112 protein-coding genes, 3 pseudogenes and 1 riboswitch (2 of these 116 only partly in view) are annotated in these 113,562 nt (G+C 55.4%); of the genes and pseudogenes, 37 read left to right on the top strand and 78 right to left on the bottom strand.

What is annotated here, in order from left to right; genetic code table 11:
• Positions 1 to 10: the start of an AbrB/MazE/SpoVT family DNA-binding domain-containing protein gene (locus tag SynSYN20_RS01120; protein ID WP_186524394.1), read on the bottom strand. The gene continues 215 nt to the left of window position 1, outside the view; the window shows 10 of its 225 coding nt (coding positions 1-10); its start codon is at positions 8 to 10; its stop codon lies beyond the left edge, outside the window.
• Between the two features lie 161 nt (positions 11 to 171).
• On the opposite strand from SynSYN20_RS01120, the gene SynSYN20_RS01115 reads away from it, so the two are divergent.
• Both SynSYN20_RS01115 and SynSYN20_RS01110 read left to right on the top strand, forming a co-directional pair.
• Positions 172 to 399, top strand: coding sequence for a ribbon-helix-helix protein, CopG family (locus tag SynSYN20_RS01115; RefSeq protein WP_186524393.1), 228 nt, complete (start codon positions 172 to 174; stop codon positions 397 to 399).
• Positions 396 to 740 (top strand): type II toxin-antitoxin system PemK/MazF family toxin, encoded by a 345-nt coding sequence (locus tag SynSYN20_RS01110; protein ID WP_186524392.1) that lies wholly within the window; start codon positions 396 to 398, stop codon positions 738 to 740. Before SynSYN20_RS01115 ends, SynSYN20_RS01110 begins: the two co-directional genes overlap by 4 nt.
• Positions 741 to 850: 110 nt before the next feature.
• On the opposite strand, the gene SynSYN20_RS01105 is transcribed toward SynSYN20_RS01110, so the two are convergent.
• From SynSYN20_RS01105 to SynSYN20_RS01080, 6 genes are all read right to left on the bottom strand, one after another.
• On the bottom strand, positions 851 to 1,237 hold the full coding sequence (locus tag SynSYN20_RS01105; RefSeq protein ID WP_186524391.1) for a PIN domain-containing protein: 387 nt from the start codon (positions 1,235 to 1,237) through the stop codon (positions 851 to 853).
• Positions 1,237 to 1,458 carry an AbrB/MazE/SpoVT family DNA-binding domain-containing protein gene (locus SynSYN20_RS01100; RefSeq protein WP_186525360.1) on the bottom strand — a complete coding sequence of 74 codons (222 nt, stop codon included), beginning with the start codon at positions 1,456 to 1,458 and terminating at the stop codon, positions 1,237 to 1,239. The genes SynSYN20_RS01105 and SynSYN20_RS01100 overlap by 1 nt, the downstream gene beginning before the upstream one ends.
• Before the next feature lie 632 nt (positions 1,459 to 2,090).
• Positions 2,091 to 2,756 (bottom strand): class I SAM-dependent methyltransferase, encoded by a 666-nt coding sequence (locus SynSYN20_RS01095; protein WP_186524390.1) that lies wholly within the window; start codon positions 2,754 to 2,756, stop codon positions 2,091 to 2,093.
• Between the two features lie 65 nt (positions 2,757 to 2,821).
• The gene (locus tag SynSYN20_RS01090) at positions 2,822 to 3,442 is read right to left on the bottom strand and encodes an HAD family hydrolase (RefSeq protein WP_186524389.1); all 621 of its coding nucleotides are present in this window, start codon (positions 3,440 to 3,442) and stop codon (positions 2,822 to 2,824) included.
• Complete coding sequence (locus tag SynSYN20_RS01085; protein WP_186524388.1) at positions 3,439 to 4,329, bottom strand: NAD(P)-dependent oxidoreductase; 891 nt, start codon at positions 4,327 to 4,329, stop codon at positions 3,439 to 3,441. The genes SynSYN20_RS01090 and SynSYN20_RS01085 overlap by 4 nt, the downstream gene beginning before the upstream one ends.
• Positions 4,326 to 5,393, bottom strand: coding sequence for a carboxylate--amine ligase (locus SynSYN20_RS01080; protein ID WP_186524387.1), 1,068 nt, complete (start codon positions 5,391 to 5,393; stop codon positions 4,326 to 4,328). The genes SynSYN20_RS01085 and SynSYN20_RS01080 overlap by 4 nt, the downstream gene beginning before the upstream one ends.
• A gap of 243 nt (positions 5,394 to 5,636) precedes the next feature.
• Here SynSYN20_RS01080 and SynSYN20_RS14380 point away from each other — a divergent pair, with 243 nt between their 5' ends.
• Positions 5,637 to 5,870, top strand: a complete 234-nt coding sequence (locus tag SynSYN20_RS14380; RefSeq protein ID WP_255476316.1) for a nucleotidyltransferase substrate binding protein — start codon at positions 5,637 to 5,639, stop codon at positions 5,868 to 5,870.
• Positions 5,861 to 6,202 carry a nucleotidyltransferase domain-containing protein gene (locus SynSYN20_RS01070; protein ID WP_255476315.1) on the top strand — a complete coding sequence of 114 codons (342 nt, stop codon included), beginning with the start codon at positions 5,861 to 5,863 and terminating at the stop codon, positions 6,200 to 6,202. The genes SynSYN20_RS14380 and SynSYN20_RS01070 overlap by 10 nt, the downstream gene beginning before the upstream one ends.
• Positions 6,203 to 6,395: 193 nt before the next feature.
• Here the strand turns inward: SynSYN20_RS01070 and SynSYN20_RS14340 are convergent, their stop codons facing one another.
• The 7 genes and pseudogenes from SynSYN20_RS14340 to SynSYN20_RS01040 form a co-directional block, all read right to left on the bottom strand.
• Positions 6,396 to 6,536, bottom strand: a complete 141-nt coding sequence (locus SynSYN20_RS14340) for a hypothetical protein (RefSeq protein ID WP_222929745.1) — start codon at positions 6,534 to 6,536, stop codon at positions 6,396 to 6,398.
• 89 nt (positions 6,537 to 6,625) lie between these two features.
• Positions 6,626 to 6,800: pseudogene (locus SynSYN20_RS14375) on the bottom strand (NAD-dependent epimerase/dehydratase family protein); the annotation flags it as partial.
• 7 nt (positions 6,801 to 6,807) lie between these two features.
• Entirely contained in the window at positions 6,808 to 6,984 is a 177-nt protein-coding gene (locus SynSYN20_RS01060; RefSeq protein ID WP_186524385.1) for a type II toxin-antitoxin system HicA family toxin, read from the bottom strand.
• Positions 6,981 to 7,187 (bottom strand): type II toxin-antitoxin system HicB family antitoxin, encoded by a 207-nt coding sequence (locus tag SynSYN20_RS01055; protein ID WP_186524384.1) that lies wholly within the window; start codon positions 7,185 to 7,187, stop codon positions 6,981 to 6,983. Before SynSYN20_RS01055 ends, SynSYN20_RS01060 begins: the two co-directional genes overlap by 4 nt.
• A 22-nt stretch (positions 7,188 to 7,209) precedes the next feature.
• Positions 7,210 to 7,446: a hypothetical protein gene (locus tag SynSYN20_RS14635; protein ID WP_370586694.1), complete on the bottom strand. Its 237-nt coding sequence runs from the start codon at positions 7,444 to 7,446 to the stop codon at positions 7,210 to 7,212.
• Between the two features lie 94 nt (positions 7,447 to 7,540).
• On the bottom strand, positions 7,541 to 7,909 hold the full coding sequence (locus SynSYN20_RS01045) for a type II toxin-antitoxin system RelE/ParE family toxin (RefSeq protein ID WP_186524383.1): 369 nt from the start codon (positions 7,907 to 7,909) through the stop codon (positions 7,541 to 7,543).
• Positions 7,906 to 8,178, bottom strand: coding sequence for a type II toxin-antitoxin system ParD family antitoxin (locus SynSYN20_RS01040; RefSeq protein ID WP_255476314.1), 273 nt, complete (start codon positions 8,176 to 8,178; stop codon positions 7,906 to 7,908). The genes SynSYN20_RS01045 and SynSYN20_RS01040 overlap by 4 nt, the downstream gene beginning before the upstream one ends.
• A gap of 170 nt (positions 8,179 to 8,348) precedes the next feature.
• Here SynSYN20_RS01040 and SynSYN20_RS01035 point away from each other — a divergent pair, with 170 nt between their 5' ends.
• From SynSYN20_RS01035 to SynSYN20_RS01025, 3 genes are all read left to right on the top strand, one after another.
• Positions 8,349 to 8,576, top strand: a complete 228-nt coding sequence (locus SynSYN20_RS01035) for a ribbon-helix-helix protein, CopG family (protein ID WP_186524382.1) — start codon at positions 8,349 to 8,351, stop codon at positions 8,574 to 8,576.
• Positions 8,573 to 8,917 (top strand): type II toxin-antitoxin system PemK/MazF family toxin, encoded by a 345-nt coding sequence (locus SynSYN20_RS01030; RefSeq protein WP_255476313.1) that lies wholly within the window; start codon positions 8,573 to 8,575, stop codon positions 8,915 to 8,917. The genes SynSYN20_RS01035 and SynSYN20_RS01030 overlap by 4 nt, the downstream gene beginning before the upstream one ends.
• Positions 8,918 to 9,058: 141 nt before the next feature.
• Positions 9,059 to 9,457 carry a hypothetical protein gene (locus SynSYN20_RS01025; protein ID WP_186524381.1) on the top strand — a complete coding sequence of 133 codons (399 nt, stop codon included), beginning with the start codon at positions 9,059 to 9,061 and terminating at the stop codon, positions 9,455 to 9,457.
• 11 nt (positions 9,458 to 9,468) lie between these two features.
• Here SynSYN20_RS01025 and SynSYN20_RS01020 read toward each other — a convergent pair whose 3' ends face one another.
• The 3 genes from SynSYN20_RS01020 to asnB are packed head-to-tail and all read right to left on the bottom strand — an operon-like array spanning position 9,469 to position 12,850.
• Positions 9,469 to 10,137, bottom strand: a complete 669-nt coding sequence (locus tag SynSYN20_RS01020; RefSeq protein ID WP_186524380.1) for a hypothetical protein — start codon at positions 10,135 to 10,137, stop codon at positions 9,469 to 9,471.
• Complete coding sequence (locus SynSYN20_RS01015) at positions 10,134 to 10,934, bottom strand: YdcF family protein (protein ID WP_255476312.1); 801 nt, start codon at positions 10,932 to 10,934, stop codon at positions 10,134 to 10,136. The genes SynSYN20_RS01020 and SynSYN20_RS01015 overlap by 4 nt, the downstream gene beginning before the upstream one ends.
• Positions 10,901 to 12,850 (bottom strand): asparagine synthase (glutamine-hydrolyzing), encoded by a 1,950-nt coding sequence (gene asnB, locus SynSYN20_RS01010; protein WP_186524379.1) that lies wholly within the window; start codon positions 12,848 to 12,850, stop codon positions 10,901 to 10,903. Before asnB ends, SynSYN20_RS01015 begins: the two co-directional genes overlap by 34 nt.
• Positions 12,851 to 12,915: 65 nt before the next feature.
• Here asnB and SynSYN20_RS01005 point away from each other — a divergent pair, with 65 nt between their 5' ends.
• Positions 12,916 to 13,164: a type II toxin-antitoxin system Phd/YefM family antitoxin gene (locus SynSYN20_RS01005; RefSeq protein WP_186524378.1), complete on the top strand. Its 249-nt coding sequence runs from the start codon at positions 12,916 to 12,918 to the stop codon at positions 13,162 to 13,164.
• The gene (locus tag SynSYN20_RS01000) at positions 13,161 to 13,601 is read left to right on the top strand and encodes a type II toxin-antitoxin system VapC family toxin (RefSeq protein ID WP_255476311.1); all 441 of its coding nucleotides are present in this window, start codon (positions 13,161 to 13,163) and stop codon (positions 13,599 to 13,601) included. The genes SynSYN20_RS01005 and SynSYN20_RS01000 overlap by 4 nt, the downstream gene beginning before the upstream one ends.
• Before the next feature lie 25 nt (positions 13,602 to 13,626).
• Here the strand turns inward: SynSYN20_RS01000 and SynSYN20_RS00995 are convergent, their stop codons facing one another.
• The 23 genes and pseudogenes from SynSYN20_RS00995 to SynSYN20_RS00895 all read right to left on the bottom strand — a co-directional run bounded on the left by SynSYN20_RS00995 (position 13,627) and on the right by SynSYN20_RS00895 (position 35,471).
• Positions 13,627 to 14,805, bottom strand: coding sequence for a glycosyltransferase family 4 protein (locus tag SynSYN20_RS00995; RefSeq protein WP_186524376.1), 1,179 nt, complete (start codon positions 14,803 to 14,805; stop codon positions 13,627 to 13,629).
• Positions 14,806 to 14,809: 4 nt separating this feature from the next.
• A complete protein-coding gene (locus tag SynSYN20_RS00990; RefSeq protein WP_186524375.1) occupies positions 14,810 to 15,862 on the bottom strand; it encodes an EpsG family protein in 1,053 nt (350 codons plus the stop codon).
• A 9-nt stretch (positions 15,863 to 15,871) separates the two neighbouring features.
• Entirely contained in the window at positions 15,872 to 16,021 is a 150-nt protein-coding gene (locus tag SynSYN20_RS00985; RefSeq protein ID WP_186524374.1) for a hypothetical protein, read from the bottom strand.
• The gene (locus SynSYN20_RS00980) at positions 16,006 to 16,947 is read right to left on the bottom strand and encodes an acyltransferase (protein WP_186524373.1); all 942 of its coding nucleotides are present in this window, start codon (positions 16,945 to 16,947) and stop codon (positions 16,006 to 16,008) included. The genes SynSYN20_RS00985 and SynSYN20_RS00980 overlap by 16 nt, the downstream gene beginning before the upstream one ends.
• Positions 16,944 to 17,288, bottom strand: coding sequence for a hypothetical protein (locus SynSYN20_RS00975; RefSeq protein ID WP_222929744.1), 345 nt, complete (start codon positions 17,286 to 17,288; stop codon positions 16,944 to 16,946). The genes SynSYN20_RS00980 and SynSYN20_RS00975 overlap by 4 nt, the downstream gene beginning before the upstream one ends.
• 16 nt (positions 17,289 to 17,304) lie before the next feature.
• Positions 17,305 to 17,358, bottom strand: a pseudogene (locus SynSYN20_RS14630) (hypothetical protein); the annotation flags it as partial.
• A 123-nt stretch (positions 17,359 to 17,481) separates the two neighbouring features.
• Entirely contained in the window at positions 17,482 to 17,952 is a 471-nt protein-coding gene (locus tag SynSYN20_RS00970; RefSeq protein WP_222929743.1) for a glycosyltransferase, read from the bottom strand.
• 642 nt (positions 17,953 to 18,594) lie between these two features.
• Positions 18,595 to 20,046, bottom strand: a complete 1,452-nt coding sequence (locus SynSYN20_RS00965; protein WP_186524371.1) for an MBL fold metallo-hydrolase — start codon at positions 20,044 to 20,046, stop codon at positions 18,595 to 18,597.
• Positions 20,046 to 20,453 carry a hypothetical protein gene (locus SynSYN20_RS00960; RefSeq protein ID WP_186524370.1) on the bottom strand — a complete coding sequence of 136 codons (408 nt, stop codon included), beginning with the start codon at positions 20,451 to 20,453 and terminating at the stop codon, positions 20,046 to 20,048. The genes SynSYN20_RS00965 and SynSYN20_RS00960 overlap by 1 nt, the downstream gene beginning before the upstream one ends.
• A gap of 540 nt (positions 20,454 to 20,993) precedes the next feature.
• On the bottom strand, positions 20,994 to 22,190 hold the full coding sequence (locus SynSYN20_RS00955) for a glycosyltransferase (RefSeq protein ID WP_222929742.1): 1,197 nt from the start codon (positions 22,188 to 22,190) through the stop codon (positions 20,994 to 20,996).
• Positions 22,191 to 22,195: 5 nt separating this feature from the next.
• Complete coding sequence (locus SynSYN20_RS00950; RefSeq protein ID WP_222929741.1) at positions 22,196 to 23,302, bottom strand: glycosyltransferase; 1,107 nt, start codon at positions 23,300 to 23,302, stop codon at positions 22,196 to 22,198.
• Positions 23,303 to 23,472: 170 nt separating this feature from the next.
• Positions 23,473 to 24,084, bottom strand: coding sequence for an FkbM family methyltransferase (locus SynSYN20_RS00945; protein ID WP_255476403.1), 612 nt, complete (start codon positions 24,082 to 24,084; stop codon positions 23,473 to 23,475).
• A gap of 315 nt (positions 24,085 to 24,399) precedes the next feature.
• Positions 24,400 to 25,602 carry a glycosyltransferase gene (locus tag SynSYN20_RS00940; RefSeq protein ID WP_186524367.1) on the bottom strand — a complete coding sequence of 401 codons (1,203 nt, stop codon included), beginning with the start codon at positions 25,600 to 25,602 and terminating at the stop codon, positions 24,400 to 24,402.
• 37 nt (positions 25,603 to 25,639) lie between these two features.
• Positions 25,640 to 26,665, bottom strand: a complete 1,026-nt coding sequence (locus tag SynSYN20_RS00935) for a glycosyltransferase (RefSeq protein WP_186524366.1) — start codon at positions 26,663 to 26,665, stop codon at positions 25,640 to 25,642.
• Positions 26,658 to 27,755: a DegT/DnrJ/EryC1/StrS aminotransferase family protein gene (locus tag SynSYN20_RS00930; RefSeq protein ID WP_186524365.1), complete on the bottom strand. Its 1,098-nt coding sequence runs from the start codon at positions 27,753 to 27,755 to the stop codon at positions 26,658 to 26,660. Before SynSYN20_RS00930 ends, SynSYN20_RS00935 begins: the two co-directional genes overlap by 8 nt.
• The gene (locus SynSYN20_RS00925; RefSeq protein WP_186524364.1) at positions 27,752 to 28,528 is read right to left on the bottom strand and encodes a WxcM-like domain-containing protein; all 777 of its coding nucleotides are present in this window, start codon (positions 28,526 to 28,528) and stop codon (positions 27,752 to 27,754) included. The genes SynSYN20_RS00930 and SynSYN20_RS00925 overlap by 4 nt, the downstream gene beginning before the upstream one ends.
• Positions 28,529 to 28,556: 28 nt before the next feature.
• On the bottom strand, positions 28,557 to 29,156 hold the full coding sequence (locus tag SynSYN20_RS00920) for an acyltransferase (RefSeq protein ID WP_186524363.1): 600 nt from the start codon (positions 29,154 to 29,156) through the stop codon (positions 28,557 to 28,559).
• Entirely contained in the window at positions 29,153 to 29,488 is a 336-nt protein-coding gene (locus SynSYN20_RS14595) for an acyltransferase (protein ID WP_304623038.1), read from the bottom strand. The genes SynSYN20_RS00920 and SynSYN20_RS14595 overlap by 4 nt, the downstream gene beginning before the upstream one ends.
• Positions 29,467 to 29,655, bottom strand: a complete 189-nt coding sequence (locus tag SynSYN20_RS14335; RefSeq protein WP_222929740.1) for a hypothetical protein — start codon at positions 29,653 to 29,655, stop codon at positions 29,467 to 29,469. The genes SynSYN20_RS14595 and SynSYN20_RS14335 overlap by 22 nt, the downstream gene beginning before the upstream one ends.
• 4 nt (positions 29,656 to 29,659) lie before the next feature.
• Complete coding sequence (locus tag SynSYN20_RS00910) at positions 29,660 to 31,462, bottom strand: ABC transporter ATP-binding protein (RefSeq protein WP_186524362.1); 1,803 nt, start codon at positions 31,460 to 31,462, stop codon at positions 29,660 to 29,662.
• 47 nt (positions 31,463 to 31,509) lie between these two features.
• Positions 31,510 to 32,874 carry a nucleotide sugar dehydrogenase gene (locus SynSYN20_RS00905; RefSeq protein ID WP_186524361.1) on the bottom strand — a complete coding sequence of 455 codons (1,365 nt, stop codon included), beginning with the start codon at positions 32,872 to 32,874 and terminating at the stop codon, positions 31,510 to 31,512.
• Between the two features lie 2 nt (positions 32,875 to 32,876).
• On the bottom strand, positions 32,877 to 33,899 hold the full coding sequence (locus tag SynSYN20_RS00900) for an NAD-dependent epimerase (protein WP_186524360.1): 1,023 nt from the start codon (positions 33,897 to 33,899) through the stop codon (positions 32,877 to 32,879).
• 468 nt (positions 33,900 to 34,367) lie between these two features.
• Positions 34,368 to 35,471 (bottom strand): polysaccharide biosynthesis/export family protein, encoded by a 1,104-nt coding sequence (locus tag SynSYN20_RS00895; protein WP_186524359.1) that lies wholly within the window; start codon positions 35,469 to 35,471, stop codon positions 34,368 to 34,370.
• A 528-nt stretch (positions 35,472 to 35,999) separates the two neighbouring features.
• Between SynSYN20_RS00895 and SynSYN20_RS00890 the strand changes: the two genes are divergently transcribed.
• The 4 genes from SynSYN20_RS00890 to SynSYN20_RS00875 are packed head-to-tail and all read left to right on the top strand — an operon-like array spanning position 36,000 to position 41,024.
• Positions 36,000 to 38,090: a polysaccharide biosynthesis tyrosine autokinase gene (locus SynSYN20_RS00890; RefSeq protein WP_255476310.1), complete on the top strand. Its 2,091-nt coding sequence runs from the start codon at positions 36,000 to 36,002 to the stop codon at positions 38,088 to 38,090.
• Positions 38,090 to 38,587, top strand: a complete 498-nt coding sequence (locus SynSYN20_RS00885) for a dual specificity protein phosphatase family protein (protein WP_186524357.1) — start codon at positions 38,090 to 38,092, stop codon at positions 38,585 to 38,587. Before SynSYN20_RS00890 ends, SynSYN20_RS00885 begins: the two co-directional genes overlap by 1 nt.
• Complete coding sequence (locus SynSYN20_RS00880; RefSeq protein ID WP_186524356.1) at positions 38,587 to 40,398, top strand: hypothetical protein; 1,812 nt, start codon at positions 38,587 to 38,589, stop codon at positions 40,396 to 40,398. Before SynSYN20_RS00885 ends, SynSYN20_RS00880 begins: the two co-directional genes overlap by 1 nt.
• Positions 40,399 to 40,400: 2 nt before the next feature.
• Positions 40,401 to 41,024 carry an SRPBCC family protein gene (locus tag SynSYN20_RS00875; protein WP_186524355.1) on the top strand — a complete coding sequence of 208 codons (624 nt, stop codon included), beginning with the start codon at positions 40,401 to 40,403 and terminating at the stop codon, positions 41,022 to 41,024.
• Here SynSYN20_RS00875 and SynSYN20_RS00870 read toward each other — a convergent pair.
• From SynSYN20_RS00870 to SynSYN20_RS00850, 5 genes are all read right to left on the bottom strand, one after another.
• On the bottom strand, positions 40,922 to 42,229 hold the full coding sequence (locus SynSYN20_RS00870) for an MFS transporter (RefSeq protein ID WP_222929739.1): 1,308 nt from the start codon (positions 42,227 to 42,229) through the stop codon (positions 40,922 to 40,924). The genes SynSYN20_RS00875 and SynSYN20_RS00870 overlap by 103 nt on opposite strands.
• Positions 42,230 to 42,255: 26 nt before the next feature.
• Positions 42,256 to 43,494, bottom strand: a complete 1,239-nt coding sequence (locus SynSYN20_RS00865; protein WP_186524353.1) for a glycosyltransferase family 2 protein — start codon at positions 43,492 to 43,494, stop codon at positions 42,256 to 42,258.
• Positions 43,434 to 49,970: a thioester reductase domain-containing protein gene (locus SynSYN20_RS00860; protein ID WP_186524352.1), complete on the bottom strand. Its 6,537-nt coding sequence runs from the start codon at positions 49,968 to 49,970 to the stop codon at positions 43,434 to 43,436. Before SynSYN20_RS00860 ends, SynSYN20_RS00865 begins: the two co-directional genes overlap by 61 nt.
• On the bottom strand, positions 49,967 to 51,094 hold the full coding sequence (locus tag SynSYN20_RS00855) for a hypothetical protein (RefSeq protein ID WP_186524351.1): 1,128 nt from the start codon (positions 51,092 to 51,094) through the stop codon (positions 49,967 to 49,969). The genes SynSYN20_RS00860 and SynSYN20_RS00855 overlap by 4 nt, the downstream gene beginning before the upstream one ends.
• 243 nt (positions 51,095 to 51,337) lie before the next feature.
• Positions 51,338 to 52,282, bottom strand: coding sequence for a UDP-glucuronic acid decarboxylase family protein (locus SynSYN20_RS00850; protein WP_186524350.1), 945 nt, complete (start codon positions 52,280 to 52,282; stop codon positions 51,338 to 51,340).
• Between the two features lie 297 nt (positions 52,283 to 52,579).
• Between SynSYN20_RS00850 and SynSYN20_RS00845 the strand changes: the two genes are divergently transcribed.
• Complete coding sequence (locus tag SynSYN20_RS00845; RefSeq protein ID WP_186524349.1) at positions 52,580 to 54,031, top strand: mannose-1-phosphate guanylyltransferase/mannose-6-phosphate isomerase; 1,452 nt, start codon at positions 52,580 to 52,582, stop codon at positions 54,029 to 54,031.
• A 30-nt stretch (positions 54,032 to 54,061) separates the two neighbouring features.
• On the opposite strand, the gene glmS is transcribed toward SynSYN20_RS00845, so the two are convergent.
• Both glmS and psaC read right to left on the bottom strand, forming a co-directional pair.
• Entirely contained in the window at positions 54,062 to 55,948 is a 1,887-nt protein-coding gene (gene glmS, locus SynSYN20_RS00840) for a glutamine--fructose-6-phosphate transaminase (isomerizing) (protein ID WP_186524348.1), read from the bottom strand.
• A gap of 51 nt (positions 55,949 to 55,999) precedes the next feature.
• Entirely contained in the window at positions 56,000 to 56,245 is a 246-nt protein-coding gene (gene psaC / locus SynSYN20_RS00835) for a photosystem I iron-sulfur center protein PsaC (RefSeq protein WP_007099573.1), read from the bottom strand.
• Positions 56,246 to 56,394: 149 nt separating this feature from the next.
• On the opposite strand from psaC, the gene acpP reads away from it, so the two are divergent.
• Genes acpP through tkt form a run of 3 tightly spaced genes read left to right on the top strand, consistent with a single transcriptional unit; the run spans position 56,395 to position 59,948 of the window.
• Entirely contained in the window at positions 56,395 to 56,637 is a 243-nt protein-coding gene (acpP, locus tag SynSYN20_RS00830) for an acyl carrier protein (RefSeq protein ID WP_186525353.1), read from the top strand.
• An 8-nt stretch (positions 56,638 to 56,645) separates the two neighbouring features.
• The gene (gene fabF, locus SynSYN20_RS00825; protein ID WP_186524347.1) at positions 56,646 to 57,893 is read left to right on the top strand and encodes a beta-ketoacyl-ACP synthase II; all 1,248 of its coding nucleotides are present in this window, start codon (positions 56,646 to 56,648) and stop codon (positions 57,891 to 57,893) included.
• A 45-nt stretch (positions 57,894 to 57,938) separates the two neighbouring features.
• Positions 57,939 to 59,948, top strand: coding sequence for a transketolase (tkt, locus tag SynSYN20_RS00820; protein WP_186524346.1), 2,010 nt, complete (start codon positions 57,939 to 57,941; stop codon positions 59,946 to 59,948).
• Between the two features lie 245 nt (positions 59,949 to 60,193).
• Here the strand turns inward: tkt and SynSYN20_RS00815 are convergent.
• The 5 genes and pseudogenes from SynSYN20_RS00815 to SynSYN20_RS00795 all read right to left on the bottom strand — a co-directional run.
• Positions 60,194 to 60,705, bottom strand: a pseudogene (locus tag SynSYN20_RS00815) (phosphomethylpyrimidine synthase ThiC); the annotation flags it as partial.
• Positions 60,706 to 60,891: 186 nt separating this feature from the next.
• Positions 60,892 to 61,557 (bottom strand): class I SAM-dependent methyltransferase, encoded by a 666-nt coding sequence (locus SynSYN20_RS00810; protein ID WP_186524345.1) that lies wholly within the window; start codon positions 61,555 to 61,557, stop codon positions 60,892 to 60,894.
• A complete protein-coding gene (locus SynSYN20_RS00805) occupies positions 61,557 to 61,895 on the bottom strand; it encodes a hypothetical protein (protein WP_186524344.1) in 339 nt (112 codons plus the stop codon). The genes SynSYN20_RS00810 and SynSYN20_RS00805 overlap by 1 nt, the downstream gene beginning before the upstream one ends.
• 381 nt (positions 61,896 to 62,276) lie before the next feature.
• The gene (locus SynSYN20_RS00800) at positions 62,277 to 63,437 is read right to left on the bottom strand and encodes a glycosyltransferase family 2 protein (RefSeq protein ID WP_186524343.1); all 1,161 of its coding nucleotides are present in this window, start codon (positions 63,435 to 63,437) and stop codon (positions 62,277 to 62,279) included.
• A 3-nt stretch (positions 63,438 to 63,440) separates the two neighbouring features.
• Entirely contained in the window at positions 63,441 to 65,108 is a 1,668-nt protein-coding gene (locus SynSYN20_RS00795) for a hypothetical protein (protein WP_186524342.1), read from the bottom strand.
• Between the two features lie 311 nt (positions 65,109 to 65,419).
• Between SynSYN20_RS00795 and SynSYN20_RS14625 the strand changes: the two genes are divergently transcribed.
• Positions 65,420 to 65,614, top strand: coding sequence for a lysylphosphatidylglycerol synthase domain-containing protein (locus SynSYN20_RS14625; RefSeq protein WP_186524341.1), 195 nt, complete (start codon positions 65,420 to 65,422; stop codon positions 65,612 to 65,614).
• Positions 65,615 to 65,859: 245 nt separating this feature from the next.
• On the opposite strand, the gene thiC is transcribed toward SynSYN20_RS14625, so the two are convergent.
• The 6 genes from thiC to ruvB all read right to left on the bottom strand — a co-directional run bounded on the left by thiC (position 65,860) and on the right by ruvB (position 71,371).
• Complete coding sequence (gene thiC / locus SynSYN20_RS00785; protein ID WP_186524340.1) at positions 65,860 to 67,263, bottom strand: phosphomethylpyrimidine synthase ThiC; 1,404 nt, start codon at positions 67,261 to 67,263, stop codon at positions 65,860 to 65,862.
• Positions 67,264 to 67,308: 45 nt separating this feature from the next.
• Positions 67,309 to 67,417: riboswitch (TPP riboswitch) on the bottom strand.
• A gap of 41 nt (positions 67,418 to 67,458) precedes the next feature.
• On the bottom strand, positions 67,459 to 68,085 hold the full coding sequence (locus SynSYN20_RS00780) for a HEAT repeat domain-containing protein (RefSeq protein WP_186524339.1): 627 nt from the start codon (positions 68,083 to 68,085) through the stop codon (positions 67,459 to 67,461).
• 1 nt (position 68,086) lies between these two features.
• The gene (locus SynSYN20_RS00775; RefSeq protein ID WP_186524338.1) at positions 68,087 to 68,317 is read right to left on the bottom strand and encodes a DUF3188 domain-containing protein; all 231 of its coding nucleotides are present in this window, start codon (positions 68,315 to 68,317) and stop codon (positions 68,087 to 68,089) included.
• Positions 68,314 to 69,489, bottom strand: coding sequence for an amidohydrolase (locus SynSYN20_RS00770; protein WP_186524337.1), 1,176 nt, complete (start codon positions 69,487 to 69,489; stop codon positions 68,314 to 68,316). The genes SynSYN20_RS00775 and SynSYN20_RS00770 overlap by 4 nt, the downstream gene beginning before the upstream one ends.
• Positions 69,486 to 70,295 carry a tetratricopeptide repeat protein gene (locus SynSYN20_RS00765; protein WP_186524336.1) on the bottom strand — a complete coding sequence of 270 codons (810 nt, stop codon included), beginning with the start codon at positions 70,293 to 70,295 and terminating at the stop codon, positions 69,486 to 69,488. Before SynSYN20_RS00765 ends, SynSYN20_RS00770 begins: the two co-directional genes overlap by 4 nt.
• The gene (gene ruvB, locus SynSYN20_RS00760; RefSeq protein ID WP_186524335.1) at positions 70,292 to 71,371 is read right to left on the bottom strand and encodes a Holliday junction branch migration DNA helicase RuvB; all 1,080 of its coding nucleotides are present in this window, start codon (positions 71,369 to 71,371) and stop codon (positions 70,292 to 70,294) included. The genes SynSYN20_RS00765 and ruvB overlap by 4 nt, the downstream gene beginning before the upstream one ends.
• Before the next feature lie 64 nt (positions 71,372 to 71,435).
• On the opposite strand from ruvB, the gene smpB reads away from it, so the two are divergent.
• Positions 71,436 to 71,930, top strand: coding sequence for an SsrA-binding protein SmpB (gene smpB / locus SynSYN20_RS00755; protein ID WP_186524334.1), 495 nt, complete (start codon positions 71,436 to 71,438; stop codon positions 71,928 to 71,930).
• Here the strand turns inward: smpB and SynSYN20_RS00750 are convergent.
• A complete protein-coding gene (locus SynSYN20_RS00750; protein ID WP_186524333.1) occupies positions 71,924 to 73,972 on the bottom strand; it encodes a serine/threonine protein kinase in 2,049 nt (682 codons plus the stop codon). The genes smpB and SynSYN20_RS00750 overlap by 7 nt on opposite strands.
• Before the next feature lie 97 nt (positions 73,973 to 74,069).
• Between SynSYN20_RS00750 and egtB the strand changes: the two genes are divergently transcribed.
• Genes egtB through SynSYN20_RS00730 form a run of 4 tightly spaced genes read left to right on the top strand, consistent with a single transcriptional unit; the run spans position 74,070 to position 77,032 of the window.
• Positions 74,070 to 75,296: an ergothioneine biosynthesis protein EgtB gene (gene egtB / locus SynSYN20_RS00745; RefSeq protein ID WP_186524332.1), complete on the top strand. Its 1,227-nt coding sequence runs from the start codon at positions 74,070 to 74,072 to the stop codon at positions 75,294 to 75,296.
• A complete protein-coding gene (gene egtD, locus SynSYN20_RS00740) occupies positions 75,293 to 76,285 on the top strand; it encodes an L-histidine N(alpha)-methyltransferase (protein ID WP_186524331.1) in 993 nt (330 codons plus the stop codon). The genes egtB and egtD overlap by 4 nt, the downstream gene beginning before the upstream one ends.
• Positions 76,286 to 76,316: 31 nt before the next feature.
• Positions 76,317 to 76,550: a hercynine metabolism small protein gene (locus SynSYN20_RS00735; protein ID WP_186524330.1), complete on the top strand. Its 234-nt coding sequence runs from the start codon at positions 76,317 to 76,319 to the stop codon at positions 76,548 to 76,550.
• Complete coding sequence (locus SynSYN20_RS00730; RefSeq protein WP_186524329.1) at positions 76,547 to 77,032, top strand: hercynine metabolism protein; 486 nt, start codon at positions 76,547 to 76,549, stop codon at positions 77,030 to 77,032. Before SynSYN20_RS00735 ends, SynSYN20_RS00730 begins: the two co-directional genes overlap by 4 nt.
• Before the next feature lie 22 nt (positions 77,033 to 77,054).
• Here the strand turns inward: SynSYN20_RS00730 and SynSYN20_RS00725 are convergent, their stop codons facing one another.
• From SynSYN20_RS00725 to SynSYN20_RS00695, 7 genes are all read right to left on the bottom strand, one after another.
• Positions 77,055 to 77,318, bottom strand: a complete 264-nt coding sequence (locus SynSYN20_RS00725) for a hypothetical protein (protein ID WP_006042532.1) — start codon at positions 77,316 to 77,318, stop codon at positions 77,055 to 77,057.
• 45 nt (positions 77,319 to 77,363) lie between these two features.
• Positions 77,364 to 78,833, bottom strand: a complete 1,470-nt coding sequence (lysS, locus tag SynSYN20_RS00720; protein ID WP_186524328.1) for a lysine--tRNA ligase — start codon at positions 78,831 to 78,833, stop codon at positions 77,364 to 77,366.
• A 71-nt stretch (positions 78,834 to 78,904) separates the two neighbouring features.
• On the bottom strand, positions 78,905 to 79,672 hold the full coding sequence (gene rpaB, locus SynSYN20_RS00715; protein WP_186524327.1) for a response regulator transcription factor RpaB: 768 nt from the start codon (positions 79,670 to 79,672) through the stop codon (positions 78,905 to 78,907).
• A gap of 137 nt (positions 79,673 to 79,809) precedes the next feature.
• Positions 79,810 to 81,132 (bottom strand): sugar ABC transporter substrate-binding protein, encoded by a 1,323-nt coding sequence (locus SynSYN20_RS00710; protein WP_186525352.1) that lies wholly within the window; start codon positions 81,130 to 81,132, stop codon positions 79,810 to 79,812.
• The gene (locus SynSYN20_RS00705; protein ID WP_186524326.1) at positions 81,129 to 81,632 is read right to left on the bottom strand and encodes a rod shape-determining protein MreD; all 504 of its coding nucleotides are present in this window, start codon (positions 81,630 to 81,632) and stop codon (positions 81,129 to 81,131) included. Before SynSYN20_RS00705 ends, SynSYN20_RS00710 begins: the two co-directional genes overlap by 4 nt.
• A 3-nt stretch (positions 81,633 to 81,635) precedes the next feature.
• Complete coding sequence (gene mreC / locus SynSYN20_RS00700) at positions 81,636 to 82,379, bottom strand: rod shape-determining protein MreC (protein WP_186524325.1); 744 nt, start codon at positions 82,377 to 82,379, stop codon at positions 81,636 to 81,638.
• Between the two features lie 5 nt (positions 82,380 to 82,384).
• Positions 82,385 to 83,437, bottom strand: coding sequence for a rod shape-determining protein (locus tag SynSYN20_RS00695; RefSeq protein WP_304623042.1), 1,053 nt, complete (start codon positions 83,435 to 83,437; stop codon positions 82,385 to 82,387).
• A gap of 136 nt (positions 83,438 to 83,573) precedes the next feature.
• Between SynSYN20_RS00695 and SynSYN20_RS00690 the strand changes: the two genes are divergently transcribed.
• Entirely contained in the window at positions 83,574 to 83,954 is a 381-nt protein-coding gene (locus tag SynSYN20_RS00690) for a single-stranded DNA-binding protein (RefSeq protein WP_115070391.1), read from the top strand.
• 84 nt (positions 83,955 to 84,038) lie between these two features.
• On the opposite strand, the gene SynSYN20_RS00685 is transcribed toward SynSYN20_RS00690, so the two are convergent.
• Positions 84,039 to 84,698: a DedA family protein gene (locus SynSYN20_RS00685; protein WP_186524324.1), complete on the bottom strand. Its 660-nt coding sequence runs from the start codon at positions 84,696 to 84,698 to the stop codon at positions 84,039 to 84,041.
• A 453-nt stretch (positions 84,699 to 85,151) separates the two neighbouring features.
• A complete protein-coding gene (gene ahcY / locus SynSYN20_RS00680) occupies positions 85,152 to 86,582 on the bottom strand; it encodes an adenosylhomocysteinase (protein WP_186524323.1) in 1,431 nt (476 codons plus the stop codon).
• A gap of 24 nt (positions 86,583 to 86,606) precedes the next feature.
• Between ahcY and tsaE the strand changes: the two genes are divergently transcribed.
• The gene (tsaE, locus tag SynSYN20_RS00675; protein ID WP_186524322.1) at positions 86,607 to 87,131 is read left to right on the top strand and encodes a tRNA (adenosine(37)-N6)-threonylcarbamoyltransferase complex ATPase subunit type 1 TsaE; all 525 of its coding nucleotides are present in this window, start codon (positions 86,607 to 86,609) and stop codon (positions 87,129 to 87,131) included.
• Here the strand turns inward: tsaE and SynSYN20_RS00670 are convergent.
• Positions 87,094 to 88,551, bottom strand: coding sequence for a sodium:solute symporter family protein (locus tag SynSYN20_RS00670; RefSeq protein ID WP_186524321.1), 1,458 nt, complete (start codon positions 88,549 to 88,551; stop codon positions 87,094 to 87,096). The two genes, tsaE and SynSYN20_RS00670, sit on opposite strands and share 38 nt — an antisense overlap.
• Positions 88,548 to 88,817, bottom strand: a complete 270-nt coding sequence (locus SynSYN20_RS00665) for a hypothetical protein (protein WP_186524320.1) — start codon at positions 88,815 to 88,817, stop codon at positions 88,548 to 88,550. Before SynSYN20_RS00665 ends, SynSYN20_RS00670 begins: the two co-directional genes overlap by 4 nt.
• A gap of 44 nt (positions 88,818 to 88,861) precedes the next feature.
• Here SynSYN20_RS00665 and SynSYN20_RS00660 point away from each other — a divergent pair, with 44 nt between their 5' ends.
• Both SynSYN20_RS00660 and SynSYN20_RS00655 read left to right on the top strand, forming a co-directional pair.
• Positions 88,862 to 90,217 carry a glutamine synthetase family protein gene (locus SynSYN20_RS00660; protein WP_186524319.1) on the top strand — a complete coding sequence of 452 codons (1,356 nt, stop codon included), beginning with the start codon at positions 88,862 to 88,864 and terminating at the stop codon, positions 90,215 to 90,217.
• A gap of 179 nt (positions 90,218 to 90,396) precedes the next feature.
• The gene (locus tag SynSYN20_RS00655) at positions 90,397 to 91,125 is read left to right on the top strand and encodes a carbohydrate kinase family protein (RefSeq protein ID WP_186525350.1); all 729 of its coding nucleotides are present in this window, start codon (positions 90,397 to 90,399) and stop codon (positions 91,123 to 91,125) included.
• Here the strand turns inward: SynSYN20_RS00655 and SynSYN20_RS00650 are convergent.
• From SynSYN20_RS00650 to mutT, 3 genes are read right to left on the bottom strand one after another with little or no spacing between them, the layout of a single operon-like run.
• Complete coding sequence (locus tag SynSYN20_RS00650) at positions 91,087 to 91,629, bottom strand: peptide deformylase (RefSeq protein ID WP_186524318.1); 543 nt, start codon at positions 91,627 to 91,629, stop codon at positions 91,087 to 91,089. The genes SynSYN20_RS00655 and SynSYN20_RS00650 overlap by 39 nt on opposite strands.
• Positions 91,626 to 92,618 (bottom strand): carbohydrate kinase, encoded by a 993-nt coding sequence (locus SynSYN20_RS00645; protein ID WP_186524317.1) that lies wholly within the window; start codon positions 92,616 to 92,618, stop codon positions 91,626 to 91,628. Before SynSYN20_RS00645 ends, SynSYN20_RS00650 begins: the two co-directional genes overlap by 4 nt.
• Before the next feature lie 60 nt (positions 92,619 to 92,678).
• The gene (mutT, locus tag SynSYN20_RS00640; protein WP_186524316.1) at positions 92,679 to 93,830 is read right to left on the bottom strand and encodes an 8-oxo-dGTP diphosphatase MutT; all 1,152 of its coding nucleotides are present in this window, start codon (positions 93,828 to 93,830) and stop codon (positions 92,679 to 92,681) included.
• A 79-nt stretch (positions 93,831 to 93,909) separates the two neighbouring features.
• Here mutT and SynSYN20_RS00635 point away from each other — a divergent pair, with 79 nt between their 5' ends.
• Positions 93,910 to 95,670, top strand: a complete 1,761-nt coding sequence (locus SynSYN20_RS00635; protein WP_186524315.1) for a dihydroxyacetone kinase family protein — start codon at positions 93,910 to 93,912, stop codon at positions 95,668 to 95,670.
• Positions 95,671 to 95,674: 4 nt separating this feature from the next.
• The gene (locus SynSYN20_RS00630) at positions 95,675 to 96,640 is read left to right on the top strand and encodes a substrate-binding domain-containing protein (RefSeq protein WP_186524314.1); all 966 of its coding nucleotides are present in this window, start codon (positions 95,675 to 95,677) and stop codon (positions 96,638 to 96,640) included.
• 185 nt (positions 96,641 to 96,825) lie between these two features.
• Here the strand turns inward: SynSYN20_RS00630 and SynSYN20_RS00625 are convergent, their stop codons facing one another.
• A complete protein-coding gene (locus tag SynSYN20_RS00625; RefSeq protein WP_186524313.1) occupies positions 96,826 to 97,266 on the bottom strand; it encodes a cupin domain-containing protein in 441 nt (146 codons plus the stop codon).
• Between the two features lie 26 nt (positions 97,267 to 97,292).
• Between SynSYN20_RS00625 and SynSYN20_RS00620 the strand changes: the two genes are divergently transcribed.
• The gene (locus SynSYN20_RS00620) at positions 97,293 to 97,487 is read left to right on the top strand and encodes a hypothetical protein (RefSeq protein WP_186524312.1); all 195 of its coding nucleotides are present in this window, start codon (positions 97,293 to 97,295) and stop codon (positions 97,485 to 97,487) included.
• Positions 97,488 to 97,897: 410 nt separating this feature from the next.
• On the top strand, positions 97,898 to 99,778 hold the full coding sequence (locus tag SynSYN20_RS00615; protein ID WP_255476308.1) for an alkyl/aryl-sulfatase: 1,881 nt from the start codon (positions 97,898 to 97,900) through the stop codon (positions 99,776 to 99,778).
• Between the two features lie 205 nt (positions 99,779 to 99,983).
• Here the strand turns inward: SynSYN20_RS00615 and SynSYN20_RS00610 are convergent, their stop codons facing one another.
• The 3 genes from SynSYN20_RS00610 to SynSYN20_RS00600 all read right to left on the bottom strand — a co-directional run bounded on the left by SynSYN20_RS00610 (position 99,984) and on the right by SynSYN20_RS00600 (position 103,568).
• The gene (locus tag SynSYN20_RS00610; RefSeq protein WP_186524311.1) at positions 99,984 to 100,439 is read right to left on the bottom strand and encodes a phosphotransferase; all 456 of its coding nucleotides are present in this window, start codon (positions 100,437 to 100,439) and stop codon (positions 99,984 to 99,986) included.
• A complete protein-coding gene (locus SynSYN20_RS00605; protein ID WP_186524310.1) occupies positions 100,436 to 101,062 on the bottom strand; it encodes a hypothetical protein in 627 nt (208 codons plus the stop codon). The genes SynSYN20_RS00610 and SynSYN20_RS00605 overlap by 4 nt, the downstream gene beginning before the upstream one ends.
• A 214-nt stretch (positions 101,063 to 101,276) precedes the next feature.
• Complete coding sequence (locus SynSYN20_RS00600; protein ID WP_186524309.1) at positions 101,277 to 103,568, bottom strand: FdhF/YdeP family oxidoreductase; 2,292 nt, start codon at positions 103,566 to 103,568, stop codon at positions 101,277 to 101,279.
• A gap of 396 nt (positions 103,569 to 103,964) precedes the next feature.
• Here SynSYN20_RS00600 and SynSYN20_RS00595 point away from each other — a divergent pair, with 396 nt between their 5' ends.
• Both SynSYN20_RS00595 and SynSYN20_RS14620 read left to right on the top strand, forming a co-directional pair.
• Positions 103,965 to 105,251 (top strand): glycosyltransferase, encoded by a 1,287-nt coding sequence (locus tag SynSYN20_RS00595; RefSeq protein ID WP_186524308.1) that lies wholly within the window; start codon positions 103,965 to 103,967, stop codon positions 105,249 to 105,251.
• Positions 105,252 to 105,499: 248 nt separating this feature from the next.
• A complete protein-coding gene (locus SynSYN20_RS14620; RefSeq protein ID WP_186524307.1) occupies positions 105,500 to 105,919 on the top strand; it encodes a DUF3598 family protein in 420 nt (139 codons plus the stop codon).
• A gap of 555 nt (positions 105,920 to 106,474) precedes the next feature.
• Here the strand turns inward: SynSYN20_RS14620 and SynSYN20_RS00585 are convergent.
• Positions 106,475 to 106,768: a hypothetical protein gene (locus tag SynSYN20_RS00585; protein ID WP_255476307.1), complete on the bottom strand. Its 294-nt coding sequence runs from the start codon at positions 106,766 to 106,768 to the stop codon at positions 106,475 to 106,477.
• Between the two features lie 127 nt (positions 106,769 to 106,895).
• Here SynSYN20_RS00585 and SynSYN20_RS00580 point away from each other — a divergent pair, with 127 nt between their 5' ends.
• The 4 genes from SynSYN20_RS00580 to SynSYN20_RS00565 form a co-directional block, all read left to right on the top strand.
• Positions 106,896 to 108,398, top strand: a complete 1,503-nt coding sequence (locus SynSYN20_RS00580; protein ID WP_186524306.1) for an arginase family protein — start codon at positions 106,896 to 106,898, stop codon at positions 108,396 to 108,398.
• Positions 108,388 to 109,980 carry an urea transporter gene (locus SynSYN20_RS00575; RefSeq protein WP_186524305.1) on the top strand — a complete coding sequence of 531 codons (1,593 nt, stop codon included), beginning with the start codon at positions 108,388 to 108,390 and terminating at the stop codon, positions 109,978 to 109,980. Before SynSYN20_RS00580 ends, SynSYN20_RS00575 begins: the two co-directional genes overlap by 11 nt.
• A gap of 144 nt (positions 109,981 to 110,124) precedes the next feature.
• Positions 110,125 to 111,228 (top strand): efflux RND transporter periplasmic adaptor subunit, encoded by a 1,104-nt coding sequence (locus tag SynSYN20_RS00570; protein ID WP_186524304.1) that lies wholly within the window; start codon positions 110,125 to 110,127, stop codon positions 111,226 to 111,228.
• Positions 111,229 to 111,232: 4 nt separating this feature from the next.
• Positions 111,233 to 113,562, top strand: partial view of an efflux RND transporter permease subunit gene (locus SynSYN20_RS00565; RefSeq protein WP_186524303.1) — the 5' portion only. It continues 925 nt past the right edge of the window; the window shows 2,330 of its 3,255 coding nt (coding positions 1-2,330); it begins with the start codon at positions 111,233 to 111,235; the stop codon falls past the right edge of the window.

Genomic DNA, 113,562 nt, shown 5'->3' with positions numbered 1-113,562 from the left:
CCAAGTCCATCGCTTACCTCCTTACCGCCTTACTTCCTTGCCACCTTAGGGCTCATGGCAGCAATGCAGACCTCTTTGACCTGCCCGAGCCCTGAGCAGGAGGCCTTTGACTGAGAGGACCCAACGCCTAACCGCTAAACTGTTAAACAAATCGTATAACGCCTAATTGTCATGGCGATTGGGATACGGCTGGAGCCAGAACTCGAAAAGCAGCTTGATCGCCTGGCGCAAAGCCTGGGCAAAACGCGCAGCGCTTGCGTGAGGGAGGCCATTGCCCATTATTTACACCGCTTTGACGGAGACGAGGAGGCCAAGCGCCAATCCAGCTTGATCGCAGCCAGCGGCTGCACTCAGCAGTGGAGCGAACCACTCCCCGACTGGGACGACTGGACAGCATGAGCTCTCTCCAGATCCAAAGAGGTCAGCTCATCACGGCGGCCAGCCCTGGTGCTTATTCCGGCAAACCCAGACCAGCTGTTGTTGTGCAAGCGAATCGCTGGCTAGGGGCCCATCCCAGCATCACGCTGTGTCCACTCACCAGCACCCTGATCGAAGCACCTTTGGTGCGGATCATTGTTGAACCCAGCGCCATGAATGGACTACGCAAACGATCCCAGCTGATGGTCGACAAGCTCTTCACGGTTCCATTAGGCGACATCGGCAGCTCGATTGGTTGTCTTGAGACAACCGTGATGGCAGAGCTTGATCTAGCGCTTAGAGACTGGCTTGCCCTCCATTAAGGGCGCGCGCACCAGCACACGCATTGCGAACTCCTAACGCGTTTAAGGAGGGCCTCAGCGCAAAGGCAGCCCATCGGATTCATGGATTGGCGGCACCAGCCAACAGACAATCAGGCCCACCATCTCTGATTCAATGCAGTGATGGCCTCAAATTCCGGATCCTTATGCAGCAACGTTGACCTGCTCAGACGAGCCGCTGCGGCGATCCAGGCATCAGCAACGGAAAGCGGATGGGTCGCCTTAATCCTGGAGGCCTCCAGCAGCAAGGGTTCTGTCTGATCAACCCATTCGATTGGCAGAGATTGCAACTGTTCATAAGCAAGACGCCCACTCCTCTCTCCCTCGTCTTTCCAAACCCGGTAAAGCACCTCCATGCGCGTGATGAAACAGGCAAAACAGGGATTCGGCCCTTCCAAAACCATGGCGACGCGCTCGGCACCGGGTTCGTCGTCTCGCAAGGTCAGGATTGCTGAGGTGTCGAGGCAAAAAGCTGGCATTACCGTTCAGCGTTTCGATCGAGCTCCCGATCCGTCAAGAGCCTCGCTGTTGCTCCACCACGACGGCCTTGACCGCGAAAGGCCTGCACAGAAGATGCCACCACAGGCACCACTCGAATCGAACCGTCTTCTTCTACAAGCCACTCCAAACGTTGCGGCGGGCCTAAGCCAAAGCGCTCGCGAATCGCAGCCGGAATCACGGTCTGGCCACGCGAGGTAATCGTGCTTTTATACGAGAAACCCGCAAATCACCTGGCACTATATTGCATTTAACTTCCTAGCGCCAAACTAGCATTATTAATACGGACATTATTATAGAACATTTAAGCGAAGAGATACGAAGGCAAACAGATAAATTATTCCAAGCAACTTACGCAGATTTCAGGAAGTGCCTTCAAAAAGCACAGCACTCCCCAAAAACGATGCAAAGCCCCCACGCGTCCAAAGAGGAGCAAAACCTGCCAATTGCGTAAAGCCTTCTATCAAAACATTAATTAGCCCGTGAGTGACTTCCTAATATAGAGTAAATCATTTAACTCTATCAGTAGAATACAACAAGTGCTAAATGCTGCGCCTAGAAAATCATGAGCGTGCAATAACCAAGATTTGTTAAATGATCACCGCTACCACTAGCTGCCAGATCAGCGATCAAGAACAGCAAGAATCAACGAAAGAATGTGAGTTGACCCAATACCTCTACTGACTTTAAATCAAAAACTTTTGATAGATTTTTGTAGAAACATACATGAATAGAGCAAAGCCCGGCGATAGACTCAATAAAAATTCTTTGCCACAAGCAACTTACGCAGCATGATTGTCGAATACAATCATAACAATTACATGAGGTTATTGTTTATGCTGACATGGTAACTGCGTATATTTCAGCGGCGTTTTCTGGAAAATCCTTACCGAGTTCATAAAAGCCCTGAATCATAGCTTCATTCCAATTATCTTGAATTTGCTGATTAGACAATGGTTTAAAAAAGACTCCTCCCATTTCAACAATGTCTAAGCCAGAACTATGCAAGTCCGCACTCAAGGTTTCATTAGTATATACCCTTCTATGTCCCAGGGAAAGATCACGCGAGTTCAACTCGCATGGATCGCCTAATAGACCCATCTTCACTGCGACTAAACGATGAATAGAGTTGCCGTTCGGCACACCTAACAAAATTTTTCCGCCAGGCATTAACCACTCTTTAACTTTCACCAGAAGCTCTACTGGGTTATCAACATGCTCAAGGATATGCTCCATGATAATCGTATTGTACTTACGATCTGGCGTAAAATCTAGAAACAATGAATGCACTTTGATTAAGTTTTGGTGCATCTGTATCTGATCAATCAGACTTTTTGAACCTTCAACAACTGTCAATGTTTCAAAATCGTTCACTAAGAACTGCGTCATCTCACCCTCGGCTGGGCCCAACTCAAGACCTTCTGGTCCCTCAAGGTGAGTTTTTAGCATTTGGTAACGAAAGCCTATCAACCGTTTATCAAAATCCAACTGCTCTTTCAAATACCAATCAGAAAGAGAATCAACTCTTCAGACCTCACTCACATTAAACATATAGCTAACAACAACTATAACGCGTCTGAGAGAGGAAGATCAAGAGTTGACTCGATGATTAAATCAGGACCGTAGCTCATCAATTCTTTTTGCCCCAAAAAGCCACTAAGCACGGCGCATGTCTTAATATTTAAAAACTTACCTACCTGGACATCCTTTCCTGTGTCACCCACAATCCAGTCTTGCGAACTAAGACCTATAACATTAGCTTCAATTAACGACTCCTTGCTGAACTTTTGTTGAGTAACCAATACCTGCTTGAAATATTTTAACAGGCTAAATTTTTCAAGTTGATCCAGCGCAGGTTGGCGGAATTGTCGGGCAGTACAAACATACAGAGTGGAAATCTGTCTCAATCCTGCAAGAACTGTTTCAATACCCTCAAAACTTCTGTCTAAGGAAAGATATAATGGAGACTCGATTAAAGCCATCCACTGGCATTGAAATTCAGCTATTTGACTTTGATTATAACCTAGCTTTGACGAAAGCAATGTTTCGTTAGATATTTTGCTTTGCTTAAAAGCCCAATATTCATCAAAAGAGAATGAAGAGCTATGCGCAAGTGATTGAAATAAACGGTACAAACGCAACTTCGAGTCTATAAGTGTACCATCGAGATCAAAAATGATATTCACATCAAACCCAACATGTATTCATACTCAGCCTGCAATCCAGCACTTAACTTTGTCTCAACAGGCAGCAAATACTGACGCAGTTTTGAATTGTCGAAAATATAGTTTCTTTTAGTACCTTTAAATTTTATCGCTTCAATTGCAACTTGCCTACCACTTGCCACAATAAGTTGATCGAGCAAGGAGCGTAAAGTTACCGGAATCCCGCCTACGACATTGATAGGGCCAACGTCCGCATCAAGATCAACCGATTTTAAAATAGAAGTTACCACATCATCAATGTAGATAAAACTGCGAATTTCACTGCCATCCCCCCAAAGCTGAACAGGTTTTCCAGCTGCTATATTCATAATGGCTTTCGGTAAAAACTTTCCATATTTCTCTTCCCCTGGGCCGTATACATGTCCAATTCGCAGAATTTGACAATCAATACAGCGACTTGATGCAAAAATAGATGCAATGCGCTCGCAATACAATTTAGACCAGCCATAAAGGCTGGAAGGTAATGTCGGGGTTTCTTCCACTGTCAACTCAGCAGGCTCATAAACATCTACAGTGCTAATATAAATGATCTTTTTTAAATTAGTAAGCGGCAGTGCCAGCAGCTTTTCCATGAAGTAAATATTACCATTACATTCCCCTATTGCGTCAGCATGAAATCTATCCTTTGGTGAAAATGCACCCACATGAATCAACACTTCAGCTTTGTCCATCAATGCATGATTTTGGACAATGGGATTAGAATAAGAACCACTGTAAATAATAGTAGAGCAAGCATCAACTTGCTTGGAACTAAAGGCAATCACGCTATCAGCACCTTGCGTAGCGCAAGCTGAACGAACAACATGTGAACCCAAAAAGCCGGATGCACCAGTAATAAGAAATTTCATAAAAATATGACTTCACTATTTATTTCTTTGGAAGTCATCAAACGAGGAGCTACATCCATACCTCGCAACCACAGCAGATCCTGAGGCAGCGGGTTGATTTTCCTTTCGAGCTGCGGAAATTCACGATACAATGCGATGTCTTTAAATATCTCAGGCATATTCAAGCCAGCTTGAGTGAAGAAACGAACCGTCGTAAAAAACCTCGAAATATTGATTTCGGTTGGATTGGGTACGTTATTCTTATCATAGGCCATATCCACTCCGAAAATACCGTGTGGTCGAGATGAAACTGCCTTAACACTATCCATTGCAACTTGGCTTACCAAAGAATTGTCGCAAGTTTTGCCAACCTTGGTAACGCCAGTGACTCCTGAGATACTACGGTTACCATGCGTCCAGCCACATCGCTCACGCGACTGTGCTACGACCAAGTCACCTTCGTACCAGATTGATAACCAGGTAACAGTATTAGAAGTAAGCATTTCGGCAGCAACAAAATCACCCCAACCTTGGTAATGATCGATCCATGCTTTGGCTAATGAATAATCGTTAGTTGGAATAGATCCCTTCCCGCCGCCGCCAATTGAAGAGGCTCGCAACCAAATTTTACCGGTGTCATCGCTCAGCGTAGAGAAGGCTTCACGTAAGTCGTCTTCATTATTAATCATGAGGTTGCGTGGAACAATCAGACCAGCATCTCTAAACGCCAAATACGTCTTGTACTTGTGTACGCATTTATCAATAACCTCGTGATCAGGCATATAAAGCCTGACCCCTGTTGCCAAAATATCATTACGTATCAACGATGCGTGAAAAATCTCTAAATCATTTTGAAAATGCACCAAATCAGGGCGTTCAGAACAGAGCAACTTCAATAAATATTTCTTATAGCTTGTTGAGTTGGCATATGGGATATGGAACTTTTTACTAGCTTGTGATAATACTAAGTCTGTTGGTTCGGAACCCATGCCCAATACTCTTTCTCCCTTTTGGCTTCTCAGCAATGAATAGATGACGCCTTCTGAAGGAGCACCACCTGCACCTGCGATAAGGATTTTTTTCATTTATCCAAAAGTGTTACTTACTTTTGCTTTAAAAGATTACTACCAAGCTAGTATCTCATTTTTCAGTACCAGAAGCTACCTCCTTGACACTACTCAACTTGGACTATTCATTCTGAGACAATTCCTTGCCCATCGTGCCATTAGACCTCTGAGCGAGCCGGCACCACAAGTTTTCGTCAAAGAATCGAATTTCACCCACCAGGTCAGCGGGCATCTACTCAAAGATTTCTCTTGTATCAAGGCGTGAGTGGCATCAGTGGCTCAAGAGATGCAGTGCGAGAAGCCGTGGTGAGAGAGCTTTTGCCCGCTGGCACAGAAAGCACCTGGATGGCAATGATCCGCAGCCGCAACCTCACAAGTCACACCTACAACCCAGCCCTTGCGGGAGAGATCGCGCAACTCATCGCCAATCAATACGGCAAGGAACTGCAAAGCCTGCAGCAAGAATTACGCCGCCGGGCCGAGGAATGCCGATGATCCCCGGCATTCCTCAAGCTGATAGCCAAAAACTACTGGAGCTAATCCACAGCCATCCCCACGTGGAAAAAGTTGTGCTCTATGGCTCGCGGGCACTGGGGCGTCAGCGAGCAGGATCAGACATCGATCTCTGCCTCGAGGCGCCATCCATGGCGTTAGGGGAACTACTCGAACTCGGAGCATCACTCGACGACTTGCTCTTGCCATGGAACATCGATCTCCAACTACGCCACCTGATTGCCCATGAGGAGTTATTGGCTCATATCGAGCGGGCCGGCCAGTTGCTCTGGGAACGATCCCCGAACGCAAAGGCTCCTCAGCCAACCCTTTGATCATCCCTCCCAAAGCCGGCGGCAAGGGAAGGCCGAGAGAGTGGGAATCGGACGTGATCAGAACAAGCTGCTCGAGCTCTGCTTGATGCTGAGCTCCCAGGTAGCCGCTGCACTCACAACCACCAGCGATTCCGCATTACAAAGCAGGGCAAGCACCCGCTGCGGTTCGAACCACCGCCACAGCAGCACATGACTATCGAGCAGTTAGCCCGTGCTGGCCGTCATGGCTGTGATCGAGCTTGGGCAAGGAGCTTGATTCCCAGCTCGCCAGTTCTTCAGGAGAGAGCGGCTCGAGCAGGGCTTCAGGATGCGGCAAGGGGCCAAGAGCACTCAAACGGCCTGGGATGCGCTGCGGCGGAGGCGGCTTCCAGGGAATTCAGACGCGCTCATGGGCTGTCCCACTTTGGCTAGCACAATCTTCTCACCAGTATGGGCTTGATCCATCAAGCGAATCATCCCCTCGATTGGTCATCCACAAACAGAAGCTAAGGATCTGACTTTCATCGCTGTAGAGCGTTAGTGCTTCCCCTCTAAGGGCCTGAACGATGAAATTTCTCACCATTCGGCCGTCATCAGGAAGCATGCGCGAGCCGCAGGTGCGGAGCTCAAGCTAAGAGATCGCGAAGAATTTTCTTGGCCAGAATTTCGTTGATCTCACGGTGCCGCGGCACCGGTTGGGTACGCCCAGTTTGAGGCTGATGAAAGATGTCATGACGCCCCCCGTGACGGAGGAGAACGCAACCGGCCTTCTCCAGCTGCTTAATCAGATCAGTTCGTTTCAAGCCACAACAAGCTCGCCAACCTTGCGAATTCCTGGGAGGTCTTGCTTGGAGAACTCGTGGTAAAGATCCAGCAGCTGCATCTTCAGATCCTCGAGATCCTCACCTTGCGTCCAATGATCGGGATATACATTCAGATAACCCAGAAACTGGCCATCGGATTCACGCCAGTAGGTGAAGGATTCGGCGCTACGAACAATTGTCATTTTCTTTGGTCCCCCTACATGCTTACAACGTAGCTCCGGCAAGGCTTTCGCGGAAGGAGGCGATCGTGGGCCCAAGCCCTTTGACAAGTGCTACCGATCGCGCCCATCCCAACTCCCTTTGCGCCAGGTCAATCACTGGTTGGCGTTGGAGAGGATCTTCCTGCTCAGCTGAATTCTCCGTATTCGAACTAATGATGGAGCTGAATATGAGCGCATCGTTTCTGGAATTAAGCACGGCGAGCCGATCGTTATCGATCATGAGCCGCCTCATCCGCCGCTAGTACGCGAGCAATTTGAATGAGAGAGGAGCGTGGTTCAGGAAAGATTAAATAAGGCTGGTTAACAAGTCAGGCTCAGACCTGGGAGCTGTTTTGCAACAGCCGCACCAACATGCGGCGCTGGTGGTCTTGCCCGCCAAAGAACACGGCCAGCACCTGGATGTCTTGCTGCTCAGAGCGTGGACGAAACCAATACACGGCACGATCCAGAGCGAGATAGCGAAGGCCAGGCAGGAGATCGTCGCGTGATTCACCACGAAGAGGAGCTGTGGCCAACCGTTCGGCCTTGGCGATGATCGACTCGATTCGCAGCTGGGCGTGCCGATTGGCCTCTGCCAGCGGTTCTCCAAAGCTGCAATAGGCCTGGATGAGGTACTCGGTGATCAGCACCAGATCGTTGATCGCGTCTTCGGCAAAGACCACCGTCCACGGCACCTCACTCATCGGGGCTGCGCAGCCAATCTGGCCCGCAGTTGATCGCCAGAAATAAAGGACCCATTGGCGCGCTGCTCCAGCAAGACCTGCAGGGCAGCTCGATCGGCCTGGGCATCAGCATCCTGCTGCTGCAGCAGGTCAAGACCCTGCTGCAGCACAGCACTCACTGATGGGAAGCGACCAGCGACCACCAACGCCTTGGCAAAAGCATGCTGATCTTCCCGGAGAGACACAGAACTCTTAATGACCACTGGAGCACCGTCATCGCGCTGTCTCAAGTATGACCGAGTAGCACCAATTGATCAAGAGCTCGCTCTCTCGCTGACGAGTCACCCTCTTCAAGCCAGGGCCTAGCACAACCCTCAAATGCTCTAGTACATGCCATTAACGGGCCAGCCCAACGCTAAACCGCTAAGCTGTTAAACAAATCGTATAACGCCTAATTGTCATGGCGATTGGGATACGGCTGGAGCCAGAACTCGAACAGCAGCTTGATCGCCTGGCGCAAAGCCTGGGCAAAACGCGCAGCGCTTGTGTGAGGGAGGCCATTGCCCATTATTTACACCGCTTTGACGGAGACGAGGAAGCAAAACGCCAATCCAGCTTGATCGCAGCCAGCGGCTGCACTCAGCAGTGGAGCGAACCACTCCCCGACTGGGACGACTGGACAGCGTGAGCTCTCACCAGATCCAAAGAGGTGAGGTCATCACGGTGGCCAGCCCTGGTGCGTACTCCGGCAAACCCAGACCAGCTGTTGTTGTGCAGGCGAATCGCTGGCTAGGGGCCCATCCCAGCATCACGCTGTGTCCACTCACCAGCACCCTGATCGAAGCACCTTTGGTGCGGATCATTGTTGAACCCAGCGCCATGAATGGACTACGCAAACGATCCCAGCTGATGGTCGACAAGCTCTTCACGGTTCCATTAGGCGACATCGGTAGCTCGATTGGTTGTCTTGAGACAACCGTGATGGCAGAGCTTGATCTAGCGCTTAGAGACTGGCTTGCCCTCCATTAAGGGCGCGCGCACCAGCACACGCATTGCGAACTCCTAACGCGTTTAAGGAGGGCCTCAGCGCAAAGGCAGCCCATCGGATTCATGGATTGGCGGCACCAGCCAACAGACAATCAGGCCAACCATCTCTGATTCAATTCAGTGATGGCCTCAAATTCCGGATCCTTATGCAGCAACGTTGACCTGCTCAGACGAGCCGCTGCGGCGATCCAGGCATCAGCAACGGAAAGCAGGAGCCATAGACGATCACGGAACAACAACCCGGTGGATAAAACGCAGTGGCAATATCAGGCATCACGACGCGCCAACGAGGGCGCATGCTCCAGACGCCAAGAGAGCCATCCGATCGAGACAAGCAAGCGACTGATTCACTGTCAATGCTTTTGGCAAGGCCATCCTGACCAGATCGTTACTGCTGAATGGCTGCCAGATGCATTGGCTCCATGGCAGACGCCGATGTGCGCTGAGGCGCCAGCGCAAGGGATCGACCTGACTTGCAAGTTGGCAGTCGTGGCTGTCGCGCCTCACTTGTCACAAACCTGAGCAACCAAGAATCAAGCAGATGCAAACGGAAACGGCTGAGGAATCCAACAAGCCTGGGCCTTCTTTTGGCGCTTCTTTGAATCCAACTCGGAGAGAGTGGATCCACTGATGCGCCAGGCCTGCAGCCTCAGCGCATCACGCAGCGCAGGTCCCAACTGCGGCCAAGCCCATCGATCCAAGGAGAGACGAGGATCTTCGGCGTCAACAGCCCAGGGCTGCACCACCGTTCCCAACCCCCCAGCAGAAAGCTGCGCTGCCCAGGCGGCTCGCGGGAAATGGTGCTGATCGCTGAGAAGCAACACACGTCCGGGGCGGGATTGCAACGGCAACTGATGAAGCCACTTTGCTAATGCCACGGCCTGTCCCGCCGTATCTCCGCCCAACGGGGGACGCTCAAGAAGTACGGACAGCGGAGGAGATGCTTGGGCTGCTTGCAACGCAGTTGGCTGGCCAGTTACTGGACAGGTGATCAACAAAATCGGCCAACTTCGAAAAGGCTCTTGGCCCTGAAGCATGAGGGCGTGATCGAGGCGGTGGTAGCCATCGAGCACCACCAACCAAGGCCTTCCAGCAGCTGGGAACAACGCTGGCCGAATCCAGGGCCAAAGGCTCCAGAGGATTGCGGCGGAACAAGCCGACATCACCCACCAGGGGCTCCGCAATCGCCGGAACTTACTCACCAGGCGCGATAGAGCGTGCGGCCGATCGCTTCTCGCAAAGCACGGCTACTGCTCTTCAAGCCATCAGCCGTTGGGAGGTAGTTGAGGGGATCACGCAGGGGATGGCCGGCCCAGGCTCCGCTGGCCTGAAAATCCACAGCAAAGGGCAGAACGGTGAGTCCCTGCCGCTCAAACAAACGCCGGGCCCGAGGCATGTGAAAAGCAGACGTGACCAGCATCACCGTGCTGCCTGCAGGGAGCATCCCAGCCACTTCTCTGGCTTCATCAGCGGTGTTGCGCACTTTGGCGGTGCTGACCACGGCCTCCGCTGGAACCCCGAGGGCCATCGCCCGTTCACGCAACACATCACCTTCCGGCGGCAGATCGGGCTGCGTGGGCCACCAGCCACCGGTGAAAATCAGCTGAGGAAAGCCCCCTTGCATCTGAAGCTGCGCAAAGGCCTCGAGGCCTCCAAAAAAACGATCAGCATCGATCCATTCACTCGTTCGAGCAGGCCCAGGAGCGGCATGGCGCCCGGTGCCAAGCACCACCACCGCAGCAGGCCTGGCGTTCTGCAGCACCGCTGCTGCTGTTCGGCGCTGGTAGGGCTGCTCCAACCAACGCCAAAGAGTTTCTGAAGTGAGCGGTGTGGCAAAGATCCAGAGCACAGCCAGGGCACTGATCCCAGGCCAACGGCTGCCGCGAATCCCTCCCCAAACCAACAGCAGCATCGCCACCCCAAGGGGCAGCAGCAGGAGGGGAAGAATCTTGCTGAATAAAAACATCATGGGAGCCACTGGGAACACCAGGCCTGCCACATCAACACGCTCCAGATCTGGGGGGTGTAATCAACACCCGCTAGGTGAGCCTGCCAAAGACGCTGCACAGGTTCAGGCCGCAACCAGCCCTGGCGGCGAATCAACGCTGGATCGAGCAGGTCTTCCGCCCATGGCCGCAAGGGGCCACGCAGCCAAGGGCCGATCGGCAACGCAAAGCCTGCTTTAGGGCGATCGATCAAGGAACGGGGCACATGGCGATCGAGCAGCTGACGCAGGGCCCACTTGCCAACGCCATTTCGCAGTTTCAAGTTCAAAGGCAACTGCCAAGCCAGGGAGGCCACACGATGATCGAGAAAAGGAGCGCGGGTTTCCAGGCTGGTCGCCATCGCCGCCCGGTCGACTTTCACCAAAATGTCGTTGGGCAGGTAAGCGCAGCTATCAGCCAGCATCAACTGCTCAGCGGCCGATGGGGCCTGCGGCAACGAGCAACCCTGGACCAAGTCGCCCAGCCCCAACGATGGTGAGAGCAGCGCCGCTGGATCAGGCCAAGTGCTGGTGAGCGCGTGCTGCAGGTCTGCCAAGGAGCCGCTGGCACGTAGGGCCGCTGCCAATTTGCGGCGCTTGTCGCGGGCCAGACCCTGATGGCTCACTGGCAGGTGCTGGAGGCTGCGGGCGAGGCCGCGGCGCAGCAGCGATGGCATCCCGCCAAAACGCCTCTGCAGCTGGGGGGCGAGGCGATGGCGGTTGTACCCCCCAAACAGTTCATCGCCTCCATCACCAGAGAGGGCCACCGTGAGGCCACTGCGGCGTGCTTCCCGGCAGACCAGATGGGTGGGCAGCTGCGAGGAGTCGGCGAAAGGTTCGCTGTAGAGCTGGGGCAGCTGCGGGATCAAGGCGCGGGCATCCTCGGCCGTAAGCGCTATTTCGGTGTGATCAGTACCGAGATGGGCGGCAACCGCTGCGGCATAGGGCGCTTCGTTGAAGCCCGCTTCTCCGCTGCCGGCATCAGGGAAGGCGATGGTGAAACTGCGCACCGGCCGATTGCTATGGGCCTGGAGCAGGGCCGTGATCAGTGAGGAATCCACCCCACCGGAGAGGAAGGTGCCGAGGGGCACATCGGCAAGGGCCTGCTCAGCGATCACCTGTTGGAGAGTGCGCTCGAGCTGATCGAGACCATCGGCCTCTGAATTCGCAGCCAGCAACGGTTGCTGCGCAAACGCCTGAGCCGCCTGCTCCTGCAGATCCCACCAGGGCTGGGGATCACTCTGATGCTGCGGATTGCTGAACTCCAAGCAGTGGCCTGGCGGCAACTGCTGCAGGCCTGCGTAAATCGAAAGGGGGGCTGGCAGGCAGCCGGCACGAAAAAAGGCGGCTAATGCTTCTGGATTCACCGCCGGCGCTGACGCACCCGGACAAGCTCGAAGCGCCGCCAATTCGGACGCAAACACCAGCACCCGTTGGCCAGCACGATCCAGCCAGCCCCAATACAAAGGCTTCTCACCAAAGCGATCACGGGCCAACTGCAACCGCCGCTCCTGCCGGTCCCAAAGGGCCAAGGCAAACATACCGGCACAACGTTGCAAGGCGCCTTCCAGCCCCCAGGCTTCGATGGCGGCCAGCAGGGTTTCGGTGTCGGAATGGCCGCGCCAGGGCTGAACGATGGCGCCACTGCGTTGGAGTTGGCGGCGCAGGTCGCGATGGTTGTAGATCTCGCCGTTAAAGGCGATCACGTAGCGCCCGCTGGCGCTAACCATGGGCTGATGGCCGGCCGCCGAGAGATCAAGAATCGCCAGGCGCTGATGAGCAAGGGCCACACCGGCGCTGGGGTCAGCCCACACTCCGGCATCATCTGGACCGCGATGGCTCAGCGCCGCCGCCATGGCGATCACAGACGCCTCAAGATCTGGACATTGATCGGCTCTTAGATCCCTCCAGAGGCCGGCGATTCCACACATCAGCGCCCTGGGAACAAAAAGGCCTGGTTACTATTATGGTCATCTGACCACTTCGCACGCCTGGCATGAAACGACTGAGCGTGGTGCAAGCCAAGGCGCAGCTCTCGGCTTTGCTCGATGCCGTGGAACGCGGCGAAGCTGTGGAGATCACTCGGCGCGGTGTTCCGGTCGCCCGCTTGGTCCAACCCGAGCGCCGGAACGCTCCAAGATTCGAACTGGCGACCTTTCTGGCGAAGATTCGGCAACAACCTCTCCATGCAGAGGCAGATGCCGAAGAACTGGTGAGCGCTCTACGGAAGGGAGCACGGTATTGAAATCCGTCTATCTGGACACGTCCGTTGTGGTTGCAAGCTTGGTCAATGAACCAGGAACAACCACTGCCCACGGATTTCTGGAGGGAGCCATGGAACGCCCATGGCTGATCTCCAGCTGGTTAGAGACAGAACTCGCCTCTGCGCTCGCCATGCAATGGCGCCGAGGCACCATCGAGGCTGAAGAACGCGAACGTGCCTGGAAACGCTTTCAGGAGTTACGTGAGGCGAAACTACGGGTTCTCCAACTGGAAGCACCAGATTTCGAAACAGCGTCTCAGCTTTGCCTTGACGAAACAGCAACGATTCGGGCTGGCGATGCGTTGCATCTGGCGGTCTGCATGCGATGCAGAGGACAGTTGGTAAGTTTTGACAAGGCTTTTTGCGCAGCGGCATCCAACCACCACGTGTCGGTTGAGCTCCTCACGTGCAGCCACTGAGCTCTACTTGCCACTAACCCGGCCGTTAGATCAGCCCCCTCAGCAGCGGCTTGCGCTTCAGGGAAGTGCCGAGCACACTTTCGTATTGGAGCAGGGTGCTTTCATTCACCAGCGACACCTGAAATTCAGCGACCACTTTCTGGCGCGCTGCCTTCCCGAAGCGCTTTGCCAAATCAGGGTTTTCAAGCAGCAAGCGAATCGCCAGCATCAGCGAACGGGCATCGCGCTGAGGCACCAGCAGACCGGAGATACCATGGTCGACCACATCGCGGCAGCCGGGCACATCGGTGGTGATGATCGGCCGCTCCATGGCGGCAGCTTCGATCAAGGCGCGGGAGAGACCTTCCCGCCAAGAGGGCAGCACAACGATGTCGCTGGCGGCATAGACCAGCTGCATGTCTTCAATGTGGCCGAGGCAGCGGATGCGGTGATTGGCACGCAACTCAGCCAATTCAGCCGGGGTTAAGGCCGAGCGGTTGCCACTATCGAGTGCGCCGGCCACCAACAGCTCCAGGTCGACGCCATCCGCCCACAAGCTCCGGCAAGCCTGCAACAACTCTGCTGTTCCCTTCTCGCGAATCAGGCGCGAGGGGAACAACAACTGGAGGGGATCGTGAAACCTTCCAGCGGAATCTGCGCTGGGCTTAAAACGGTTGATGTCGACACCGGAGCCGCGGATTAGGCGAGCCCGCTCGCCATCGGTGATGCCTAGCCGAATCAAGGTCTCTTGATCGTCGGCGTTTTGAAACACCACCGTGGAGCGACGCGCCTTGAAGGCAGCGCGATACACCGGCTTGATCGCCTTGCGGAGCAGGCGGCTACGTTTGCGCGTGCCCAGAAACACATGGCCCAAACCGGTTACGGCATTGATCACCCGATACACCCGCGCTCCTTTAGCGGCGATGGTGCCGTAAAGGCAAGCCTTGATGGTGAAGTGGTGAACGAGATCCGGCGTCTCACGCCGATAGATGCGCAACAGATCTATGAGGGCATGGGCTTCGCTGAGGGGATTCACGGAGCTGCGCGCCACCAGCCAGGGATGCACCGTGAACCCTTCCGCCTCCAACATTGGGGTGTAGGCATCGTGAGGCGCCACCAGCGCTACATCGATGCCACGGCCGCGTAGATCGCGGATCAAAGGCAGGCGAAAGTTGTAGAGGTACCAGCTGGTATTGGCTACCAGCAGCACCTTCGGGGTAAGCATCAGCTCAGAAGGGCAGCAACAGGTTGCGGTAGGGGAGCCAGGCGTAGGAATGGCCAGCAAAGAAGAGCCACACGATTAGCACTGCAAATGAGAAGGCAATCAGCAGCTGGTTCCATGTACCAGGAGGGATGCCAAGGAGCCTGGCGTCTGGCACACGGCTACCCACAAACAGCTGCAGGGGAATGAGGTAAAGGGCGAGGCGATCCACAGCGGTGGACGAGGCCACCGTGAAGAGGCCAATGGCAGATGCCACAGCCATCAGGCTGAGCAGAGTCCAGATGCGCTGCACATCAGGAATGAGCTGGAAACGGCGACGGTTCAACAAAAACGCCACGGCAGGCAACGCGCAGAGGGCAACACGGATCAGGGCGCCTTGGGATTGGTATTCCGCTTCCAGATAGCCCTGCACGTAGTAATCGAGGTCGGGAGCGATCACAGCCGAATAAAGCCCGTAGGCCGCACCAGCGAGCAGGCCCAAGCGGATCAGCTGGGAAAAACGCAGGGATCCAGACAGGGTGGAGGCAGGCAACACAAGGAGCACCAGCACGGTGCGGTGAAAGGTTGCCGCTAACGCAATCCAGCCCAAAAACCGCAACAGCTTGTTGTTCTGCAGCGCAAGCAGAGCAAGCATCTCTAATCCGATGGCCACCCCCTGGCGTGAATAGCCCATCGCCACCACGGTGACGAGATAGGGAAAGGCAAGGCAAAGGGCCAACCAGGGGCGCGGCTGGGCACGGCAGAAAAGCAGCAGGCCGATCGAGAACACCAGGCCGCAGATGGTATTCACGAAAAACACGCTGCCACCCCAGTTGGCGCCGAACCAGTTCAGCAGGCCGTAGCCGGGCTCTGTTTCAAGGAAGACCGCAGCGAAGGGCAGGCCGAAGGAACGATCGATGTATCCGAAGTAACTGAACCAATCGCCACCCACCTCCAGTCGCAGGCCGATCAGCAGGGTGAGGGAAGCGCCAAGGGCCAGCAGGGTGGAGCCAGGAATACGGCGGGCATTGCCGAGGCCAGCGCTGGCGAAGACGCCCCAGGAGAGCAGGTAGGGAAGCATTGAAGAGTTTTAGCTGTGCTTCAGGCGCTGCGCTGCACGCTGCATCAGGCGAAGCGACCAGGCTTCCAAAGTACGGAAATAAAGCACAGCAGCCATCAGAGGCAGGAGCACCAGCAACAGAGCGGCAGCGGCTTCCGGCATTACTAAACGCACCGCCAAGCGAATGGCAAGAGACTGAATTGGGTTGTGGAGCAGATAGAGACTGAAGGAGACCACACCAACCGAAGCCATGGTGCGAACCGATCGAAATCACGCACAGAGCTGAGCAGAATCAGTGCCGAGAGCACCAGTAGCAATCCCAAGCGATAGGCCAACGTGGCAGGCAGAGGGAACAGCAGCAGCACCAAGGCAAACATCAGCAAAAGCCACTGCAGCGGGCCGTTGTTGCGGAGAGCTGCAAACTCGGGCCAGCGCTGAGCTGCCAGCACAGCCACAGCACACCCCAACAGAAACTCCAGCTGATAGGGACTAGCCAGAAGCGTGGCAAGACTGGTGGCCTGACCAAAGCCGACGGAAACACCACTCAGGGGAAGCACAACAGCCAAGAGCGAGGGAGCGGCAATACAGCACCAGCGCCAACGGGGCAACCGAAGGGCCAAGGCAACACCCAGGAGGAGATAGAAGAAGACTTCAAAGGTGAGCGTCCAGGCCACAGACAACGAATACCCCCCCCCAGGGATCAAAGTGAAACTCTTAAGCCAGTTCACCTGAATCGGATCGGTGGCGGCAGAAAGGTCTGGCAGCAATGCGTACGCCGCTCCGAGCGCCAAGGCAATCGGCCAATAGGGCAGATAGATGCGCAGAAAACGCTTGAGCAAAAACACGCGCACACCACGGCCGGCATGAATGACCCGCCGTGCGGCGAGAAACACGATGAAGCCGGAGATCAGAAAGAACACATCCACACCGATGGCCCCATGCTCCAACACACGTGCCGCAGCGGGATGAGCGGCCAACCAGCCAGAGGGATAAAAGCCGACGATCGACGACTGCAGGTGGGTGGCCAGCACCAGCAAGGCGGCTACACCACGCAGGGCGTCAAGGAAATGATTGCGAGCCTTAGGTGCCTGGATCGAGGTTGTCATGGTTCAGCCTTGAACCCAACCACACACCAATAGGGCGCCCGCGGTGAAAAGTGCAGATCCACCAACCCGGCGGCAGTGCACATCTGGCGGATCTGGGCGCGGCTGAAGCGCTGCTCCAGGGGGGTGCCGAAGCGATCGCGGGCGTAAGTGTGCATTGTGTAAAAGCTGCAGCGGCGGTAGTAGCTCAGGGGGAGGGCGCCGACCGGCAAGCCGGCGGCCTCAGCGAGGGCGGCGAGTTGGGCAAGGGGCCAGTAATGATGAGGGCGATCAGGTCGGGGACGAGCTGCTTGAAGCGGGGCGGCAGGCGGCGGCGGTATCGGGTACGTGGTGGAGCTCGCCAAGGCTATAGCCGAAATCCTGAGAGCTCGGCTGTAGGCCGCTGGCGGCCACGGAGGCCTGGTGGAACTGCACGTTGGGCTGATTGGCCAGGGTCTGGCGGGCTACGGCCAGGGCGTTGAAGGGATCAATGAAGTGCCGTTAGCCCCAGCGGCCGGAGCCGCAGCCCATGTAGAAGCTCTCGGCATTCGGAGGCAACTACTGCCGGGGATGCTCAACGGCAGCGCGGCGTATCACCCCCTCCAGGACCGGGAGTGCACTGCGCAGGGAGTAGCGCTGCTCCACCCACTGGCGGCCTGCGGCGCCTAGGCGCTTGCGAAGATCGGGATTTGCCGCCAGTTGCCGGAAACCTGCGAGCCATTCAGCGGGGCTGCCTGCCAGAAGACCGCAACTTGCCGGCACAGCATCCACGTTTGCGCCTACGGGGGAGGCAATCACCGGAATGGCGCAGGCCATGCACTGGATCAGCTTGTAAGCGCATTTGCCGCGAGACCAAGGCGTATCGGGCAGAGGCATAACGCCAACATCAAACTGGTGAATCAGAGGCACTTCCTGCTCCAAACTCCATGGATGCTCAATCACCTCTACGCCAGATATGAATGGAGCGGGACCACCTACAACTAGAAATTTAACAGGAATTTCAAGAGCTAATTGCTGAAGAGGCAGCACTAATGACTCGAGGTAGGGCGCAGTAGTTGGGCTTCCTACCCAGCCTATTGTGATTCCACCTCCGCGGATATTGAATGATGGGAAGACAGACGGTTGATATCTGGCAGTATCAACGCAAGAAGGCAAAAAAGCTACTTTTGGATTAAACTGCCTTGCGAATACAACCAAGGCAGGGCTACCAGCAGTAACAGCAGAGGCACTAGCGGCCATTCGATCAAATTTATCCCCAAGAACATGGCGCAGGAATGAGTAACGCCCCTCACGATACTTAAGGTAAAAAGCGTCATCAATATCATAGATATATGGAATACTTAGAAAAAGTTTTTCAATCCACGCTGGAAAGAACGGAAACAATTCACCATTTACAATAGCCAGGTCAAAATCAGAAGATCTAGAAAGGATTAAAACACGTCTAAAATATGCAGTAATTATAGACAACAGAACTCTACATCTTCTCGCTAAACTACAACTAATCGTTGAGGCCCTACTCAGACTGAGCACGACACCATTTGATGGCAGCAAAGAATTAACACGGCAAGAATGACTGCTTAGAGCTAGGCCATTGACATACTGAAGCAACCTCACTCTAGTACTAGCGGAGACTTCATCATAAAGAGAAAGCATAAGAATCTTCATATACTATTACTTAAAACGGCGGATAGCAGAGAGCGCCACAGAGCGGAGCACAAGAAAAAGCATGTCAAATACTTCAGGAAGCCTCCTCATCCAGACGACCCAAAAACGTAAACTTATCAAAACAGAAGGATCGAGAATGCCTTCTGCCTCATAAGTATTACATAGATAATTAAAAACTGCATCTCGATTATTTCCCTGGCGTGCAAGCACCGACAACCTCTTAGAAACCCCGAGAGAATTAAAGTGGCTGCTACGACAAACATCGTTGATCACAAATGGATGAATCACAAAGCAAACATCCGAACCAGAGAAGGTTGGACAAACGTCTAGAAATCGTAGAGATTTAGACAGAAAATCCAGATAAACAAAAAGAGATACCCTTTCAGACTTTATATGAATATAAACATGGCGACGAAGATATAATCGAATAGGAAATGGACAATACTTAATAACACTGCTTAAATAACTCTTAATAGCCCTCAGGTTGGGGACTGCCTTGTCTTCAATGATGTATTGCTTATTGAGACAGCTTGATTTGCTTTGAGCATATTCGCTTAGGACTTGAACCCTATCTCTAGAGAGAAGGTTCCTCCTCCAAGCTGATTTGCAGATCTGATGCGAAATTAAACTTATCGATTCGCCAGGGAGCAAAAGCAAAGGGCTGGTAGATTTATTTTGAAAAGTATTTGAACAGTATTCCACAGCAACATCAGAAGAATTCAGAAGAGAATTGTGTTCAAAGGTCTCTCTATGTAGATAACAAATGTTACTAGCAAATGGCACAGCGTAACTAGCTCCAGCCTGTGAACAAAATTCAAAGAACTCTGACGAATATACAGCCCCACTTTTGTCTGCAGGATATAGATAGGGTGATCCATCTAGATTTTTTTTACATGCTCTATAGTTGGCACTAGAATGACTTCTAAGCGCATACATTGGAGAGCCTGTTTTTCTAAGCAAATCGCGAAAAGCCATACGACCAAATTTCGAATCATTTGCATTAAGTATCTTCGAACCACCAGCATCAACAAACAATGCCGAATCAGCAAAGAAAGGGCCAGATTGAAACGATAAAACCCTAAAAGACGGGGCTAAATAATAAAATCTTGCATGAGAAAGCTCGGTAAGCGGAATAGACTTAATAATTTGACGCAGGTCATTGCTTAGGCGTCGTTCGGGCGTTAGAGGTAATAAAAAATGAATATTATCAAGTTGCTTGATAAGGCGCTTTAAAGTTGGTCCATGAAAATGATCCCAATGCAGATGAGTAATGTAAACATAAAGAGTATCTAGCTGCGACCATATACTGAGGAGTGATTCAAGCGATTCTTGCGGCGGAAAGTTCCACCAAGACCTCCAATAAGCTGAACCTAATAGCCAAGGGTCACAAAGCAACGAGTGCCTTTTTCCACGGATCTCACAGCAGCTGTGAGCATGGGCATGCAGTGTATAAGACATCAGCGCTTAAAAGGAAATAATAAACACATAACAAAAAAGTCAGCTAATTTGCCAAATATAACGGAAATCGCAGACATTACTTGAAAACGACTTCCTGAAGAAGAGCGCCGAAGACTTAATGGCTCAATAACAGAAGTCAGCTTAACCGGACTTAAATGTTCCCCATCAAAATATTCATTCATAATAGCAGCCAATATAGGTTGATCTCTGACAGATGTGCAGCAAAGCCAATTATAAACATTGGCGAAAGAAGAGGAGAGGTCGGAACTAAAAGAAGAACTGGAACTTTTCACTACAAGATAGAAGCCCCCAGACAACTGAGGAGCAAAGATTATTCGCTTCCTAGCATTTAACAAGAAAAATCTTAAAGAGTAATGTGCACTTTTTGTCGAGGGTTGAGCTGCCACCACGACCAACGACAGCGACGGCTCACACGCCCCGGCTGATCATCGCGTAAATCTCAGGCTTGAGATGTGTCGAGCAGCCAGGTGGGAGACATTTGCGAAGGTCTGCTCAATAAACTCGAAAGGCAGATGAAACAGGCAGTCATGCCAATGCATCATGATGACCAGTAAATAAATGATAGGCAATAAACCTTGGAGCTGGTCTTTGGATAATGGGGCTCGATCAGATCGATCAGCGGTCCCCAGAAGAACACCTTCTCCATCTAGCCCGGAAATCGCTCTCTCGAAGTGCACTTCTTGGCTTTGGCCTGCTGGTATTCGCCAAATCAAGCGGGTTGCCACCCAGAAACCCTGTTCAGGCTTACGATCACAATATTAATTTCGCATAGATGGCCTGGATTTTCAAGAGCGCCCCTAAGGAGGGTCTGGATAACCGGGCAAATTGCCCAAGGCAGAGACTGAGACTCATGTCCCTGGCTTGAAGCCGATTTCTCGACAGGATGTTGTCCAGACCTTCCCTAATCAAAACGGACCGGGTATTGCTTAATCGCGCAATCGGTCGAATGCCGAAAGATAGGATGCTTTGCAGGCATCAAGCGAAAAATACTTCAAGCCCACCGACCGACAGTGATCGACGAAAGTTGCTCGAACCGGAATTACGGTTGTGCAGAACCACTCCGCGGCGCGCTCTAGCGCCGTACCGTCCATCTTCTCCAAGAGAAATGCGATCTCACTACTAAGTACGTTCGTATCACCGATTCCCTTCGAAGCGATCACAGGTAGACCACAGAGCAAATACTCGCCAACCTTTATCGGCGCTACTGCCTCCATCGAAAAACTGCGCCTGCGAAGCGACAGACCTAAGTCTGCGCACGCCAAATATCGCGGCACATCGTCTGACGAAACGCTAAGTATTGAAGTAGCATCCGCAAGCGACTTCTTACTTGCCAATGCTGCACAGGCAATCTCTGGCGAACCGCTCAAAATCAAAAGCTTTGAGTCGGCGCGGCGGCGCTTAACCGCGGCGAAGAGGACAAGCATCTCATTGATGCAGTATTGATCGCCGAGGGAGCCTGCATAGACCAACACTGGGGTACTGTCATCAAACCCCAGTTCGCGCCTTGTGAAACTGCGTTCGGCTGCTGTAACAGGCGCGAAATTCTCTGGATCGCGGCCGTTTCGAACTATCTTGAACTTATCGGGAGCGGTACCGGCACCAGCGCGCGCAAGCAGGATTTCTGCTGCCTTTGACGACCTGGCTAACACAACATTCGAGATCCTAACCATCTCGGCCTCGACATCTCGGAGCAGGCGGTAAACGAGTCCGCTTGGTGATGCGCCAGCGAAATCCACGCGTTCATCAAGTGGAAGACCGTCGGCATCAAACACGACTGGAAAAGTTTGTGTGCGGAGGGCGCACAGGGTGGCCAACGCCGGTAGGGTGCTCCGCGGCATCACCACGTCAATCGCCCATGAACGCAGAAGCTTCTGGATGAGCCTCCCACCTATCAGGACGCCAATCAGTGAGCCAAAGCCGACCGGCCGTCGCCAAAGTGAAATGGAACGGTATGGGATGCCGGCCCTTTCGCAGGCGCTACGCACCCGCGACAAACCCTTCGGATCAGCCCAGGTGAACTGCAGCACGTGAAACTGCAGACCGTAGGTTTGAAGGTGCACGAAAATGGGCAGAAACAGCCCTTCAAGGTAAGAGACCTGAGGCCCATCCCAGGTGACGAACAAGACTCTCATGGCAGCCCAACCCGCGCGCTCAGCCTCTGGTACAAGCAATCGACATCCGCCACATATCGATCCGCACTGAATAGAGTCTGGGCACGTTGTTGGCCTCTTGCACCCATTTCACGCCGTACCGTTTCATCCATCGCCAATCTCAAGAGTTCTTCAGCGAAACGCTCTGGCGAAAAGGCCGGCACAAGCACGCCGGTACGGCCATCTTCAACCACGCCGGGAATACCACCGACGCGGGTTGCAATCACTGGCAGGCCCGCAAACATCGCTTCTACCAGCACGAGCCCGAATGCTTCGGCGGCCGAGGCCAGCGCGAAGACATCCATGACCGCGTAAAGCGGCTGTGGATTTGCTATGTATCCGGCGAAATGAACCGATTCGCGAACCCCAAGAGATACAGCGAAATTTTCCAACATTTTACGATCAGGGCCATCTCCGACTAAAAGAAGCCGAGTACTGCGCATCCCCGCTGCATGCAGAAGTGCAAGTGTTCGTATTAAATCGCTAACTCGCTTGTGCTCATCAACCAACCTACCAACCGTACCAATCACGAAATCTTGCGATCGAAAATTAAACCGCTCTAGCATCCGCTGGTCCTCTTGCGCATCTGAGGGAGAATGCTCATCAACACCGTTATTGATTAAGGACACCTTGTCGGATGGGAGGCGCAGCGTGTCGCGCAAATACTCCTGGACCGCCGGAGATACCGCAACCATGTGATGGGTAAGGCCAGAAAGCAGTCGGAATAGCAAGTGACCCGACCAGCGACGATTTTGAGGATCGCTCGTTTCTTCTCCGATCACGACCGGTACTCGCGACAAGCGACCAGCCACAGCTGCAATGGCAACGCCCTCGTAAACAGCGCCATGAATAATATCGGGCTGCCACTGCTTGATACACCTCAAAGCATTTCTGTAAACGCGAACATCAGCGATATGTCTGATTTGGCCAATGTGTATTACCTCACAGCCTGCATCGACAAAACGCTCGGGCAATCCGCCCCATGCATCGGTACAGATCAGCTTCTGCTCATATCGATCAGGGTCAAGTTTACGTGCGATTAGTAATCGTCTTTGCTCGACACCGCCGGAGCCGACTCTAAACAAACAATGCAGAATTCTTATTTTTCTCAAATTTTATTCTCGATGTTGGTGTTGATTTTGCGTGCTGCCAAAGCACAGAAATGTTGCAGCGGGCCCTTGCATAAGAGAAAGAAGTATTCCGCAGTATTATAATATCTTCGAGACAATCTCGGCATGGCTTGATCCCTCAGAAACTATTTGATTATTGCACCAGTCGGGATTCGTCCAAATACACGTTGATGAACAAAAACTGGGTTTACACGCCGTATGATTGGCGATCCGCCACCCCCCCATTCATGCGTCTGGCCAAAAATTCCAAAAAGGAAAAAGTCTCGGTCAAAGAGAAATGAAGATAGAGCTGAATATGATTGGTGGTAATTGTTATATGGATTCATAGACGCCTCTAGCTCAATAAAATCAGTACTAGCGATTATTCTGCATCCGCCTTCTAATACCTTTAATTCGTTCCCTTCTGTATCCACTTTCAAATAAGAGAGTTTTTTGATTTTATGCTTGTCGCAATAGGAGTCTAATGTTGTGCATTCAACTTCGATAGTGCCGGAGCTTGACAGCCTGTTCATTGTCGAAATATCATCCTCGTTGAACAATAGCCTCGCGGCCTGATTAGACAGCGCAACGTTATTAAGAATAATATCTTTTCTTTTTGAATACTTCATGCTTAACCTTCTGTACGCACTCGGCGATGGCTCAAAGGAGTGTATAATTGCCTGTCTAGATAGAGTCTTCAAATCATCAATTGACTGCCCAATGTTTGCGCCAACGTCGAAAATACATCCAAACTCCACATCAGCGAATAATCTCTTAACCTCGCTAAATTGATTGCTATAATTTAGATCGATAAAGTGTGGAGGCGTTTTGCGGTATTTGAGACTGTACAATACACTCCAAATGAGCGGAGGGGTGATTTGCTTGAATAATTTTTTGCATTTGCGAGAGTCGATAGATTTGTTGATATCGGAGGGAAATCTAAGGCTGTAACAGTGGACAAAACCTTAACACAAGTTTTTTACTGTGAGCATCAGAACACATTATCATGACTCCAGGTAATCGGGGTTTCATAGCAAGATCTTGTCAATTTCTGATTTACAGTCAAAACGGAATTATTGACTAGATATAATGTGCCGCCATTTCTGCATTGCAATTGTTTTGTCCTCCTTAATTAACTCGCCTAAGAGTTCAGATCGTCTTCTTAACTCGTTAAAGAGTCTTTTATCGGTCATGATCTGCTTGATACGCGTTGACCAGAGTGATGCGCCACATTCGCCTTCCGGGATAGGCATGAGCCCACAGGGAAGACCATCGTCTTCATCCAAGCGAGTAAGAATTTCTCTAGGACCAGTAGGGCAATCTGAAGCCAAGACTGGAAGCCCACATAAAAGCGCTTCACAGAGAGACAAAGGATACCCTTCCCATTTTGAAGGCATAACAAAGAGATGAGATGCTCTAAGGAATAGTATGGGATTCTTTGTGAATCCTGTGAGAACAACATCTGGGGCACTTATGTGAGGCTGACACTCTTTAGGGGAGATAAAGTCAAGGACTACAAGATCAAGCTCACCCGCTCGTTTAGCGATTTTTTTATATTCCGGCCCATCTCCAACTAACAAGAGAGTCACTGCAAGGTTTTCGCTTTTTAAATTACGAACTACACTTAAGAGAACCTCAAGGTTCTTTCCTTGAGAATACCTCCCGTGCGAGACCAAAATGAACTGCTCATCGGATATGGAATTGAATATCTTTCGCATAAAAGAATCGCTCTCTGTACTGTTTGGCTCTAGCTCGTCAAAGTAATTGCGGATTGTTATTCCATTTTTGATCCCATAAAGTTGTTCGGTCTCTAATTGAAGCGCTTCACTGACGCAGACGACAAGATTAGCCTTTGGATAGAGCTTTTTGATCAAATACTCCTTGACGCGTGCGGTTGGTGATAAAGTGTTTTTATTTAGACTAGTGCCGTGTACAACCAGGTATTTCTTTATCTGACTGGGAAGCAAGCAAGCCATTATATTTGCTCCGTCAACGTGTGCAATCACAGCAGAGAATCTTTTGGACGCAACTAGCTCTTTAAGAGCTCTCAAGCGTTGGAGAAATCTGAGCCACGAGATTCTAGAAAGTGTTTTAATTCTGTCATCGATTACATTCAACTCGACTCCGTTCTGGTAAACCTTACTCGCATATCCGGCACGACTGAAGACAGCTTCTTCGACATAAGCAAAGTCTTGAAAGTCCTTGGCGTGCTGGTGAAATACTTTCGCTACACCCGCTCTTCCTATAACTGGGGTAAAAAGAAGAATTCTTTGCATGAGCTGCTAACACAATCTAAGGCTTTCAATCGGCATCTCACCTCCTAATAGAGAAGGGGATGACCGGATTGACCAACATAAGAATACATTTTAATAGATCACGCAGGTTTTTCGACGGCTCTACAATGGCAAGCCGAAAGCCTTTCAAGCGCTCGCTAATTTTGGCAGAACTCAATAGAGACTCTACATAAATTTGCTTCTTTTTCTTTGCTATCGAGGTGTTTATCTGATCAACAGGGCAAGAAAGACCAGGAATGGTTCTAGACGCCACCAGATCAAGGCAGTATTGATTGAGCACAGCTTCAAGCCGACTGAGATGCAAGCGATGTTTTTCTAGTCGCTCGGTTGATCTAGATCGTCTTGATTGAGAACGGAACTGATGTGAAATGCTATCGCTATGTACTCGATATTTGAGCAGCGGCTTATCGACGCAGCCATGGCCGCCTGAGATCAAAGATCGAAACGCCAGAGCACGATCCTCATAGACAACGTCGTCATTTAACCGGCCGAATCTGTCGTATAGTCTTTTTGTTATTGCGTGCGCACAACCTAGAACGTTTGGGACAAATCTCAGAGTTTGATCTTCTATCGAGTCATTCGATACGCCACTAAGCTGCAGCCCTACTTCGCACCCGGTCTCATCAATCAAGAATACTGATGACCAGAGGGAGTCGTATCTTCTTCCTGAGGCGATCCAGCACGCGACAAGCTCATCAACCCGTTCTGGTAACGATACATCATCACCTGCGCCAAGAACGATTAACTCGCCGTTGGCTAGCGAAAAAAGTTCGTTCAGATGTCTTCCAATTCCTAGATTTTCCTCGCTTCTACGATGGGAGACCGTATGAGAGCCAGAATATCTTTTTATAACGTTCTGTGCGAGCTCGTACGTGCGATCAGCGGAGTAGTCGTCCGAAACAATTATCTCGAGCGGGAAGTAAGTCTGAGACAATACGCCGTTGACGGCCTCTTCAATATATTTCTCTTGATTGTATGCCAAAAGCAAGAATGTCACCAGCGGTCGATCTTTCGCTGCCGACAATTCAGTCTGAATCTCACTCATTACAAACTCTACAAATCGGATCGATTGAGGTAGCGGATAACTGCGCCCCCATCGGCAAACTCACCACTTCCCCCGCCATCCGCTCCGCGACCGGAAAAGCCCCCATCCCAAGCTCCATCTCCGCATACGCTTCCTGCAAATGCGGTGGCACGGGGTAATGGATCAACGACCCCACCCCCGCCTCATTCAGCCGCTTCACCAGAGCATCCCGCTCCGGATGCCGCACCACAAACAAATGCCACACCGGCTCCGCCCATTCCGCCACCTTCGGCAAGACCAGCGCACTGCCAGCCAGCCCCTCCAGATACCGCTGCGCAATTACACGGCGCCGCGCATTCCACTCGTCCAGCACCAGTAGCTTCACCCGCAACACCGCCGCTTGGATCGGGTCAAGCCGACTGTTGAAGCCCTTCACCTCATTCACATACTTCAACCGCGAGCCGTAGTTGCGGAGGATGCGGATGCGGTCGGCGAGATCGGCGCGGTTGGTGGTGATGGCGCCGGCGTCGCCGAGGGCGCCGAGGTTCTTGCCGGGGTAGAAGCTCCAGCACACGATATCGCCGTGAGCACCGATGCGCTGCCCCTTGTAAAGGGCGCCATGGGCTTGGGCCGCGTCTTCAACAACGGACAGATTGTGCTGGCGAGCAATGGCCAGGATCGGATCGAGGTTTGCTGGCTGACCGTAGAGGTGTACGGGTAAGAGAGCCTTGGTACGTGGCGTGATCGCCGCTGGGATCAGGGCCGGATCAATGTTGTAGGTAGCAAGATCTGGCTCTACCGGCACAGGCGTAGCCCCCACAGCAGACACCGCCAGCCAGGTGGCGATGTAGGTGTTGGAGGGAACAATCACCTCATCGCCAGGGCCAATTTCAAGAGCACGCAAAGCAAGTGTGAGGGCATCAAGTCCATTGCCCACCCCGACGGCATGAGAAGCGCCACAGTACTGAGCCCACTCAGCTTCGAAGGCCTCTACTTCAGAGCCGAGGATGTACCAGCCACTGTCGAGCACACGGGCGATAGCTGCATCGATCTCGGGCTTGAGTTCAAGGTAAGCCGCGCGGAGATCGAGGAACGGGACTTTAAATATCATTGGGGAGGCAACTTCTTTAAAGCAACAAACTCTTCATAACGCCTTATGTAGTCACTCGAGCTGTAAGGCATCGACGCAAAAACCAATAAGACTGCATCTTTTGTATATTGATATTGGGTTCCCCATATCATTGCTGGCATGTAAATACCCATTTCAGGGCGGTCGAGGATGGCCTCGCATCGGTTGATTCCATCATCAAGGAGAACCCGCACCGATCCATTTACGCATATTAGGAATTGCTCGCACTCCTTGTGCGCGTGTTCTCCCCTAAGTTCAGAGGAAGGAACGTCGTACACCACAAAATACCTCTTTGGCTCGAAGGGTATTTCACTTGGAACTTCTCCCACAGTTAAAGAGCCACGTGAATCAGTAACTTGACGCATCAAATAGAGGGCGCTCTCACCGATGTCCAAAGGGAAAATGCATGGTGTCTTACCAAGACGGTCAAAGCTAAGAATATCAATTAGACGTGGTATTGGCGCTGTGCCTCTAGTTGAAGCTGGCTGATAACCAATAACTTGAGCAGGGTTACCTTCTACAATTGCATTGGCTGGTACAGAGTGCAAAACAACCGATCCAGCCCGAACCCGTGCACAATAGCCAACCGTTACATTCTCTCCAATAATGCATCCGGCATCAAGACGAGCACCTGAGCAAATTTTGATGCCTTCTGCATCCAAGATTGCCCTTGTGCCGATAGATGCTCCATCTTCGATCACTACTGTTGGCGAAATGATGCAATCTTGACCAATACTTGATAGGTCTTGGTTCATTTTTTAATAGGGTGGTGGAACAATAACGCTAATTAAGTTGCTTTATCACGACTGCTGGAGCGCCAGAGGCCACGCAATGGGGGGGGGGGATGTCTCTAGTAACAACAGACTGGTTTCCGATAACTACGCCACAGCCGATCGTGACACCTTTGAGAATGCGAACATTGCTCCCGATAAACACGTGATCTTCAATCACAACAGGGCTGCATCGATGGGGCTGACCAGTCTCTCGATCTGATTTGGCGAGTGCGTGAAAGTCACTATCATAGATCTCGCATCTTGTCCCAACCAGGCAGCTATTTCCTATGACAATGCTTGTCTTCTCTGCAATGGCAACAAATCCATTGTTAATACTGGTATTTTCGCCAATACTGATAAGGGAAGAATTTGTTCTTGCCTCAAGATGAGCGTAAGACGAGAAGAAGTGAGGCGAAGGATAACAGCCAACCTTCACATTCCTGCCCACTCGGATTAACCCAGACCCAAGGGCAAGAATAGGCTGCACCCGCACTGGCGTTCCGATTAATCGATTATCAGAGAGTGCGGCGTATTTAATTGCCCTAGACCTGGCTAGTGCCCTAGATGCAAACAATGCAACGGCTCGGGAGAAAAACCTTTTTCTGCTCATTCTCCTGGCTCATCGCTGACCTCCCCCAGCAGACGTATCGCCCTAGCAGGGTTGCCCACAACCACGGCACCAACCGGCACCGACTTGGTGACCACACTGCCAGCCCCCACCATCGCATTTTCGCCAATGGTGAGACCAGGCAGAATCACAGCCCCTCCACCGATCGAGGCACCAGCCTTGACGTGTGTTTGCAGAAAAGCCCGTGGATAGTGCTGGCTGCGCGGGAATAGATCGTTCGTGAAGGTCACATTCGGGCCAATGAACACGTCATCCTCCACGCGCAGCCCGTTCCAGAGCTGCACGCCGCATTTCACCGTGACCCGGTCACCCACCACCACATCGCCCTCGATTGCAACACCTGCTCGCAGATGTTGCAATCGGCACCGATCTGAGCGCCGCTGAGCAGATGAGTAAAGCCCCACACCCGCGTGCCAGCTCCGATAGATACGCCTTGATCCACCAAGGCTTTGTCGTGCACAAAGGCATCAGGGTGAATCATGGTTTCAGCACCTCGCGAGCACATATAGCGGTGAACCCTGGCACTCGATCGTGCCTTGATCCAACTTGATCACCCGATCGCAACGCTCCACTGTGCTCAGCCGGTGAGCAATCATCACGATCGTTAGATCTCGGCTAAGAACTTCTACTGCCTCCATTACTGCCTGTTCGGTGGCATTATCAAGTGCGGCTGTGGCCTCATCAAGGACCAGCACCTGAGCACGTTTATAGAGCGCCCGGGCGATGCCGATCCGCTGGCGTTGCCCACCACTGAGCCGGATACCACGCTCGCCCACAAAGCTGTCATAGCCCTGGGCACTGCTCTCGATAAAGCTAGCGATCTGGGCCTGCTGAGCAGCCTCACGAACCCGGGCTAGATCGATCTGTTCCGGCGGCAAGCCAAAAGCGATATTTTCAGCAATCGAGCTATCAGCCAAGTAGATGCTCTGGGGCACATGGGCAATCGTGGAGCGCCAGGCCATCAGCAGCTCAGGCTGCTGCGGATCGTGCAGATCATCGTGCCCATCCACCACGATCCGGCCCGCTGTGGGCTGCAACAAACCCATGAGGAGGTCGAGCGTGGTGCTCTTGCCACTACCGGTGCTGCCGATGATGCCGATGCGCTCTCCGCGACGAATCTGCAAATCAATGCCTCTCAGCACCTGCGGTAGATCAGGGCCATAAGCGAAGTGCACCCCTTCAAACCGCAGGCCCTGCTGCAGAGCGATTGGCTCTGCTCGTTCCTGGACAGCCTCAGCGGGCAGCGGCTGAGAGATCAGCAACAGCACATTCGCCAGGCTTGCTTTGGCGTTGCGGGTTTGCGCCCAGCCTTCGTACACCTTTTGCACCACCGGCAGCAGCCGCTGGGCACCCAGGGCCAGGGCACCCATCAGCGGCAAGGCTTTATCCACCCCTTGCTGACTCACCAGCCAGAACGCGATCACCGCGATCAAAGCCATGCCCACAGGCTCAAGCACCAACCGCGGATAGGTGCTCAGAAAGCTGGAATCGGCCATCACCCGCCGAAAAGGCTGATCAGCCTGGCGATAGGTGTTGGCGTAAAAAGTCTGCGAGCCATTGAGCAGCACATCGCGGATTCCACCAAGCCCCTCCTGCAACACCTGAATCAGCTGGCGGTTCAGGCTCACATAGCGCTGGCCCAGCTGTTGCAGAGGCTGGCGGCTGGCAAGCATCGCCGCTAGGTACACCAGCAACACCACCAATCCGGCCGCCACCGCAATCAGCCAGTCGATCGCTAACAGCGCCGCCACCAGGCTGATAGCAATCAGCCCCGAGCTCAGCAGCAGCAGCATCGGGTTGAGAACCTGAGAGATAGTTCTCAGTACATCTGTGCTGATCGCAGCGATCAGCTCACTGCTGTTGCGCGCCAGGTGCACGGCATAGGGCTGATAGAGCGTGCGCCGGTAGGCCTCGCAGCTCAGATCGGAGCCGATCGCCGCCGCCAGCCGGCCGTTCAGCCACAGGTTCAGCAGCCGGATCGCGCCTGCCGCCAGGGCCACCGCTGCAAACGCCACCGTGATCGGCAGCAGCAGCGCTTCGGCGCTGGCGATCCCCAGCCGCGGCGCCCACAGCTGCACCAGCGGCTGGTTCCACAGCCCGGTGGGATTGGCAAGCACCGCCAGGAATGGCAGCACTGCCGCCAGGCTCAGCACCTCGGCCGCACTACTGGCCAGCATCACCAGGAGCAACACGCCCAGTTGCACCCGGCGGCGGCGGCTCAGGTGGGCCCAGAGCTGGCGGAGCAACTGGCGGAGACTGGGGTCTGGAGCGGATGGGAGTGCGGACATGGATGGAGATCCACTGGATGAAGGCAACAGTGCTAGTGCGCTGCTGGCTAAAGGCGCAGCGCCCGCAGCTGCCGCGGTACTAATCCTTTCAAATCAACCAACAACCCATCCGCGGTGATCAGATGTTGCCAATGCTCCTCAGTCAGCGCCTGGAACTGTTGATGCGCCACTGCTGCCACAACAGCTCCATAGCGCTCACCCGGTGGGATTTCTGGCATCACATCAAGGCCATATTCACGCTGCGCTTCTTCACGATCCACCCAGGGATCCACCACCAATGGCTCAATACCGTAACGCTGCAGCGCTTGAATCAGGTCCACCACGCGCGTGTTGCGTAGATCCGGGCAGTTCTCCTTGAAGCTGAGCCCCAGCACCAGCACCTTGGCGCCTGCAATCACCATCCCCTTACGCGCCATTTCCAGGACCAGTTGCTCCACCACCCAGGCGCCCATCCCATCGTTGATGCGCCGCCCCGCCAAAACAACCTGGGGGTAATAGCCCAGCTGCTCAGCCTTGTATGTGAGGTAGTAGGGATCCACGCCAATACAGTGGCCGCCTACCAATCCGGGGCGGAAGGGCAGAAAATTCCACTTACTACCTGCTGCTTCAAGTACATCGAGAGTATCGATCTCCATATGGCGGAAAATCATCGCTAACTCGTTCACCAGGGCAATGTTCAAATCGCGCTGGGTATTTTCAATCACCTTGGCCGCTTCCGCCACCTTCAAGCTCGCCGCTGGATGGATGCCTGCCTTGATGATTGAGCCATAGAACGCACCCACCCACTCAGCCGCTTCAGGGGTGCTGCCACTGGTCACCTTGGTGATCGTGGTGAGCTTGTGCTCCGTGTCACCCGGGTTAATCCGCTCCGGGCTGTAGCCGCAACAAAAACCCTCATCAAACGTCAGCCCTGAAATCTGCTCCAGAATCGGCACGCACACCTCTTCTGTCGCCCCCGGATACACCGTGCTTTCATAAATCACCAGCGGAGTGGTAACGGGCTCCGCTGAAGCCGCGAAGCGCTGAGCACGTGCCTTCAGTGCCGACCCCACCGTGGTACTGGCTTTCTCCAAAGGAGTGAGATCTGGCCTCTTGGCACTGTCGATCGGTGTCGGCACCGTCACCACAAACACATCGGCCTGGGCCAGCTGGGCAACGTCGCTTGTGAACGCCAACAGTTCAGCAGCCTGCAACTCATCAGCACTGATTTCATTGGTGCGATCCACTCCCGCAGCCAGCTCGCTCAACCTTTGCTGATTGATCTCAAAACCGATCACTCTCCGGCGCAAGGGTGCACTTGTACGCACGCAGGCCTGGTGTTTGGCCAACTCCACCGTCAAAGGCAACCCCACATAACCCAAGCCGATCACGGCAACGGTGCAGGTATTCAGATCGGGAAACGGAGGTTTCATCATCAGACCCCGTAGAACTGGCGGTACCAGGCCACAAACCGGGCCACACCCTCCTTCACTGGCGTATTGGGCTTGAACTGCACCCAAGCTTCCAAGGCAGAGGTATCGGCCGCCGTGGCCGGCACATCACCAGGCTGCATCGGCATCAGTTGCTTCTCCGCCGTTACCCCCAGGGCCTGCTCTACCGCATGGATGTAGTCCATCAGCGGCGTGGGGTTGGAATTACCGATGTTGAACACCCGGTGGGGCGCCCAGCTGGTGGACGGGTTAGGAACTTGCGGATCAAAAGTTGGATCCGCCGCAGCCGGCTTATCGAGCAGACGCAGCAGACTTTCCACGATGTCGTCCACATACGTGAAATCCCGCACCATCTGGCCGTTGTTGAACACTTGGATCGGCTTGCCCTCCAGCATTGCTTTGGTAAAGAGAAAGAGGGCCATATCAGGCCGTCCCCAGGGGCCATACACGGTGAAAAAGCGCAGGCCGGTGGCGGGCAACCCGTAAAGGTGGCTGTAGGTGTGGGCCATCAACTCATTGGCCTTTTTGCTCGCCGCATAGAGGCTCACGGGGTGATCCACGCTGTGCTGCTCAGAAAACGGCATACGCGTATTGCCTCCGTACACCGAGCTGCTCGAGGCGTACACCAGGTGCTCAATGCCGTGGTGCCGGCACCCTTCCAGGATGTGCCCGAACCCCACCAGGTTGGCCTGGATGTAGGCCGCTGGGTTTTCAATCGAATAACGAACCCCTGCCTGGGCTGCCAGGTTCACCACCTTCTGGGGTTTGTGCTCTGAAAAGGCAGTCTCAACAGACTTCTGGTCTTCCAGATCCGCTTCGATCAGCTGGAAACTGATGCCGGTGCGAGCCGCTGTGGCTTCCAGTTGAGCGATCCGGGCCCGCTTCAATGAAGGGTCGTAGTAGGGGTTGACGTTGTCAAATCCAACAACAGGCGTGCCCCTCTCGAGCAAACGGGTGCTGAGGTGAAATCCAATAAAACCAGCAGCACCAGTAACGAGGGTGGCCATGCGTTGAGCAACTCCTTATAGAGACACAATCGTGGGCACAAGCCCCTTCTCCAACAACAGCTCCACAAAGGAACTGAAGCCTTGCCGCCAGGGATGAGAGCGAAGCTCAATCATCTCAAGACGGAAGTTTCATTATTCAATCAGAACGCTTCCCAAAAATTTCAACAAGCCAAAAAAATATTTAATGCTTCATTAATGGATACAAAGCCAAGGAGCAAGTAGAAGTACCTAAACGGAAGAAAACGAAGCCTGCAATCACATCGCCTTATGCCAATCTCGCATATTTAAAAATTAAGATAGGGATTAGCAATGCATGAAATATACTTAATTGCATAGATCTTTAAAATACCTCTAAAACACCAAAAAAATGAAAACTCAAACTCTAAGATCAGATCAACGGCATCATCTGGAGAAATAAGCTCAACGTTTCATTAGCAACATTCAAAACTGGATCCTTCAAGATGACCGCTAATCATTTAGCAGCCGAAACAGACTTCCGATCGTCACCAATCCGCTAAGGGGCTCACTCACGGCTCCAATTGCATCACTACCCTTGGCCAACATGCTGCGTCCCACGCGAATGGTGTCTCCCTGCCGCAAAGGTGGATTCGTTTCATTGGACGCACCTTGGCTCATATCAAAGCGAAACCGTTTCAGCGTTGCTGTGCCATTGCGATTGATCCGAACCAACTCCACCTGACCACCATTAGCTCGCCAAGATTTCAAGCCGCCAGCAATCAAAATCGCTTGCACCAATGGAGTATTCGCTTCCGTTTCGATACGACCCGGGCTATTAACCTCGCCAATCACATTCACCGTGATCACTTGAGGGGAGAGATTCGCGGAAGCCAGTTCGATGGCCTCCTGAGGAGTTTCTTCCGCACGCTCCAATTTGATCGTGTCGCCATCAAACAGGAAAGGGTTCTGAAGTTGATCGCCCTCAAGCACCAGATCCAGCAAATTCAAACGAGCTCTCTTAAAGCGTGCAGGGGTACCAGGCAAGCGACGTTGCAACTGAACATTGCGCAAATTGGCCTTCTGGGTGATGCCCCCAGCCTTTTGAATCGCATCGACCAGCGTTGGCAAACCCGTGAGACTCGTGCTTGGGCCACCCTCCACCTGGGCAGCCTCTGTTGTAGTAAGTGAATAGAGACCTGGTCGCTCCACAGCTCCCACGACTGAGACCCGAATCGGCCGCGGACGGATCACTTTCAGCTGCAACTCAGGCCGCAACAACTGATCCGCCAATAACTCTCGCGCCCAAAGACTGGCCTGTTGCAAGGTGAGGCCACTCAGCACAATGCTCCCCACTAATGGCAAGGGCACGCTGCCGTCGTTCAAGACCTCGAGCTCTCCTGAGAGCTCAGGAGCATCAAACAAGTTGAGCTGCAGCACATCACCAGGCCCAATGATGTAAACGTCTTGGACCTCCTCGACCAAAGCCAGGGACGCCGTTCCTTGAGCCCTCTCGCTTGGAACAGCTTCAAATGCTCCAGCGGTAAAATAACCATTACTGACTAACAAGCAGAGGCCCAGCAAAGCCTGTGACCTCAAACGCTGGTGCCGCACCATGGAGTCTTGCCCTAAGCATGTGCCGCAAGTGTCCCATGGACCTGGCAAAGCGCCAGCCCAAGTGGTGCAATACCTGTACTGACGTCATGGATCAATCAGAGCATGTCCAATCTGATTTCCAATCAAGGCGAGAAACCCCTTCATTCAAATCCTCCTTCAAATCAGTCTTCCCCCACAGACAACGGGACTGAAGAAAGTGGCATTAAACTAAGAAATATATATGTATCCCTACTGCGAAGACGCAAATTAGTACTTACCACCGCTGGAATAGTACTCACATTAGCGACTGTTAATCTTGCTTCCGAGCGAATATTCCGGCCTGTCTATCAAGGTAATTTTAAGCTGCTGATTAGCGACCCCTTTAGCAACCAAAGGGGGAATAGAGGAGGTGGAAGCACTGGATCCTCAGCATTCGAAGAATTAGCCCGCAATACTACAAACAATGACATTCCTACATTAATTGAGCTACTACGCAGTCCGCTTCTCCTCAAACCCGTTGCCGATCAGCTCAACATCTCTGCCAGGGGTTTGGCTGGACGGATTTCGATTCAACAAGGAGGCGATTCCCGCAGGCGATTTGCTTCCACAGAAACTCTTCAGGTAAGCCTCACAGGCCGCAATCCAGCTGAAACTGAGCAACTCTTAAAGGCCCTAAGCAGTACCTATCTTCAAGCTGCCCAGCAACAACGACAGAAACGACTTGAAGATGGGTTGAATTTTCTGAACAAACAGGCTCCGGAACTGGAAGCTCGAAGCAATGCTCTCCAAGACGAGCTTGCCAGCTTCCGAATCCGCAACAATTTGCTCGAACCCTTGGAAGAAGGTTCCGCACTGAAAGAGCAAGAATTCACTCTGAATCAACAACTCCTGGGGTTGGAGACGGAAAGAAATCGCCTCAAATCCGTACGCACTGAAATCAACAACGGCACGTTGAGCATCCGTGGGTTTCAAGACGCAATCGGCCCCTCAGGCGCGAGTCAATCTGGGGGTACAGGAGGTGGGCTCAGCATCAGCGATCCTGATCAAGGGCTACTTGAGCAGCTAGCGCAAGTAGAAAATGAACTCGCCGAAGCTCGTGCCAAATTCAACCCTAATTCTTCGATGGTAACTAGTTTAGAAGAGAGGCTCAACCAACTCAAGCCTCTTCTTCGAAGCAATCAGCTTGATGCTGTGAATTTGGCTTTAAGCCTTAATGCACAACGCCTATTATCAGCTCAGGCACAGCAGAAAACTCTAAATGATCGATTTCTGAAAAAACCAGAACTGATTAATCAATACAGCAAGCTTCAAGGTCGCCTCAAAATCGCGGAATTAAATTTATCTGGCCTCGTCAATGCGCGAGAAACCTTACAACTCGAGTTAGCTCAAAGTGCTGCGCCCTGGAGAGTGATTTCTCCTCCAATTGTGAGTCGCACACCGATCAAACCATCACTACCCCGAGGGTTTTTACAGGGAAGCATGCTTGCGTTGGCGGCTGGAGTGGGTGCTGGTTTACTGCGTGATCGGCTTGATCACGTCTTTCATCAGCCTGTGGACGTGAAAGACGATCTCAACTTGCCGTTACTCGGCCATGTCCCCCATGTGTCCTTCTTTCAAGGAGTCCGCGAAGATAAACGCTTCCTGCTCCAAGAGCTTGATCAATCGGTGCAAGCCACAAACAGCAACCCCATAGACGCAGACATTAATAACAATGCACCCTTCGAAAGCAATGACAATCGGCGTGAAAAGCGCTATCAGCGCTTTTTCTATCAAGAGGCCTTTCGCAATCTCTACACCTCGATTCGCTTCCTCAATGCTGAAAGCCCCCTCAGGGCAATTGCTCTTACAACCTCTCTACCGGCTGAGGGCAAATCCTTAGTCAATGTGCTTTTAGCAAAAACTCTTTCGGAACTCGGTCAGCGGGTGTTGTTGGTTGACGCCGACTTACGCAAACCTCAAATGCACAGGAGGCTCGGCCTCAACAATCTTTCCGGACTGTCCAACCTTCTTGCCGAAGGAGATCAAGGCTGGCGCGATGTGGTGCAAACCGTGCCCGGCTACAGCAATTGGAGCGTGATCACAGCTGGGCGACGGCCGCCTGATCCAACCAGGCTGTTGAGTTCACAGAGGATGAGTGATCTGGTGCAAGAACTCGCAAACGGTCAAAACTTCGATCTAGTGCTCTTCGACACACCTCCCGTGCTGGGTCTCGCCGATGCCTCTCTGGTAGCGGAGCACTGCGACGGTTTGATGTTGCTTGTCAGCCTCAACCGAGTGGACCGCAACTTGCCGAAAGAATCAATGAACCGGCTTCTCTCCAGCGGAGTACCTCTACTGGGTGTCGTGACCAATGCAATCAAAGAAGACAAAAGCGCTAGCGGTGCGGGCTATGGCAAATACGGCTATGGCAAGTACGGCTATGGCAAGTACGGCTATGGCAGTTCGGGGTACGCCGGCTACAACACCTATTCCGCAGCGGTGTACGCCCACTACGCCAATGCAACCGACGATTCAGATCAAGAACAGTCGCCAAGCGAGCAACAGCTCCAACGTGTGCGCCAGCGCCTTGCCACACCTCCGTCATGGAGGCATCGTTGGATCGCACGAAGCAAGCGATGGATACGTTGGATCGATAGCTAATGACAAATTTCTCCCGTTTCAGCATCGACTGGGTGCTCGTCAACGAACTCGCCATCGGCCCAGCCCCTCGTGCTGATCGCCACCTCACCCGCCTTGAAGACGCAGGCATCCAGGCCGTCTTGAGCCTTTGCAGCCACGATGAAGCGTTACCGCCACCATCTCTGAGTCAACGTTTCGCCTGCCGCAGGCTGGTGTTACCCGATCACCGCAGCGGTCGTAGCCCTGTGATCAACGAACTGCTCCAAGCACTTGACTTACTTGCTGAGCTGGAGGGCACCTATGGACCGGTCTTTGTGCACTGTGTTGCCGCCATGGAACGGTCACCCTTGGTCTGCATGGCATGGCTGATACAACAGCATCGCCTAAACCCCACCCGAGCTCTTGATTATCTGATGCAGGTGCACTCAGGCACAAATCCTCTACCTTCTCAGCTCGCCTTGCTGCAGTCCCCCCTGTTGCAACCCCGTCTTACGCATCACATAGCGGGAGCTGCTTGATGCCATTGCTCTGGAGCCCGCCCTTACCTCTCCCTCCCTTACCGCCGCCGCCTCGGATCATTAGCGTCCCTTTGCGTCAGCCGCAAATCCACAGGGATGTAGCAGCACACGGTCCCCGTTGGGAGTTGCTTCCCCACCCTGTTTTGCCAGTCATCGCCGCTTCTCCTGGCCCGGTCATACAGCCGCTGTCTGCCGAACAAGTGCAGGCCGTGGTGAACAGCACGCCCCTCAAGCGCAGTGATTACCTTCCGCTGCTGCGTCTGTCGCCAGCCGTTCCCACCGCCGCGGTGCTTCCACCCCAGCAATGGAGACTTGGTTTCCAGACCCTCTCACCCTTCAAGAGCCAAACGGGCACCGGCAATCAAAATTATGCGGTCAACCTTGATGTAGGTCTCAGCGACAACTTTTTGGTGTCGGGATTTCTAAGCCAAGCGGATGATCCGCTCAATGCATCACTCAATAGCTTTGATGTACAGCCTGCCAACTTCTGGGAAAGCTATGGAGCAGCTGCCCGCTGGCAACTGATTCGCAATCAACAGTGGCAGCTGTCTTTGAATGGCTCAGTAGAAGGCTGGAACGTTGGCAGTGGTGGTGACGATTCGTTTGCCCGCTCGGGTGATGCTGCCAGTCCCAATATCTTCAACGATTCAGGCCGACGGGTGTTCACCCGAAACATTGTCGGATCCCTCAGCTTGCCCATCAGCTTGCAGGCAAGTCCACAGTGGCAAGTCAATTTGGCACCTGGCGTCACCATGCTCCCCAGCACTCAAGGGGCTGGTCAGGGTGGAGCTGGAACGTTCTACGGAACCAACCCCTATATCGGCGGCGGGGTGTTGTTCCAGCCTTTTCCCGAACTGGGGCTCACCGCCGGTATCGCCCAACCCATTGGCGCTGGCACCAACAGCTTCAATGCTGATCTGCAATTCTCGCGCGTGCCGATCTACTCGGCAGGCCTCAACTGGGATCTCAATCCACGTATCGGCCTGCGTGGCCTGCTCACCAATGGCTTTGGCGCCACACCGGCAACGGCCCTGCTCGCCCTGCCCTCTGACAACCGCCTTGGCTACAGCGCCAGCTTTGTCTATACCCCTGATGCACCCGACACTCCCCAAATACCACTCTCGGGTCGGCAGCGCTCCCTTGCCCGCGGTGGCCTCACGGTCAATACCGCTCTCGTCCCTGAAGACGACCACTCCGAGTTCTGGGCAAATGCAGATTCCGGCGGCAATGTGAATGGCTTTTGGGGCTATTCGCTTTCCAACGTCTTTCAACTCTCATTATTTAGTGGTGGCCTTTACAACAATGTGCCCCAAACCACACCCCAGGCCCGTCTCTATGCCAACGATGGGGCTTGGAACTGGCGCATCGGCGGCAAAGCCGTAGCTTTCAGCCCCCTACGCGGAGCTCCCTTCTGGGGAGGCGGTCGCATCACTCTCGGTCGTAATAGCGACATCGTGAACAACACAGGCCAGGGCTATGTATTTGGCGAAACGATGTTCACCTGGGAAGCCTCAGACAGCGTGGCCCTAAATCTCAATCCCAAGTTGGTTCTTAGCGGTGCTGGGAACCTTTGGGCCATGGGTGTTAGCACCAATGTGCAATTAGCCCCACGCTGGCAACTGGTGCCGGAAAGCAACGTCGTCGTCAACAACCTGGCCCAAAGCAACGGCACCCTCGGGCTGCGCTGGCAAACCACCGACAGTTTGGCGCTAGAGGCCTATGGCAGCACCGCCGCCTCAATTCTCGACGTGGGCCAGTTGCTCAGTGCCGAGCAGGTGCGCTTTGGAGGTCGGGTCCTTTTCAGTTTCTGACCGTGCTGTTTTTGCTTTTCACTCTGCAGCCTGTCGAACCGCCTCCCCTTAAACCCGCGCTGCAACGCGTTCAAGCCAGCGGCCGGGTCCGGTTGGTGCGTCGTGGCGAACAAGCCACCCTCACCATGCAGGTGCCGGTGCCAGTTGAGCGAGCCTGGGCCGTACTCACCGACTACGCCCGCACCTTCGCGGCGATGCCGGATGTAGCTTCCGTGCAGCTGGTGTCACGCCAAGGTCAGAAGCTACGGCTCCGTCAGGTGCTTCAAGCGCCTTACACCTTCGGGTTAAAAATCAATGTGCTTCTAGAGGGCGAGGAAAACCCTCAGAGCCGCAATCTGCGTTACCGGCTCGTACGCGGCGAGAACATCCTCGCGCTCTCTGGCGAGTGGACGCTCACGCCAGATGCCGGAGGCACCCTGGTGCGTCACACCATTCAGCTACAGCCAGAGATTCCAGGCTTGCTGCAATCCAGTTTCCGCAGCCTCCACGACGCCAGCCTGCGCCAAAGCTTCGAAACGCTGCGTCAGTTGATGCTGGCGCCGTCCTTGAGTGGCAACCGCGTCCCGAGCAACAGCGTGACCACCACCACAATTCCCAGACCACTGAGCGTGAAAGCCAAAGGCTGACCAGCGATGGCCTCAAACGTCGGACTGATGTTGGGCTTGACCAGCCTGTCAGCGAGCAACGACACACCCAAGAAAGCCAGCAGCCGGCTGCTCCACTCGCAGCCGTAGCGCAGCGCAAACACCCGAGCCGGATCCTCCTGCTGCGCCAGGGTGACCCAGGCCTGATGCAGGGCGGCAGTGACCACCGGCAACCCCAAGCTGAACCCAAAAACACCAACGAACCAAAGACCATCCACGGCCACCAGCGCCGGCACTCCGGCCCCAACCAAAATCAGAGCCTGACCCAGTAGCAGCGCGCGGCCGCTCATTCGCCAATGCTGACCTAGCCAGAAGCGCCACAGCAGGAAGCCCCCTCCATAGCCGGCACAACCCAACAAGAGCACAACAGCCATTCGAGCGGCACCCCAACGTTCCGCCACCCAGGCGGGGAACAGGATTTCGCAGCCGGCATACACCCCCATCACCACCGCACTGAGCAACAGGGCCTGCCGCGCCAGCGCACGCCGGCGCCAGAAGCGACGAAGACGCTCCGGAAATGAACGCCAACCAATCGGATCCACAGGAGCAGGGGATGGAAGCCGTTGCAAAATGTCCTCGCTCCAGGGCGCCAACAGCACGCAAACCATCGCCAACAGAAAACTGAGGGCGTCCAAGCCGAGCACACCCATCAGCCCCAGGGCAGACACCAGCCAAGTGCCCAGGAATGGGGCCATCGTTACGACCAGGCCATCAGTGGTCGCAAACAAACCATTGGCCCGAATCAACGCCGGACCATCGGCAATCAAAAGCGGAATCAAACTGGAAAATCGCAACACCAACGTGGCTTCCGCCATCGCCGCTACACCCTGAATCATCAGAATCGGAAGTAGGGACGGCAGCTGGCCCGCCGGGGGCGCCGCCCCCAACAACACCCAAGCCAAGGCCAACGTGCACAGGGCCCCGATGGCATGAGCAAACAACATCACCCGCGCCGGTGGCCAGCGGTTCAAGCGAGAAGCCAGCAGAGGCAGAGCCAGAATTCGGGCGAGCTGCACCACCAACGCCACCAGACCGAAGTCGAGCAACCTGCCCGATTGAGCAAACAGCCAAAGCCCAATGCCGTAGAGGCTGGTCTGCGTCCCCAGATTGGAGATCAACTGACCACACCAGAGGAAGCGAAACAGCACGCTGTTAGGCGGTGCCCCCTTGGCCCCGTTGGCAGACATCGACGATCCGGTTGGCAATGGCACCTTTATTGGAGTCGATCGCGCTGGATCCACACCCGCGAAGGCCTCGTCCGCACGGCATAGTCAACCCCGCGCCAGGAGATCCGGCGCGTCAGCAAGGCTGCCACTGTGGATACCCCATCCACCAACTGCCCTGGCAACAACCCAACACTCCAGCCCAACCAATGGGGGCTGCCTTCCGGCTGCAGCAGTTGTTCAATCCAGCACAGCAGTCCCACGATACCCAGCTCATAGACCAGCGCCGTGATCCAATCTCCCTCAAGCAGCGCAAGCAAGAGCAGCGCTGCACTGCTAATCCCGTGGAGTGCCACCAAGCCCCAGGCCGGATGATGCAAGCGAGCGGTGAGGAGCTGACGGGTGATCCAGCGGCTCAGAGGGAGCAACGGTTGAGCAGGATCCGGATCCACCATGACCAGATCCGGTGCGAACCGGTAGTCCAAGCCAAGCCTTCGTAGCGGACCCAACAGGCCGGTGTCTTCGCACAGGCCCCGGCTGAGCAGCTCCAGCCAATCGCCCGCTTCCACAACTGAGCGGCGCACGCAAAGGCATCCACCCCAAGGGATCTTCCACAGGGTCATTAACACCACAGCACCGGCGTTCCACACCGCTCGCGTCCAGCTGCTCAGATTCAATCCCGACAACCCTGGTGATGGCGGCGCAAACCAGCGGTTGCCGGAAATCGCTCCCACGCCGGGCTGCAAGCAAGCTCGGGCACAGCGCTCCAGACCATCCTCAGCGAAGCGGATATCAGCATCGAGCAGCACCACCAGCCCGCTATCGGAATGAAGACCAGCAAAGGCCTGGCGTAGTGCTGCACATTTCAGCGAGCCCTGGCTCGGACGCTGCTGAAGCGTTCGGCATTGCAGCTCGTTCCAAGCGGTGTCAGTGCGAGCCAGCCAGGGCTGAAGCAGGGGCCAGGCTGGATCAGCAGCACTGTCCACCACCACCTGCAGCCGCCAAGGGCCTGGGTAGGTCTGGCGAGCAAGCCCTTCTAACAGCCGTGGCAGGCAGGAATCCGCCCCCCTCAGGCAAAGCACCACCTCCAAAGGCAACCATCCCTCCTCGGGCTCCGCTGGCAACTGGTGAGTCCCTCGCCGCAAGTCGCTTAAGCGACGGGAAAACAGAGTGACGAGCAGGATCTGCAGAAGCAGGAGTCCAAACAGAAGCGCGGTTGCAGGCAAGCTCAAACCCCAGCGCTCTGCTGAAGCAGCACCGATGCCCAGGGACCAATCAATTGAGGCCAATCAGGGCAGCGCACCCCCTGTTCAGCCAGCAACTCGGTGGTGGAAGCACAACTGGGTCGAGCCCGCTGACCCCGGCAGTTGCTCTCTGGGTAGGTCAGACCATCCTCTCCCCAGCGTTGCCGCAGGAAAGGAAGCAGGGGCTGAAGCGGATTGGCCAAGCTCTGTTCGATCTCCGAGATCCAGTCCTGCATCGGCACAATCCGCCAGCCGCTCTGGGCATCGGTGATTTGACCCAGCAAGGCATTAAGCATCATCGGCTCAGGGTGCTGCAAGTGGAAACTGCGACCCTTTGCAGACTGGCTCCAAGCCAATGCAGTGATCGCATCAGCCACGTAATCCACAGGCACCACATCAAGCTCCCAGGCCAGATCAGGCGAGGCCCCTAGGGCCAAACAACCCTGCAGCAAGCGCTGCAGGAGATCACCTTGGTGCCAAGAGCTGCCATTGGAAGGACCGGCAATCAGCGGTGGGCGGTAGATCGTGACGGGTAGTCCGGCTTCCCCTGCCCTCCGCACCATCCGGTCCGTGACCCATTTCGTCTGGGAATAGCCGAGTTGAATACCGGTACAAGCCTCCAGCGGATCGTGCTCAGCGATCACCTGGTCGCGATAAGCATCCGCCTCAAACACAGCAACGCTTGAAATCAACTCAAAACGCAGTGGTGAACCTGCGGTGGCCAAATGGAGCAGCTCTCGAGTTCCTCCCACATTGGCCGCTGCCAGTTGGGCGTAACTGGCCATCTGACTGAGCTGGGCACCGTTATGAAGGATTCCGCCCAACCCCTGGCCTAAATCAGCGAATTGATCAGGGTCCAATCCCAGCCGCGGCTGGGAAAGATCCCCAAGCACCACCTCCAACCGCTCCGACCAGGCCGGGTTCCAGAGCCCATAACGACGAAGATTCAGCTCCAACTTCTCCGATCCCTGTTGCCTGGAGCCAGCTCGCACGAGACAACGCAGCCGCAGCTCCGGCCAACGCTCAAGTTGCCCTGCCAAGAGATAAGCGCCAAGAAAGCCACTCGCCCCGGTGAGCAAGACCTGCTCACTTGGCGCCTCCACCGCCGGCAGATTTGGCCTGCTCCACCCCTCCGGCAACTCAGCTTCCTGATCCAAATTCAGCGCCATCCGATCTGAAGACTGCCCATCCGTGCTCAAGCGCTCGAGTGCCAGGGCTGCCAGATCATCAAGACAGGGCGCATCGCTGAGGGCAGCCAGATCGAGGCGCCATCCCAAGGCCTCCTGCACCACCGCTGCAAACTCTGCCGCCATCAGCGAATCGAGCCCAAGATCAAACAAACTGGTGTGGGGGTCGAGCTGGGCAGATGGCTCCTCCATCACTCCCGCCAAAAGCTCTTGCAGCGTGGCCAACAGCCAGGGCCGCCGCTGCCCCATCGGCAAGGCTTCGAGTTGAGCTCGCACTTGCGCTTCCGAACGTCCAGAAGCCTCCGGCAACAGTGCTTGAAACCAGGCCGCCTGACGAGGGAGCGCCTGGCTCACCAGCCGCGGCCAGTCGGCCGCCATCACGGTGACCACCCCGCTACGTCCGCGCTGCAGGAGGCGTTCCAGAGCCTCAAACGCCTCACTGTCTTGCAAAGGCTTGAGGCCTACGGCTTCAAAACGCTTCTCCAGTCCAGCCGCCATGCCCGTTCCGCCCCAAGGGCCCCACTGGATCGCAAGCCGCAATGGCCCGTCTGGCTGTTCAGCATGCTCAGCGCACATGCAATTCGCCTCAAGCGCTGCGTTGGCAGCTCCATACACCAGCTGCCCCGGGGAACCAACCCCAGCGGCAAGCGAAGAAAACACAAGCTGGAAATCCAACTGCAACCAAGCCTCCGGCTGCCGTTGTTGCACTTGCTGGAGCTTCTCGCCAACACCCCATTTCGCCGAGAGGACTGTCTCCAGGCCCAGCGCATCAATCGCCTCGATGGGTTGGTCCCAAAGCGTTCCCGCCGCATGGATGACGCCCCTCAGCGGCTGGTTGTTCGGCAGCACATCCAGGGCCTGGGGGAGATCCGCCCAAGTCAGGGCCTCCACGTCAATCCCCTGAGCACGAAGGATTTGCAGCTGTTGCTCTGCAGCGCTGTCGGGCTGAGGCAGCTGACGACCCACGAGCAACAGGGCGCGAGCCCCCTGCTCCACCAACCAGCGCTGCAGCCGAAGACCGAGCCCCCCAAAGGCACCAACAATGAAATAGGTGCCGTCGGAACGAATGCGGCACGGGGGCGCCTGTGTGGGCAAGGTGATCACCAACTTGCCCACATGCCGGCCCTGGGCCATCAACCGAAAGGCGTCTTTGCACTGGGCCAATGGGAAAGCGGAGGTCGGCAAAGCCTTCACTCGCTCCTGCTGGACCGCCTCAACCAGAGCCAGCAGTCGCTGTCGCAAGGGCTGGGGATCCCTTGCCGCCAACTCGAGCAGATCAAAGCGATGGTAGGTCACATCTGGGCGCCGCTCCCGCACCTGTTGATCACTCCAGACCTCCAGCTTGCCGAGCTCTACAAACCGCCCCCCCTCTGCGAGAGCACGGAAACTGGCATCCACCCATTCTCCCTTCAGGCTGTTGAGCACCACATCAACGCCACGACCTCCGGTGTGCTCCAGCACCTGATCCGCGAATGCGGTGGAGCGAGAATCGAAGACGGCATCCACCCCCTGCTCCAATAGGGCAGCCTGCTTAGCCGCACTCGCTGTGGCCAAGATGCGAGCACCGCAGCGCAAGGCCACTTGCAATGCAGCTTGCCCAACCCCACCGGCGGCAGCGTGAATGAGCACGGTCTCCCCCGACTGAAGATGAGCAAGCTGCTCAAGTCCGTGTTCGGCGGTGAGATAGGCCGTCGACAGGCTTGCACCCAAAACTGGATCCAAGGACTCAGGCCAGGGAACGCACAGGTCGGCTCGACAGGTGACATGGCTCGCCAAGCTCCCCAGGGTGAGCGCCGCCAACATCCTGGTTCCCAGTAAGCAAGGATCGGTCCCCGGGCCCACAGCCACCACGCGGCCGACCGCTTCTCCCCCGAACGGCAGCTGGGCATCAGCCCTCAGCCCCAACGACTGGTTATGGGTCTGCAGCAGACCGAGAGCATTTAAGACATCGCGGAAATTGAGCCCGGTGGCCTCCACTGCTATTTCCAGCTCGCCTGGAAGAAGCCGAGCGAGGGGCAGGGGCGCCTGCACCAGCCCCTCCAATCTGCCGCTGCCATCCGCCAAGACCCGAAACCGATCGGCATCAATCGGATGCAAACAGCGGGTTTCAATCCGGTCTTCTCCACACCAGCGCAGCTCAGCGTCACCGCCCGTCGCCGCTAGCAACCGTTGCCATTGAGGCGATGACAAGGGCTCACCCTTCAGGGTGATCGTGCTGCAACGCCAGGCCGGACAATCCTGAGCCAGGCAGCGGACCGCCGCCTGCACGGCTCCCACGACCGGAGAGGAGAGATGCGGCAACAGCACAAACAGCTGACGCGGACGTTGCAGCGGCAGCGCCTGCAGCGTCTGCACGAGTGCGGGCACCAACGTGGCGGGATCAGCAGACTCGTCCATCACGATGGGGGCAATCGCTTGCTGGTCGCACCAGGCCTGGACCGTTTCGGGGATCTCTCCCAAAGCAATCAAACTGATCGGCTCCGCTGCCACCGCGCTCCACTCGGACAGCGCTCCGGCCGGCAGCGCAGACCAACCATCCTGCAAAAGCCTCGCCACCGGTAAGGCAGGGGCCACAGGAACCATGAGATCGAGCATGGTGCGCGACAGCGCTCGCAACTGCAGACCTCGAATCGAACCGATCGGAGCACCCACACTGTCGAGCAAGTCCAGATCCGCCACCCGATGGCCTCTCGCTTCGGCGCTTTCCTGCTCAGTGCTCGACTCCCGCAGCTGCAGCCGGCAGCGCAATGCATCCGGCAGGGGCCAGCATCCAAAGTGAACGGATTCCACCCCAGTGGGTAGCAGCAACTGAGCTGCAGCCGGCTCCTGAGCGATCACGGCCGCAACCAGCTGAAAACAACCATCGATCAGGCAACGATCCGCAGCCCCCTCCGGCCGCGTGAGCATGGCTTCAGCGCAAAGCCCATCAACCCAGAACTCACGAATAGGCCGATACGTCTGTCCATAGCTGAGCCCTAACTGCTGCAGGGCGCCGTACAAGGCTTCCGGCGTTTGCCTTTCAACCTCTGAGTTCGGCATCAATCCCTTGTCTGGCAACCAGGGCGCCTCAGCAGCGTCTACAGCCAGCTGCGCTTGACCATGCAAATGCCAGTCACTGGAATCATCACCAGAAACAGGGCGACTATGCAGCGAGAGCTCCTGTCCGTGAACGAGCGCTTGCAGTCGTACCGGTCCGTCATGAAGCCAGAGGGGCCTTTCCAATTGAATAGCGCCCAACTGCAGCGCCTGCTTCCGCGACCGCAGCCAGTCGAGAACCAACGCCAGATAACTTGCCGCTGCAAACACGGGCTGACCACCAAGCCGGTGATGCTTCAGGTCTGGAACACAGTCAGCGTCCAGCTCCACGCTCAAATGCTGCGACGCTCCTGGCAAATCCAGGCGTTGCAGCCGCAACGCTGCCTGAGCTTTTGGCGCAGGGCTTGTCAAACCAAGGTGATCCAACCAGAGACTGGCTTTGGCATCCTTTGGCGCCGTCTCCATTGAGCTCCACCAGAAGCGAGAGCGGAGAAAGGGGTGTCCAGGCGGTTGCACCCAGCACCAGTCAGCGCCCTGATGCCATTTGGACCAAGACATTGGAGCTCCTGATGCCAATGCCTCCACCAGCTCCTCGAGCCTTCGCCGACCGGAGGCACCCGGAGACAGCATTTTGAATTGAAGATTCTGCAAAGACGCTGGTAGAGCGGCTGGTCCCTTGGATGGCACCTCTCCAGACCAGGCAGCAGCACCCTGACCAAGCAATTGATTCAGCAACTCCTGGCGGCTCCTCACAATGAGGGCAAGGGCATGCGAGAACTGCGACCTTCTCAAATGCGTGCTGGCGCAAAGATCAGCGATCTCCACCTCGGGATTGGCCTCCAGCCATTCCGCGTAATCCTTACGAAGGACGGCAAGCGCTTCGGGGGAGCGAGCACTCAGCCAGAGCAGCTGCAAGGCAGGAGCCACAGAGGCGGAGGATGTTGCGCCGTCTCCATCAATCTCAGGGGAAGCGCTGAGAACGGCATGAGCATTGGTCCCTCCAAAGCCAAAGGAGCTAACGCTGGCGACAAGCTCTTGATCCTCCGCAGAGAACGGCATCAGCGCATCCGACACCTTGAGTCCAAGCCCTTGAAGGTCGACGCTGGGGTTGGGGCGGCTGTAATGCAAGCTTGCCGGGATTTGGCGACGCTTGAGGCAGAGCACCGTCTTGATCAGGCCCGTAATCCCTGCAGCGGTCTCACCATGGCCGAGGTTGCTCTTCACAGATCCCACAAGGCAAGGCTTCGCCGCTGATCGCCCAGCTCCGAGCACGGCACCCAAGGCGCGCAGTTCGATGGGATCGCCCTGACGGGTCCCCGTGCCATGGGCTTCCACATATTGCGCTGTCGCAGGCGACAGCCCAGCAGCGGTATAGGCGGCCTGCACACAAGCCATCTGTGCCTTCTGGCTAGGCGCCGCAATCCCCTGACTGCGACCATCGGAATTCACCGCCGTGCCACGAATCACCGCCTCAATCGAATCACCGTCGCGCAGAGCTGCCCCCAACGGCTTGAGGAAAACAGCACCGGCGCCTTCGGAACGCACGTAGCCATCCGCCTCAGCATCAAAACTGCGGCAGCGCCCTGATGGCGACAGCAACCCCGCCTTACAGAAGCTCATCTGGATGCCGGGATGGATTAAGGCCTGCACACCACCAGCGAGTGCAAGCTCGGACTCGCCGCGGCGCAGACTCTCGCAGGCCAGATGCACCGCAACCAACGAGGAAGAGCAAGCGGTATCCACCGTGAAGCTCGGGCCTTTGAAATCGAAGGCGTAGGAAATACGGTTCGCGGCGATGCAACCGGTGTTGCCGGTAAGGATGAAGGGCTCGTTGTCGGGCGTGAGGTAATGCGCTTCCGAGGCCCATAACAATGCGCTGTAGTCGGCACTGGAGATGCCCATAAACACACCCACAGGGCGGCCACGAAGCTGTTCGATCGGCTGACCGGCCCCCTCAATCGCACGCCAGCACACCTCCAGAAGCAGGCGCTGCTGAGGATCCATGCACTGCGCTTCCCGGCCACTAATCCCAAAAAAGCCCGGATCAAACCGATCGATCCCTTCCACCAGTCCGGCGCGGCGCACGTGCTGGTGAAGCGGGCGACGCGGGTCCGGATCGTGATGGCGTTGTGGATCCCAACGTTCAGGAGGGATCTCCCCGATCACGTCTCGCCCCTCAACCAAAAGATTCCAAAAATCGTCAGAGCTCTCGACACCACCAGGCAGCCGGCAGCCCATGCCGATGACCGCAATCGGCTCCTGCTGATTGGGCTTGTCCGGACGCTTTAATCCCGTCATCCCTTTGCGGAGTCTCCATCCAAAAGAAGCGAACGAATCGCCTCGCGATCAGCAATAAGCCGATGATTAGAAACCCGCTCTTTGAGTGTCTGATAGTGCTCTGGTTGATCCAACCAGCTGCGACACAAATTCAATAAATCGTGAGGCTTGCGAATGCAGCAATCAATCTGACGCGCCTTGAAGTAACGACGGGCCAAGAGCTCTTGTGGCATGGTCGTGCCGAAGCCGTTGAAAATCAGCACACAGCCTGCTGCCAAGGCTTCCGTGGCCGTGCGCGCTCCGGGTCTCGCCACCATCGCCCAGGATTGCTTGTAAAGGCTTGCCATCTCAGCAGGCCCTTGAAAACCCAATGGCTTGAAGGACAACTGAGGGTGCTGCTCAGCCCATTGCCGAAGTTGATCCAGAGCAGCCTGCCGGCGACCACATAAAGCAACGACACGCAGCCTGCCTGACAGGGGCAGCAACACCTCGAGCAAGCGAATGTGATTATTGGCACCATTTGCACCTGCCCCTAGAACCAATAACGGCAACGGATCAGGACTCATGTCAGGTTCCGGCTGGGCGAGCTCCTCCTCAAAAGCTGGATCAAACAAAGGTCCCAAGGCCGGAGCTGGGATCCGTTTGTAGCCCCTACGACGGACATCGGCGCTCACCTCGGGGGTCAGTGTCCAAAAAGCATCCGCGCTCCTTGTGAGCCAATTGCGACTGAACCCAAAGCCACCATCAAGCTCGGTGCAACAAGTCATGCAGCGCATGTTGGGACAAACACGCCGAGCTAAATCAAAATGGCCGCGGTTGATATGGGGATGGGTAGAAATCAGCAGATCAGGCTGAAGCCTGCGCAACAGCTTGATCACATAGAAACGACCAGCAAGCAAGGTACCGGGCTTGGTTACGTCCTCGAACTCGACCACACGCCAATAGATCTGATGCATCCAGGGGCCATGGCGTTGGATCCAGTTGTATAAAGCGACTCCGGCTCGCGTAAACACACTCGCATTCTCGAGCACGTGCTCAACCCAAACCTCCCCACCTGGATCCCAGCGTTTCAGCCAGGCCTCGATCGCATAAGCCGCAGCGTCGTGAGCCGTACCGCCACTGGAGGTGAAGATCAAAACCCTCATCCACCAACGATCTCATAAAGAGAGATCATCTGATAGCAGTTTTAAACTCAGTTCAGGCAACCCATCACGATTGTCTTATCACAACTTACGCCCGGAACAAATACAAATGGCTTCGAAAAGCGAATCAGCCCAGCGCAGAGATAAACGAGCGGCTGGCAATACTTTGATGGGACATGTAATGACATAGGAGTGGAAAAAGGAGACAGATCCTATACATCGACCATAAAAAACAATTCGTAGGATTCATGCATTGAGCAATTCCTTGAAATAAGCAATCGTGGGATCAAGGCCTTGCTCAAGTTTCACCGTAGGTTTCCATCTCAACTCTTTCTGGGCAAGATCAATCACTGGCTGACGTTGCAATGGATCATCTTGCGGTAAAGGTTTGCAGATCAACTCCAACTTTGGATTGATCTTCTCTCGCACCAGCTCAGCCAGCTGACGGATCGTGAACTCGGTGGGGTTACCGATGTTGATTGGCCCGGCGTGATCTCCATTCATCAGGCGAATCATCCCTTCAATCAGATCATCCACAAAACAGAAGCTCCTGGTCTGACTTCCATCGCCATACAGTGTTAGAGGCTCACCCTTGAGCGCCTGCACAATGAAATTGCTCACCACCCGGCCGTCATCAGGCAGCATGCGCGGGCCATAGGTGTTGAAAATTCGCATCACCCGGATCTCCAGGTCATGCATGCGCTGGTAATCGAAGCAGAGCGTTTCAGCGATGCGCTTGCCTTCGTCGTAGCAGCTGCGGATGCCAATCGTATTCACGCAACCCCGATAACTCTCGGGCTGGGGATGCACCTCTGGATCGCCATACACCTCACTGGTACTTGCCAGCAGCAACCGAGCCCCCACCCGCCGAGCCAATCCGAGCATGTTGTAAGTACCAATAAAACTGGTCTTCGCTGTCTTAACCGGATTGAACTGGTAGTGCACTGGTGAGGCCGGGCAAGCCAGATGCCAGATCCGGTCTACCTCCAGCTTGATCGGCTCGGTCACGTCATGGCGGATCAGCTCAAAGCGGGGGTTGCCAATCCACTGCGCAATATTCTGCTTTCGGCCCGTGAAGTAATTGTCCAAACAAATCACCTCTTCTCCGGCTTCCATCAGGCGATCGCAAAGATGGGATCCCAGAAAACCAGCACCACCGGTAATCAGATTGCGGGTGAGGGATGCGGGCATGAAATGGTCAGAATTTGGAGATCAGAAGTTGCAGCAGGGAAGCGCTAAGTGAAGCGAACCGCAAGTTCACATACAACGGGATTCTCAATCATCCGATAACCACGACTCCGGCTCGACCCGTCGAAGCTAAGAGGCGTCTCAGCTGTTTACTTAGCTTGCAACGCGGATCGGTTCGGAGCCCCGTCGAGCACCACATCGATTTCGACGTTACGCCACATCCATGGCCGATGTCTAAGTCCCCCTTGAATCCCATTCCCAGGTTGCGCGAGACTGACAGATATCGATAGCTGCGCCCTGGTGACCACCCCGCTGATCCCTGTCATTCTCTGCGGCGGCACGGGAACACGCCTCTGGCCTCTCTCAAGGGCCAGTTATCCCAAACAATATTGGCCGCTCGGCGGCGATGGCGACGACACCCTGTTGCAGCAAACCCAGAAGCGATTAGCAGGACTTGAAGCGCTTGGCGACCCGCTGCTGATCTGCAACGAGGATCATCGCTTCATCGTGGCCGAACAGATGCGTCAGATCGATGTAAAACCAGGCGCAATCCTGCTCGAACCGATGGGACGCAACACGGCTCCGGCTGTGGCCGTGGCTGCCCTGCAAGCAACAGCCCAAGGCGAAGACCCCCTCCTGCTCGTGCTTGCCGCAGACCACGTGATTCGCGATGGGAGGCACTTTCAAACCGCCATTGCCTCTGGCCGAGCAGAAGCAGAAGCAGGCCGGCTCGTGACCTTTGGAATTGTGCCAACAGCCCCTGAAACCGGTTATGGCTACATCGAAGCCGCCGAACCGCTCGTGCCTGGGGCATTAACGCCGGTGCCAATCGCCCGCTTTGTGGAAAAGCCCGATCAGGCAACCGCCGAACAATTTCTTGTGAGTGGGCGCTTCACCTGGAACAGCGGCATGTTTTTGTTTAAAGCCAGCGCCATGCTGGCTGAGCTGGAGCGTCTCACGCCCGAAGTAGTGAGCTGCTGCCGCGCAGCCCTAGAGCAAGACGTTGCCGATATGGATTTTCTCCGCTTGGAGAGGAAGGCCTTCGCCAAGTGCCCCAACGTGGCCATTGATGTGGCGGTGATGGAGAAAACCGAGCTCGGCTCTGTCCTTCCCCTTGATGCCGGCTGGAGTGATGTGGGCAGCTGGAGCGCCCTCTGGGATACGGCCGATCGTGATGAAAACGGCAATGTGTTGCGTGGCCGGGTGATCAGCGAAGGCAGCAAAAACTGTTATCTACGCAGCGAACACAGGCTGGTGGTGGGCCTTGGCGTGGAAAACCTGGTGGTTGTGGAAACCGATGACGCCGTGCTGATCGCTGATCGCAGCCAAGCCCAAAATGTGAAAACGGTGGTGAAGCAGCTAGAAGCTGAGGGCAGCCCAGAGGGCAAAGCCCATCGCAAGATTTATCGCCCTTGGGGTGCCTACACCGGAGTGGTGGAAGGAACGCGCTGGCAAGTGAAGAGGATTTCCGTGAAACCCGGCGCCAGCCTCTCGCTGCAGATGCACCATCACAGAGCTGAACATTGGGTCGTTGTACACGGAACTGCACTGGTTGAACGGGATGGAGAACAGCAACTGATCGGCGAAAACCAAAGCACCTACATCCCTTTGGGTTGCAAGCACCGGCTCAGTAACCCCGGGAGGATCCCCGTGGAAATGATCGAGGTGCAGAGCGGTGAATACCTTGGAGAAGACGACATCGTGCGCTTTGAAGATCGCTACGGCAGAGGCGATCTTCAAAGCGCCGACTGATTGACCTCCAGCCGCACGCCACCCGCTACATCATTCAACTGTCACGCTCTTCGCCAAATTGCGTGGCTGATCCACATCCAAGCCGCGATAGGCCGCAATGTGATAACTCAGTAGCTGCATCGGCACCACGGTGAGCAGGGGGCTCACCCACTCGCTCACTTCCGGCACGGGCAAGAGCGAATCAAATAACTCGGTATCTGGGCCTTCAGGGGCAACACCAATCATTTGCGCATCACGGGCCTTGGCCTCCTGGGCATTGCTCAACACCTTCTCAAACACGGGGCCAGGCATGGCAATCGAGACCACCGGCACGTGGGAATCAAGCAGGGCGATCGGTCCATGCTTCATTTCTCCAGCTGGATAGCCCTCGGCATGGATGTAACTGATTTCCTTGAGCTTGAGGGCTCCCTCCAAGGCAATCGGATAATTAATCCCACGTCCTAAGAAAATCACATCTTGGGTTTCAGCAAAGCGCGGCGCCAAGGCTTCTGATCCCTTGTCATGATGCTCCACCAGGCTCTCCAGCTGCTCCGGCAAAGCCCGCAGTTCTTCGAGCAAAGCTTTGATTTCAGCGTCTGAGCGATGCCCCCGCCTGGCAGCAAAGGCAACCGCCAAGCCATAAAAAGCCAACAACTGTCCAAGGAAGGTTTTGGTGGCTGCCACCCCAACCTCGATCCCTGCACCGATATCAAGGATGTAGGGCACCTGCCGGGCTAAGGAACTCTCGGTGCGATTGGTCACCCCTAGCTGCTTTGGTGCGTAATCGGCCTGGCCATAGGCCTGGCGACGCTTGGCATCCATGCTGAGCGCCGCCAGCGTGTCGGCCGTTTCTCCAGACTGCGTCACCCCAATCGTGAGGGTGTGGGGCGCCAGCGGAGGTGGGGCATAACGAAACTCACTGGCATAAAACACCGAGGTGGGGAGTCCCGCGAATTGCTCAAGCAGGTACGCCCCCACCAAAGCCGCGTGACGACTGGTGCCACAGGCCAAAATTTGGATGCGCTCCACCCCTTCATAGAACGACTCCTCAAACGGAAGCGCCACCGGATTGCTTGCGGGCAACCCCACCGGCAGATGCCGGTCCACCCAGAGCCGCGCCGTTTCGGGCTGCTCGTGGATTTCCTTCAACATGAAGTGGCGGAAATGGCGCTTGTCGGCAATGTGATCCGAACCACTGAGCATGGTTGGAGTGCGCTGTTGCCGCGCTCCCTCCGCGTCGTAGAGCTCGATCCCCAGTGGACTCAGCAGCGCCACCTCGCCGTCTTCCATTGGAAGAATCGTGCGCGTGAAACCCGCCAAAGCTGGCGTATCACTGGCACAGAGGAACTCCCCTTCCCCAAGCCCAATCAGCAGCGGTGCCGCTTTGCGTGCCACCACCAGGGCACCGGGTGCATCGGCCCACAACACCGCCAAGGCATAAGCCCCTTGCAGCCTGGGCAACACGGCCTGCACGGCTTCTAGAAGAATTTGGCCGTTTCCAGCTCCTTCGCTTACCCCCATCAACTGCAACTGAGCTGCAATCAGATGGGGAATCACCTCGGTGTCGGTTTCCGACTGAAAGCGCACACCAGCGGCAGTGAGCTCCTCTCTCAAAGCCCGGTGGTTTTCGATAATCCCGTTCTGAACCACCGCAACCCTGCCGCTGCCATCACGATGGGGGTGGGCGTTGTGCTCCTCCGGCTTGCCATGGGTCGCCCAGCGGGTATGGCCGATCCCGCAAAGCCCTGGCGCACCCTCACTGTCCACACGCACGCTGAGGTTGTTGAGCTTGCCTTTGGCGCGAAGGCAATGCAAATCCTTCCCCTCCAACGTGGCGATGCCCGCGGAGTCGTAGCCGCGGTACTCCAACTGACGGAGGCCTTCAAGCAGCAGCGGTGCCGCGTCTCGCGAACCAATCACCGCAACGATGCCGCACATATAAAAAAAACCCGGCTTAGCCGGGCTGATCGTATGGGTATTGAACCAAATTCAGTAGGCCAAGCCCATGCTTCGACTGGTTTCGTCCCCGAGATAAACACGGATGCTGAGGAAGTCTGTGGGGCAGGCGGTTTCGCAACGCTTACAGCCCACGCAATCCTCTGTGCGCGGTGATGAGGCAATTTGGCCCGCCTTGCAGCCGTCCCAAGGCACCATTTCGAGGACGTCTAGGGGACAAGCGCGCACACATTGCGTGCAACCGATGCAGGTGTCGTAGATCTTGACGGCGTGGGACATGTGCCCGTTCCGATGCGGATGACTTGAAGTCAAGGTACCCGTCGCCGGTGCCAATGAGTCATTCACGCCGGCCTGCCGTCACCGTTGTTAACGCCACGAGATGGAGCATGGGCCAAGCCCGTAAGATGCGGCGTCACGTCTGCACGGCCATGTCCCAGGAATCGATCCTCGAAAAAGTCCGTTCGATCGTTACGGAGCAGCTCAGCGTCGATGCCGGCGAAGTCAAACCTGAGTCCAACTTTCAGAACGATCTGGGAGCTGACTCACTCGATACCGTCGAGTTGGTGATGGCTCTTGAGGAAGCCTTCGACATCGAAATTCCCGATGAAGCCGCCGAAGGTATTGCCACGGTTGGCGATGCCGTCAAATTCATCGAAGACAAGCAAGCCTGAGGATCTGCATGGTGGAGGGTCTCCAGCGCGTCGTGGTCACGGGCCTCGGTGCTGTTACACCGATCGGCAATACCGTCGCTGACTATTGGGAGGGCTTGACCTCCGCAAAGAACGGCGTCGAAGCGATCACCTTGTTTGATGCAGCGCAGCACGCCTGTCGCTTCGCTGCTGAAGTCAAGAATTTTGATCCCAGTGGCTTCATTGAGCCCAAAGATGCCAAACGCTGGGATCGCTTCTGCAAGTTCGGCGTGGTGGCTGCCAAGCAAGCTCTCGCCGACTCGGGCCTCACGATCACCCCAGACAATGCCCATCGCATTGGCGTGAGCATCGGATCGGGTGTGGGCGGGCTGCTCACCATGGAAACCCAGGCCCATGTCTTGAAAGACAAGGCCCCGGGTCGCGTCAGCCCGTTCACGGTGCCGATGATGATCCCGAATATGGCTACTGGGCTGGCCGCGATCGCCCTGGGCGCCAAGGGGCCTAGCTCCGCTGTAGCCACCGCCTGTGCCGCCGGCTCCAATGCCATCGGTGATGCCTTCCAGCTTCTGCAGCTGGGTAAAGCCGACGCCATGATTTGCGGCGGCGCCGAATCAGCGATCACGCCCCTGGGGGTTGCCGGATTCGCCAGTGCCAAGGCGCTCTCGTTCCGCAACGACGATCCCTCCACGGCGAGTCGACCATTCGACAAAACCAGGGATGGATTCGTGATCGGAGAAGGATCAGGGATTTTGGTCCTTGAAACCCTTGCCCACGCTGAAGCCCGAGGTGCCACGATTTTGGCCGAAATCGTGGGCTACGGCACCACCTGCGATGCCCACCACATCACCTCTCCAACCCCAGGCGGCGTCGGTGGCGCTGCTGCGATGCGCCTCGCCCTCGAGGATGGCGGAATCGCAGCTGAGAGCGTGGACTACGTCAACGCCCATGGCACCAGCACTCCAGCCAACGACAGCAACGAAACCTCCGCAATTAAAAGTGCTCTTGGCAGTCGTGCCAACGACATTCCGGTGAGCTCAACGAAATCGATGACGGGCCACCTGCTCGGGGGCTCAGGCGGCATCGAAGCTGTGGCCTGTGTGCTCGCACTGCGCAACGGTGTGGTGCCACCCACCATCAACTACAACAATCCGGACCCCGAATGTGATCTGGATGTTGTGCCGAACACGGCTCGTGAACTAACACTGGGAACAGTGCTGTCCAATTCCTTCGGCTTCGGCGGTCACAACGTCTGCCTCGCCTTCCGACGCATGAGCTAAGTCCAAGCTCAGTCCAATCCCCAACACCTCCTCCCTCTTCACTCCATGGCCGCCGCAACCGCTTCTCTCGACACGCTCTGCGTCAACAGCATCCGCATGCTGGCCGTTGATGCCGTCAATAAATCCAATAGCGGTCACCCCGGTTTGCCCATGGGCTGCGCACCGATGGGGTATGCGTTGTGGGACAAGTTTCTAAAGCACAACCCCAAAAACCCCAAGTGGTTTAACCGCGATCGGTTTGTGCTGTCAGCCGGGCATGGCTGCATGCTCCAGTACGCCCTCCTGCACCTCACCGGGTACGACTCGGTGACGATCGACGACATCAAACAATTCCGTCAGTGGGGCTCGAAAACGCCAGGCCACCCGGAAACATTTGAAACCCCTGGGATTGAAGTCACCACCGGCCCCCTTGGCGCAGGCATCTCGAATGCAGTGGGCCTGGCGATCGCCGAATCCCACCTAGGCGCCAAATTCAACAAGGCTGACGCCAAAGTTGTGGACCACTTCACCTACGTGATCATGGGTGATGGCTGCAATCAGGAGGGCGTGGCTTCAGAAGCTGCCTCCCTGGCCGGCCACCTCAAGTTGGGCAAATTGATTGCCCTCTATGACGACAATCACATCACCATCGATGGACGAACGGATGTCTCGTTCACCGAGGACGTTCTCAAGCGTTACGAGGCCTATGGCTGGCACGTCCAACACGTGGCCGACGGCGACACCGATGTGAACGCCATCGCCAAGGCGATCGAAGCTGCAAAGGCCGTCACGGATAAGCCTTCGATCATCAAGGTGACCACCACCATCGGCTACGGCTCACCCAACAAGAGTGATACGGCTGGTGTCCATGGCGCCCCCTTAGGAGAAGAGGAAGCTGAGCTCACCCGCAAACAGCTGGGCTGGACCCATGGCCCATTCGAAATTCCTCAAGAGGCCTACGACCAGTACCGCCAAGCCGTAGAACGCGGCGCTTCGCAGGAAGCCGAGTGGAATCAAGCTTTGGCGAACTACCGCAGCAAGTACCCCACAGAAGCCGCTGAATTCGAGCGCATGCTGCGCGGCGAGCTTCCCCAGGGCTGGGACAAGAACCTGCCCACTTACACCGCAGACGACAAAGGTCTGGCCACTCGCAAGCACTCTCAGATTTGTCTCGGAGCCCTGGGAGCCACAATCCCCGAATTGATCGGCGGCTCCGCTGACCTCACCCACTCCAACTACACCGACATCGCCGGAGAAACCGGCTCCTACCAGCCCGAAACCCCTGAGAAGCGTTACCTGCACTTCGGTGTGCGCGAGCACGCGATGGCGGCCGTCCTCAATGGCATCGCTTATCACAACAGCGGCTTGATCCCCTACGGCGGCACCTTCCTGGTGTTTGCCGATTACATGCGCGGTTCCATGCGCTTATCGGCCCTGAGCATGCTTGGTGTGATTTACGTGCTCACCCACGATTCCATCGGCGTCGGTGAAGACGGCCCCACCCACCAGCCGATCGAAACCATACCCTCACTGCGCGCGATGCCAGGGATGCTGGTGTTCCGTCCTGGTGACGGCAACGAAACCAGTGGTGCCTACAAAATTGCGATCCAGAATCGCAACCGCCCCAGCGCGATGTGCCTCAGCCGCCAGGGAATGGCGAATCAGGCCAACTCTTCGATCGAAAAGGTCGCTTTTGGCGGTTACGTCCTTGAAGACTGTGCTGGCACCCCCGATCTAATTTTGATCGGTACAGGCACCGAACTTGACCTCTGCGTCCAAGCCGCAAAACAGCTGACATCAGAAGGCAAAAAAGTGCGTGTGGTCTCGATGCCATGCGTTGAGCTCTACGACGAGCAAAGCGATGCTTACAAAGAGGAAGTTCTTCCCAACGCCGTTCGCAAGCGGATCGTGGTGGAGGCCGCTGAAACATTTGGTTGGCACCGCTTCATCGGACTGGATGGTGACAGCGTCACCATGCATCGCTTCGGGGCATCGGCTCCAGGGGGCACTTGTATGGAGAAGTTTGGTTTCACCGTCGAGAACGTCGTTGCCAAGTCAAAGGCGCTGCTGGGCTGATCGTTAGCGACCTATTTCGCACCAGACAAGAGCATTCCTTTTCAAGCCCTCCCCAAGGAGGGCTTTTTATTTGACTTGGTTCACCACCACCCACCCAAATGGCATCCACGCCATGGGGCAACAAACCCATGGGCACGCACCCAAAAAAGAGATGCAGCTTCAAGCCAAGCCAACAAAAAAACCCCGGCGATGACACCAGGGTTTAAAGAGTGATCCTCAAGGCCGCAGGCCCTTGAGGCCAAAGCTCACAGCTTGTCCTGCTTCACGCCAACCAATTCCGCGGCACCCTGAGTCTTGAGCACTTGCTCCAGTCCTGCCAAATCCTCATCGGTGATCTTGGTTTGCATCGGGCAGTGCTTCGGCCCGCACATCGAGCAGAACTCGGCTTGCTTGTAGATGTCTGCTGGCAGGGTTTCGTCGTGATATTCCTTCGCCCGCTCGGGGTCTAAAGACAACTCAAATTGCTTGTTCCAGTCGAAGGCATAACGAGCCCGGCTGAGCTCATCATCGCGATCCCTCGCCCCTGGGCGATGACGGGCGATATCAGCGGCATGGGCAGCAATCTTGTAGGCGCACATCCTCTGCATTGGGAAGACCCAAGTGCTCTTTAGGCGTCACGTAGCAAAGCATCGCGGTGCCATGCCAACCGGCCATCTCCGCACCAATCGCAGAGGCGATGTGGTCGTAGCCAGAAGCGATATCTGTCACCAACGGGCCAAGTACATAGAAAGAAGGGCGCCTCATTGCACTCTTCCAAAAGTAAGCAATTCTTTGCTGAAAGAGCAATATTGATTCCTCGCATCTATCGAGTCAATGGACAAAAGCAGTCGCAGCCAATACGTGCACAAATTTCACTAAAAGTGGCTTACGCCCAGAAGCCCGTTGCCAATATAAATATCACTTTCAACCGTATTTACCTTGGCAATACATAATATTCAATATTTTATTTATTTATGACATAAACTAAGTTGCTAGTTAATCCAATTAATTTATGATGATGGCATTTATAGATTAATTTATTGCCAGCAAGCATATGCTTCATGCTTAGGTCAGTGAGTAAATTAAGATTTTTCTCTGTCGAGAAAAATCTTCTACCCGTCATTCTTAAAAATCTTCTAAACCAAGACTGCGGAAGCCAATGGATCATGAACGTAAGTGTATGAAATTCTATAGGGAACCATCGATTAGGGGTTGTGATAACAGAGATTTTACTGACTCGAGCCAACTCTAGAATAAGCTGCTCTTGTCTTTGCCTCGATCCTACGTGCTCGATAACAGCTGAACAAAAAGCAATATCAAAAGAATCATCCAAGAAAGGAAGACTACAAGCGTCAGCACAAACAAACTTTAAACCTGGATATAGTTCTTCCAAAAAGCGAGCATCTTCCATGCCTACAGCCACAATTCGGCCAGGATAAGGATACATCTTTTCAAAGAAATTTGAGTCACTACTCATATCACTTGTAACTCCAACATCTAATACTTTCAAAGATCTATCCAAGGCAATAGCAGCAATAGTAGATTTATAAATCGACTTTCTTACATGAAGCGCTAATTTTTCTGCAAAGCCCAAAACACGAGGCGCAATATATCCTGAAGTCTTTTGCATTAGCTTGAAGAAGAAACGGCTAAAAGAGAGACGCCAAACACTATTAAAATGATTCCTGCGAAAGCTGGGTAGGTAATCTTTTCGGAAAATTCAAATATTCCAATTCCAACTGTCAACAACATAGAGAGCGAAATTACGACAGGGTAACCATAAGATAGATTTATTTTTGATAATGCGAAAGTCCACATTACAGTAGCGAGGGCATAAATAATGCAAGCCGCTACAAACGAAGGATTCGAGACTAATCTCAAGAACAGAACATGTTTGATAGTGGCTCCAGAAGGATTCACAAAAACCACAAGAGAAGCTTTTTTAAATAATAGCTGGCCAATCGACATCAATGAAGAATAAGCCAGCAAGAAAAACATTGTATTCATTTTAGAAAACCTTCATTGCAAGCAAATAAATACCGTTCCAGAAAAATAAAGCGCTTCGAGTCAAATAGAGGTCCAAAATATTTTTCGATTTGGGCGCATATCTACAATCATTGATTACATCCATTTGAAATCATACAGGATCAATGGGAGGGAGACGTGAATTCCTATATTAACTTTACAGGTCGTAACAAGGTTGCCCCCTCAATCCAAGTACTACCAAAAACTGTATCAAGTATTCAAGAGAGCTCAAAAGAAAGACTATTAAAAAAAACAAATAAATAAATAAACTAAATGCTAACGATCAAATAAAAAATTAACAATCAATCGTCGATGCTGCCGCTTCTAACTACGCAATGAACGTATTGTTGATATTTTAGCTGCAGTCAAATAGCAAGCAAGCGATGCAGACCAAGCGAAACAAACTAAATACGTCATAACATTTTCTATCCTAGATGAAGGGTTCGAATTAAAAAATGAAGCAAAAGAAAAAGTAAAGACAATCAAACCAACTAAAAAGCTAATTGCCGAAACCTGATAGATAGTATCAACTCCTTTTGCACCACGAAGAACATATTTGCGCATCCACGAGGCGAATATGCTTGGCCTTCCATAAGTTTCAGCAAACATAGCACGAGTAGTTAAATAATCGGAAAAAACAAAAAGGCCGCTGAAAAGAGCAAAAATAGACACGATTAGTGTATTTGGCCCATTTGCAGGACTTAAATCAGAAGCAAAACTTAATAGCGAGATTACTGAGACTAAAAACAGAAAACAAGCAAATAACAAGAAGGAATACTTTGGACTGAATGAAAGCATGAATTTCAAATGCCTCCAACCATCTCTCCATGTCCGCAAATGAGGAGTTCGTTCTGGATGATCAAGACTGAGTGACGTGGGAACTTCTACAAGCTTCAGATCACGCAAAGAGGCTTTAATCACCATTTCTGATGCAAACTCCATCCCACTAGATTTTAAAAAAAGCAAATCAATTGCTTCTTTTTTAAAAGCTCTTAATCCACAATGAAAATCTCCAACTGATATGCCAAACAGCAACCTACCAAATCCGCTTAGTACAGGATTGCCAACCCAACGGTGCATAAAAGGCATAGCACCTGCTTCAATACGCCCTAAAAAGCGGTTACCCATAACCAAATCTGCACCTAACGCCAATTGCTCTAAGAACAAAGAGGCATCCTTAAAGTTGTAAGTACGATCAGCGTCACCCATTATTACGTATTGACCTTGGGCTGATTGAATTCCAGCTAATAAAGCAGCACCATAACCTCGTTCGGCCACTTCGATTAAGCGAGCACCATTTTCCAAAGCTATCGACTGTGATCCATCTGTACTTCCATTATCTGCGACAATAACTTCATATGGAACTTCGGCTAAATCTCCACCATGATGACAATCAATTAAAACCCCTTCAAGACACAATGATTCGTTTAAGCATGGTACAACAAAAGATAAAACAATGTTTTGGGGTGGTTTAATTGTTGTCATAAATTAATTAGCCGTAGACCTCGAAGGATTTGACCTATAAACCAATATATCATAAAACCTCCAAATATATACGGTAATAAGTGGTGATACAATATTCAAGTAACCGCGGGAAGGGAAACTTGTGATATGTACCAAGACAAGAACAATGAAAGTAAGAAGACCTAAGATTCCTATAAAGGCCAAAGATGGTTCAAATAGAAGTAGAATTGATCGCGCATCAATTATTAGCAATCTTATAATCACAAAAGCAAAGGACGTGATAAGTACGTTGCGCAATAGTCGGCCAACCCAATTCAACCTAGAAATCTTATCAGCAAAATCAGAAAGCTTCTTCGGACTAAACTCCGCCAGACTTACTCCCAGCTCTTTTGCGTTTTTAGACATATGAGTTATTTGTCCATAAGCAAAATTATTAGCTGGAGAAATTAAATACTGAAAATGACTGACGGATGTCTTGAGAAAATTAACGAAAGGGCGACCATCATTCGCCCACCTTTCAGGATAGGGGAGATATCCATATGAAGATTGAACGCATGATAGGATATTTTTGTTTTGATCACACACTTCAATAATTTGTTTGTTTAGTTTTCTAGTCAAATCTTGAAATTGTTCGGGAGTATCTATCTGGAAAGTAGAGAACATTGACTGCCGTAACGCCCACATGAACCAACCTCCAGCATATTCTCCACACAAATCTTGGTTAATATTGCATCCAGGTGTTTTCCAAACAAGATCATCTAGATTTGAAAGAACATTAGAAAGGTCATTATCATTAGCTACGGATCTAATTAAATCTATTGATTCTTGATCTATGGGTACATACTGCTTTTGAGAGCTACCTAATTTTTTTACAGATGAGAGATTCTGATAAAATGATTTGAAACTACCCTCTTCAAATTCATTCGATATATACAACCCATAATGAGATTGATTAATTAATTTAACTATAAATACAGGCCCATTTATTGACACAAAACAGGCTATAACAATTGGCAAAAGTCTAATTAAAAACTTTGAATTAAAATATCGGGTCGAAATAAAAACACGACAAAATACATGGATAGAGAAATATAGAGCTGTGGCAACGACAACAAAGCGAGCTTCTCTTGTAATCATTAACAGGCCTAGGCTAAAATAAGTAATTATCAGACATATTATTAAAGCATATTTTTTTTCAACTTGTTTGAGATTGTAGTCAAAACTTTTTAAGATATCAATTGAACAGATGCCTGCAGTTACAGCTATTAGCTCAATGGGAATATATGAAACCTCTCTAAGTAAACGCCAACCAGGTCCTGTTCCAAGAAGCAAGGGGTCAAACAACAAACAAGTAAGAGCAAGACATTTCAGCCAGCTTGATAATTTTTTTAGGCAAGTGGTACAAAAAATTACACAAACTATAGAATAAAATACTCGAAGGCCGAAAAGTGGCGGCATTCTAAAAATAGAAAAGATCCACATTTGAACTGAATGATATGGTCCTTTGATAAGAGTAAGTTGATCATAATTTGAATCAAGCCAATTTCCACGCCCTATAGATAATGCATGAGAGATAAATAAATCATCATCATGCCCTGATGAGGGTACTTCTGTAGGCAGTCCGTAAAGAGAGAAAATATAGAACGAAATTATAAGCAAACAACCAAACAGCCATATACGCTTAGAATTCATTGATTTTATGCATTATTAACACTTTACCATAGTGGACCATCCAGGAGTGTACATACAAATAATTACTTGCCCTGATTTAATAATAGATGTCTTACGCAGAACAAAAACAAATGCATGTTAAACAGGAAATCCTGAGGAATAAATGAGCGAAAATATTTCCAAACAAAATGCATAAGTTTATAGAATCATCAGAGAGGTCTCAAAAATAAAATTCACGCGCCCAATCCCGCCTACAGTTGAATAACATTAATGAATGTATTAAAATTCTAAGATGATTTACATCAACTATTTACCACTTAAGCGCCAATTGATTGAAGCTTCATCCACTAAACGTTCCCGGAGGAGTAGGTGTCAACGAAGCAGCTACGACGCTCTTATTACAACGATTTGGCGTGCCAGTTGAAATCGGCCTTCCGATTGCAATTTTGAGAAGGATTTTTACCATTTGGAGTATTACCGCTTTCGCCGGAATATCGAACTTTCTTCCGATATCTTCAAGTGAATAGAAGTTTACGGCCAACAAGGCCGGGAAAATCAAGAAAAGCAAGTCTGAATGATCAAAGAATATTGCATGCTCTTATTTCTTAAGCACCAAAAAAAGGGCTGACTATTTACTTTTGGCGGCTATTTACTGCCAAGAAGAAGGAATCTATAACCATATGAACTAACTTCTACAAATGTTTTCAGGGTCCTTTATCTGCTTGCAAGCACGCCTCGAGGGAGAGGCGTACTAATGCCATGCGCGGACATCTCAGATTTCTTTGTCCAACTTCACACCAGCCAATTCCCCAGCACCACTTTTGGCCTTAAGAATATCTTCTAAGCCAGCAAGATCCTCATCGGTGATTTTGGTTTGCATCGGGCAGTGCTTGGGACCGCACATCGAACAGAACTCAGCTTGCTTGTAGATGTCTGCTGGCAGGGTTTCGTCGTGATACTCCTTCGCCCGCTCAGGATCTAAGGACAACTCAAACTGCTTATTCCAATCGAAGTTATAACGGGCCCGGCTCAGTTCATCATCGCGATCCCTCGCACCAGGACGATGACGGGCGATATCAGCCGCGTGAGCTGCGATCTTGTAGGCAATCAACCCCTCACGCACATCTTCTGCATTGGGAAGACCCAAGTGCTCTTTTGGCGTCACATAGCAGAGCATTGCGGTGCCATGCCAGCCCGCCATCGCCGCACCAATCGCGGAGGTGATGTGGTCGTAGCCAGGAGCGATGTCGGTCACCAACGGACCCAGCACATAGAAGGGCGCTTCATTGCACTCCTCCATTTGCTTTTTCACGTTGAATTCAATTTGGTCAAGGGGCACATGACCTGGACCCTCCACCATCACTTGCACGTCGTGCTTCCAAGCCCGGCGGGTGAGCTCACCGAGCGTTTTCAGTTCAGCCAGTTGGGCCGCATCGGAGGCATCGTGCTGACAACCAGGGCGAAGTGAATCGCCTAGGGAGAAGGTGCAGTCGTAGCGCTTAAAAATCTCGCAAATATCGTCAAAACGCGTGAACAAAGGATTTTGACGGTGGTGATACAACATCCACTGGGCCAAAATTCCGCCGCCTCGGCTCACAATTCCGGTGAGACGTCCCTTCACTTTGGGGAGATGTTCAATCAACAGGCCAGCGTGAATCGTCTGGTAATCAACGCCCTGTTGGCAATGCTTTTCGATGATGTGCAGGAAATCATCTTCATCAAGTTTCTCGATCGAGCCATGCACACTTTCCAAGGCCTGATACACAGGCACCGTGCCAATCGGAACGGAGGAGGCACCAATAATCGACGTCCGCACTTCATCCAGGTTCACGCCTCCAGTGGACAAATCCATCACCGTGTCGGCGCCATATTTCACGGCCAACTTCAGCTTGTTCACCTCCTCCGCTGCATCCGAAGCATTGGGGGACGCACCAATGTTGGCGTTCACCTTGCATTTGCTGGCGATGCCAATCGCCATCGGCTCCAGATTGGTGTGATTCACATTGGCGGGAATGATCATCCGACCCCTCGCCACCTCTTCCATCACAAGCGATTCCGGAAGGTTCTCGATCGTGGCCACATAGGCCATCTCCTCCGTCACCACACCCTTACGGGCGTAATGCATCTGAGACACATTGGCCTGGCCCTTACGAGCGGAAACCCATTCAGTACGCATGTCCTTGGCAGCAGCGGAATTGCCAGGAGCCGACCAAACAGCCGAAGATCACATCGTTCACTTCCCTGCGCCGGCATGACCCGGATCAAGTTCAGAGGGTGTGATCTCAGCCCTGGCGATCGCAAAGAAAGCCGGGGCACCCCTAGTGGTCTTTGAAAGCTAGCAACGCTTTTCCGGTCTGACCCACTTCTGCATTTAGGGCTGCAAGCCATTCAGGGCAGCCGCCACCACACGGTGATCAGCGTCCTGCTGCAACGGCTGAAGCAACGCCCTGGCTTCTGAGCCATTCGCCTCTCCGGTTTGCTCGCGCACCACCCGGGCCAAGATTTCCGCCCCGCTCACCCGCACGGTTCCGTCGGCGTCTGCGATCGCTTGCTTGCCAAGATCCAGCAACCAAGCCGGGTTGATGTCGGGCTGCTCCGCGAGTGCGGAAAGAATGCTGCAACGCACCAGCCAAGCGCCATCCTTCGCGAAGCTCTCGCGCAACAGGGGCCAGGCCCGCTCCACCCCGTAGCTCGCTAATGCATTCGCCGCTTCGGCGCGCACATTGGGATCGTCATCTGTTGAGACCAGCCGCATCAGCACCTGCCAACCCTGTTCATTGCGCCGGTAGCCCAAACCGCTGCAGCTCAAGGAGCGCACCAAAAAGGCCTGCTGTTCGCTGCCCAGGATCAGCAAGGGAATCACCACACTGTCGTTGTCTGAATCGGGCAGCGCTCGCAATTTGGCAAGCGCTGGCATCGCTTGCACCGGGTCACCCGACGCGATCGCTGCCCGCAGCTCCTCAGGGTTGGGTACGGTCTGTTCGGGGGTGCTAGCCATCTCAATCCTCCTGAGAACGGGTGGTGCGCAAGGCGATCAACAACTGATGGCGGCGATGACGACGGCCCACCACGGCATGGATGACCAAGCCAGATCCCACAAGGATGGCAGGAAGAGTTTGCCAGCGGTCGGGGCCTTCGCGCTGCAACATCGCCGACACTCCGAGCAGCACCATCAGCGGTGCCGCCAGAGACAACACAATGTGGATTCTGGTGCGGGTTTGACGGCTCATGGGCTGGGAGTCCAAGCCAACATCGCAGCCGTTAAGACCTGAACCCCTACGACTAGGGCCCCTTCCTCAGGGTTGAAATGGCCGTTGTGGAGCGCTGCACATCCATCAGCACCAGCCACCCCCAGGCGGAACATGCTGCCGGGTACGTCCTGCAACAGTTCAGCAAAATCTTCGGCGCCAAGCGAGGGCTGCTCCAGGCGTTGCACTTGATCTGCCCCAAGTTGTTCAACGGCACTGCGCTCAAGCAAAGCGGTAAGGGCGGGATCATTGCGGACCGGAGGTGCAATGCAGCGGTAACGCACCCGGGCACTGGCACCAAAGCTCCCGCAAATGGCTTGCACCGTCTCCTCAATCCAGGCTGGCAAGCGTTCATGGAGGTCGGCGCAGAGGCAGCGAACCGTGCCAAGAAGGGTGACCCGATCAGCGATCACGTTGAAGGCCTTGCCCCCCTCGATTTTTCCAAAACTCACCACCACCGGATGCAAGGCATCCAAGCGACGACTGATCGCCTCCTGCAATCCCGACACCACCCGAGCTGCAATCCAAATCGCATCAACGGATTGATGGGGCCTGGCTCCATGACCGCCTTCACCGATCACCTCAATTTCCAACTCACCAGCAGCAGCCGTCAAGCTGCCGCTGCGCACCCCAATCGTGCCCACCGGCAAGGAAGGGAACACATGCACGCCAAACAGGGCATGAAGGCCGTCGGTAGCGCCGTCATCGCGCATCCAGCGAGCCCCTTGGGCGATCTCCTCTGCAGGCTGAAACAGCAGGCGCATCCCCACTGGCAAGGACGGCTCCTGCGCCAACAAGCGCGCCACCCCCAAGCCAATACAACTGTGCAAGTCATGGCCGCAGGCATGCATCACCCCTTGGCGCAGGGAGGCGTAGGGCAAACCCGTGCGCTCCTCCACCGGTAAAGCATCCATATCCACGCGCAAACCCAACTGGGGCCCGCTCTGAGGCCCAAGCTCCGCCATCACCCCGGTGCGCCCCACCCCTTCACGAACACGCCAGCCACACTGACGCAACTCACCGGAAATCAGGGCCGCGGTCTGATGCTCTTCCCCACTCAATTCCGGATGCGAATGAAGATGGCGTCGCAGCTCGATCAACTCGGGCAAGATCGCCTCAAGCCGCTGCTGAAGAGGGGGAGTGGTGGTGGTCATGCGCTCTCCAGAGCCAGCAAACGCTGTAAATCAGCCACAGGGCGGGGCGGCCAGCGACGCACCTGGAGCAACCAATCGGCTTCGCGATAACTGGGATCCAAGCCAGAAGCCGCGGCCCAATTGCTTTCGGCCTCACCCTTAGAGCCACGGATCCAAAGCAGCGCACTCAAGCCAGCGCGCGCATCAGCAAACATCGGATAACGACGGATCAAGTTGCGCATCTCCCGCTCAGCTTCGTCAAAAGCTTCGAGTTGGTAAAGGGCCAAAGCCCGGCTAGAGCGCGCCATTGCAAACCCAGGACGGGCCTCAGCGGCGCGCCCATAGAGGGCTTCAGCGGATTCCCAATCACCTTCCGAGCCGCGCACATTGCCGAGGTTGTAGAGCGCCGAAGCATCTTGAGGATCCCGCTTCAAAATCCAGTTGTAATCCTGCTCGGCTGCCGTCCAATCCTGCAAGGCCTCCTCAGCCGTACCCCGATTGAGGTGGGGATCAGCTTCCTCTGGAGCGAGCTCAATCGCCTTGGTTTGATCGGCGATCGCCCCCTCGGTATCGCCTAAGACCAAACGCACATTGCCGCGGTTGCTCCAGGCCGCCGCATCATCCGGAGCCAGCGCCAGCACCTGATCCCATCCCTCGAGGGCCTGCTGCGGGTCACCCTGACGGCTAAAGCGCAGGGCCTGCTCAAACAATTGACGGTGCTGATCGTTGGGAAGCGATTCAGCAAAAGCTGGATCAGCCCCAAGCAACACCACAACCCCGAAGGCAACCAAAAAGAAGGAGAACCAACGCTTGAGATCAACGCTCATGCCGCATCCCCCTCATCTGCAGGCCAGCCCAGGTGGCCTCGGCCAGCGGGCGTGACAACCCGTCCACGGGGGGTGCGCTGCAGAAACCCGAGCTGAAGCAAATAGGGCTCCACCACGGCTTCCAGGGTGGTGGGATCCTCGCCAAGCGCCGCGGCCAAGGTGTCGAGACCAACGGGGCCGCCCCCATGGGACTGAAGCAACAGCTCCAACAGGCGACGGTCACTGGCATCAAGGCCCTTGCCATCCACACGATGCAGCGTGAGTGCTTCATCCACCAATTGCACATCGATGCAGCCCGACACCTCACGCACGCAGGCCACATCCCGCACCCGGCGCAACAGTCGGTTGGCAATCCGGGGGGTGCCCCGACAACGGCGGGCAATCTCGGCACAAGCCTCAGGCGAAAGCTGCAGCGCCAGCAAACCCGCAGCCCGCATCACAATCGCTTGCAGATCCTCCTCTCCATAAAACTCCAGGCGCTGAATCAGTCCAAAGCGATCGCGCAGGGGAGAGCTCAGTGCACCGGCCCGTGTGGTGGCCCCTACCAGGGTGAAGGGCGGCAACTCCAAGGCTCGCGTTCGCGCCGTACTGCCTTTGCCAACGGTGAGATCAAGGCGCCGGTCTTCCATTGCCGGATAGAGCAGCTCTTCGGCAACGCGGGTGAGCCGATGAATCTCATCGATAAACAGCACCTCCTTCGGCTGCAAATTCACGAGCAGGCCAACAATGTCGCGAGGGCGCTCCAGGGCCGGGGCGCTGGTGATCCGGCAGGTGACACCAAGTTCTTCAGCAAGCACCATCGCCATGGTGGTTTTACCCAGGCCGGGAGGGCCATAGAGCAACACATGGTCGAGGGCCTCACCCCGCCCCATCGCCGCCTGAATCGCAATCCCCAACACCTGTTTGAGTTCACGCTGACCGATGTAATCGTCGAGACGCCGCGGCCTAAGACCGTCTTCCTTCGTGGCGCTCAGCTCGGCCGATTCATCCTGTTGACGCGTTGCATCCACCACCCGCGACGGCTTCGGTCGGGGAGCTCCCTTGGAGGATCCAGCGTTGGAAGAAACAATCGCCATGGTCGCAGGGTACCGATAGCTGGATAAGGTCGGGAGACCGATCGGCCGTGGGGCCTGACGCGAGATGGGCAAGGGAGGCGGCAAGAAGAGTGCAGCGGCAAGAGCAGCGGCCAATCGCCTGCTGGCCGACAATCGACTGGCAAGACACCAGTACGAAATCCTTGAAACCCTAGAAACGGGAATCGAACTCCTGGGGACCGAGGTGAAATCGGTGCGCGCGGGGCAAGCCAATCTTCGCGATGGCTTCTGCCTGATCAGGCGCGGAGAACTGCACCTCCACAACGTTCACATCTCCCCGCACACCCACGCCAGTCGCTATTTCAATCACGAGCCACTGCGAGTGAGGCGGCTGCTCGCCCATCGCCGCGAAATCGACAAATTACGGGGTCACCTGGAACAAAAAGGGCTCACCCTGATTCCCCTCAACCTGCACCTGCAGGGGTCATGGATCAAGGTGACCATCGGCCTTGGCAAGGGACGCAAGCTCCATGACAAGCGGGCCGCCGCCAAAGACAAGCAGGTCAAAAAAGAAACCCGGGACGCGATCGCCCGCTATTGATTCAGCAGACCCGCTTCTGGCTCAGCGGACGGCTCTTGGGCCGCTGGCTCCGGGGAGACGTCCTCTTTCACGCCGGCTGGCTTCGGGCCAGGGGGTTCTGGCAACGCCTCCACCGGTCCCTGCGCTCCCGTCGCCGGATCGGCAATCGGATTGCGATCCACCCTTGGCAGGGGTTTCGGCACTGCTTTCGGTGCAGGATTCGTGATCGGCAGGTCAGCGCGACAAGACAGGGTCAGCAGGCCGGAAGCGACACCTTCATTGGTCACGAGCACCTGCACAGGCGTGCCCACATCAGCCGCCAGGGTGACCACGCGCAAAGGGCCCCGTTCGGCAGCAATGGAGCCGTCAGCGGCATAGACGGTCATCTGCATTAACGGCGTTCCATTAATGCCGAGCACCAACCGGCGATTGGCCGGAACCTGAATCGAAATCAAACGGGCGCTATCGGCGGGTACACGACTGGACAACACGGTGGCCATCTCAGCTCCGGCCTTCACTTTTTCAATCTTGACCTCTTCCAGGCTGCGCAAGGCAGCCGCAAACCAAAGCTGCCGGAACGGTTCGGGTGGCTTGGTTCCTGAGGCCACCCCCGGCAACAGGGTGTTGGCCGCCACGGAGACCAGCTGTTCCACCACCCTGTCATTCACCCCTTGCGCTACAAGGGCCTCACGCTGGGTCTGCCAATCCTTGGGATCCAGTGACCCCAGTCGGCGACGCAAGCCTGGAGGCAACTGCTCCACCCTTGCCAACCACTCATTGGCTAGCTCGTTCCAAACCTGGCGCAGGGGCGCATCCTCCAGGGAATCACTGGGCAAACGACCGCTTCGCTCGGGGAATTGGGCCAACAAGCTGGCATCCACGAGCTCCAAGAACCAGCTGCGGTCGACCTGCAGAGCCCTTAATCGACTGAGCAGTTGTTGACGCTGATCCACCTCTGCGGGCGGAAGGCTGGCCGTCGGCGAGCGACCCACCACATCTCGATCCGTGGAAGGCACACCAGCTGGAGCATTGCCGCGGCTGAGCAGGAACCAGCCAATCGCCGTACCTACGACCGCCGATAACAACAGGGCAATCGCCACGGGCCATAACCGGCCTTCCGCCGCCACTTGGCGCTCATCAGCGCGCTGACGCCGGCGAGGCTGAGGGGAAGGCGAGACAACAGCCTGCGGAAGGGCGGCAGGGAGTTCAGCGGAGGCCAGCACCACAGGCGCGAGCACGACCGTGCGCTCTGAACTCGGCATCGGTCCGGTCGATTCAGGCATGGGAACCGCTTTCAAGGCCTGCAAAACCTCCCCGGCCTGCTCAAAACGGCGACCTGGAAGCTCACTGAGCAAGCGTTCCAGCACCTCGCGGAAGCCCTCATGGATCTCGAGGCCTGAGGGACATGGCCATTCGCTGGCATCGGCAGGCAGCAAGGCCTCCGGTGCCCGTCCGCTCAGCAATGTCAAGGCCGTCACACCCAGAGCATGCAAATCCATCCATGGTGCGGCCATCTCGCCGCGGCCTTGTCCCCGCGGCGCGTAGCTGGCCGAGGCTCCTAGAAGCGGTGCGGTTCCCAGGTTTTGCAGCAGGCCAAAATCCAGCAAAACCGGCAATCCATCCTGATCACGGCGCAGAAGATTGCTCGGGTTGATATCGCCATGGACCAGTCCCTTGCCATGAAGAACGCCCAACACGGGGAGGAGCTGACGCAACAACAGCAGCACTTCGCCGCCACCAAACACCAGCTGACGCTCGCGCCGCTGCTGCTGAATCTGCCCAAAGCTGGATCCTTCCTGCCACTCCCTCACCAGCCAGAGCGAATCCAATTCCTCCAGCAGGCCTCCGAAGCGTGGGATCAGCGGGTGAAGCACCGATTGCATCGCCGGCCACAGCTGGCGAAACCGCTCTTGCGCCTCAGGATCTTGAAGCTGCCGCAGTGCCACTGGCGCATCGGAGGCCAACACATCGGTGCCACGCCAAAGCTGTCCCTGCGGTGCAGAGGTGTCTGCCGTCAGACATTGATCCAAGCGATAGCGCTCAGCCAGCAGCGTGCCGATCACAACGACATTGCCTTAATCGGTTGATGGTAGGGGGAGTTTCGTGAAAGCACCTGCAGCGTGGCCTCACTAAGGTCACTGTCCCGAGCTTCAACCTTCCATGGACTCCGGCACGCTGCTCAGCCGGCTGATGGACGTGCGCCGCCGCAGCGAAGTTTTAATTGAGCCGCTGGAAGCCGAAGATCTCTGCCTCCAGGGCATGGCTGATGCGAGCCCCCCCAAATGGCATCTCGCCCATACCACCTGGTTTTTTGAAACCTTTGTTCTGATCCCCCATTGCCCTGGTTACGAAGGGGCGGATGCCCGTTGGAGCTACCTTTTCAACTCCTATTACGACGCGGTTGGCCCGCGGCAACCCAGACCGCAACGGGGCTTACTCAGCAGGCCACCGATAGCGGAGGTGATCGCTTGGCGGCACAAGGTGACCCAGGCCCTGGCAGACCTGCTCCAAGCCAATGGCGATTCGCCCTGGCTGAACCTCGTGGAACTGGGTCTTCAGCACGAGCAGCAGCATCAGGAATTGATGTTGATGGATCTCCTCGATGCCTTCAGCCGTCAGCCCTTGGAACCGGCGTATCGAACGGATTGGCAGGAGCCCGAAGCGGCTTCCCATGACAGGACGCCTCCCGTTTGGCTGCCATCTGCTGGAGGCCTGGTGGAGATCGGCCAAGACACGCAACAGCACGGCGGCACCAACAACGTCCATCCCTTCCATTTCGACAATGAGGAACCACGGCATCGCGTGTGGCTCGAGCCCTATGACCTGGCCGATCGCTTGGTGAGCAACGGCGACTACAGGGCTTTTATCGAGGACGGCGGCTATCAGCGCCCCGAACTCTGGATGAGTGAGGGCTGGGCCATGCGCACAGAGCGGCAGTGGAATGCACCGCGTTACTGGCGCCAAGGGCAGAGTGGTGAACAGCAAGCTTGGGCTTGGGAGTTCACCCTGGCCGGACGCTGCCCGTTAAACGACCATCGCCCGGTGCGTCATCTCAGCTGGTTTGAAGCCGATGCCTATGCCCGTTGGGCTGAAGCCCGCTTACCAACGGAGGCCGAATGGGAGATGGCCGCCCTAGAGCAGGGGCTGCAGCTCAAGCAAAGCCATGCTGAGCTTTGGCAATGGACCGCAAGTCCCTACCGGCCTTATCCCGGATTTCAGCCTGCCCAAGGAGCCGTGGGCGAGTACAACGGCAAGTTCATGACCTCCCAATTTGTGTTGCGGGGCAGCAGCCACCTCACTCCAGAGGGGCATGCCCGCAACACCTACCGCAATTTTTTTGCTCCCTCTAGCCGCTGGATGGCGGCTGGCCTGCGCTTGGCCCGATGACCACCACCTCTCAACAGACCTCTCACCAGACCGATCAAAAACCCGAACTGATCGACCTCCATCCGCCAGCAGCGGATATGGAACAGCTCGTGCGGATCGGGCTCAACCGTTGTCCCCGCCAACTCCCGGCTTGGTTTCTCTATGACGAGGAGGGCTCACGCCTGTTCGATCGCATCTGTGAGCAACCCGAATACAGCCTCACGCGCACCGAAATTGCTCTGCTCGAGTTGGCTGCCCCCGAGATTGCGTCAGCCATCGGTGAAGGGGTGATCGTGGAATTCGGTGCTGGCAGCGCCCAAAAAGTAGGCCCTCTTCTCAACGCGATCCATCCCGCCGCCTACGTAGCCCTCGACATCAGTGCCGAGCATTTAGGCAAGGCCACCGCAGCTCTGCAACAACGCCATCCGGAGGTGCCAATGCTTGGGATTTGCTGCGATCACAGCACACTTACGACAGTGCCTGAGCACCCATTGCTGCGCAACCAACGCCGCATCGGTTTCTTTCCTGGCAGCTCGCTCGGCAATTTTGAACAGGACGATGCCGTCCGCGTGCTGCGCCAGTTCAAGCAGTTGCTGAAGGGGGGACCTCTGCTTCTTGGTCTTGACCAACCCAAGAGCAAGGTCCGCCTTGAAGCGGCCTACAACGATGCGGCTGGCATCTCAGCCGCCTTTGCACGCAACTTGCTGCATCGCCTCAATGCCGATTTGGGAGCACATTTTGACCCCCAAGCCTTTTCTTACAAAGCGAATTGGCAAGACGAACAACAGCGGGTGCAGATGGCCTTGATCAGCAGCTGCGATCAAGTGGTCAGAATCGCGGATAACCGTTGGACCTTCCAGTGCGATGAGCCACTGATCACCGAATACAGCCTGAAATACAGCCCTGAAAAGGCTGTTGCGTTAGCGCAACAGGCAGGGTGGCACTGGGTGCGCCGCTGGCATGATCCGGATGACGATCTCTCCTTACATCTCTTAGAACCCGCAGACTGAGTGAGATCCAGACCTTCATCCCTGCTGAGCCATGAGTCGCGACGAGCAACGGGCCACAGTCCGTTTACAACGAGAGACCCTGATCGAAGAGCTGGAAACGGTGTACCGCAACGCCTTCGATCGCTTGGGTGCCCTTGAGCTCGGGGAGGGTTCGGTCGCCCGCCTCACCCAGCTGTTGCTCCGTTCACGGGAAGGTGCCATCAATCCGCTAGAGCAAGAAATCGAAGCTCCATTGATCACGCGCGCACCGGATCCAATCCCATGAGCCCCACCTGGCTGGACAACCTCGAACGCAGCCTGGAAGAACGGCTTGAACAGTTTTTAAGCAGTAATCCCAGCCAAGATCAATTACTGCGAGAACAGCATCTTCAAGACCGCCAAAGGGATCTTCACAATCGTCGTGGGCAGCAGCAACTTCAAGCGAGGGAATTACGCCGCCAACTGCTCACCCTCGCCGAGCAGGTCCAGGCCTGGACAAAACGAGGCGAGAAAGCACGTAGGGCTGGTGCCCTTGAACTCGCGCAACGGGCGGATCAGCATGTTGTTGGTCTGATGCAGCAAGGCCGCAAACTCTGGGAGGAGTTCGAGGCCCTCGGTCTTCAGTTTGCCGAACTCGAAGATCAGCTCAACAGCCTTAGAACGCAAGAACAGCAATCCTCATCCAGACGAAGCCTTGATGAGGATTGGGCCCTATTTGAAGCACAACAAGAGTTAGAAGAGTTGCGGCGCAACACAGGCCTCAGCTAATCAAGCTTGAGATCGCTCTCGATCAAGCCTTCGGTGCAGGTGGCTCGAGGCTCACATTTTCAGGCGGAGGGGTGGGGTCTGGATCAGCGATCAGCATGTGCTGCAGCACAATCTCAGGACGCTCACTGTCACGCCAGCGAATGCGATATGCGGGCATCTTGGTGCCTCGGCTCGTGGTCTGCTCCACGGGCTCCATCACCCATCCGCGACGGGAACGTCCCTGCGGATTGCGCTTGACCACCGCATCGGCGTGTTTGAAGCGGAAACCTACGCGCTCACCACTCATGGGAATTGGACCCTGCCACTGGGTTTAATTATCCATGCTGACAGGTCACCCCTCTGGTCGCATCAATGGAAAGGCAATGACATCGCGAATGGAGGGGCTATCGGTGAGCAGCATCACTAAGCGGTCAATCCCGATTCCCAGGCCACCAGTGGGGGGCATCCCCACTTCTAGGGCCTGAATGAAATCCTCATCCACTCCGCTGGCTTCCACATCTCCAGCAGCACGACGTTCCTGCTGAAGCTCCATGCGGCCTCGTTGATCCAAAGGATCCGTGAGCTCACTAAAGGCATTGGCCGTTTCACGGCCCACGATGAACAACTCAAACCGCTCCACAAGCCCTGGCTTGCTGCGATGTTTACGGGCCAGGGGTGAAATTTCCTGCGGGTAATCGAGCACAAAGGTGGGCTGGATCAGATTCGGTTCCACAGCATGCTCAAACGCTTCGTTCAAGAGCCGACCAACGGTGTCGGCCTTATCCGGTGTTGGAAGATTGGCGGCTCGCATCGCCTCCACAGCCGCCTCACGGGTCTGGAACGAGCTGAAATCAAGGCCAGTGGCCTCCTGCACGAGTTTATGCATCGTGGCGCGCCTCCAGGACGGCGTCAGGTCCACATCCACGCCCTGATAGCTGATGCGGGTTGTGCCGCACACCTGCTCACACACCGAAGCGATCAGCTGTTCGGTGAGCGTCATCATGTCGTTGTAATCGGCATAGGCCTGATACACCTCCACCGACGTGAATTCAGGGTTGTGGCGGGTGCTCACCCCTTCGTTGCGAAAGATCCGCCCGAGCTCATACACCCGTTCAAATCCACCCACCACGAGCCGTTTGAGATGGAGCTCTGTGGCAATCCGCAAGTAAAGAGGCAGATCGAGGGTGTTGTGATGCGTGATGAACGGCCGCGCCTCAGCACCACCGGCTTCGGACTGCAAGACCGGTGTTTCGATCTCTAGAAAGTCGCGTTCATCCAACCAACGGCGGATCGCACTAACGGCCATCGCCCGACGCCGGAACGTTTCACGGGACTGCGGCGTCACGATTAAATCGAGATAGCGCTGGCGATAGCGCTTCTCAACATCCGCCAGGCCGTGCCATTTATCTGGCAGAGGCTGCAGTGATTTGGTGAGCATCTGCCATTCGCTCACCTTCACGGACAATTCACCCCGATCGGTGCGACGCAAGATGCCGTGAACCCCGATGAGGTCGCCTGCATCCACCAAGGAACTGAGTTGAGCAAAGCTGTCTCCCAGCGTTGCTTTCTCGAGGAACAACTGAATCGTTCCCGTTTCGTCCGCCAGCGTGAAAAAGGCAAGCTTGCCCATCACCCGCCGCGTCATCACCCGACCAGCAACCGAAACCTTCAGGTCTCGCTCGGTGCCGTTCGCAAGATCAGCATGATCAGCTTGCAAGCGAGCCATGCGATCGCTGAGATCAAAACGCAACGCATATGGCTCTTGGCCCTGCTCCTTGAGAGCATTCGCCTTCTCCAAGCGGGTCTCACGAAGTTCAGACAAGAGAGAAGAAGCAGTCGGGCGCCATCCTGCCCCGCGGAGGGCACGAGAGCGAACAGATCACCCGAGATTCATCAAACCGCTGCAGGTGTTCCTGCGGGCTCGCCCATGCGTTGGGACGCGTAGCCAATGCCTCTCACCGTGAGAATTAGCTCAGGATTACGGGGGTCAGGCTCGAGCTTGCCTCTAAGGCGGGCAACGTACACATCAACAACCCTCAGATCAGCCGCACGCCGAGGCGGATAACCCCATAGCTGCTCAAGGATTTCGGCCCTCGGGACCACATGACCTGGATCGCGAAATAGCAATTCAAGAAGGCTGAATTCTGTGTAAGTAAGGGCGATCCGTTCAGTCCCACGGTTCACCTGTCGGCGATTGGTATCCACCACTAAATCTCCAACCCGCATCACCCCTTGGCCACTGGGAATTTCGCGGGGCTCAACAGTGGCAGCACCAGACCCCACCCGTCTCAGGATCGTGGAAATGCGGGCTTCTAGCTCCTTGGGGCTAAATGGCTTCGGAAGATAGTCGTCAGCCCCAAGGTCAAGGCCAGCCACCCGCTCAGAGATGGACTCCAGGGCCGAAAGAAAAATAATTGGAACGCAGGATTCAGCGCGTAAGCGCCGGCAGACAGCAAAGCCATCCATCTTTGGAAGCATCACGTCGAGAACGACGAGATCCGGTGATTCGCTGTGAAATTTTTCCAGCGCTTCCTCGCCATCTTCAGCGGAGACGACGTTGTAACCAGCTAATTGCAGACGCATCAACAGAACCCGCCTCACTGCTGGCTCGTCGTCCACCACAAGAATGGTTCCTTTTACAGAAGGCCCATCTGTGGGCATCGCAACACATTGTGAAGAGAAGCGACTCTACCGGTCAGCGTGAACAGTTCGTGAGCCACGAAAAGCTAAGAACTCAGGCTTTCGATTGTTTTTATGTTTTCACTTCAACGCGAGTCATAAACGCCGTGAGTGGCGGCTTAGGGCCATCGCGCCTCTGAGTAACGATTCCATTGCTCAGCCGCCGTACGCACCGCCTCCTCACTGCTGATTTGACCCAACATCGCCCGCTGAAGTTGGGTGTACACGATGCTTTGAAGACGCTTCACCCCGGGCGTTGCAGGCACAAGAACCCTCGCCCGCTCCAGCGTCTTGGCAGAAAGAAGTCTTGCCTCTCGAATTTGAGCTTGCTCGGGAGTTGCAGGTCGCTCGGCTTCAAGCTCAGCGCGCACCTGCCTGAGAGCCTCCAAGGAGGAGGGCAACACCCTGGCTTCGCGCGCAAAGCGCGCTTGATTCGGGCCGTTCGTGAGATCCAGTGCAAACGACAACGCTTCTCGCGGTCGCTCACTCTGACGAGGGACCGCAAGCGTCATCAACGCCACATTGGCGGTGCCATCACCGCCGGTGAGCGGCGGTTGCGGGGAGGTCACCGACGCCACGCCAGGCGCATTGGTCTGGATGCTGCGTAAGAATTCAGCCCCACTGGCCAGCAGGGCGAGCTCACCGCTTTGGTAGAGCTCAATCGCCCGTCGCTGCCCCTGACTGACTACTTCCCTTGGAAGAAGCCCCTCTCGATACAAATCGGTCCAAAACGCAAACGCCTTGCGCCCCTCGGGAGAGTCGAATCCAGCTCGCTGTTTTTGATCCAGCAACACGACCCCCATCTGCACCATCGACTCCAGCAATTCGGCGGAATCGTCGGGCACGGCCGTAACAAACAGGCCATAACGCCCTGTTCGCTCTCGCACTTGACGGGCAAAGGCAGGCACATCCTCCCAACGACGAGGGGGCGAGCTGACGCCAGCCTCTTGAAGCAACTGCTGGTTCACCAAGCTGAGGCGCACCGTGAGATACCAAGGAACGGCAATCTGGCCCGCCTTTGGATCGCCTGCCGCACGCCACACCGAAGGCAAATAGCGCTGAGCGGAATCGGGCGGCAACAGCGGCGTGAGATCGGTCAACCCACCCTTGCTTGCCAAGTTGGCCGCAAAGGGGGGATTGAGATTCACCACATCCGGAGCAGTTCGCGCAAACACCGCAGCAAGGAGCTTCCGCTCCACCGAACCCCAAGGCAAATCTGTCCAACGCACTGGTGCATCGGGATGGTCAGCGTCCCAGCGATCGATCACCTGTTTCATGTAGGTGTTGAACTTGGGCGCTAATTGCAGAGTCCAAAGCTGGAGAGCGCCCTCTGGAGCTGCGGCACGCCGGCATCCCCCGATCAGCAACACCGTGCTGAAAAGAGCCAGGGCGAGCCATCTGCGGCGATGGAAGTTATGGCGATGCGAAGTGTGCTGAATCATGCGGGAGTGCGCCGTCGCCAGATCAGGAGTTGCCAAGACCCAATCATCGGGGCCATCAGGCCCGTCATCAGCCCTTGCGCAAAAAGCGTATGCAATGCAAAGGCTTTGGCGAGAGGAGCATCCACCCCCTGAACCAACAGCTGCGCCCAAAGAGTCAGCCCAAGCACCATCGTGCCGATCCAAGCCAGCAACCCCAAATTGAGACTGCGTTGAATCGGGCGTCCGCGCCGCCCAAGCCGTCCCCACCACCAGCCCAACAGCATCAAAGCAGGGACCTGACTGGCATCTCCCACGCTGAGACCATCCAGGACTAGCCCCATCGCCGCACCAGCGATCACGCCCGACACCGGTCCATCAACCAGCGCCCAAGGCAGCAGCCACAACACAGCCCAGCTCGGCAAAATACCTCCCAAGCTCAGCCATGACGGTGCCGCCAAGCTGATCAACGGCACCAACAACCCAGAGGCAACACAGATCGGTTGGCGATGAAGACGAACCATCGATCAGCGCCTACTCACCTGCACCCAATCGATCGCATCCGGAGGCGCAATCAACTGAACCAAAGCCGTTGGAGCCGGCACCGCCCTGGAGTTCAAGGACTGCACCACGGCCACTGGAAGATTCGCAGGCAACAGGGTGCTGGCTGGGGAGGTGCTCACCAAATCACCAGGCCGAACCTTCACGTCTTTGTCGATGAATTTCAGTTCAGGGCGAGACGTTCCCATTCCCACCAGCAGTGCATGTTGTCGGGTACGTGGCACCCAAACGCCAACTCGACTCCCAGGGGCAGTGAGCAAACGCACAAGGCTTGTAGCAGGCGTGGCACTTTGAACCCGGCCAATCAATCCACCTGGACCGATCACCGCATCACCTTGTTGGATGCCATCCAGCACCCCCTTTCCAAGCACGATTTGCTGCCACCAGCCCTCAGGCGTTCGGGAGATCACAGCTGCGGAAATGGCGTTGTTGGCCTCTTGACGATCCAACGCAAGCATCTCCCGCAAACGGGCGTTATCCACCTCGAGCAGCTGCAAACGCGTGGCAGTGTTCTGCTGCTGCGCTGACTGGATCCACTGTTTCTGAGCTGAACCCGGCCAAAACGGACGTGTCAGGAGGGCATAAGCATCGGCAAAGCCGGCGCCCTTGCTCCAACGCACCATCGCCAGCACTACGAGCACTACGAGCCAAGGCCAGATTCGTTTCAGGCTTCGTGAACGGGGTCCCTGCGGCCACGGCGAAGAGCCCATGGAGATTAGAGGCTCGTGTCTGATCGAACGAATTCGGGTGTATCCAAGACACGCTGAAGGCGCTTGTAATCCTCAAGCACCTGACCGCAACCATTCACCACGCAGAGGAGTGGATCTTCCGCAATGTGGGTAAAGATCCCCGTCTCATGGCTGATCAGGTCACTTATCCCTCTCACCAAGGCCCCACCACCGGCAAGCATGATTCCTCGATCAACGATGTCGGCTGCCAACTCAGGAGGAGTGCGTTCGAGCGTGCGCTTGACCGCCTCAACAATCACGTTGAGTGGCTCAGCAATGGCCTCACGAAGGTCACCGGCTTGAAGCTGAATCGTGCGCGGCAAACCCGATAGGAGATGCAGGCCACGAACATCCATCAAGGTTTGATCAAACTCATTGTCGGGGAATGCGGAACCGATTCGAATTTTAATGTCTTCTGCGGTGCGCTCACCCACCACCAGGTTGTGAACCTTTTTGAGATGGACACCGATCGCATCGCTGATTTCATCACCGGCAACGCGAACGGATTCACTCAGCACGGTGCCTCCGAGGCTGAGCACCGCCACTTCGGTGGTTCCACCGCCGATATCCACAATCATCGTGCCAACGGGCTCCGTGACCGGCAAACCTGCACCAATCGCCGCGGCCACAGGCTCATCGATGAGATGCACTTCCCTTGCGCCGGCCAGGCCGGCCTCACGCACGGCGCGGCGCTCCACACCCGTCACTCCACTTGGGATTCCCACGACCAAGCGTGGGGCGACGATCCCACGCCCCTCATTGCCTTTTTGAATGAAGCTTTTGAGCATTTGCTCAGCCGCATCAAAATCAGCGATCACGCCATCGCGCAGGGGCCGTATCGCACGGATGTTGCCGGGCGTACGGCCGAGCATCAGCTTCGCTTCATCACCAACGGCAAGAGGCACCCCCCTCTCCAGATCAATCGCCACTACTGAGGGTTCTTGCAACACGATCCCCTTTCCTGAGACATAAATCAGGGTGTTGGCAGTGCCGAGGTCGATACCGATGTCACGGGAGAGCTGAAACCGACGAAAAAGCACTGGTTGGGGCACAATTCGACGAATCTTAGATGGAGTGACATACACCGTCTGATACATCCGGTGCTGAGGGTGGAACTTTTTAAAAGCAGCCACGACAACCGTGGCGCATCATTGTTCCACGCAGAACCAATCCTTTATGGGTGTCAACTCCGTAACCCTGGTCGGCCGAGCCGGCCGAGACCCCGAAGTTCGTTACTTCGAATCGGGAAGCATGGTGGCCAACCTGACCATCGCCGTGAATCGCCGCAGCCGCGACGATGAACCGGATTGGTTCAACCTTGAGATCTGGGGAAAACAAGCCCAGGTTGCAGCCGATTACGTCAAAAAGGGCTCACTTCTCGGCATCATCGGCAGCTTCAAATTGGATCGCTGGACCGATCGCAACAGCGGCGAAGAGCGCAGTAAGCCTGTTGTTCGCGTTGATCGCCTCGAACTCCTGGGCTCCAAACGCGACAGCGAAGCTGGATCCGGAGGATTCGGGGGAGGGAGCCCGAGCGACGAAGAAGTTCCCTTCTGAATCAGCCCGCCATGGCGACCGGCTGCTCCCTTTAATCGAGGGGCTCACAACAGCCGGTTGCTGGCTTATGTCAGCTGGTGCTGGTTAGTCAGACGACTGACGGCGACGCCAAATCCTGAGGGCAAGCCAGATCCCACCAGCCAAAACGGCAACAACCAAGCCCACCTTGATCACTTTGGAAACGGGGTCGATCCAGACCTCCACATTGCTGTAGCCCTCACCCAGCACCATGCCAGCGATGGTGAGCAACAGCGTCCAGATCAGGCTGCCAGCCGTGGTCCAAATCAAGAATGGCGCCATCGGCATCAGCTCGATTCCTGCAGGAACCGAAATCAAGGTGCGAATGCCTGGCACCAACCGTCCCCAAAACACGAGGGCTGTGCCGTAGCGGCTGAACCAACGGCGACTTCGCGCGAGCTCCTCAGGACTGATACCGATCCAGCGGCCATGCCTCTCCAGCCATTGCTCAATCCGCTTCTCATTGATCACGCGGCCGATGCCATACCAAGGCAACGCCCCCAACACCGTTCCAATCAAACCAGCAAGAACAACCGGGATGAATTGCAATTGCCCTTGCTGCACATAAAAACCACCCAAAGGCATGATCAGCTCTGAGGGGATAGGCGGGAACAAATTTTCCAGAAACATGGCCGCAAAAATGGCGCCATACCCCAACCATTGATTCGCCTCGACGGCCTGTCCAATCAGCTCTGGGAGCTGGGTAATCAGTTCAGACAGACCCATCAACAACAAAAACAAATTCAAATTATTATTTCATACTTTTCGGCCAAGCCACATCCTCGACAACGATGAGATTTACAGAGCAGAATCAGCCTTTAGAAAAGCAGAAATATTTATGCCACTGAGCCAGAAAAGAATCATTTGAAACGAAAAGCCTGAGCCATTTCCCGAGCTCTCGAGCAGTGGCAACCCACGAGACGAAACAGCACTGTTTTAGCTTTTCTCGCTAGAAAAATAAGGCTTTGCAATCATCTTGCATGTATTTTACTACCCAGAAAAGCGATACACTGCTTAATTCGCAAAGAAGCAATACCTAAAGCCATTAAATCCCGACAAGCACAATTGCAAAAACGAAGGGAACTGAGAATAATTCATCGCTTACGAGGCAATCTTTAAAAGCAACAAGGCCATAAAAAAAGGGCTGCATTTGCAGCCCTCAATCAACCTAAAAAGCGATCAATAACGGTAGTGATCAGGCTTGTAGGGACCTTCTACAGGAACGTTGATGTAATCAGCTTGATCTTTGCTCAACTCGGTGAGTTTGCAACCGATCTTCTCAAGATGGAGGCGAGCCACCATCTCATCGAGGTGCTTAGGCAGCACGTACACCTCTTTGCCATATTCGCTGCCCTTGGTGAACAACTCAATCTGAGCCAACACCTGGTTTGTGAACGAATTACTCATCACGAAACTGGGGTGACCGGTGGCGCAACCCAGATTCACGAGACGACCCTCGGCCAGAAGAATGATCTTGTTGCCACTTGGCAACGTGATGTGATCCACCTGAGGCTTGATGTTGTCCCACTCATAGGACTTGAGCGAAGCCACATCGATCTCGTTATCGAAGTGTCCGATGTTGCAGACGATCGCTTCGTCCTTCATCTTCACCAGGTGCTCATTGCGGATCACCTGGTAGTTACCGGTGGCGGTTACAAAGATGTCCATCTGGTCCACCACATCCTCAAGGCGGACAACCCGGTAACCCTCCATCGCAGCTTGCAAGGCGCAAATGGGATCCACTTCAGCAATACAAACGGTGGCGCCAAGACCACGCAATGACTGGGCTGAACCCTTGCCCACATCGCCGTAGCCAACCACGAGGGCCTGCTTGCCAGCCACCATCACGTCGGTTGCGCGCTTGATGCTGTCCACCAGGGATTCACGACAGCCATAGAGGTTGTCGAACTTGCTCTTGGTGACCGAGTCGTTCACGTTGATCGCAGGGAAGGGAAGCTCTCCGCTCTTCTGCATTTTGTAGAGACGTGCCACTCCAGTGGTGGTCTCCTCAGTGACGCCCTGAATCTCAGCCTTGATGCGGCTGTAGAAGCTGGAATCCGTCGCCAGCTTCTTCTTGATCGAGGCGAACAGGAAGGTCTCCTCTTCGTTGGAAGGGTTGTCGAGCACGGTGATGTCCTGCTCAGCCTTGCTACCCAACATCACCAGACCGGTGGCATCGCCACCGTCGTCCAGGATCATGTTGGGCGCTCCACCATCGCCCCATTCGAGAATGCTATGGGTGTAATCCCAGTACTCCTTAAGGGTTTCACCCTTAACAGCAAAGACGGGAACTCCAGCAGCAGCCATCGAAGCGGCGGCATGGTCTTGGGTGGAGAAAATGTTGCAGGAGGCCCAGCGCACATCGGCACCAAGCTCGATCAGAGTTTCGATCAGAACAGCGGTCTGAATCGTCATGTGCAAAGAGCCGGCGATCCGGGCCCCTTTCAAGGGCTTCTCCTTGCCGTACTTGGCACGCAATGCCATCAGACCGGGCATCTCGGTCTCAGCAATATTGAGTTCCTTGCGTCCAAAATCGGCTAATCCGATATCCGCAATGACGTAGTCCTTTGCGACCTGAAGTTCGGTCGTTGCCGCGGCTGTTGCCACCATATTGAAAAGCTCCCTGAGGAGGATGTGAACGATAAATACTTCGGAGACGCCGAGGCTTCGGGCTCCCTTACCAGCCAATCTACAGATGAGACAAGGATCCTTGACGATCTCGAGGCCACAAAAGAGCTTGGCCGGATGTTGGCAGCGCGCCTCAAAGCGCACGACATCCTGCTGTTGAGAGGACCGCTCGGTGCAGGCAAAACCTCTCTCGTCCAAGGGCTAGCTGGCGCCCTAGGAATCCAAGAACCGATCACCAGCCCAACCTTCGCGCTCGCTCAGCACTACCCGGAAGGAACCCCCCCTCTCATCCATCTCGACCTGTACCGGCTCGAGCAAGCCATCGCAGCTGATGACCTTTTCCTTCAAGAGGAGGAAGAGGCAAACGCCATGGGGGCTTTGCTCGTAGTGGAGTGGCCGGAGCGGCTCAGCCTGTCTCTTCCAGATGCCTGGCTCTTGGATCTCAACTACGCAGCTGCCAGCGGACGAACCGTCTCGCTTCAGCCGCCAAACGTTAGGCCCGCAAACCTGACGACGACCAGCGAGCGATGAGCTGATCCACTCCCAAAACCGTGCAGGCCACAACGAGTGCAGGGATCAAAGGCAGACAGCCCCCCTGAAAAGCCTGCGGAATCACGCCAGTAGCAAAACCCAGCAGAACGGCTTCCCCTGCGATCACCGACAACATGGCGCCAACAACGGACCAGCGCAGGCCATAGACCGCCCCCACCAGCATCGGAAACAGCAGTGCGAGACCCGAAAACGCATGGGTTGCAAGCGACAGAATGGCCTCCGGCGGACGCAGGGCGATGGCAAGACCAGCGACTGCAAGAGCGATCACCACGAGCTGCCCAACACGCACTTGCTCCGCCAAAGAAGCCTGCGGTCGCCAATACCTTTTATAAAAGTCGCGAGTGAGCATCGACGACAGCGCCAACAACTGGGAATCCAGGGTGGACATAAAGGCAGCCAAGGCCCCCACCATCACGATTCCCGTTAACCATTCCGGGCTGTAGCGCCCCAACATCAACGGCATGATCTGATCGGACGCGCGACCCAGCAGATCAGGGAAGGCCAGATGCCCCCACATCCCGATCATCACAGGACAAATGAACAGCACTCCCGCTACGACTGGGTAAAGCACCATCGACTGCTTCAACGAGCGGTCATCCCCTGCAGCAAAAAAACGCATCAGCATCTGCGGAAACATCGGCAGGCACAACGGCCAAAGCAGCAGATAGCTGGCCAGCATTCGCGGCGTAAAAAAATTGCCCAGTCCTGCCGCACTGAACAGCTCAGGACGTTGGACAAAAAGCGTGCGATTGGCCATCTCGACGCCACCGACACCTTTGGCGACCGCCACAAAGGCCATCAGCATCAGAGAAAACATCAGGATCCCCTGAAGCACGTCGGTTCGCGCCACAGCTCGCATGCCGCCGCCCACCACGTACAGCACAATCACAACGGTGAGCAGGACAGCTCCAACCTCAAAAGGAACCGCTCCTCCCGTGAGGCTCTCGAGCAAATAACCGGCACCAAGAGGTTGCAGGGCCAAATAAGGAAGGGTGAACAGCACCATCACCGCAAGCACCAACAGGCGCAGTCCCTCCCCTGGCAAGAGATGGCCGATCAATTCAGACGGAGTGATGAGGCCATGGTCAGCACTGAGCCTGCGGACCCGGCAGCCCAGGCTGCCGAAACTAAGGGCAGCCAACCCTGTTCCAAACGCCATCATTGGGTAATAGGCAATCCCGATGCGATAGCCCGCACCAGCAAAACCAAGAAAAAAGAAGGCGCTGAAGTTGGTCGCGATCAGCGTGAAGAACAGCACGCCGGCACGCAGCCGCCGATCGGCCAGGAAATAGGAGTCGGCGCTGTTGGTTTGGCCCCCGAGACTCTGAGTCCCGAGCCAGAGCAACGCCAGCAGGTAAACAACGAGAGCGAGGAACGCTGAAATCAGAGTGGTGGTCATGGGCCGGCGATCCAAGCAGCGGCAAAGGTGAGTACCGCCTGCAGGCCGATGAACACCAACACCCAAACAGGCAGACCAGCCCAAAACGGCAAGGCCGATTCAGCCTGACCATGCACCAATAAGGCCAAAACAACCGCCGCAAGAACGGCCAACCAGGGCCAGCGGCTGGGCCTGAAAACCATCAAATGCACTCCTTCTGAAGGTTGATTCTGATCAATCACTGTTTCAGCCCAAGCCCCCACACCAAGGCAACAGGAGCGCAGCATCAGAACCCAGCAGGCGTCATGCTTGAAACAGTGCACACCAAACCATGAGCACGGAGCATGACCTGTCTCTCGAAGCGTTAGGTGCCAGAGGTATGCGTCAAATCGCCATCACCTGGGACAACCACGCGGGCGAGTCGCTTGTGAAGGTTGTGCCATTACGCCGTTGGCAGCTCGCCATCGATGTCGGCGTCGGCTTCTCGCCAATCTCAGACGCCTTTCGCTCGGACGGAATCATCGATCCGGCGCATCGTCTAACCAGGCCGGATGGAGATCTGCGCCTCAAAGCTGATCCATCCTCCCTGGCGATGCTGGACCCTGATCAGGGCTGGGCCTGGGCCGCCGGCGAACGATGGAACCGCAACAGCGGTGATGCCTACGAGGCAGATCAGCGCCACTTCTGCCGCCGCATGGGAGAAACGTTGCATCGAGAAGGGCTTTCCCTCACAGCCGGATTTGAACTGGAATGGGTCGTCATCACCCCAGACAACGACGGCTCCCCAAAGGCGGTGATCGCTGGTGGGCCCTATGGCGCGGACCGCTTGATCGAAGGCCTCGATTACGCCTCGGCACTGCTCGAGGCGCTGGATGCAGCCGATGTGGACTGGCTCCAGTTCCATCCCGAATATGGCCCCTCCCAGTTTGAGCTCTCCTTCGCAGCCCAAGCCCCCCTTCAAGCGGCGGACCAGCTGATTCGTGCCCGATTAGTGATTCAGCGTGTGACGCGCCGCTTCGGCTGGTACAGCAGTTTTAGTGCCAAACCCAGGCTCGATTGGGTTGGGAATGGCGGCCACCTGCACTTCAGCGTCCGAGATTCTCAAGGCCCCTTGCTACAAGACGGTTCCGGCCCCTATGGGCTTCGTCCTGAAGGTGAAGCTCTGATCGCAGGGGTGCTCGAACAGTTACCTGGGCTGGTAGCGCTGGCCAGCCCCTCGCCCGTGTCCTATCTACGCCTCGTGCCCAGCAGCTGGTCTGCGCCCTTCCAGGTCTGGGGAATGGAGAACCGTGAGGCCGCCGTTCGGTTCATTCCCACCGCAACAGATCAAAGTGCGGCCCATCTGGAGATCAAGGCCGTGGATCCCACTGCAAATCCCTACCTTCTACTCGGTGCACTACAGGCCCAGGTGATGGATGCCATGAGAAATAAACGCATCCTTCCTCCAGAGCAGATCGGCGATCCTGCACTAGTAACGGACCACTCCATCCCAAGGCTTCCAGCCAGTCTTGTTGAGGCACGAATGGCACTGGAGAGGGACGCTGCCCTTCTTGAAGCCATGGGTCCGCTGTTGCACGGATCGCTCTTAGACAGCATTGCCGCTGAAATCCGCAACGCGGAAACCAAGTCAGCGGAGCAACAAGTGCGTGATAGTTGCTGGTGGCCAATTGTGGGGGGGCTGGTGTAGTTGGATTGTTTATGCCTTGGTCTTCTCTGCGCTGATCTGGTCTGCGACCCAGTGCCTGCCCTGCCTAATCCCGGCCAAACCGTAGAGACATCCCACATAGAACTCTGCTTGGGGGGTGTGCTGCAAACACCGCATACGCCCTAGCCAGGTTGGGAGTGGATGTGTGCTAAGGGGGATGCATTGGAGATGATCCATCTGGTGACTTTCTTCTACAAACCTTTGAGGAAGCTGGAGTTCAAACCACTGGGGGAAGCCGCTGCTCCCAGGACACGACAGCAACATCGGCTGTGCTCAATGTGGAGGGGAATGATCGAGGCTTGATCTCAGTGGTGGGAGCCAACCGGCTTTTCAAAAGCAGCAGCATTCCTGAGGAGATGATCGAATCCGCAGCCATCGTTCATATCGGCGGCTTTCTCTTGCTAGACGCCCTCGAAAGCGATCAAACCCTGGAGCGCCTTCGGAAAGCCCGCGCCAACGGTGCTCTGGTAACGCTGGACGTGATCGAAGTCCAAGACCCTGCTGCCATGGAACGGGTGCGACGAGTCTTGCCCTTCACCGACGTGGTGCTCCCTAATCGTGATGAAGCGGCTCTCCTCACAGCACAAAGCAACCCCTGGGATCAGGCTCAAATGTTTTGCGATGCGGAGGCTCGGACGGTAGTGATTACTGATGGAGCTCATGGGACTTATGCAATGAGCGATGGGCTGCGCATTCGTAGTGATGCCTATCCCACCGCCTTTCGTGGTGGGACGGGTGCCGGGGACGCCTTTGATGCGGGCTTCATTGCTGGCCATCTCAACGGGGAGGACCTAAGAGGCTGCGTGCGCTGGGGCAGCGCCATGGGAGCAAGCTGCGTGCGCAGCACCTCATCAGTAGGGCACGATGGGAATTCGACCCGCTTGCTCTAATTCAGAAATAAAGCCGAAGGCCTGAGGAGTATCAAGGCGATCAGGGAAAAGCACCCCATCCAGATGATCACATTCATGCTGCACCACACGGGCATGGAAGCCATCCGTAGTCCGATCCAGCCAGACCCCTTCCGGCGTCCAGCCGCGGTAGCGCAGCCGGTTCCAGCGTTTCACCTCGCCACGCAGACCCGGAACACTGAGGCAACCTTCCCACCCCAGGGCGCGCTCTTCACCCAGAGGCGTCAGCTCGGGATTGATCAGCACTGTGAACGGCAGCGGTGGAGCATCGGGATAGCGGAGATTGGGGCCTCCCCCACCGAAGATCACCACGCGCAGGGAAACACCAATCTGTGGTGCTCCCAAACCGGCACCGGAATGCGCTGCCATCGTGTCCTGGAGATCCGCGACCAACTCGACTAAGTGCGGGGCTTGGCAATCCATGACCGGCTGGGCCACCTGGCGCAGCAGAGGATCCCCCATCCGTAGCAACGCCCGTACTGTCATTGTTTGAGGAAAGCGAGAACGTCCTGCTCTCGCGGCTGTGGGTCGATCGCTCCAGCACCGCCACAGACCAGGGCTCCGCATGCTGAAGCAAAGCGCAACCGCTCCGTGACAGGGCGATCCCAACAATGCAACAGACCGGCGGTGAAGGCATCCCCTGCCCCTGTGGTGTCGATCACCTGAGCGGGAGGGAACACCGGCATACTCCCGGCTTCCTTGGCGATGAACCAGCGAACGGGCGCGGCTCCATCGGTCACCACGACGTCGGGCTGCTGTGGCAACGCCGCAGCGATAGCAGCAGGATCATCACTGCCGAAAAACCACAACGCCTCCTCCCGGGCCAATTTGATCAGGAAGGCCTGCTCCAACACCGGCTTGATCAGCGCCAATGCATTAGCGGTAGGACCCGCCGCTGGGTCTGCCTCGGGATCCCAGAAGGTGGGACGCCAATTCACATCCACAGCCAAGGCAAGACCAGCAGCCTTGGCCTGAGCCAACACCCACTGCAACGCGTCGGCAGAAGCCATCGATGCCAAGGGAATCGTGCCGACCAATAACCAGCGAGCCTGCTCGGCCAAGCCCGGCCAGACCGCTTCCAAACAGCCACGAGCCAGCAGTTGATCCGCGAAACCCAGGATGTGATCTCCGGCAAATCCCTGAAACACGCGTTCCCCATTGGCATGGCGGCGAACCAACACCACCCGACTCGGACGGCTTGCATCTGATTGCAGGCCCCGCACATCTACACCCCGACGCTCGAAAAGCTCAAGGAATGCAGCACCAATGGCATCTTCACCAAGTCGACCAACGAGGCCAACGGGTGTGCCAAGCCGAGCAAGAGCACAGGCCACGTTGGCGGGTGCACCACCCAAGCGATCATCACAAGAATCGGGCGCAGCAGTAGCAGGATCCCCGCCAAGCGGGCCAAGCCGATCCACCAAGGCCTCACCCAGGCACAACACGCGAGCAGCCAACGCAGACAGATCGGCCATGACAGCAAGTCGGATGCCTTAAGGCTGGCTACGGCAAAGCATGATGCCAACCAACGTCCCTTACTTGGAAAAATGCTCTAACAACGCAGCAATGATTCGAGCATTGGCAGCAGGGAAGGGATAGTCAGCCAAAGACTCCGGACGCACCCAGCACACCTGCTGGCTCGCAAGTGGCTGGGGTTCACCCTGTCGCCACTGGCAGAGATGCACCACAAACCGCAGCTTTTTATGGCTGTAGGCATGGTCAAGGCTGATCAGCTCCTCTCCCACAGACACGTCAATGGCCAATTCCTCCCGCAATTCCCTGGCGATGGTCTGAACGATCGACTCGCCTGGCTCCTGCTTCCCGCCAGGAAATTCCCATAGCCCGCCCAACAACCCTTCATTTAGGCGTTGATCAATCAGCACTTCACCGGCTTCGTTCAGCACAACACCGACACCAATCACTTGAAAGGGAACAGCTCGAGGGGTGTCTTTCACGGGGTAGCGCTCCACATCGCCAGCAGCGTAAGCAGCGCAATGCATCTGCCAAGGACAGCACTCGCAATTGGGTGAACGGGGAGTGCAGACGGTGGCACCGAGGTCCATCAGGGCCTGATTGAGATCACGAGCACGGCCGGGTGCAGCCGCAACAAAAGCCTCACTCCATTGCCAACACAAGGCTTGGTCACGCGCCGGAGGTTTGGGATGAGCTTCAAGCCGCGCCAAGACCCGGCGCACATTGCCATCAAGAATCGCCAGCGGGCTGTTGAAGGCAGACGAGAGGATGCCCCCCGCAGTGGTGCGGCCAATCCCAGGGAGGCCCATCCAGCAGTCAAGATCCTTCGGCCAAGCCGAGAGCCTCGTGCTTGAGGTAGGAGCAATCTGACCAAGCAATGGCTTTGCACCCGCTAGAAGACGACGGGCTCGCGAGTAGTAACCAAGCCCCTGCCACAACAGCAACACATCCTGTTGGCGCGCCTCAGCCAACAGCTCAAGAGTGGGAAAAGCCTCCATCCAGCGCTGCCAGTAAGGCAACGCCACCTGCAACTGGGTCTGTTGCAGCATCACTTCGGCAACCAGAACGCCGTAGGGGTCGAGCAGATCATCAGGATCTGGCCAGAGGCCATCGGCCTTGAACATCCAGGGCTTCTGGACTGGGTCGCGACGGCCCTCGGTTTCCCACCAGGACAGAAGCGCCTGAGTTGAGGGCACGGCAATCTCAAGGGGCATCAGCAGCGGCCTCAGAATCAGACATCACAACAGCTGAAAACGAGCTGACCAGGATTCTCAACGCTGCATAAAGTTGGATATGAGCTATCTACCAACAGACCCTGCTCGGTTCGCAGAGCAAGCCGTCGATGGTTTCGCCGCCTCCCATCCCCGACATGTAAAGCGTGTTGACGGTGGCGTGATCCGCCTCAGCCCCATGGCCCCGGGCCAGGTCGGCATAGTCGTGGGCGGAGGTTCAGGCCACTATCCAGCCTTTGCTGGGCTAGTGGGAGCTGGGATGGCCAGCGCGGCCGTCTGCGGCAACATCTTTGCTTCACCCTCGGCCGGGCAGGTGCAGCGGGTTGGCGCCGCCGTGGAGCAGGGCGGCGGCCTGTTAATGACCTTCGGCAATTACGCCGGCGATGTCCTCCATTTCAGCCTCGGAGCCGAGCGACTGCGACGCCAGGGCATCGACGTACGGATCGTGACGGTGACCGATGACATTGCCAGCGCCGGCAGCGATCAAATGGAACAGCGTCGAGGCATCGCCGGAGGGTTAGCCGTTTACAAGGTGGCTGGTGCGGCCGCCGAGGCCGGGTTGACCCTGGATGCGGTGGAGCATCTGGCCCGAAAAGCCAATGCCCACACCCGCACGCTGGGCGTGGCTTTTAGCGGTTGCACACTTCCGGGAGCGAGTACTCCGCTCTTCACCGTGCCAAGTGGCCGGATGGCAATCGGCATGGGACTGCACGGGGAACCGGGGCTGAGCGAGGGATCGCTCTGTGATGCCGACAGCCTGGCCTCGCTGCTGGTGGAGCGGCTCCTGGAGGAACGCCCATTGGACGTAACGGCAGCGGAACAGCGTGTGGTGGTGCTGCTCAACGGCCTCGGGGGCTTCAAATATGAGGAACTGTTCGTGCTGTTCGCATCGATCAGCGACAGCCTCAAGCAAGCCGGCGTCACGGTGGCCGATTGCGAATGCGGTGAGCTGGTCACCAGCCTCGACATGGCAGGAGTCTCACTCAGCCTGTTTTGGCTGGATGCGGAGCTGGAACCGTTCTGGAGCGCCCCAGCCGACAGCCCCGCTTACCGACGTGGGTTGGATGCCCAGATCGCAACGACCCTTCCGGGCGCCGGCACGAGCACAGTGGGCAGACAGCCTTCCGCAAAAGCTCCACAAGCCGAGTCCAGCGCCGCCGAATCAGCCGAATTAACAGCGCCGCAACGAATGTTGTTGGCACGCTTCAGAGCGGTTGAAGAGGCCCTCTGTCAACGGGAGGAGGAACTCGGTGCACTGGATGCCGTCGCCGGAGATGGTGACCACGGCCTCGGCATGGTGCGCGGGATCCGGGGAGCCTCCGCAGCAGCCCATGCCGCCCTGGCCAAGAACTGCGAAACCGGTGAAGTGTTGATGGAAGCCGGCGAAGCTTGGTCGGACCATGGCGGCGGGACGTCCGGCGCCCTCTGGGGTGGTGCACTGCTGGCGGCCGGTCAGAGCCTGGCGCGGATCTCGGATCGTCCCGTAGACGAGCAGGTGACAACAGCGCTCGAAGCGGCACTGCTGGCAGTCCGCACCCTTGGGCAGGCCTCCTTGGGGGACAAAACCATGCTTGATGCTCTCGAACCATTTCACCAACGTCTGCACAACAACCTCAAACAGGGTCTTGGCCTGGAAGCAGCACTGAACGATGCAGCAGCTGTCTGCCTCAAGGCCGCCCAGGCAACCGCTGATCTTTGGCCCAAGCGAGGACGAGCCCGGCCCCACGGTGAGCGCAGCCTGGGGCATCCAGATGCTGGTGCCATATCGCTGGCCTACTGCCTACAGGCCGCTCTTCAAGCCCGCCAACCCCAAGAGGACTGACACCATGACCACTCACACACACCCATCCAGGCAACGGCCTCTGCAGACACTGCCCGTGCTGTTGGGCCTGTTGGTCCAAGCCGCCATAGCGAGTCCAGCGCTAGCCAAACCAACCCTGGCGCCTCAGCGCTTTGTGGTGATCCCAAAAACTCATCACCCCTGGTTCGACAAGGTCCGCAAGGGAGCTCGTGCCGCCGCCGTGATGATCGAGGCCCAGACCGGAGGCAAAGCCTCGATCGACTACCGACCACCCTCCAAAGCTGATGCCGGAGAGCAGGCCAACATCCTGGAGGCGGCTATCCGCTCACGTCCCACCGGCATCACCATTGACCTGCTGGATGCCACCGCCCTTCGCCCCTTGTTGCAGAAGGCACAGCAGCAAGGCATTGCGGTGAATGTCTTTGACTCCGAGCCGCCGTCTGATCTACCACTCACCAGCATCGGCAACGATTTCTGCCAACAAGCACGCATCGCTTCTGAACGCTTGGTGCAGCTCCTGAATGGTCAGGGCGAAGTCGCGATCATGCAGGGGGTGACCACAGCTCCTAACCATGCGATTCGGGTGCGCTGCCATCAGCAGGTCTTCGCACGCCATCCCGGCATCACAGTCGTGGCAACACCGATCGACCAAGACAGCATCACAATTGCCGAACAACAAGCGCTGGCAACCATGGAACGTCATCCCCAGCTGCGCGGCTGGGTCGTCGCCGATGCCGGCGGCGGCATCGGTGTCGGCCGCGCCATCCAGAACCTGAACCGAACCGGTGATGTGAAGGTGGTGGCCCTTGATGATCTGCCCGAACAGCTAGAGCAGATTCAAAGCGGTCTGGTGGATTCAACAGTCGCAACCAAACCTCATGCTCAGGGCTATTGGGCCGTGGTGAACCTCTGGCAACATCACCTGGATGCACCAACAATCGAACGAATCGACACCGGCATCCGTGTCCACAAAGGGGGCACAAACCCCTGAGATCGTGCCGATCTCATGATCCGTTGTTCGGTAGGGGGGCAGTGTTGTCTGGCTGCTCTCATCAGCTCTGCCACGAGCACACCGTGGGGCACAGCTTCCAGGGAATGTCATGGCGGCCGTTCAGCCCCCACCAGGCCAGCAGCCGCTTATGCAATTCAAAACGGACGGGGGATCAGACCTCATCCTCAACTCGCGGCAGGTCGTGCCTCCTGGCCATGCCGGAGCGCCACGGCCGGATAATCCGTCTTCGGTGCATCAGAGGGCAAACCTGCCAGATCGCAGTACATGGCGGCAGCGTCCTTCCCGGAGGTGAACGAGAGGAATTCCCCCTCCTCCACACCGAAGCGATACCAGTGCCGTTCTCCACCGGGCACATGCAGCAGAGTCCCGGCCTCAACCGCCTGCTTCCGCTCGCCCACGCCGAACACGACAGGCCCGCGCAGCACATAGAAGGTCTCATCCCAGGGATGGGAATGGGGTGCCGGTCCGGTGCCGTCCTTTCCCGAAGTGAGAAACACCTCGAAGGCCTGGGCGTCGTCACCGCTCAGCAGAATACGGATGTCAAAACCGGCGATGCGCTTCGGTGCAGGCCTAGCGCCCGACTCCACTATGCGTGCCATGGCCATATTGCTGAACGTCGCGGAGTCCCAGCATGATCGCGCCAGACAGGCTTAGCAACGGCGTTCGATGGGTCGGTCGTTCACTGGTCACTCTGGCAGGCACTGCCCAAGCACTGCGGAGAGCCGCTGGGCGAGAGGCTGAGCACCCACCCGGGCTCCGAAGGCCCGGCAAGGAAGCAGACAGGCCTAAAGAAGCCGCCTTGGAGATGCTCAGCTGTACTGCCTGACTGCTCGCATCAGGCCAACAACGAGCGACTGAGCTCTAGAGCTTGGACCTTGCGATCGTTTGAAACGCTTTCACTTAACTCACCCATCAAACGATGACATTGCAGCAGCAAACGTGAACTGAGTCCCCTAGAGAAGGTCTACGTACCATTCAGACTTGCTCGCAATCATGGCTTTAACAACCAACTTTCTGATTGCTTGAGCGAGTGCACTCATCCCGCTCCTGAGCCTTCCCGCTTCGGCGCTAGCCGCTGGCGGAGGAGCTGTTCGTTCCGATCCAGGTACCGCCCACGGACAGCATTTTCATCCAAAGGGCAAGGGACCTAGTGCGGCAACCGTCGAACTCTGGCTGAAGAACAAAGGTGCTCTTCCTTTTGATGACACCCGTGATTTCGACGAAGCAAAAAAAGGATTGATTGCAGTACCCCCCTACAAACAAATCCTTAAAGAGGACGGAACGGTTGTGTGGGATATGGAGAGCTACGAATGGCTGCTCAACGGAGAAGACTTCGAAAGCATTCACCCCTCCCTGCAACGGCAAGCCGTACTCAACATGGCCTATGGCCTGTATGAAGTTGTACCGGATCGCATCTATCAAGTGCGGGGCTACGACCTAGCAAATATCTCATTCATTAAGGGGGATCGAGGCTGGATCGTCTTCGACCCGCTTACGGCCAAGGAAACCGCCCGCGCTGCTCTCGACTTCATCAATGATCAGTTAGGCGAACGACCTGTCACTGCTGTCGTGATCTCCCATTCCCATGCCGATCACTTCGGCGGTATCCGCGGTGTTGTCGACGAAGCAGATGTGCGTAGCGGCAAGGTGCCGGTGATTGCTCCGGTGGGATTCATGGATCACGCCGTCAGCGAAAACGTCTACGCCGGCAATGCGATGAACCGCCGTCTCTTTTATCAATATGGCGTTTTGTTGTCTCGTAGCCCCTTCGGACATGTGGATCAATCCATTGGCAAGAACACCGCTGCTGGAACCACTGGTTTAATTCCACCTTCCCGCATCATCAGCAAGCCGATCGAACAGATCACCATTGACGGGATTGAGATGGAGTTTCAGAACACTCCTGGCACCGAAGCCCCAGCGGAAATGAACACCTGGTTCCCACAGTTCAAAACGTTCTGGGCGGCAGAGAACATCACCGGGACCATCCACAACATCTATACCCTGCGAGGAGCTCTGATCCGCGACCCACTGGAGTGGAGCAAAAAAATCAATGAGGCTCTGTTTCGCTATGGCAGTAAGGCCGATGTGATGTTTGCCTCCCATAGCTGGCCACGTTGGGGCAATGCACGCATTCAGGAAGTGATGCGGGCCCAGCGTGATGCTTACGCCCATCTCAACAACAACGTGCTTCATCACGCCAACAAAGGCGTGACGATTAATGAGATCCACAATGTTTACACCCTTCCTGAGAGCCTGAAACAGCAGTGGGCAGCTCACAGCTATCACGGCTCTGAAGAACACAATAGCCGTGCCGTGATCAACCGCTATTTGGGGTATTGGGACGCCAACCCCACAACACTGACGCCGCTTTCGCCGTCTGATTCAGCCCCGCTTTACGTGGAAATGATGGGAGGTGCAGCACCGATTCTCGACAAAGCAAAGGCCCTGCTCAAGGCGGGGCAGTACCTTCTGGCGACTGAAATTCTCGACAAGCTGGTCTACGCCCAGCCCAACAACAACACAGCCAAGGATCTGCTCGCTGATGCCTTCGAACAGATCGGCTACCAAAAAGAAAGTCCAAGCGTGCGCAACAGCTTTCTTGCGGCGGCATTGGAGCTTCGCTCCGGCATCCCCTCGGGTTCCAGTCCCAAAACCTCTGGTCCAGACATGATCAAAGCCATGTCCACCCAGTTATGGCTTGATTTCCTAGGAATTCGCCTGGATCCGGATCAAACCGCGGGAAAGGCCTTCCGCATCAATCTGAACACTCCGGACAACGGGGAGCGGTTCGCCGTTGAGCTCAGCAATGACGCCCTCACAAGCATCCAGGGATACAGCGGGAATGCCCCTGATTTGACGATCACTGTCGAGCGGGACCAACTCGAGCGCCTGATGACCGGCAGCGCCGACTTTGATCAACTTGTTCAGGAAGGCGTCATGCAGCTTGATGGCAGCCGGGCTGTGGCAGATAACTTGCGCTCCATGCTTGTGCAGTTCACACCAGACTTCGAAATTCTTCCTGGCACAACACCTGCCGGCAGCAATCAGGGAGTCAATGCCAACCCGGCACAACCGCTGCGTCAAGTAGAGCCAGCCGATACGGCTGGTGGCTGAAGCCTCAACTCAGCGCATGGAGTGGAGTGGAGTGGATTCAGGTGATCACAGGGACCAGACCAACTCAGTAGCGGAGTGAACATCCCATCCTTCTGCACTGAACACCCAACTGCAATTCCCAACAAATCATCCAACGGGGCAGAGATAAGGAAGCAATCAGGCATGCAGTCTTGATGGATAATCAAATATGGGTCAACTGCGCCGATCAGAACGCAGAAAAACCGGCGGGATCAGGCAAAGCGCGCCACGCTTCTAATTCCAGGGCAAACGCAGCGTGCCGCTGAATCGCATCATCCATAAACAATGCCACGCGGGTGGAGGCGGCATCGCTTGATGCGAAGCCGTGCATCGCATCGCCGGCAGTCATGCAGCGTAGAGCCGCCAAGCGCCAGTCATACCAAGCATCATCCAAGCTGTAGTCATCAACACCATTGGCAACCAATACCGCATGCCACGCCTGAACAAAGTCAACGTAATGGCCGGTTCTTTGGGCAACCGGCGTACTGCCACCCACCAGAAAGGCCACATCAACGGCTGCATGGCCACGGGCAGCCCATGACCAATCAAGGATCACCGACTTAGGGGCTGCTGCGCTGGCATCGAACAAAAGATTGTCGGCCCTCAAATCACCATGAATCAGGGTCCATTTGCGTTGACTCAATACTGCATTGATCGCATCGCTTTGCTCGAGAACAGCACCATAAACACTTCCGAACCAAAACGAACACCATAAGTAGCAAAAAAATCTTCCATAACACTCTGCTTTGGTGATGCAAACCAAAGACCGTGATGGGGGAGCCAGTTGTATTGTTCCAAGGCAGAATCCATCCAGAACTCCGCGTGAATGGCTGCCATATTGCGCACTGCCGAAAGCGTTTGCTCATAGGTCAGACCAACGACTTGATCTCCTGCGAGCAGGTGTGACAGATCCTCCATCAACAACCAGGCCGGAGCCTCACCGCTGCTGGCATACACAGCGGGCTGATAGCCGTTCAAGCGCGGCGTGCAATGTTGATACACGCCAACTTCACGCTCGAAGGCATTGTTCAAACGACTGAGTTCGTTGAACATTGGATCCGCTGTTTCGCTCTTGAGGATGAGCGTTTCGGGACATCCATCAGCTGGCTCGGCTTCGAGGCCAAGGCGCCATGCTGTGGATTGAAGGCCACGTCCGTCACCAAGACGATCGGCACGCAGATTCTTGATCCTGCAGCCCAGAACATCACCAATCCACTCGGCCTCAGGGACCTTCACCACTGAAGGATCAAAGCTACTCTCAGCCATTGTTTGCGCCCATCGATGTGACTCAAAACAACCTTAATCCGATAGCTCTTAGGCACCTAGAGGCGCCTAAGAGCAAGGTGAGAGTGTTGCTGAGTTTTGTTCTAATCGTCCAAAGCAATGGGGCCGTTTAGTAATCACTCCGCTTCTGGACAATGCAAAAGCCAAACCCCATGGGAGAAGCGATTGTTGTAAGCCAGCGGCAACAGGGGTTTGATCACACTCCAGTTGGCCACGCTGGAGCCCGCACCAGAACAGGCACGCGCTTAAAGGCCGGCGTGCCACATGCCGGGTCGGACACACCACGCATCAACGCATTGGCTTCTGGAAAAAACATCAGTCCACAACCTGGCCGGATCGATCCGGGAATTAATTCGATCTGTTCAAGGCGCCCCGCTTCGCCCTGAACCGTGACCCGTTCATGAGCCTCGAGCCCTTGGCGCTGCAAATCCTCAGAATTGATCAACAGCGTCTTCCGATGGGGCATGCCCCGATAACGATCACCTGATTGATAGACAACAGTGTTGTGCTGGCCATGGCTACGGGCTGTGATGAGACTTAAGACAAGGCCGCGTTCGCCATCAGCCAACCCTCCAAAATGATCAGGATCGGGCAAGCTGAGATCGGGTAGGAGCGTTGGGGCGAGTTGGGCGCGACCCGTTGACGTCGCAAAGCAAGGCGTCTGAAACACCCGGCCGCTGACTTCAAATTCGCGCTTCGTTGCATCAATGCCGGCCATCTCCTCATAACCAGGAACAGTGCGAGCAATCAATTCACGCACATAAATTGGATCCTGGAGACGTCTCCAATGGATCGGATTATCACCAAAAATCCGGCCTGCCAACTCCGCCAAAAATTCCACTTCGCTGGTGAGATTCGCTCGCTTTAAGTGAGTAGTCCCGGGCTCATTCAATCGGACCCAGTTATTACCAGATTCCACGGTTGTGCGGTGAGGAGTCTCAAATCGGTTAAAGACGGGGAGGAGCAAGGTCTGGCGAGCACCAAGCCCATGAAAATGACCCTGATTAGGTTTGGTCGCGAGATAGGCAACCGTGTCAATCTGACCAAGGGCGCGACGAGCCTGATAGCTATCAGGATTGGCGCCATACAGATTGCCGCCAAGGCAGAGCAACGTATCCACCTGCCCCTGGTCGGCAGCATCGATCAGATCACGGGCGTGATAACCGGGAGTGCGGCTCAAGGGTCGTTTCAGTAATGCTTCGAGAGCCAGTCGCATTGGTTCTCGCAAGCGAATGGACACCCCCATGGAACCGAATCCCTGAACATTGGAGTGCCCACGAATCGGCATTGTTCCCGTGCCAGGACGGCCCACATTTCCGCTTAAAACAGCCGAGTTAGCAATAGCTTGCACATTGGTGGTGCCATTCAAGTGATGCGTAATGCCCATGGCCCAGGCAAACACCACAGCACGGCAATCCGCCAAACGCGCCGCGGTGTACTCCAGCTCCTCACGACTGAGGCCGCAGCATTGCGTGATCGAGTGCCAGCTGGTGGCTTGAAGCTGTTGGCGCAAGGCCTCCCAGCCAACGCTATGGGCTTTCACAAACTCCCAGGCAATAGCGCCACTCTCCAGCCATGCCTTCTGAAAACCAAGAAAAACGGCCGTATCCGATCCTGGAATCGGTTGCAAGAAGAGAGAAGCGATCTCACTCCCAAGCAACAGGGAGCGGATCGGGAAAGCTGGCGAACCGAACTTGAGCAGCCCCCCCTCAACAACAGGATTGATCACCACCACCGTGCCCCCTCGATCGCGGAGGCGAATCAACTCATTCATCAAGCGAGGGTGATTCGCCGGGGCGTTAGAGCCGACCAAAACGACGCCATCGGCTTGACGGAGGCTCTCCAAACTCACATTGGAGGTACCACTTCCAAACACGCGTGCCAGGCCCACACTTGATGGTGCGTGGCAGAGATCGGAACAATCCGCGAGGTTATTCGAACCTCGCGCCCGCATCAACAACTGGAGCAGATAAGCCGCTTCATTGGAGGATCGTCCAGAGCTATAAGAGGCAACTCGCTCGGGAGGAGAGGCCAGGAAAGCATCGGCCAGACGTTCGTAAACCTCGTCCCACTGAATCGGTTCGTAAAAATCCTGACCCGCCCGATGAATCAAGGGGCGATCCAGGCGCCCAAGTCGGTCACAGGATGCTGAATCAAAGTTCTGCAGTTCACCCAGGCTGAGGCGATCAAAAACATGGCGAGGAACAGCTGGCTGCAGTTCGGACTGGATCGCCTCAACACTTTTGATACAACGCTGGAGCGGCTCCCCTAGCTCATCGCGAAAGCCACCGTTCTGACCTCCAGTCCCCCAAGCACAAGACAAACAAGCACTTTTGTGATTCAAGGTTCGCCAGAGCCTTTTGCCCCTTCTGCTCAATAAAGCCCTCGTCCATCCAGTGATCACGGACCATCCACCACCTCGCTTGGGTTGCGGAGGTCTGAGTTTGTCTGCATCAACATCCCCATTCTTGGCTCGGGCAGCGTCCACAGTCGCCTTCCTCCAATGAAGCGGATGTTGGTAATCAACTCTTAGCCACTCCTCTCAGGGCTGCCCAATGAACTGGGTAACGGCAGTCGACTGATGGACGTAAGGGCACATTCACAAAATGCGAGATGAGCCCGACCAGTCAGATGAACTGTGGACTGAGATGATCTCAAGGATGAAAGCTGCTCCATTCAAAAATGAATTTCCTCGCAATCAAAGGTGAATGCTGTCGGTCCTAGCCCCGAACCAAGGGCGAGAATATTTTCTTTAATCGTGCTGCTCAGTAGCAATCAATGAAGGGACAGGAGCGCTAACAAATATCTCAGCAATTTCTAAAAGTAAAAGCCAACACACCGCAGAAAATTTGCTCACAATAACTGGATCTAAACGTCGTTCCCAATGGCATGCATCCATCTGATCAGCGTTGGCTCACGCGGTGATCTCGAGCCCTACTTAGCCCTTCTAAAGGAACTTCAAGAGCGCGGTCACACGGTGCATCTCATCGGCAGCCCCAACTTCCAAGAGGCCGCAGAAGACGCCGGGATGCGGTTCACCTCCCTTCCCGGAGACTTCCGTGAGCTCATGGCTTCTGAAGACGGCCTTCAATTGATGGAGGGCAAGCCCATTCGCTTAATCCAGAACAATTTGCTCACCCAATGGCTGGAAACTGCTCGCACAGCAATCGATGGGTGCGACCTACTCATCACTCCTCCATTGGCTCTCTGGGGTTATCACCTTGCCGAAGCGGAGGGCTGTCGGTTCGCCGTGGTTAGCCCCATTCCTTTGATCAGAACAACAACGTTCCCCTTTCTGAACTGGCCAGGGAACCTTTCTGGCAATGAGAAAGGACTTCGCAATCGGATCAAAGGAAAACTCAACCAGCTCAGCTATGAAGCCATTCGTCTCCTCAAATGGCGACAGGAAAGCAAAACGATTCAGTCCTTTCGTCAGAAGCTGGGACTGCCCAAACTGCCCTGGAACGGAGCATCCGCCAGAGAGGATGCTCCTCCCTTGCTGCAATCGCCAACGGTTCTGCATCTCTTCAGCAAGCACGTTGTTCCCCGCCCCTCTGACTGGCCTTCTGATGCCAAGGTCACGGGGTTCTGCCTCTCCAAAAACCACGAAACTCAGTCTTATGACCCCCCAGAGGAGCTGAGGGACTTTCTGCAACAAGGCCCAGCACCGTTTTATGCCGGTTTTGGCAGCATGATCCCCAGAGATCCAGAACAGCTTGCTGAGATCGTCGTGACCGCGGCACGCCAAACCAATCAGAGACTGATCCTCTCGCCGGGGTGGGGTCGTGTATTGCCGAAAGGCTCCCTGCCGGAGTCAGTACTTGTGCTCGAACACTGTCCCCATCAATGGCTCTTCCCTCGGCTCCAAGGAGCCATCCACCACGGTGGTGCTGGCACCACAGCCACCACATTGATCAGCGGTATCCCGAGCATTGTGGTGGCCTTCTTCGCCGATCAACCCGCCTGGGGCCACACCCTTGAACAGTTGGGTGTCAGTCCAGCCACCTACGCAGCGACAATGGTGACAACAGAGGCTCTCAGCGAAAGCTTGCAGATTCTCTCCACTGCCTCAAGCTTCAAACAGCGTGCGCTCCAACTGCAGAAGCTCATCCAACAAGAGAAGGGCCTCTCGCAAACAGCCGAGGCGATCGAGCACGTGCTCGACCGATGAACGCTGAACTCTCATCTTCAAGCCGTTAGCAGCTACAGCTCGACGAACCCAATCACTTTGCGAGACAACGCTGGGCAGGCAATCTCCCAGGTCAGTCCGCAGTAAGCAGTCACGGTTTCTCTACCTCTTCGATGCAGCCATCAACTTGCGACCACTGCAGCAAGTTGTTCGCTGTCGCGTGAGATGGCAGAGAGGGGCCCTGGATAGTGCCATCAGGGTGCACTGGCTAGCTGTTCAAGCGGCATTACTTGGGAGATTGGAAAGGAAGTTGGACCCGCTGTAGCCCCTCTGTCGAGGTCAAGGAGACCTTCGCGAGCTGGCGACTTTTCAGGGCAGACCTTGCCAAGACCGAGATTGTTCAGGTAAATCACTACCGCTATCCAGACGGGGCTTCAATCGAGAAAGGGGGAACTACAACATCGAAGATCACAGCCATAAGGATGGGCTCTGCGGCCTTGCTAATGCCCAGTCTTCTGCCCACCCAAATGCGCCCTTTGAACTCTTCCTCAAGCTTGTCAACATCCACCACAGCGTCGGAGTGCTTTATGGAAAGAATCGAAACTTGCTGCGAACCGCCAGCATCAAAGAACAGCGTGGACGCCAGTCAGAGATCAGCTGGACAGACACCGTTGATCAAATGGAACCCTAAACACCCGATGGCCGCTTGAAAGGAGAGAAGCTTCAGATCAACCCCGAATTATCCTGCAATCCCTTGCGACGTTCCGATTGGCAGTGGATAGACATAGATCAATCCAACCACTTCTTTCCAGATGGCATCATTCTGCGCTGTCCTGAGCGAAACATTCCTGAACAAGATTTCTCCATTCAAGTGGTCTAGCTAGTCAAAGACATTGAACTGCAAATCATTACAGCTCGTTATGACAACAAAGCTCACAGATCTCCGCGACGTACCAAATGCTCACACAAGATCATTAGCACTACAAGTGCTAATGATTCAAGATTTCGGCGTCAACTCAAGCACTTACCTGAAACAATTGGCTTCCTTTCACGCATGCTCCAAAAACAAAAAGAATACTGAGACAAAGATCTTTAATTTGGGTAACTGACGCCAGATTTGCAAATTTGCGCGAAAACTCAACGGAACCATCAAGACTCTTATCAAGCCCAACATCCTGCTTTTCAAACACCTCTCCTTATCAAGGATCGCGCAGGAAAAGTATCAACTCAGAAGTTCAACGGAGCAAACCCATTGGCATTCAAATTTAATCCTGTTGCAATTCAAGAAGCAATGCCTGGATCCGCCCCTGGATATCGTTTCTCACTTCAGGATCTCCAACCAAGCGAATTTCCCCCGTTTGAGGCCACCAGTTCAGCTTGAGATTGCTGACGCCGTCGTCAAAGAGCGCCAGCTCGTAAGCGCCCTTGTGTTGCCAGTGACACGGAACATTCAATTGAGCAACCACAGACTGCAATTCTTCCAAACTTCCCTGAAAATTCATCAAAAAAATAAACCTGAGTTCTCTTATTATTACTACGGATAGAAGATTTGTAGCCAAAGCGACAATTCTGTTGAAGTTTTTAACACATGATTTCGCTTGAGTAAAGACATCGATCCAACGTCACTTTTGATGCTCGGAATTGAGTCACTTCAGGTCCTATCGAGACCTTCACTGCTGCATTTGCATGTTAACAATCTCGCTGGAGAGTGAGCTCTCCACTCTCTTCTCCCTCTTTGATGTCAATGGAGATGGAGCCATCACTCCGAACGAGGTAGAACAGGTCCTGAACTCAATGTCGGGGATCATTGCTGAGCAGGAAGCTCAAGCCCTACGCCAGTTAATGAACAGCCAGGGTGCCGTGAGCCGTGAAGGCTTTTTGGGCTGGGCTAAGAAGCAGCCTGGGCTGGAAACCTATCAACTGTTGAGAGATCTGTTTCAGCTTGTCGATACGGATGGGAACGGCTGGCTGAGTCACGACGAACTTTCCACGATGGTGTCGCTGCTTGTCACACCGGAAGCGTCGGTCGATACCCAGAAGCTGCTAGTGCAACTTGATCGCGACGGGAACGCACAGATCAGTCTTGATGAATTTATAACCCTGCTCGAGGGGAACGACCGCCTCAATTGCTCCCTCGCAGACCTCAAGCGTTTAAAGAAAAACCTGGTACAGATCAGCAGCACGGCTCGGCTTGAAGGCATCAGTCTTGTGGAGGTGGACTGTGACCTAGGGGCGGGCAAACCAGGCGCAGGTGCAGGCATTGAATTGCTCAAAAATGCTGCCAAACACCAACAAGATCTCCGCAACATCAGTGAAGGGCTGATCGCCGAGATCCGAGGCGAGCAGGCCCAATCCGCCAATGCTGCGACTGCAGGACGGAGTACGACCCCTCATGCGCGTCATATCAAAACCATCGCTGAAGTCATGCACGACGCAGCGAACTTGGTCTGCACCACTCTTCAGCAAGAGAGCTTCCCTCTGGTGCTTGCAGGAGACCACTCCACCGCCGCCTCCACGATCGCAGGAATCCGACGAGCCCATCCTCAGTCGCGGCTTGGGGTGATCTGGATCGATGCCCATGCTGATATTCATTCCCCCTTCACGACTCCGTCCGGGAACATGCATGGGATGCCGTTGGCGATCGCCTGCAGGCACGACAACCTCTCCGAGGCGATCAATGATCCAGACCCAGTTACACGCCAACTTTGGAAGGATCTCCAAGACCTGCATGGTCTCGAATCCGCAGCGATCGCCTTCCGTGATCTCATCTATGTAGGTGTTCGAGACACCGAAGCCGCTGAAGACGTCACCTTGGTGAACCACTCGATCCCCGTGATCAGCACCGAGGAGGTGAGACGAGATGGAGCCATTCAAGCTGCCAATCGCTGCCTCTCCCACCTCGCCGAGGTGGACCTGATCTATGTGACCTTCGATGTTGATGCAATGGACTCCACCATCTGCAAAGGCACAGGCACCCCCGTTCCAGGTGGGCTCTGGGCGCATGAGGCCATTCTCCTGCTTCGTACGCTGCTCTCAGATCCCCGAGTCTGCTGCTGGGAAATTTGTGAAATCAATCCCTACCTCGACGAACTGAACACCCTGGCGGAACTCTCTTTGGGGATCTTCCGAGCTGGCCTGGAGGTTCTTGGGCAGCGATTCAGCACCTCACCTTCATCCCATGCAAGCTGACGCCCCTTCCGTTTACGAGCTTCTGCAAGCTCTGCTGCCGGCACCGGCACCGGTCAAGCGACAGAGTTTGTTGGCTGAACGGCATTTCCAGAGGGGCCCATGGGGAAGCGGACTCCGAAGCTTTTCCCAGGTGATCTTTATCAACCATCCACTCAGTGGTGCCGTGCTGCTGCTGGCCTTCCTGCTGCAATCGCCCTGGATGGCTCTCTTGGCTGGAATCGGGGTGGTTGCTGCGAACTCCGCGTCCCGCTTGCTGAATCTTGGCCGAAATCTCCGTGATCAGGGAATCCACGGCTTCAACGGTGCCCTTGTGGGATGCGCAGCAGCCGTTCTATCCGACTCCAGCTCGGTGTCTTATGCCGGACTGATCGCTGTATTAGTGGCGCTGGGGGGCAGTCTCACAACGGTGATGGTCGAGCTGTGGCGGCGGCGCTTTCATCATCGCGGCGACCCGCCAGCGCTCACACTGCCGTTTTGCCTGATCACTTGGGGACTGTTGACCTTGGTCAGTCCTCGAATACCAGACAGTATCGAGGCGGTGAAAGCAGCTGCTTCGCCAGGCTCAGTTCAGGCGTTGGCTGTCGGGCTTCCCCACAGCTTCGGACAGGTCTTTCTCTGCTCCGGCCTTGCGAGCGGATGGCTTGTCCTCCTCGCCGTTGCTGTCGCAAGCCCGATCGCAGCCGCACTTGGAGCCTGTGGCGCACTGATCGGGATGATCACCGCCATGGCGATCGGTGCTGATCCCGCAGCAATAGCCCAAGGCCTATGGGGCTACAACGGCCTTTTGGTTGCGATCGCCCTCGGCGGCATCTTCCATGCTCCCGGACGCAGAACCCTCGCCATCGCTCTCATGGGAGCAGGGCTAGCCAGCTTGCTACAAGCACTGCAGGGGAGATGGATGGGCAACCTGCCACCACTCACTCTGAGCTTCATTGTCACCACTTGGATGATGCAGCGTCTTGCTGGCCGAGCGCTGCCGGCATTGATTCCTGTGGCCCTGCATGCCGTTGTCAGCCCTGAGGAACACCGCAAACGGTTTCTCGTGGCGAGTGAACTGTTGGGACGATTCCGCCGCAACTTGCAACAGAGAGTTGACGGCATAGCCCCCAACGCTGGGGGGGAGCAGCCTCAAATCGAGCTGAACAGCCAGATGCAAGATCTTTTTGATCAACTCGATCGCAATCATGATGGCAATCTCAGCCTTGACGAGCTGCGGGATGCGCTGTTGTCAGGCGGGACGAGCAAACAAAGTCATCAGCGCAGAACCTCATCCCTAAACGATCAATTAACGGCAACAATGGCATCGATGGATCTCAATGGTGATGGTCGAATCGACTGCTCTGAATTCAGTCAGCTCATCCAACGACTGCAACGCCTCCGACAGGGAGAAGAGCGATTGCTGTTGTATCTAATGCCAGTGGATAGCAATGGCAACGATCGCCTGGATCAAGACGAACTAGACCTACTCCTGCAGAGTATTGGGCAGACCCCCCTCACCTCAAAGGAACAAGCGTTGGTTTTCGCGAACCAACAACAGAGCCTGAGCTGGCACGATTTCGTCGATCGCCTGTTGTTGAGCTAATCATGGCGGTGAGGAGAGGCCATGCCAGTGCTCCGCTGGAAAACTGTTTAACCAAGTTGAGGCAAAGGCGTCATCAGTGGTCAATAACAAGTATGGTCCGCGCATCTAATCAGTTGCATTGTGCGGGCCCCCCTTGTTGCAGTAATGACTCTCACCGTTGCGCTTGCAGCATGCGGGCAGAGCAAGACATCCAGCACTCCCTTTTTATCCATCAACACTGCAACGATTTCCGAGGGCAGCTTCAAACCAAGCATCAAAGCGATTAGCCCGCTTGAGTCCACCACCAATGTGGCTCTAAGCCCTGAAACAGATGGCCGGGTGATCAAAAAACTTGTCAAAGAAGGCGATCAAGTGCAAGCAGGTCAAGTGATTCTTGTGCTCGACAACACGCAGCTGAGCGCCCAGCTCGATGCATCTAAATCAGAAGCTCTTTATGACAAAGTCAATGCTGAGAGGTACCAATTTCTTTACGAACAAGGAGCCGCATCAGCGAAACGTCGTGATGCCTACGCAACAAAAGCGATCACATCCCGAGATCAAGCCATTGCCGATAAGGCCAACCTGAATTACAAATTTGTGCGCTCTCCAATTAATGGAGTAATCGGAGACTTAGACACCGTAAAAATCGGCGATTACATCAAGGCAGGAGAGATCATCACTGGAATTGTGGACAATTCCACCCTCTGGACCCTGATGGAAATTCCTGCATCACAAGGATCCCAGGTCAAAGTGGGGCAAGCTGTACGGCTCGCGTCTCAATCCATCCCTCCGGTTACTGGTAAAGGAACAATCACCTTTGTATCGCCTTACTACGCGATTGCTCAATCCGGTAATCCTCCCAACACGCTGATGGTGAAGGCAATGTTCCCCAACCTCACCGGACAATTAAAAACAGGCCAATACGTTTCCTCCGAGATCATCACCGGATCAAGTCAAAGTCTGGCCGTACCGGTGCAGGCCGTGATGATGCAAGCCCAGCAGCCTTTCGTTTATGAGGTGGTCCCCATCAGCAAGGCGCTGCCAACACTCAAAAGCTCGCCTAACACAACAGCTCAAACGTTGGAAAAACTAGAAAAACTTCCAGGCAATACCCCGATCGTGCTGCAAACAAAAGTGCAGCTCGGAGATCTGCAGAACAACCTTTATCCCGTGATCTCTGGCCTCAAAGCTGGCAACAAAGTGGCGATTAGCAACACAAGTCGGCTGCGTAGTGGCATGCCTGTGAAGGTGTCAGCGGGGGCCAACTGAACCAATGGCTTTCTCCGACAATTTCATCAAGCGACCAGTCCTGACAACGGTCTGCAGCATTCTAATTGTGCTCGTCGGGCTGATCTCGATCCCGATGTTGCCCATTGCCAATCTGCCCAACATTGCCAATCCTTTAATCCAGGTGAGCGCAACTTATGGAGGCGCCAATGCGGAAGTGACTGAGCAAGCGGTTACGAATCCCTTGGAGCAACAGATCAATGGTGTTCCCGGAGTCAGCTATATCTCCTCGAACACCGACATGACAGGCATCAGCACTGTCAATGTCTATTTCGACCAGACAACAGACATCGATATTGATCAAGTGAATGTCCAGAACCGTGTGTCTCTGGCCAATCCCCAGCTCCCAGAACAAGTGAGCGCAACAGGGGTCTCCGTGAAGCAAAGCAACCCCTCCATCCTCCTTGCCTATGAGATCAGTTCAAGCGAAGGGCAATTCGATGCTGCTTTTTTGAACGGACTCATCTACGAACAGCTCTATTACCCACTTTCACGTGTAGAAGGAGTTGCCACAGTCAATATCCTCGGAGGCGCCAATCCAGCCTTTTGGCTATTTGTTGATCCAAGCAAACTTGCGGCCAACAAACTCACATCAGAAGACGTTCTCAATGCAGTTCAGTCGCAAAATAGTGTGGCGGTTGGTGGCCTTATTGGAGGGCCTCCCGCCTCAGGCGATCAGGCCTACACCTACCCCATCGTGGTGGAAAACAACGGCAACCTGATCTCCATCGATGACTTCAACAACCTGATCCTCAACCGCTCGCCCTCCGGCAATCTCCTCAAACTGAAGGATGTCGGCGAAGTGCGCTACGGCACCAACACCTTCTCCGTGCAGGCTATTGATAAAAACGGAAAAGAAGCACTCACTGTTGCTGTCTATCAGACCCCTGCGAGCAATGCTCTCGATGTCTCTGAAGCAGTCGTCAATCAAATCAACCAATTCAGAAGTACGGTGCCTCCTGGCGTCACCATTGATCAGATTTATAACATCGGCCAGTTCATCGAATCCTCCGTCGATGGAGTAATTGATGCTCTCGGACTAGCGATCGTGTTGGTATTAATCATCCTGTTTCTTTTTCTCCAAAACTGGCGCGCCACCGTGGTACCCAGCCTGGCGATTCCGATCTCTCTAGTGGGGACCTTCGCGTTCCTCAACATCTTTGGATTTTCAATCAATCAGCTGACGCTGCTGGGGCTCGTCCTAGCCACAGGCTTGGTTGTGGATGACGCCATCGTGGTGATTGAAGCGGTCTCCACCAATATCGACAAGGGAATGAAGCCCCGAGAAGCGGCACTCGCTTGCATGGGGGAGCTCTTTGGCGCACTGCTTGCGACCGCCCTCGTGCTGATGGCGGTGTTTGTTCCCGTTGCGTTTTACCCCGGTGGAATTGGGATCATCTACAAACAATTCGCGCTCACGATTGCCTTTTCGGTTGCCATTTCTGCGTTTAATGCGCTGACATTTTCACCGATGCTCTCGGGTTTGATCCTTTCGCAGAGACAACCACCGGAACCCAAGGGACGCAGCTGGATTGTGGTGGGAGTAATCGTGGGCTTGGCCTTTGGCCGTTTCAGTGCTGCCTCCTTTGGTAACTGGACTTACATCGCTGGAATCGTGATCGGTGCCCTTGCTGGATCAAACCTGCCTGTGATCTTCAAGGTGTTCAACCGAAATTTCGAGCGTCTCGAAACCACCTATTCCAGGCTGCTCAAGCGGATGATCCAAGCCCGCCGCTTCGTGCTAGCTGGATTGGTTGCAGGAATCCTGGCCACCGGCTTCGCCTTCACTACTCTCCCGACGGCCTTTATCCCCGATGAGGATCAAGGCTATGGAATGGGAATTTTCCAACTGCAAAACGGGGCTTCCCTTGTGGAGACCAAAAAGCTTGGCAACCAAATCGCCAAGGTTCTCAGCGAGGAAGGCGACGTAGCGAATGCATCCGTCATCAACGGCTTTGGCTTCAACGGCTCAAGTCCTGATCAAGGCATCTTTTTCTTCGGCCTCCAGCCTTTGGAAGAGCGCAAAGGCGCTGAACACAGTTCAGACGCCATCGTGAAACGCCTCAATAAAAAATTATTCCAATTAAGCGATGGTCTCGCGAAAGCTTCAGGCCCACCAGCGGTGCCTGGCTTCTCTCCACAAGGCGGTTTTTACTTCCAATTTAATGATCTCAGCAATGGTTCCTACAGCTTCAACGAACTCTCTAATTTGTCAGGCGAACTGATCAAGACGGCGAATGCAAGTGGTGACTTTTCCAGCGTTTTCACGCAGTTCACCCCAAGCGCTCCAGCGATCGGCCTCAACATCAATCGAGA

Origin of the sequence: Synechococcus sp. SYN20 (assembly GCF_014279555.1) — a bacterium.
In the GTDB taxonomy this organism is placed as follows: Bacteria; Cyanobacteriota; Cyanobacteriia; order PCC-6307; family Cyanobiaceae; genus Synechococcus_C.
This window is presented reverse-complemented; position numbering and strand designations above follow the sequence as displayed.

What these genes read in the sequence shown, in the direction of transcription:
- SynSYN20_RS00645 (WP_186524317.1), bottom strand. Translation starts at nt 92,618, where the DNA reads ATGGCCGATCTGTCTGCGTTGGCTGCTCGCGTGTTGTGCCTGGGTGAG.
- mutT (WP_186524316.1), bottom strand. Translation starts at nt 93,830, where the DNA reads ATGCCCCTTGAGATTGCCGTGCCCTCAACTCAGGCGCTTCTGTCCTGG.
- mreC (WP_186524325.1), bottom strand. Translation starts at nt 82,379, where the DNA reads ATGGGCTCTTCGCCGTGGCCGCAGGGACCCCGTTCACGAAGCCTGAAA.
- SynSYN20_RS00735 (WP_186524330.1), top strand. Translation starts at nt 76,317, where the DNA reads ATGAGTCGCGACGAGCAACGGGCCACAGTCCGTTTACAACGAGAGACC.
- SynSYN20_RS00595 (WP_186524308.1), top strand. Translation starts at nt 103,965, where the DNA reads ATGGCATGCATCCATCTGATCAGCGTTGGCTCACGCGGTGATCTCGAG.
- SynSYN20_RS00630 (WP_186524314.1), top strand. Translation starts at nt 95,675, where the DNA reads ATGACCACTCACACACACCCATCCAGGCAACGGCCTCTGCAGACACTG.
- SynSYN20_RS00880 (WP_186524356.1), top strand. Translation starts at nt 38,587, where the DNA reads ATGCCATTGCTCTGGAGCCCGCCCTTACCTCTCCCTCCCTTACCGCCG.
- SynSYN20_RS00930 (WP_186524365.1), bottom strand. Translation starts at nt 27,755, where the DNA reads ATGATATTTAAAGTCCCGTTCCTCGATCTCCGCGCGGCTTACCTTGAA.
- tkt (WP_186524346.1), top strand. Translation starts at nt 57,939, where the DNA reads ATGGCCGCCGCAACCGCTTCTCTCGACACGCTCTGCGTCAACAGCATC.
- SynSYN20_RS00730 (WP_186524329.1), top strand. Translation starts at nt 76,547, where the DNA reads ATGAGCCCCACCTGGCTGGACAACCTCGAACGCAGCCTGGAAGAACGG.
- SynSYN20_RS00670 (WP_186524321.1), bottom strand. Translation starts at nt 88,551, where the DNA reads ATGACCACCACTCTGATTTCAGCGTTCCTCGCTCTCGTTGTTTACCTG.
- SynSYN20_RS00860 (WP_186524352.1), bottom strand. Translation starts at nt 49,970, where the DNA reads ATGACGGGATTAAAGCGTCCGGACAAGCCCAATCAGCAGGAGCCGATT.
- SynSYN20_RS00770 (WP_186524337.1), bottom strand. Translation starts at nt 69,489, where the DNA reads ATGACCACCACCACTCCCCCTCTTCAGCAGCGGCTTGAGGCGATCTTG.
- ruvB (WP_186524335.1), bottom strand. Translation starts at nt 71,371, where the DNA reads ATGGCGATTGTTTCTTCCAACGCTGGATCCTCCAAGGGAGCTCCCCGA.
- SynSYN20_RS00980 (WP_186524373.1), bottom strand. Translation starts at nt 16,947, where the DNA reads ATGACAACCTCGATCCAGGCACCTAAGGCTCGCAATCATTTCCTTGAC.
- rpaB (WP_186524327.1), bottom strand. Translation starts at nt 79,672, where the DNA reads ATGCCCACAGATGGGCCTTCTGTAAAAGGAACCATTCTTGTGGTGGAC.
- SynSYN20_RS00625 (WP_186524313.1), bottom strand. Translation starts at nt 97,266, where the DNA reads ATGGCCATGGCACGCATAGTGGAGTCGGGCGCTAGGCCTGCACCGAAG.
- SynSYN20_RS00900 (WP_186524360.1), bottom strand. Translation starts at nt 33,899, where the DNA reads ATGGCCACCCTCGTTACTGGTGCTGCTGGTTTTATTGGATTTCACCTC.
- SynSYN20_RS00935 (WP_186524366.1), bottom strand. Translation starts at nt 26,665, where the DNA reads ATGAGTGAGATTCAGACTGAATTGTCGGCAGCGAAAGATCGACCGCTG.
- SynSYN20_RS00920 (WP_186524363.1), bottom strand. Translation starts at nt 29,156, where the DNA reads ATGAGCAGAAAAAGGTTTTTCTCCCGAGCCGTTGCATTGTTTGCATCT.
- SynSYN20_RS00850 (WP_186524350.1), bottom strand. Translation starts at nt 52,282, where the DNA reads ATGCCCGCATCCCTCACCCGCAATCTGATTACCGGTGGTGCTGGTTTT.
- SynSYN20_RS00780 (WP_186524339.1), bottom strand. Translation starts at nt 68,085, where the DNA reads ATGGCTAGCACCCCCGAACAGACCGTACCCAACCCTGAGGAGCTGCGG.
- SynSYN20_RS00660 (WP_186524319.1), top strand. Translation starts at nt 88,862, where the DNA reads ATGAGCACGGAGCATGACCTGTCTCTCGAAGCGTTAGGTGCCAGAGGT.
- SynSYN20_RS01045 (WP_186524383.1), bottom strand. Translation starts at nt 7,909, where the DNA reads ATGAGTGAGGTGCCGTGGACGGTGGTCTTTGCCGAAGACGCGATCAAC.
- SynSYN20_RS00905 (WP_186524361.1), bottom strand. Translation starts at nt 32,874, where the DNA reads ATGAAACCTCCGTTTCCCGATCTGAATACCTGCACCGTTGCCGTGATC.
- SynSYN20_RS01055 (WP_186524384.1), bottom strand. Translation starts at nt 7,187, where the DNA reads ATGACAATTGTTCGTAGCGCCGAATCCTTCACCTACTGGCGTGAATCC.
- egtB (WP_186524332.1), top strand. Translation starts at nt 74,070, where the DNA reads ATGGACTCCGGCACGCTGCTCAGCCGGCTGATGGACGTGCGCCGCCGC.
- SynSYN20_RS01070 (WP_255476315.1), top strand. Translation starts at nt 5,861, where the DNA reads ATGCCGATGATCCCCGGCATTCCTCAAGCTGATAGCCAAAAACTACTG.
- SynSYN20_RS00810 (WP_186524345.1), bottom strand. Translation starts at nt 61,557, where the DNA reads ATGCAAAAGACTTCAGGATATATTGCGCCTCGTGTTTTGGGCTTTGCA.
- SynSYN20_RS01085 (WP_186524388.1), bottom strand. Translation starts at nt 4,329, where the DNA reads ATGAAATTTCTTATTACTGGTGCATCCGGCTTTTTGGGTTCACATGTT.
- SynSYN20_RS00620 (WP_186524312.1), top strand. Translation starts at nt 97,293, where the DNA reads ATGATCGCGCCAGACAGGCTTAGCAACGGCGTTCGATGGGTCGGTCGT.
- SynSYN20_RS00910 (WP_186524362.1), bottom strand. Translation starts at nt 31,462, where the DNA reads ATGTCCGCACTCCCATCCGCTCCAGACCCCAGTCTCCGCCAGTTGCTC.
- SynSYN20_RS00580 (WP_186524306.1), top strand. Translation starts at nt 106,896, where the DNA reads ATGTTAACAATCTCGCTGGAGAGTGAGCTCTCCACTCTCTTCTCCCTC.
- SynSYN20_RS00690 (WP_115070391.1), top strand. Translation starts at nt 83,574, where the DNA reads ATGGGTGTCAACTCCGTAACCCTGGTCGGCCGAGCCGGCCGAGACCCC.
- SynSYN20_RS01025 (WP_186524381.1), top strand. Translation starts at nt 9,059, where the DNA reads ATGGCCTCAAATTCCGGATCCTTATGCAGCAACGTTGACCTGCTCAGA.
- SynSYN20_RS00855 (WP_186524351.1), bottom strand. Translation starts at nt 51,094, where the DNA reads ATGAGGGTTTTGATCTTCACCTCCAGTGGCGGTACGGCTCACGACGCT.
- psaC (WP_007099573.1), bottom strand. Translation starts at nt 56,245, where the DNA reads ATGTCCCACGCCGTCAAGATCTACGACACCTGCATCGGTTGCACGCAA.
- SynSYN20_RS00705 (WP_186524326.1), bottom strand. Translation starts at nt 81,632, where the DNA reads ATGGTTCGTCTTCATCGCCAACCGATCTGTGTTGCCTCTGGGTTGTTG.
- acpP (WP_186525353.1), top strand. Translation starts at nt 56,395, where the DNA reads ATGTCCCAGGAATCGATCCTCGAAAAAGTCCGTTCGATCGTTACGGAG.
- SynSYN20_RS00710 (WP_186525352.1), bottom strand. Translation starts at nt 81,132, where the DNA reads ATGATTCAGCACACTTCGCATCGCCATAACTTCCATCGCCGCAGATGG.
- fabF (WP_186524347.1), top strand. Translation starts at nt 56,646, where the DNA reads ATGGTGGAGGGTCTCCAGCGCGTCGTGGTCACGGGCCTCGGTGCTGTT.
- SynSYN20_RS00885 (WP_186524357.1), top strand. Translation starts at nt 38,090, where the DNA reads ATGACAAATTTCTCCCGTTTCAGCATCGACTGGGTGCTCGTCAACGAA.
- SynSYN20_RS01080 (WP_186524387.1), bottom strand. Translation starts at nt 5,393, where the DNA reads ATGAAAAAAATCCTTATCGCAGGTGCAGGTGGTGCTCCTTCAGAAGGC.
- SynSYN20_RS00895 (WP_186524359.1), bottom strand. Translation starts at nt 35,471, where the DNA reads ATGGTGCGGCACCAGCGTTTGAGGTCACAGGCTTTGCTGGGCCTCTGC.
- SynSYN20_RS01105 (WP_186524391.1), bottom strand. Translation starts at nt 1,237, where the DNA reads ATGCCAGCTTTTTGCCTCGACACCTCAGCAATCCTGACCTTGCGAGAC.
- SynSYN20_RS00635 (WP_186524315.1), top strand. Translation starts at nt 93,910, where the DNA reads ATGAGCTATCTACCAACAGACCCTGCTCGGTTCGCAGAGCAAGCCGTC.
- SynSYN20_RS00925 (WP_186524364.1), bottom strand. Translation starts at nt 28,528, where the DNA reads ATGAACCAAGACCTATCAAGTATTGGTCAAGATTGCATCATTTCGCCA.
- SynSYN20_RS00650 (WP_186524318.1), bottom strand. Translation starts at nt 91,629, where the DNA reads ATGACAGTACGGGCGTTGCTACGGATGGGGGATCCTCTGCTGCGCCAG.
- SynSYN20_RS00965 (WP_186524371.1), bottom strand. Translation starts at nt 20,046, where the DNA reads ATGTCTTATACACTGCATGCCCATGCTCACAGCTGCTGTGAGATCCGT.
- SynSYN20_RS01115 (WP_186524393.1), top strand. Translation starts at nt 172, where the DNA reads ATGGCGATTGGGATACGGCTGGAGCCAGAACTCGAAAAGCAGCTTGAT.
- SynSYN20_RS01035 (WP_186524382.1), top strand. Translation starts at nt 8,349, where the DNA reads ATGGCGATTGGGATACGGCTGGAGCCAGAACTCGAACAGCAGCTTGAT.
- SynSYN20_RS01005 (WP_186524378.1), top strand. Translation starts at nt 12,916, where the DNA reads ATGAAACGACTGAGCGTGGTGCAAGCCAAGGCGCAGCTCTCGGCTTTG.
- SynSYN20_RS00665 (WP_186524320.1), bottom strand. Translation starts at nt 88,817, where the DNA reads ATGCTGCGCTCCTGTTGCCTTGGTGTGGGGGCTTGGGCTGAAACAGTG.
- asnB (WP_186524379.1), bottom strand. Translation starts at nt 12,850, where the DNA reads ATGTGTGGAATCGCCGGCCTCTGGAGGGATCTAAGAGCCGATCAATGT.
- SynSYN20_RS00575 (WP_186524305.1), top strand. Translation starts at nt 108,388, where the DNA reads ATGCAAGCTGACGCCCCTTCCGTTTACGAGCTTCTGCAAGCTCTGCTG.
- SynSYN20_RS00685 (WP_186524324.1), bottom strand. Translation starts at nt 84,698, where the DNA reads ATGGGTCTGTCTGAACTGATTACCCAGCTCCCAGAGCTGATTGGACAG.
- SynSYN20_RS00870 (WP_222929739.1), bottom strand. Translation starts at nt 42,229, where the DNA reads ATGTCTGCCAACGGGGCCAAGGGGGCACCGCCTAACAGCGTGCTGTTT.
- SynSYN20_RS00940 (WP_186524367.1), bottom strand. Translation starts at nt 25,602, where the DNA reads ATGCAAAGAATTCTTCTTTTTACCCCAGTTATAGGAAGAGCGGGTGTA.
- SynSYN20_RS00990 (WP_186524375.1), bottom strand. Translation starts at nt 15,862, where the DNA reads ATGCTTCCCTACCTGCTCTCCTGGGGCGTCTTCGCCAGCGCTGGCCTC.
- SynSYN20_RS00570 (WP_186524304.1), top strand. Translation starts at nt 110,125, where the DNA reads ATGACTCTCACCGTTGCGCTTGCAGCATGCGGGCAGAGCAAGACATCC.
- SynSYN20_RS00795 (WP_186524342.1), bottom strand. Translation starts at nt 65,108, where the DNA reads ATGAATTCTAAGCGTATATGGCTGTTTGGTTGTTTGCTTATAATTTCG.
- smpB (WP_186524334.1), top strand. Translation starts at nt 71,436, where the DNA reads ATGGGCAAGGGAGGCGGCAAGAAGAGTGCAGCGGCAAGAGCAGCGGCC.
- SynSYN20_RS00725 (WP_006042532.1), bottom strand. Translation starts at nt 77,318, where the DNA reads ATGAGTGGTGAGCGCGTAGGTTTCCGCTTCAAACACGCCGATGCGGTG.
- thiC (WP_186524340.1), bottom strand. Translation starts at nt 67,263, where the DNA reads ATGCGTACTGAATGGGTTTCCGCTCGTAAGGGCCAGGCCAATGTGTCT.
- SynSYN20_RS00805 (WP_186524344.1), bottom strand. Translation starts at nt 61,895, where the DNA reads ATGTCGATTGGCCAGCTATTATTTAAAAAAGCTTCTCTTGTGGTTTTT.
- glmS (WP_186524348.1), bottom strand. Translation starts at nt 55,948, where the DNA reads ATGTGCGGCATCGTTGCGGTGATTGGTTCGCGAGACGCGGCACCGCTG.
- SynSYN20_RS14335 (WP_222929740.1), bottom strand. Translation starts at nt 29,655, where the DNA reads ATGATTCACCCTGATGCCTTTGTGCACGACAAAGCCTTGGTGGATCAA.
- egtD (WP_186524331.1), top strand. Translation starts at nt 75,293, where the DNA reads ATGACCACCACCTCTCAACAGACCTCTCACCAGACCGATCAAAAACCC.
- SynSYN20_RS01110 (WP_186524392.1), top strand. Translation starts at nt 396, where the DNA reads ATGAGCTCTCTCCAGATCCAAAGAGGTCAGCTCATCACGGCGGCCAGC.
- ahcY (WP_186524323.1), bottom strand. Translation starts at nt 86,582, where the DNA reads ATGGTGGCAACAGCCGCGGCAACGACCGAACTTCAGGTCGCAAAGGAC.
- SynSYN20_RS00605 (WP_186524310.1), bottom strand. Translation starts at nt 101,062, where the DNA reads ATGGCTGAGAGTAGCTTTGATCCTTCAGTGGTGAAGGTCCCTGAGGCC.
- SynSYN20_RS00995 (WP_186524376.1), bottom strand. Translation starts at nt 14,805, where the DNA reads ATGCTTACCCCGAAGGTGCTGCTGGTAGCCAATACCAGCTGGTACCTC.
- SynSYN20_RS14635 (WP_370586694.1), bottom strand. Translation starts at nt 7,446, where the DNA reads ATGATCGATAACGATCGGCTCGCCGTGCTTAATTCCAGAAACGATGCG.
- SynSYN20_RS00765 (WP_186524336.1), bottom strand. Translation starts at nt 70,295, where the DNA reads ATGAGCGTTGATCTCAAGCGTTGGTTCTCCTTCTTTTTGGTTGCCTTC.
- SynSYN20_RS00800 (WP_186524343.1), bottom strand. Translation starts at nt 63,437, where the DNA reads ATGACAACAATTAAACCACCCCAAAACATTGTTTTATCTTTTGTTGTA.
- SynSYN20_RS00775 (WP_186524338.1), bottom strand. Translation starts at nt 68,317, where the DNA reads ATGAGCCGTCAAACCCGCACCAGAATCCACATTGTGTTGTCTCTGGCG.